This is a genomic window from Nocardioides humi, assembly GCF_006494775.1.
Taxonomy (GTDB): domain Bacteria; phylum Actinomycetota; class Actinomycetes; order Propionibacteriales; family Nocardioidaceae; genus Nocardioides; species Nocardioides humi.
Genome location: NZ_CP041146.1, coordinates 4,159,431 through 4,273,880, shown reverse-complemented (window position 1 = coordinate 4,273,880; position 114,450 = coordinate 4,159,431). Strand labels below are relative to the sequence as shown.

Here is a 114,450-nt window from a genome sequence, read left to right as displayed (position 1 = left end):
CCGCCGAGGCCCGCGCCCGGGTGATGGCCGAGGCGGCGGCGGTCAGCGCCGCCGAGCACGCCGAGTTCGCCCGCCGCATGCTGGAGGAGCGCGAGGCCGCCGAGCGGACCTCCGCGGAGATCGCCCAGGCCCGCGCCCTCGCCGAGGAGGCCGCCCGCCAGCAGGCCGCCCTCGCCCAGGACGCCCACCGCGCGGCCGAGGCCGCCGAGGAGCGGGCCCGCCAGCTCGCCGAGCAGGCCGCCGCGAGCGCCGAGGAGCACGGCGCCCTGGCCCGCCAGGCCGTCGAGGAGCGCGCCGTCGCCGAGCAGGCCGCCGCCGACCACGCCCGCCTCGCCCAGGAGGCCCAGGAGTCCCGCCGGGCCGCCGAGCAGGCCGCTCTCGAGCAGGCCGAGCTGGCCCGGCTCGCCCTCGAGACCGCCGAGGCGGCCGAGAGGCGCGCCGAGGAGGCCGCCACCCGGGCCGAGCAGCAGGTCGCCATGCGGGTCGCCGCCGACGAGTCCGCCACCCACCAGGCCCGCCGCGCCGAGGAGGCCCACGAGGCCCGCCGCCTCGCCGAGGAGGCCGCCCGCCAGCAGCTCGAGCTCGCCACCGAGGCCCAGGCCGCCGCCACGTCGGCCCACGCCTCCGCCACCGCCCTCGCCGAGGAGAAGAAGGCCGCCACCGAGGCGCTCGCCCGGGCCGCCGAGTTCGCCACCGAGGCCACCCGCGCCCGTACCGAGGCCGAGGAGCGCGCCGCCGCCGCCCTCTCCGAGCTCGAGCAGGCCGCCGCCACCCACGCCGCCGCCGTCGAGGCGCTCCGCTCCGACCTCGTGCAGGCCGAGGAGCGCGCCCTCGAGCACGCCCGGGCCCGCGCCGAGGCCGAGGCCCGCGCCGCCGAGCTCGCCCGCGAACGCGAGCGCGCCCTCGCCGACGCCGCCGAGCTCGCCCAGCAGGTCGCCCAGATCCGCGCCCGGCTGGAGCCGTCGGACGACGTCGCCCCCGCGCCGGTCGAGCCGGTGGTCGAGGAGCCGGTGGTCGAGGAGCCGGTGGTCGAAGAGCCGGTGGTCGAAGAGCCGGTGGTCGAAGAGCCGGTGGTCGAAGAGCCGGTGGTCGAAGAGCCGGTGGTCGAAGAGCCGGTGGTCGAGGAACCCGCCGCCGAGGAACCGCTGGAGGTCGTGGCCTTCGTCGAGGCGCCGACTGAGCCCGAGCCTGTTGAGCCGGAACCGGAGCTTCTCGAGCCGGAGCCCGAGCTGCTGGTCGAGCCTGTGTTGCCGGTCGAGCCCGAGCCGGACCTCGCCGTCGAGCCCGAGCCGGAGCCTGAGCCGGAGCCCGAGCCGGAGCCCGAGCCGGAGCCCGAGCCGGAGCCCGAGCCGGAGCCCGAGCCGGAGCCCGAGCCGGAGCCCGAGCCGGAGCCCGAGCCGGCCATGCCGTCGGCCAGCGACCTCGCCGCCCAGATGGCCCAGATCCGCGCCCGGCTCGCCGGGGAGAGCGGGCCCGACCCGGTCGAGCCGGAGCCGGAGCCCGAGGACGAGCCGGCACCGCCGGCCATCACCGGCGCCCTCGGCCGGCACGCGGAGCGCACGCCCTCCCTGCTGGAGCAGTGGCGGGCCACGGCGAGTACCTCCGACGAGACCGACCGGATCGACGAGACCGAGGAGTTCCTCGACGACGTCGAGGCCCTCGACGTCGCCGCCGAGGACGCCGACGAGCCCGTCGCCGAGGACGAGCACATCCCCCAGGACGAGCCGGTGGCCGAGGAGCTGGCCGAGCCGGAGCCCGAGCCGGAGCCGGAGCCCGTGACCCTCGTGCAGCCGGTCGTCGACGAGCCCGAGACACCCGCCGAGCCCATCGAGCCCGCCGCGACCGCCGCCGTCCCCACCGTCAAGCGGGTCCCGTTCCACGCCAAGCGCGGCAGCGACAGCCTCGCCCCGCTGGCGATCCTGGGCGCGCTGGGCCTGGCGGCGATGGTCGGCCGGATGGCGATCAAGGGCACCCTGTGGGACGACATCGCGTTCAGCGCGACGCTCACGGCGGTGGCGGCGGTCCTACTCGGCTACGCGCTCAAGGCCAGCAACTCCTCGCGCAGCGTCAGCATCGACGAGACCGGCGTCCTCAAGGTCACCGTGGGCGACACCAACAGCACGTTCGACCTGACCAGCCCGAACACCAAGATCGAGCAGACGGGTACGCCGGGCCAGCGCTCCTGGCGCGTCCTCATCCTCCGGCGCAGCATGTCGCCGGTGGTGATCGACGCCCGCATGGTCGACGCCCCCACCTTCCTGGAAGCGCTGCGGCAGTGGCGAGCGGACCTCTAGGCGTCGACCCGGTGGTCGCGCTCCGCCTGGAGCGCGACGACCTGGCCCGTCGGCTGGCGGAGAGCCGCGACGAGGTGGCGCGGCTGACCGCCGAGCTGGAGAGCGCCCGGGCCGCGGTCGCGGCCCTCGAGGCGGAGAGCGCCGACTCGCTGTCGCTGTTCGAGGGCGAGGTGCAGCCCGGCGACCGGCTGACCGGCGACGGCAGCGACCCGCGGGTGCTCTCCCTGGTCCTGGGCGCGACCGCGGTCGTGGCGGGCATGGTGACCCTGCTGACGCTGATCAACGGCAAGCTCGGCTCGCCGTTCGGCATCGCGATGGTGCTCGTCACCATCGGCCTCGCCTGGGGCGCGGTCCGCACCCGCGTCGTCCCGGTCGAGGTGAGCGTCGTCCGCGGCATCGTGTACGTCGAGCAGGGCGAGAGCACGCACCGGTTCGACCTGCGCAAGCCGGGGACCCCCGTCGAGATGGTCGGCCGCCCCGGCGAGGCCGGGTGGGCGGTCCGGTTCGGCCGCAAGGGCCTGGACCCGTTCGTGATCGACGGCTCGATGGTCGACGCCGAGGAGTTCGTCCGCCAGCTGCGCGAGTACCGCCCCCACCTCTAGCGGAACCCGCGTCGCATCACAGCACCCCCTGGGCGCGAGAGGTCAGGACGAGCCGGGTCGGCGGGATTCCGAGGTCAGGACGAGCCGGGTCGCGCTAACCCAGCCCGGCCCGCAGCCCCGCCGCGATCTCCCGTACGGCGGCGCGACTGCTGCGGCCGACGCCGACGATGTTCAAGAAGCCGTGGATCTGGTCGACGTAGCGGCGCAGCTCGACCTCGGCGCCCGCCTCGACCATCCGGCGGGCGTACGCCTCGCCCTCGTCGCGGAGCGGGTCGAAGCCCGCCGTGGCGACGTACGCCGGCGCGAGTCCCTCGGGCAGGGCGACGTCCAGCAGGTTCATCCGCTCGTCGACACGGTCCTCGGGACGGGGCAGGTAGATGTCGTTGAAGGACGCGATGGACTCGGCGGTGAGGTAGAGGCCCTCGCCGAACAGCCGCAGGCTGTCGGTGGCGCGGTCGGCGTCGGTGCAGGGGTACACGAGCAGCTGGAAGGCCAGCGGGAGGCCGGCCCGGGCGGCGGCGATGGCGGTCCAGGCGGCGAGGTTGCCACCGGCCGAGTCGCCGCCCACCCCGATCCGGTCGGGATCCGCACCGAGCGAGTCGGCGTGCTCGTACGCCCAGCGCAGCGCGGCCTCGGCGTCGTCGAAGGCGGCCGGGAAGGCGGCCTCGGGGCCGACCCGGTACTCCACGGACAGCACGCGTACGCCGGACTCCTCGGCGAGCACCCGGCAGGGCGCGTCGTGGGAGACGAGGTCGCCGTACAGGAACCCGCCGCCGTGGAAGAAGATCAGCAGCCCGGATCCCGACGGGCGGCTCGGCACGTACAGCCGCGCGGGCAGCCCGGCCACATCGAGGTCCCGGACGCTGCCGATCGGCTGCCGGCCGCCGACCAGGACGGCGTTCTCCCGCATCGCCGCGCGGCCCCGCCGCACGCCCTCCCCCGCGAGATCGCCGGTGCGGGCCAGCCGCTGCAGCAGGAGCATCAGCTGCAGGTCGGGCGCGAGCGTCTGCCCGTCGAGCACCAGCGCGCGCCGCGTCAGCGCCTGCTGGGCCTTCGTGGGCAGTCCCATCAACGTGGACAGGGCACGGCTCTCGACGGCGGTTCGCACGCTCACGCGCCCCAACCTACTCCCGAGTAGGACACCGGTACGACGCCGGGCCGGTGCCGGCTCGACGTCACCTCCCGTTCACCCGGAGGTGCGACACTCGCGAGCATGTCGACCGAGCAGCAGCCGACTCCCCACGCCCCGGCCGAGCCGGAGACCGGCACCCTCGTCGCCGTGCCCGCCGACGACGACGGGCCGGCCGAGGAGCCTGGCTACGTCCCCGATCCCGCGCTGGTCGAGGCGATCGAGGCGGTGGACAACCGGTTCGTCGACCGCGAGCTGTCCTGGCTGCGGTTCAACGAGCGGGTCCTGGAGCTGGCCGAGGACACCGAGCTGCCGCTGCTCGAGCGGGCCCGGTTCCTGGCGATCTTCACCAGCAACCTCGACGAGTTCTTCATGGTCCGGGTGGCGGGCCTCAAGCGCCGCATCGCCACCGGCCTCGCCGTCCGGGCGGCCAGCGGCCTGATGCCGCTGGAGGTGCTGGAGGCGATCTGGCGCCGCTCGGCCGAGCTGAGCCAGCGCCAGGCGCGGCTCTTCCACGACGAGGTGATCCCGGCGCTGGGCGCCGAGGGGATCGAGCTGGTCCGCTGGGCCGACCTGGACCGCGACGAGCAGAAGGAGTGCAAGCGGCTGTTCAAGGACCGGATCTTCCCGGTGCTGACCCCGCTGGCCGTCGACCCGGCCCACCCGTTCCCCTACATCTCGGGCCTCTCGCTCAACCTCGCCGTGGTGCTGCGCAACCCGAAGACCGGCAAGGAGCTGTTCGCCCGGGTGAAGGTCCCGTCGAACTTCGACCGGTTCGTCGCCCTCGGCAACGCCCGGTTCGTGCCGCTGGAGGATGTGATCGGCGCCCACCTGCGCCGCCTGTTCCCGGGCATGGAGGTGCTCGAGGCGCACACCTTCCGGGTCACCCGCAACGAGGACCTCGAGGTCGAGGAGGACGATGCCGAGAACCTCCTCGCCGCACTCGAGAAGGAGCTGCTGCGGCGCAAGTTCGGGCCGCCCGTGCGGCTGGAGGTCGAGGAGTCGATCGCGCCGGCGGTGCTCGAGCTGCTCGTCTCCGAGCTCGACATCAGCGAGAACGAGGTGTTCCGGCTGCCCGGCCCGCTCGACCTGCGCGGTCTGCACTCGATCGCCGACCTGCCCCGCGAGGACCTGAAGTACCCGTCCTTCGTGCCGAGCACCCACACCCGCCTGGCCGACTTCGAGTCCGCCGCGCCCGTCGACGTGTTCAAGGCGCTGCGCCGGCGTGACGTGCTCCTGCACCATCCCTACGACTCGTTCGCGACCTCCGTGCAGCGCTTCATCGAGCAGGCGGCCGCCGACCCGCACGTGCTGGCGATCAAGCAGACCCTCTACCGCACCTCCGGCGACTCCCCCATCATCGACGCCCTCATCGACGCGGCCGAGGCCGGCAAGCAGGTGCTGGTCCTGGTGGAGATCAAGGCCCGCTTCGACGAGCAGGCCAACATCCGCTGGGCGCGCAAGCTGGAGCAGGCCGGCTGCCACGTCGTCTACGGCCTGGTGGGGCTGAAGACCCACTGCAAGCTGGCGATGGTCGTGCGCGACGAGCCGGAGGGGATCCGGCGCTACACCCACATCGGCACCGGCAACTACAACCCGAAGACCTCGCGGATGTACGAGGACCTCGGCCTGCTCACCACCGACGAGACCATCGGCGAGGACGTCGCCCACCTGTTCAACAACCTCTCCGGCTGGTCCCGCAAGGCCACCTACGAGCAGCTCCTCGTGGCGCCGGACTCGGTGCGCAGCGGCCTGATCGAGCAGATCTTCCAGGAGATCGAGCACGCGAAGAGCGGCCGCCCGGCCGGCATCCGGTTCAAGGCCAACTCCGTCGTCGACGAGGAGACCATCGACGCCCTCTACCTCGCCTCCTGCGAGGGCGTGCCCGTCGAGCTGCTCATCCGCGGCATCTGCGCGCTGCGCCCCGGCGTCCCCGGCCTGAGCGAGAACGTCCGGGTCCGCTCCGTCCTCGGCCGCTTCCTCGAGCACAGCCGCGTCTTCTCCTTCGAGGGTGGCGGCGAGCCGGTGACCTGGATCGGCTCCGCCGACCTGATGCACCGCAACCTCGACCGGCGGGTGGAGGTCCTGGTGCGCCTGCCCGACGCCAGCCGGGACGAGGTACGACGCCTGCTGGACCTCGCGTTCGCCCCCACCACCCAGGCGTGGGAGCTGGGCGCGGACGGCGAGTGGAAGCGCAACACCGGCGTCGACCACCTCCAGGAGACGCTCATCGAGCAGCAGCGCCGGCGTCGTACCAGCGACTGACACGCCGCTGACCTGCGACAACGTCCGCCGGGGCGGCAACGAGCCCCGCGGGTTGCGTCCGGCGGGATGTCACCCCCTAGCATGATCGCGTTCGTCTCCGCCTCAACGGGAGTCCATGTGGGTCTGCGTCTGCGTCCGGTCGATACCTCCTTCTACGACCTCTTCACCCAGTCGGCCCAGCACCTCGTGGGTGGCGCCGAGCTCCTCGCCGAGATGCTGTCCGAGTCCTCGGACAAGGCAGGCGTCGCGGAGCGCATGCGCGCCGCCGACGAGACGACCCACGAGATCGTCAAGAAGGTCAACAGCACCTTCGTGACCCCGTTCGACCGCGAGGACATCTACGCCCTCGGCTCGGGCCTCGACGACGTCATGGACATGATGGACGAGGCCGTCGACCTGATCCTGCTGTACGAGGTGCAGGTCGCGCTCCCGGCCGAGCTCTCCGAGCAGGTCGACGTGCTCCAGCGGTGCGCCGAGCTCACCGCCGCCGCGATGCCGCGGCTGCAGTCGATGCAGTCGCTGGACGACTACTGGATCGAGATCAACCGGCTGGAGAACGCCGGCGACCGCAACCACCGCCGTACCCTCGCGAAGCTCTTCTCCGGCGAGTACCCCACCATCGAGGTGCTCAAGCTGAAGGACATCGTCGAGTCCCTCGAGGGCGCCATCGACGCCTTCGAGCGGGTCGCCAACACGGTGGAGCAGATCGCCGTCAAGGAAGGCTGACCGGTCCTCCCATGACCCTCACCCTGGCGATCGTCATCGCCGTGGTCGTCATCGCCCTGGCGTTCGACTACACCAACGGCTTCCACGACGCGGCGAACGCGATCGCGACCTCGGTCTCGACCCGTGCCCTCACGCCGCGGATCGCGCTCACCCTGGCGGCGCTGATGAACTTCATCGGCGCCCTGCTCGGGCAGGAGGTCGCGAAGACCGTCGCCGACGTGATCACGATCGAGGACAGGAGCGGCACCCTTCTGGTCGGGGTCAACCACGGCCTGGTCATCGTGATGGCGGGCCTGCTCGGCGCGATCATCTGGAACCTGATCACCTGGTACTTCGGGCTGCCGTCGTCCTCCTCCCACGCCCTCATCGGCGGCCTGGTGGGCGCCGCGATCGCCGGCGGCGTGAGCGTGAAGTGGGACACCATCGTGCAGAAGGTGCTCATCCCGATGGTGGTCTCCCCGCTGTTCGGCTTCTGCGCCGCCTTCGTGGTGATGACCGCGATCCTGTGGATCTTCCGCCGCGGCAACCCGCACCGGATCAACCGGGGCTTCCGCGGCATGCAGACGATCTCCGCCGCCGCCCTGGCGCTCGGCCACGGCCTGCAGGACGCCCAGAAGACGATGGGCGTCATCCTGCTGACGCTGGTCATCGCCTACCCGGGCGACTACAGCATCGACCACCTCCCCATCTGGGTCGTGCTGGCCGCCGCGGGCGCCATCTCCGCCGGCACGTACGCCGGCGGCTGGCGGATCATGCGCACCCTGGGCCGCAAGATCATCCACCTCGACCCGGCACGCGGTTTCGCCGCGGAGTCGGTCGGCGCGGGCGTGCTCTACACCACCGCGTTCGTCTTCCACGCCCCCATCTCGACCACCCACACCATCACCTCGGCCGTGATGGGCGCCGGCGCGACCAAGCGCCTCTCGGCGGTGCGCTGGGGCATGGCGCGCACCATCCTGGCCGCCTGGGTCTCGACCTTCCCGGCCGCCGCGCTCGCCGCATGGGGCTGCTACGAGGTGCTCCGCCTCATTCTGCTTTGATTCGGCCGAGCCGGCCATTGCGAGCAACAGCTCGCGCCTATCCAACGGTGAGTGAGTAACCGCGCCCGCGGATCCGGCGGACGTCGGCGACGACGCCCAGCCGCGCGCGGAGCCGGGTGACGTGCATGGCGATGGTGTTGCCGCCGGGCCGCCTGCCGTCGCTGCCCCAGAGGGCGTCGCGCAGCTCGTCGTCGGTGACGACGCCGGGCGCGGCGAGCATCAGCGCCCGCAGCAGCTCGAACTCCTTCAGCGGCAGGTCGGCGATCCGCTCGCCGTTGACCCGGACGCTGTACGCCGTCGCGTCGAGAGTGATCGGGCCGACCTCGAGTCGCGCGTGCTCGGCGAGCGAGCGCGGGGCGTGGGTGAGCAGCTCCCACAGGTGCTGGGGCGCGTACGGCCGGACCACGACCGCCGACGCTCCCGCGAGCATGAGCGGCCCGACCCCCGCCGCGCCCGGGTCCTCGACGCCGCAGGCCCCCGCGATGACGTACGGCGAGCCGTGCTGACGGATCACGCCGACGAACTCCTCCGCGGGGATCCCCGGGGCCTCCGGTGCCACGACGACCGCGTGCGGGTCGGTGCGCCCGAACTCGACGAGGCCGTCGAGCGTGGACCCGACCCAGGTCACGTGCACGCCGCGGCCGGCCATCGCCTCCGCGAGCGCGCCCCCGTCGTCCTTGGGGTCGACCACGAGGAGGTGTGCTCCCGCGGACTCGACCCAGCGATGGAGGTAGGCGCGCACGGACTGGCGACGGGCGTCCCGGCGCCCGTCCCGTGTGCTCATGTGCTGTCCGGGGGCGGCTCAGCCGAAGCGGCCGGAGATGTAGGCCTCGGTCGCCGAGTCGTCCGGGTTCGCGAACATCTTCTTGGTCGGGTTGAACTCGACCAGGTGCCCGGGCTCGCCGGTGGCCTTGAGGTTGAAGAAGCCCGTGTCGTCCGAGACGCGCGCCGCCTGCTGCATGTTGTGGGTGACGATCACGATCGTGAACTCGTTCTTGAGCTCGTGGATCAGGTCCTCGATCGCCGAGGTCGAGATCGGGTCGAGCGCCGAGCACGGCTCGTCCATCAGCAGGATCTGCGGCTCGACCGCGATCGCGCGGGCGATGCACAGGCGCTGCTGCTGGCCGCCGGACAGGCCCATGCCGGGCTTGTTGAGCCGGTCCTTGACCTCGTTCCACAGGTTGGCGCCGCGCAGCGACTTCTCGACGATCTCGTCCGCCGCCGACCGCTTCATGCCGCCCGCGTTGAGCTTGAGCCCCGCGAGGACGTTGTCGTAGATCGACATCGTCGGGAACGGGTTGGGCCGCTGGAAGACCATGCCGACCTGACGGCGTACGGCGACCGGGTCGACGCCGGGCTCGTACAGGTCCTGCCCGTCGACGACGATCTTGCCCTGGACCCGCGCCCCCGGGATCACCTCGTGCATCCGGTTCAGCGAGCGCAGGAAGGTCGACTTCCCGCAGCCGGAGGGACCGATGAAGGCGGTGACGGCGCCGGCGCGGATCGTCATGTTGACGCCCTCGACGGCGAGGAAGTCCCCGTAGTAGATGTTGACGTCGGAGACGTCGATGCTCTTGGCCATGTGTCTCAACCCTTCTTGGGCGCGAAGATCTTGCCGATGATGCGTGCTGCCAGGTTGAGCACCATCACGATGACGATGAGGATGAAGGCGGCGCCCCAGGCGATCGCCTCGGCGGGGGCGTCGCCCCGCAGGTTCTGTCCGTAGATGAGGACCGGGAGCGTGGTCATCGCGCCGTCGAACAGGTTCATGTTGGTGCGGTCCGTGGCGCCGGCGATGAGCAGCAGCGGGGCGGTCTCGCCGATGACCCGCGAGGTCGCGAGGGTGACACCGGTGAGGATGCCGCCCAGCGCCGTGGGGAGCACGATCCGCACGATCGTCTTCCACTTCGGCGTGCCGAGGGCGTACGCCGCCTCGCGCAGGTCGTCCGGCACGAGCATCAGCATCTCCTCGGTCGCCCGCACCACGATGGGGATCATCAGCAGCGACAGCGCGACCGATCCCCCGAACCCGGACACATAGGCCGGGCCGAAGATCAGCGTGAACAGCGCGAAGGCGAACAGGCCCGCGACGATCGAGGGGATGCCCGTCATGACGTCGACCAGGAAGGTGATCGCCTTGGCCAGCTTGTTCTTCTTGCCGTACTCGACGAGGTAGATCGCCGCCATGACGCCGACCGGGACCGAGATGACCGCGGCGCCGAGCGTGATCAGCAGGGTGCCGATGATCGCGTGGTAGATGCCGACCGGCTGGTCGATCTGGGTCTTGAAGAAGGAGTAGCTGAGGAAGGTGCCGTCGATCCGGCCGGCGCCCTTGCTGATGACCCGCCAGATCAGCGAGACCAGCGGTACGACGGCGATGCCGAACGCCGTCCAGATCAGCCCGGTCATCAGCCGGTCGGTGGCGCTGCGGCGGCCCTCGATCACCAGGGACCAGACCGGCAGGGCGACCAGGAAGGCGATGACGCCGAGGATGACGGCGCTGACGATGCCCGAGCCGAGCACGATCAGCAGCGCGCCGAGCGCGACGGCGACGACGCCGACGATGGCGGGCGCCTGCCGGGGCAGCCGGGGCTGGACGAGCGGGACGTGGACCCGGGTCTGGACCTCTTCGAGGGTGTTCACCGGGGTCCCCTTGCGGTGTCGGGCCGGAGGAGCGCAGCGGGGGAGGGCAGACAGTGCAAGGGGTGGTTCACTTCGCCATCCGCCTCTCGCTGCGGCCCACGATCCAGCGGGCCATGAAGTTGACCAGGAAGGTCATCAGGAAGAGCACCAGGCCGGTCGCGACGAGGACGTTGAGCAGGTCGGCGCTGCGCTCCTTGTACTTGAGCGCGATATTGGCCGCGATCGACGTCGGGCTCGAGGTGGCGATGATGTTCCAGGACAGGTCGAAGCCGACCGAGAGCACCATCGTGACGGCCATCGTCTCGCCGAGCGCGCGGCCCAGGCCGAGCATCACGGCCGAGACCATGCCGGAGCGGGCGTAGGGGAAGACCGTCATCCGCACCATCTCCCAGCGCGTGGCGCCGAGCGCCAGCGCGGCCTCCTCGTGCAGCCGCGGCGTACGCGAGAAGACCTCGCGGGTGATGGCGGTGATGATCGGGAGGATCATGATCGCGAGCACGATGCCGGCGGTGAGCACCGAGCGGCCGGCCGGGTTCGGCTCGCCGAACAGGGCACCGATGATCGGGATCGGCCCGAGGTTCTCGTGCAGCCACACGTGCATCGGCACGAGCTTCTTGGCCAGGAAGAACGCGCCCCACAGGCCGTAGACGACCGACGGTACGGCGGCCAGCAGGTCGATCACGTAGGCCACCGGCGCCGCGATCCACCGCGGGGCGTAGTGGCTGATCACCAGCGCGATGCCGAAGGCCAGCGGGACCGCGATGATCAGCGCGATGATCGAGGCGGTGAACGTGCCGACGAGCAGCGGGACGACGTACCCGAGGAAGCTCTCGGCGTGCGGGCCGTAGACCTCGGCCGGCTTGGTGAAGCCGGACGCGCCCTTGATCGCGAGGAAGATGAAGACGCCGGCCAGGGCGGCCAGGATGGTCAGGCCGGCCGCGAGGGCGCCGCCGGCGAAGATGCGGTCGCCGACACCGGCGCGCGCCTTCGCCCAGTTCGCGGAGGCGTCCTCGACCTCGGCGGTGGGTGCTGTCACTGCTGTCACCTCATGCTCGGGTGGTGCTCGGGTGGTGCTCGGGTGGTGCGGGGGCGGCGCGAGGGGTGAGGACAGGGGATCGCCCGTCCTCACCCCTCACGCGGAGCTCACTGGGCGGAGATGCCCGCCACGATCTCCTGGGCCTTGCTGGCCGTCTCCGGCGCGAGCTTGGCGGAACCGGCGAAGTCGGCCGACTCGGCCTGGCCCTCGTCGGAGACGATGAAGCTCAGGTAGCCCTTGACGTTGTCCGCCTCGGCCTGGTCCTCGTAGGTCTCGCAGGCGATGAGGTAGGACAGCAGGATCACCGGGTAGGCGCCGGCCTCGGTGGTCTTGCGGTCCACGTCGACGGCGATGTCGGTCTCGTCGCGACCCTCGACCACCGGCGAGACCGCGACGGTCTTGGCGGCGCCCTCGGGCGACGGGGCGACGTACTCCTCGCCGACCTTGACGGAGACCACGTTCAGGTCGCCGGTCTGGCTGGCGTCGGCGTAGCCGATGGCGCCGTCGGTGTCACCGATCTGCTTGACGACACCCGAGGTGCCCTCGGCGGAGAGACCGCCGGAGACCGGGAAGGCGTCGGCCGCGGGGTAGCTCCACGCGTCCGGGGCGACCTTGCCGAGGTAGTCGGTGAAGTTCTTCGTCGTGCCCGAGTCGTCGGCGCGGTGGACCGGCGCGATCTTCAGGTCGGGCAGCGAGGCGTCGGGGTTCTGGTCGGCGATCGCCTTGTCGTTCCAGTTGGTGATCTTGCCGTCGAAGATCCCCGCGATGGTCACCGCGTCGAGGTTGATGCTGTCGACATCCGGGACGTTGAACGCGACCGCGATCGAGGAGATGTACGCCGGGACCTCGACGACGTTGCCGCCGCACCGCTCCTTGGCGGCGTCGAGCTCCTCGTCGGAGATGTAGGAGTCGGAGCCGGCGAACGACAGGGCGCCGCTGGTGAACTGGCTCCGGCCGTCGGTCGAGCCGAGCAGCGCGTAGTCGATGGTGAGGCCGCTGTTCTGACCCTGGAACGCGGTCTTCCACGCCTCCTGGGCCTTCTCCTGCGACGTCGCGCCGCCGCCCTTCAGGTTGCCGCTGAGGCCACCGGAGTCACCGTTGTCGCTGCCACCGTCCTCGTTGGACGCGCCACAGGCGCTCATCAGCAGGGCCAGGGCAGCGATGCCGGGCACCGCGGCACGGCGGATGGACTTGAGGTTCAAGGAACTCGCCTCTCGAAGTGAGGAGCGCTCGTGCTGCCCCTCGTTACGTACTGGACGTCTGCGAAGTTAGGCAGCGTCGGTAACGCAACTCCCCGGCCGATCTGAACGAACGGTGAACAGTGGCGGTCGGGGCGGAGACACCCCGTGGCCCCCGTCACGGACCCGTCACGGATCCCGGTCGCGGGGCCGCGTCGCTCAGCGCGGGCGGTGCCGCTCGACGGCCACGACGCGGCTCTTGCGCACGTGCAGCACCAGCAGCTCGGCCGGCGCGAGACCGGACTCCGGGTCGAGCTCGATCCCGGCGGCGTCGTACGCCAGGGGGAGGACGGGGCGGTGGGTGCACAGCACCGCACCGGTCTCGGTGGCGAAGAGGTCCTCGACGATCTTCGCCACCGCCTTCGGTGTGGCGTTCTCCTCGCTCAGGCGCGGGCGGAGGTCCAGCGGGAAGCCCGCCGTCTCGGCGTAGGGGCGCACGCTCTGCACGCAGCGGGTACTGGTCGACGTGACGATCCGGGTGACGCCGTACGCCGCGAGGAGGGGGACGAGCCGGTCCGCCTCGAGCTCGCCGGCCTTGAGCAGGGTCCGGCCGGCGTCCGGTCCCCGCCACGCGTCGCGCGAGCGGGCCCGGGCGTGGCGCAGGATGACGACCGCGTGCGTCTTGCGCCGCACTCCCCGCGCCGCGGCGAGGGTCTCCCGGTCGTGCTCGTAGGTCAGCCGCGCCGGCGCCTCGTCGATCGGCACCCAGGCGACGGCGTCGATCTCGTCGTTGGGCCGGTACGCCGACACGTCGTCGTCGCCGACGACCCGGCCGGTCCAGTAGTGGACGGTCTTCATCCGGCGGGCGACCGGGTACCGCTGCGACGGGAGCGGCGGGCCGAGCCGCACGTGCACACCCGTCTCCTCCGCGACCTCGCGCACCGCGGCCGCGGTGGGGTGCTCGCCGCGGTCGAGCTTGCCCTTGGGGAACGACCAGTCGTCGTACTTGGGACGGTGCACGAGGAGCACCTCGCGTCGGGGACGGAACACGACCACGCCGGCAGCGAGGATGTCGGGCACGCCCTTAGGGTACGGGCATGCGTCGCCGCTGGATCGTCCTCTCCCTGATCGCGGCGCTCGTGGCGGCGACGGCGGTCGTCGTGGTGTGGCGGCTGCGGGCCGAGGACCGCTCCCGGTTCGCCGAGGCGCTCCGGCTGGCGCCGGCGTCGGCGGCCCGGTTCAGCTGGACCGACTGGGCGGGAGTGCGCGAGGAGCTGGGCGCCGAGCTGTCGTCGTCCTCGTCGGGGGAGGACGTGACGGCCTTCCTCGCCGACGCCTTCGACCGCGACCTGTCCTCGACCACGGCCCTCGACGCCTCGGCGCCGACGGCGCAGGAGAAGCTCGGCTTCTCCCCCGCCACCCTCGACTGGGAGCTGTTCGCCCAGGGCACCGACGGCGCGCTGGTGCTGATGGGGCTGCCCGACGGCTTCGACGTCGACGGCCTGCGGGACCGGCTGCGCTCGCTCGGCTTCGAGGAGCCCGACGAGGACGACGGCGTGTGGCGCGGCGGGGTCGACCTGCTGGAGGGCCTCGACGGGCCGGTGACCCCGGAGCTCGCCGCCCTCGCCATCGACGAGGACGACGGGGTGCTGGTCGGCAGCGACGACCCCGACTTCCTCGGCCGGCGCGCCGAGCTCGCCCGCGGCTCCGCCGAGGACGGCGTCAGCGAGGTCGTCGACGCCGTCGGCCCCGCCCTGAGCGCCTCGGTCGCCACCGGCGACCAGGCCTGCTCGTCCCTCGCGATGACCGACGCCGACCCCGCCGACCGGACCCGCGCCACCGAGCTCGTCGAGCGCGCCGGCGGTGTGCACCCGATGACCGGGTTCGCGATCGCCGCGCAGCCCGGTGGCGGCGTACGGGTGGCCATGGCGTTCGAGACCGAGGAGCAGGCCCGCGCGGACGCCGACAGCCGCTCCCAGCTGGCGGCCGGCCCGGCCCCCGGCCAGGGCGGCAGCTTCCCCGAGCGGTTCGAGCTCGGCCGGGTGGTCGCGTCGGGGCGGGTGCTGACGATGGCGCTGACCCCCGTCGAGGGGGCGTTCGTCGTCTCCGACCTCAGCCACGGGCCGGTGCTGTTCGCGACCTGTTAGCGGCCCGTGAGCGGGCACTGACACGATCCGGGCGTGCCCGCCGCCCGCCTCCTGCCCGCTCTGGCCCTGCTCTCCCTCCTGGCCTCCTGCGGAGGGCACGAGCCCGAGACCGTCCCGGACGGCGAGCGGATCGCCGACGCCGCCGCTCTGCTCGACTCCCGGTGGGAGCTGACCTCCGAGGACTATCTCGAGGGCGAGAACCCGGTCATCCAGATCTGCACCGGCGGCGCCGTCCACGCCGCCCCGACCGGCCGGTCGAGCGGATCCTGCTGCGCCAGGACGGGTACGTCGACACCACCACCTCCTGCCCGGGCTCGGCCCGCCTCCCCGAGCTCGACCGCGGCGAGGACGGCCCCGACACCTGGGAGCTCGACGACGAGGGCTGGCTGCGGGTCTCCTACAACGACGGCGCCCTGCGCTGCGCCGCGGACGGCGTACGGGAGGACGGCTTCCAGCTGATCTGCGAGAACGAGAGGCAGGGCCTGGTCATGGAGCGCCGCTACGGCACGCCCGGGATCGATCTCCCGCCCGGCGTGACCCCGCCCGCCGGCATCCGGCCCTGAGCAGGTGTCGCCGACCGGTCAGCCGGCGTGCGGCACGATGCCGAGGATGCGGTCGATCTCCTCGACGGAGAGACGGTCGTCGGAGGCGCTGGCGGCGATGATCAGGTTCGTGGTCAGCTCGACCTCCACGAGGAGGTCGCTGTCCTCGAGGGTCACGTCGAACTGATCGGCCATCCGTCCCCTCCCTCGACGTCAGCACGTACTTCCACGGCCCCATCTTCCCTCTCCGGTACCCCTGTAAACCCAAAAGTTCCGGAAAAATTCGTGAGACCCCGCCGGGCGGCGGGGCCTCACGGAAGACGAGGTCTCCTCGGAGCTGATGTCAGAGGGGACGGACGTTCTCCGCCTGCGGGCCCTTGGGACCCTGGGTGACGTCGAACTCGACCTTCTGGTTGTCCTCCAGGGACTTGTAGCCCTGGGACTGGATCGCCGAGTAGTGGACGAAGACGTCGTCGCCGCCACCCTCCTGCTCGATGAAGCCGAAGCCCTTCTCGGCGCTGAACCACTTGACGGTGCCCTGAGCCATGTTGCTCGTTACTCCTCGTATCGGGGCGAGAGCCGCCACCTCGACGGCCCGCAGCGGCTGCGATGACGCGTCGCTCCGACCGTGATGAGCACACCACAAACCAGATACGCCGTAGGCCACAGACTCCGCAGGCGTTCACCTTCGAGAACTGCAGCCGCTGCGAAGTCGACCCTACCAACCAGCGGCGACAGCGGAACCTCCCAACCGCAACGAACTTCGGTTCGGGCATGAAGGTTCTGCAACACACCGATGACAGTCCGGAAAACCGGTGCCCGTGGGCGCCTGTCGGCCACGGGGAGCGCCCTCGATAGGCTCGGGCCGGGCCGTTAGCTCAGTTGGTAGAGCACCGGACTTTTAATCCGAGTGTCGCGGGTTCGAGCCCCGCACGGCCTACTCCTCCCGCTGCGCGGCCGCGCACTCCGCGCACAGGCCGACCAGCTCGACCATGTGGCTGACGTCGGAGAAGCCGTGCTCCTCCGCGATGGCGTGCGCCCACCGCTCGACCGCGGACCCGGTGATCTCGACCGTCCGGCCGCAGGAGCGGCACACCAGGTGGTGGTGGTGCGAGTCGCTGCACCGGCGGTACGTCGCCTCGCCGGCGGGGTTGTGGCGTACGTCGACGTCGCCGGTCTCGGCCATCGCCTGGAGCGTGCGGTAGACGGTGGCGAGCCCGACCTTGTCGCCGGCGCGACGCAGGCTGTCGTGGATCTCCTGGGCGCTCTGGAAGTCGGCGGCCCGGCCGAGCGCGTCGGTGATCGCCCGGCGCTGCCGGGTCGGCCGCAGCGCGGTGGGACGCTCGTCGGTGTCGGGCACCGGACCTCCTGGGACGCAGTGGGAATCGCTCTCAATCTACCGTGTGCGCCACGAGGACCATGCCGACCTGGCCCGTTCGGACCACCGGCCCGGGACCGGCGGACCGGCGACGCCCAGGACGGCGCGGGAGTACCCTGAGCGGCGGGAGAGGAAGAGGGAGGACTCGCTCGTGGGGAGCAGTGACGAGTTCGGTCCGGACACGGAGAGCATCCGTGCCTGGCTGGGCAAGCGCGCCACCTACGCGCGGGACGCCCGGGTCGTCGGAGGCCGCACCTCCGGGGCGCGCGCCGCCGGAGAGCGCGCTGCCGGAGAGCGCGCTGCCGGAGAGCGCGCTGCCGGAGAGCGCGCCGACTCGACGTCGGCGGGCCGCTCGGTGCTCGAGGCCCTCGGGGTCGACGCGCCGCCGGAGCCGCCGTCGCGGATCGCCCAGGCCGGCGGCCTCGACAGCACCGACCTCGGCCGCTCCGTGGTCGAGGCGCTCCGCGCCGACCTGCCGCAGAAGACCGGGCCGGCGGCGCCCGCCCCGACCGCCGCTGCACCCCCCGCCGCCCCGGCCCCGTCGCGCCGGCGCCCCCACCCGACCCGGTCCGGCCCGCGCCGCCGCCACGGGTCCGGGCCGCGCCCGAGGTCCGGCACGGCCGGTGGACCGAGCCCGAGGACAACCTCACCGCCCTCAACGCCAGCACGGACGCGCAGTTCCCGGTGCGCGGCGGGCTGCGGCGCACCCTGTCCGTCGTCCTGCTCGCGGTGCTGGCCGGGACCGGCCTGGCGTCGTACGTCGCCGCGAAGGAGCCGACCACGGCGACCGTCGGCGTGGCCGCGACCCTGGGCCTCCTGCTGCTCGTCGTGTGGGCGGTGCGGGCCGGCTGCACCACCACCGAGCTCGCGGTCCGGCGCGGCCAGCTCACCATCAAGCGCCACGGGACGACCGAGGTGGTCGACGTGGCGAGCCCGTACACGCCGATCGCGATCGTGGGCGAGCCCGGCGACCGCCGGTGGACGGTGCTGATCGAGCGGGACGGGCTGCCGCTGGTGGTGATCACCCGCTCGATGGTCGACCCGCACTGGTTCACGACCGTGCTCTACCGGCTCCGCCCGGGCCTGCGACCCGACCCCGCGGACGACGCGGTCGCCGGTCCCGTCAGCTGACCGCGCCCGCCGCGGGGATCCAGAAGCGCAGCCTGCCGTTGCGCTCGTCCTCGAACCGCCCGCCGCCGGCCTCGATCGTGCGGCGGGAGGCGTCGTTGCCGACGTCGCAGGTGACCAGCACCCGCTCGATCCCGAGCCCGGCCGCCGCGCGGACGCCGAGGGCCAGCGCCCGCGAGGCGTGGCCGCGGCGGCGCGCCGCGGGGCGCACGGAGTACCCGATGTGACCGCCCTCCTCGAACAGCCACGCGTTGAGCGTGTGTCGCAGGTGGAGGAAGCCGACCAGGTCGTCGTCGGGCGCGCCGTCGCCTCCCGCGATCCAGAAGTACGTCGACGCGACCCGCGTCCCGTCGAGGTCGGCGCTCGCCGTCGCCTCGGTCATGGTCACGAAGGCGGCGCAGCCGGCCGCGGTCGGGACCGGGTCGCCCTCGAGGTGCCAGTACCCCGAGCCGTGCATCTCGGTGGTCCCGCCGAAGTCCTCGACCATCGCCGCCCACTGCAGCCAGCGGGCGGAGTCGGGGGGCACGAGCACGGTCATGGCTCCATCCCACCACTCCCGGTCAACGGCTTTTCCCACCGGCAGAACGAGAACGTGTTCTACTCTGGCGCCCATGAACTGGCACCTCCCCGCCGCCGACGACACCCCCGCCGCCGTGGTCGAGCAGGAGGCGGCCGTGTGGCGGCCCCTCGCCGAGGCCGCCCGCGAGCTGATCGACCTGTGCGTGATGTCGGACGTCGACGAGGACGAGGTCCGCGCCGCCCGGGCCGACGTCGAGGCTGCGGTGGCGCGCCTGCGGAAGGTCCGTCGTACCCAGACCCTCGGCCAGCAGCACCTCACCGGCGGCCGGCGCCGCCCCTGGGGCAACCCGGTCATCGGGCTACGCAACCCGATCGCGCCGCCGCTCCAGGTCAGCACCGACCCCAGCGGCCGGGCGGCGACGGAGTTCCACTGCGGGCCGGCGTACGAGGGGCCGCCCGGCCTGGTCCACGGCGGCGTCGTGTCCCTCCTCCTCGACCAGCTCCTCGGGCACGCCGTCGGCGCGGCCGGCCGGCCCGGCATGACCGGCACGCTGACGATCGTCTACCGGCAGGGCACGCCGCTGGGCGACCTGCGCGCCGAGGCGTGGATCGACCGCGAGGACGGCATCAAGACCTGGGCCAAGGCCCGGATGATCGGCCCGGACGGCGTCACCGCCGAGGCGGAGGGTGTGTTCATCCTCCCGCGCGCCATCCGGGAACGGAGTCCCAGCAGTCCCACGGGTCACATCGGGTAGGCGGTTCATGCGCTTGTCAGGTGTTGCAACACCTGACAAGCGCATGGATCCCCGGATGTCCGGGGATCCATGCAGCCCCGCGCCGCGACCCGGCGTCAGCCGGGAACCTTCACCCCACGCTTGTTCTCGTCGCTCAGGCGAGCCTCCTCGGCGGCCTGCGCCTCGAGCTCGGCGCGACGCTGCGCCTCGTCGTACTCACCGGGCTGGGAGACCAGGTCGGTCGCGCCGCGGGCGAGGCGCTGGAGGGCGACCCGAGCGAAGATCTGCTGCTCCGTCGAGGTCCGCTCGGAGCGGCCCTTGCCGATGAACGAGACGAACCAGTGCATGACGGCGGTGACCCGGTTCTTGAAGCCGGTGATGTAGAAGAGGTGGACGACCAGCCACATCAGCCAGGCGAGGATGCCGGTCAGCCGGAGCTTGCCGACCATCGCGACCGCGCGGAAGCGGCTGATGATGGCCATCGAGCCCTTGTCGAAGTACTTGAACGGCGGCTGGGCGGGCTTGCCCTCCAACCGGCCCTCGATCTCCTTGGCGGCGTACTTCGCGCCCTGGATCGCGACCTGCGCGACGCCGGGGAGGTTGTCGAGGGAGATCATGTCGCCGACCACGAACACCTCGGGGTAGCCGGGGAGGGTGAGGTCGGGGTTGACCGAGATCCGGCCGGCGCGGTCGAGCGGGGCGCCGGTCTGCTCGGAGAGCTGCTTGCCGAGCGGGTTGGCCTGGACGCCGGCGGCCCACACCTTGGTGACCGCGTCGACCCGCTGCTCGCTGCCGTCCTTGTATTTGACGGTCAGGCCGCGCTCGTCGACGTCGGAGACCAGCGCGCCGAGCATGACCTCGACGCCGAGCTTCTCGAGCTTGGCCTGGGTCCAGGTGCCGAGCTTGGCGCCGAACGGCGGCAGCACCTGCGGCGCCGCGTCGACCAGGATCACCCGGGCGTGGCGGGAGCTGATCGCGCGGAAGTCGCGGGTGAGCGTGCGGTGGGCGAGCTCGGCGATCTGGCCGGCCATCTCCACCCCGGTCGGGCCGGCGCCGACGACGACGAAGGTGAGCAGGTGGTCGACGTTCTCGCCGCGGGAGGCGCCGAGCTCGGCCATCTCGAAGGCGCCGAAGATCCGCCCGCGCAGCTCGAGGGCGTCGTCGATGCTCTTCATGCCGGGCGCGAACTCGGCGAAGTGGTCGTTGCCGAAGTACGACTGGCCCGCGCCGGCGGCCACGATCAGGGAGTCGTACGGCGTCACGAGCTCGCGGCCGAGGACGTGGGAGGTGACCTGGCGGTTCTCGAGGTCGATCCGGGTGACCTCGCCGAGCAGGACCTGGGCGTTCTTCTGGTTGGCCAGGACCTCGCGGGTCGGCGGGGCGATCTCGCCCTCGGAGAGGATGCCGGTCGCCACCTGGTAGAGCAGCGGCTGGAAGAGGTGGTGCGTGGTCTTCGCGATCATGGTGACGTCGAGGTCGGCCTTGCGCAGCGCCTTGGTGCCGAAGAGGCCACCGAAGCCGGAGCCGATGACGACGACCTGATGACGGTCGGAGCGGGGGACGATGATGCGGTCGGGCAGGTCGGGCTGGGTGTCGCCTGCTGCCATGGCTTCCTCCTGGGCACCTCGGTTGACGACGCGGTGACGTCCTCTGCGCTCATTGTCCCGCGTTCGCTGCACGACCCCCAACCTGAGGTCAAGGTCGGGTCCGTCACATGCCGGGCGCGGCGTCGCCAAAGATCATTCGCGGTGTTGGTTTAGTGGGACTCGGGCCGGGGTATCGCACCCGGGATCGGCACCCCCACCGACCGGACAGTGGAAGGCTCATCCGTGCAGCACCGGCAGACACTGGACCTGGCCCCCGGGCCACGGATCGTGCACGACGCACGACGCTGGGTGGTCCAGACCTGCGGACAGCTGGGACGTGAGGATCTGGCCGACTGCGCCGAGCTCGCCGTCTCCGAGCTGGTCACCAACGCGGTCCTGCACGGCGCCGCCCCGGTCCGGCTCCAGGTGCGGGGCACGACCCAGCACCCCCGGTTCGAGGTCCACGACGCCTCCGTCATCCCGCCCCAGCCGTCGACCCAGGCGAGCGGGTTCGACATCGACGCCTTCGACCTCGACGCCTTCGACGCCCTCGACGAGGAGCAGCTCGCCGCGCTGACCACCGTCGGCCGCGGCCTCGACATCGTCGCCCGCGCATCGGTGGCGTGGGGCGCCGAGATCGACGAGGACGGCAAGGCGGTGTGGTTCGAGCCCGCCCCCGAGCTGTCCGAGACCGGCGGGGCGCCGTACCAGCAGACCCACAGCATGCCGTCCCTCCAGGCCGACCACACCCGGGTCGGCGAGGTCGGCGTCCAGATCAACGGCGTGCCGATCGGCCACTTCGGGCGGTTCCAGCGCCACTACCGCGACCTGCGCCGCGAGATCCGGCTGCTCGCGCTCGCCCACGAGGACGACTACCCGCTCGCCAAGGTCCTCTCCGAGCACTTCGACGCGCTGGAGCGGCCGCTGCGCTCCAACATGGGCCGCGAGCAGGTCGACAAGGCGTACGCCGACGGGCGGGACACCATCGACCTGCGGCTGCGGATGCCGCGGGAGACGGCGCGGCAGATCGGCGGCCTGATCGACCTGCTCGACGCGGCCGACGAGTTCTCCCGGGCGCAGCGGCTGCTGACGGCGCCGCGCACGCCCGAGCAGCGGGCGTTCCAGATCTGGTTCCTCGGCGAGTTCCGCCGCCAGTCGGTCGGCGCGCCCCCGGTCGCCTGGCAGGGCGGCGGCACCGGGTCCGGGACCCGCCCCAGCCTTCAGGCGTAGCCGAGGTCGTGCAGCCGCGCGTCGTCGATCCCGAAGTGATGGGCGACCTCGTGGACCACGGTGATCCGGACCTCCTCGGCGAGGTCCTCCTCGTCGTCGCACATGTCGAGCAGCGGGCCGCGGAAGAGGAAGATCCGGTCGGGCAGCTGCGGCATCAGGGACCCGTCGCGCTGGGTGAGCGCCACGCCGTCGTACAGGCCGAGGAGGTCGTCGGGCTCCCCCGCCGGCGGCTCGTCCTCGACCAGGACCACCACGTTGTGCACGAGGCGGGCGAGCTCCTCGGGGATCCCGTCGAGGGCGCGGTCGACGAGGGCGTCGAAGTCCTCGGGGCTCATCTCGACGGGCATGCGAGTCATTCTGCCGGGTTGACCCACATGCCTCGCGGCCGAAGGCCGCCACCAACACACCAGGCGACCTGGTCTGCGCTTTCCGCAGACACAGGTCGCCTGAGCCTGGCGACCCCGACGGGACTCGAACCCGCGGCCTCCGCCGTGACAGGGCGGCGCGCTAACCAACTGCGCTACGGGGCCTGGTTGTCGCTGACGCACTCGCGTGCGCAGCGGATGGAACTCTAACCCATGCTGCTCCAGGGCACCCAATCGGGAGCCGCGTCGGCTCGGAGCCGGAGACCAGCGCACCCCCAACCGGATTCGAACCGGCGTACCCGCCGTGAAAGGGCGGTGTCCTGGGCCGCTAGACGATGGGGGCCCGCCGTGGGGACGGGTCCTCCACGGCGCGGGCCAGCATAGTCCCCGGGGTGGTCGGGCCGCTCATCGTCAGGCGGTGGCCGGTCGCGGGCGCACCATGCGGAGCTCCCGGCCCTCGGGCTCGACCCGGACGGCACCGTCCGGCTCGAACCCCTGCCGGCGGTAGAACGCGACGGCGACATCCCGGTCGCGTGCGGGGCCGACCGAGACGAAGCGTCCGCAGGTGGCCGCCGCTTTCGTACGACGGCCCACCCTCCGGTAAGGTGTGCGACTGCTTGGGCAGGTAGCTCAGTTGGTACGAGCGTCCGCCTGAAAAGTGGAAGGTCGGCGGTTCGACCCCGCCCCTGCCCACAAGCAGCGAGACCCCCGCCGTACGCCGGCGGGGTCTCGTCGTTCCGGGTGCGGCGCGCTGGGAGGATGGCGGGGTGCACTCCCTCTCCGACCCGGTCACGCCGCGGCGCGGACCCGCCTGGGCCAACCGCTTCGCCCTGGCTCCGCTGACGAACGTGCAGAGCAACGACGACGGCACCCTGAGCGACGACGAGCACGACTGGCTGGTCGCGCGCGGGCGCGGCGGCTTCGGACTGACCATGACGTGCGCGGCGTACGTCACGCCGGAGGGCCGGGCCTGGCGCGGCCAGCTCGGCATCGCCGGCGACGAGCACCTGCCGGGGCTGCGGCGGCTGGCGGAGAGCCTGCGGACGACCGGGACCCGGTCCGCCGTCCAGCTGCACCACGCGGGACGGCGCGCCGACGCCGCGCTCAACGGCGTGGCCAACGTCGGACCGTGGGCGGACCCGGCCAAGGACACGGTGGCGCTGACCACCGACGGGGTGCGGCGGGTCGTCGCGGACTTCGTCGCCGCCGCGGTGCGGGCCGAGGAGGCCGGCTTCGACGGGGTGGAGGTGCACGGCGCGCACGGGTACCTCCTGGCCCAGTTCCTCGACGCGCGCTCGAACCACCGCGAGGACGGGTACGGCGGCGCGCTGGAGGACCGGATGCGGGTCCTCCTGGAGGTCCTCGACGGGATCCGGTCCGCGACCGGCCCGGACTTCCAGCTCGGGCTGCGGCTGACGCCCGAGGGCTACGGCATCGCGCTGCCGGAGGGCCGCGAGACCGCCCGCGCCGTGCTGGCGACCGGCCTGCTCGACTACCTCGACATGTCCCTGTGGGACGTGCGGATGGGACCCCGCGCCGAGGAGCACGACGGCCTGCTGATCGAGCGCTTCACCGACCTCCCCCGCCACGGCGCCCTGCTCGGCGTCGCGGGCGGCGTGCTGTCCGCCGCGGACGCGCAGTGGTGCCTCGACCGGGGAGCCGACGTGGTGACCGTCGGCATCGGCGCGATCCTGCACCACGACTTCGCGGCCCGGGCCGTCGCGGACGCGGACTTCACCGCGCGCCCGCGCCCGGTCCCGCGCGACGTGCTCGCCGCCGAGCACGTCGGCCCGGCGTTCCTCGACTACCTCGCGGCGGGCTGGGACGACCTGGTCGCCTGACGGGACCCGGTGGACCCCGGACCGAGACTCAGGCCGGCCACCAGGCCGGGCGCCGGAAGCGCGCCTCGGTGTAGGGCTCGGGGTGCACGATCCGCTGCCGGTTGTCCTGGATCTGGAACACCAGGTGCGCCATGCCGATCGACGGGTCGGGCGTCGCCATCGGGTAGGACAGCGCGGACTGGCCGGCGTTGGCGAAGCTGTAGGCGCCGTTGACGCCGCGGTGGACGCCCTGGCGCAGCGACTCGATCACCGAGGCGAAGTCGCGGGGTGAGTCCGCGCGGGCCCAGGCGGAGGCGAGGATCCGCACCCGGTCGTAGGCGATGCCCGCATGGGAGCGGCCGGGGCTGACCGCCCACGCGTCGCGATAGCGCTGGGAGAAGCGGCGGGCGACGTCGTCGGAGTAGGTGCCCGTCGTCGTGGCCCAGAGCAGACCCTCCGCAGCGGGCCCCAGGTCGATCCGGAACCGCGGGATGGAGGGCGCGTAGAGGGCGTAGAGGACGGTGGGCGCCGGGTCGGCCTGGAAGGCCCGGACGAACTGCGCGGCCTCGTCCTCGAAGTAGGTGCCGATCAGGACCGCGGCGGGGGCGAACTGCGCGACCCGGCGGCCGTGCTCGCGCCAGGCCTCGTCCCCGACGACGTCGTCGGCGAGGTAGTCGATGCGCCAGCCGTCGCGCTCGGCCCGCGCGACGGCGTCCTCCAGGCCCAGGTCGCCGAGCTTCCACCGCCCGCGGACGACGGCGAGCGAGCGGGAGTGGGGCGAGAGCTGCCCGGACTCGCGCAGGAAGCTCATCGCGTTGACGAAGCCGGGTCCGTAGTTGGTGTCGCTCGGACAGATCTGGAAGACGTTGCCGTAGCGGCCCGGGTTGTCCTCGACCACCCGCACCATCGAGTCCAGGGTGGCGGCGTGGAGGTACGGCGCCTGGTGCTCCGCGGCGATCTCGTGGGCCACCCGCTGGTCGTCGAGGTAGCCCGACACCATCGCGTCGACGTCGAGGCCGGCCAGCTCGTCGAAGGCCCGCGCGACGGAGACCGAGCTCCGGATGTCCAGGTCGACGTTGACGAGCTTCACCGGGCGGCCGCTGATCCCGCCGCGCGCGTTGATCTCGTCGATGGCGAGCTGGCTGGCGCGCACCATCTCGAGGCCGTCGTCGGCGATCTGGCCCGTCGTCGGGAAGGCGCTGCCGAGCAGGATCGGCCGGCGTACCGAGCGACGGCCGCTGCGCGGCGGCGGAGGCGGACGACGCCCGAGCAGCGGTGGCGCCGGCTCCGGGTCGGGCGTGCTGAGACGGCCGATGAGGAGCCGCTCGAAGCCCTCCGGGCCGCCCGGGACGGGCAGCACCAGCAGGCTCTCCTCGACCGCGACCGCCGCGGCACCGGCCCGGGTCGCGACCTCGAGCTTGGCCAGCACCCGCTCGACGTGCGTGGAGACGGTGCGGACGCTGGTCCACAGCCGGGTGGCGATCTGGGCGTTGCTGAGGCCGCCGACCAGCAGGGTGAGGACGTCGAGCTCGCGCTGCGTGATGCCGTGCGGGAGCTCCGCCTCGTCGACCCAGGAGAGCGAGGTGCGGGACTCGTGACCCGGCGAGCGGACGGTGGCGAAGACCACCCGGTTGTCGTCGTCGCGCCAGTAGAACGACAGCTCGTGGTGGCCTGCGAGCCGGCCGGCCCGCCGGGCGATGTCGAGCAGGCCCTCGAGGCGCCCGGCGACCTCCGCACCGACCCCGCGGACCGTGGAGAGCTCGCCGCCGGGGGTCAGGACGATCTCGTGCGCGGTCGCGACGGTGGTCTCGTCGTTGGGCACGGCCCCCTCCTTTCCCCCTCCGAGCAGAGCCCGAGCCCCTCCCCCGAGGATAGACGGCGCCGCCCGGGCCCGGCCGCGCTCGCCGATCGCCGGTCGATCGCCGCTCAGGAGCGCCGGCTGCGCGACCAGGAGTCGAGCGCGACGGCGAGCAGCACGATGGTCCCCTTGGCGATCAGCTGCCAGTTCTGCGACAGGTTGAGGCTGTAGAAGAGGTTGGTCAGCGTCGCGAAGATGAGCAGGCCGACCGCACTGCGCCACACCGCGCCCTCGCCGCCGCGCAGCGACGTACCGCCCACGATCACGATGGCGATCGCGTCGAGGGCGATGTTGGCGCCCACGTCGGCCTGGCCGACGCCGAGCCGCGAGGCGTCGATGGTGCCCGCGAACGCCGCCAGGACGCCGGTGAGGACGTAGACGCTGGCCGTCAGGTCCTTGACCCGCAGGCCGGAGAGCCAGCCCGCCTCGTGGTTGCCGCCGACGGCGTAGATGTTGCGGCCGTAGCGGGTCATCGCGAGCGCGATCCCGCCGATCACGAACGTGACGACGAGGATCAGGATCGGCGTCGGGATCCCGGCGACGCTCGAGCGGGCGAGGATCTTGAAGCTCGGGTCGGACACGATGAACGGCGCCGAGTTCGAGTAGAGGTAAGCGACCCCGGAGATCACCGACGCACTGCCGAGCGTGGCGACGAACGGGTTGATCCCCACCCGGGCGACGAGCACGCCGTTGGCGACCCCGCAGACGAGACCGGCGAGGACCGCCGCGCCGATGCCCACGACCGGCGACCCCGTGGAGAGCGCGACGCCCGCGGAGACGGTCGCCCCCAGCGCGTACGTCGCGCCGACCGACAGGTCGAAGCCGCCCGAGATGATCACGAACGTCATGCCGAGCGCCACGATGCCGACCGCGGTGTTCTGCAGCAGCAGGTCCCGCAGGTTGGCCGGGGCGAGGAAGCCCGGGTAGAGGATGCTCGCGAGCGCGACCAGGCCGACGAGCACCACGATCATCGCGAAACGGGAGGCCAGCGGCGCGAGCGAGGCGCCCTCGGCCGGCGGCATGGCGGCCACCGGCCCGGCGGGCGAGAGTTCAGTGGACGGGTTCATGGGTCTCTCCTGTGCTGAAGCCGTGACGCACGACGGCGTCGACGTTGAATTCGGGGTCGTCGCTGGGGATCTCGCGCACGACGGAGCCGTGGGCGAAGACCAGGAGCCGGTTGGCGATCGCGAGCACCTCCTCCAGCTCCGAGGAGGTGACGACCACCGCGGCACCCTCGGCAGCCAGGCGCACCAGCGAGGTGAGCACCTCGGCCTTCGCGCCGATGTCGATGCCCCGGGTCGGCTCGTCGACGAGGAAGACGTCGGGCCGGTGTCCGGCCCACTTCGCCAGCAGCACCTTCTGCTGGTTGCCGCCGGACAGGTTGCGCACCGGCTCGCCGAGCCGCGAGCGCTTGAAGGCGAAGAAGTCGGCGGTCTCGGCCGCCTCGGCCCGCTCGGCGCCACGGTCCAGGAAGACCCGTCGGCCGTCGTCGCGACCGAGCCGGTAGTTGCTGACGCCGTCCATGCCGAGCACCAGCGCCTGCTTGCGGGACTCCGGCACCATCACCACGCCCCGGCCGACCGCCTGGCGCACCGAGCGTGGCCACGGCACCGGCTCGCCGGCCAGGCGCAGCTCGCCGGACGAGGCCGGCTCGGCACCGGCGAGCGAGCGGAGGAAGGTCGTCCGACCGGAGCCGACCAGCCCCCAGAGTCCGACGATCTCGCCGGCCCGGACCGTGACGTCGATGTCGTGCAGCACCCCCGGCAGCTCGACGCCGCGCGCCGCCAGGACCTCCGCGCCGAACGGGTGGGTGCCGCGGTCGGCGAGCTTGTCCACCGTGCGCCCGACCATGTGCTCGATGAGCGTCGGCCTGCTCCACTCGCCGCGCGGGGCGCTGCGCACGACGTGACCGTCGCGCAGCACGGTGATGGTGTCGCTCAGGTCCAGCACCTCGTCGAGGTTGTGGCTGACGAAGACGATCGTCGTCCCGCGTGCCGTCAGCCGGCGCAGGATCCGGTAGAGCGTCTCCCGCTCGTGCTCGGCCAGCGCGGCCGTCGGCTCGTCGAGCACCAGCACCCGGCCGTTGCTCTCGATGCCGCGCATGATCTCGAGCATCTGCTGCTGCGAGACCGACAGGTCCCGGGCCAGCGCCGTCGGCGGTACGTCGATCTCCAGGTCCGCGCAGAGCTCGAGGTAGCGCCGCCGCATCGCGCGGCCGTCCAGGAGACCGCGCCGGGTCCGGACCTGGCCGAGGAAGACGTTCGCCTCCGCGGTCAGGCCCGGCACCATGGTCAGCTCCTGGTAGACCGCCACGAGGCCGCGCTCCCGGCTCTCGCGCGGGTTGCCTCCGTGCATCCGGTGGCCGAACACCTCGACGACTCCCGCGTCGGCGGACAGCCGGCCGCTGACCATGCCGAGGAGGGTGGACTTGCCAGCGCCGTTCTCGCCGACGAGGGCGTGGACCTCCCCGGCACGGACGGTGAGGTCGGCGCCGGCGACGGCGACCGCGCCGCCGAAGACCTTGCGCGCGCCGCGGCAGGAGATGGCGGGCGTGTGGATGTCGCTCATGACGGTCTCCAGGACCCTGCTCAGTACTCGGCCGTGAACTGCGCGACGTTCTCCTTGGTGGCGAACGGCGTGCCGGGGAGGGTGTCGGACTCGGCGAGGTTGATGAACACCGGGACGTCCTCGCCCTCGACGTACCGGGCGACGGCCTCGATCGCCTCCCGGGTCTCGACGCGGGGCAGCATCATCACCGAGCTGGTCAGCGCACCGGACGCGACGTTCTGCAGCGCCCACTCGTCGCCGCCGAAGTCGTAGATCTCGACGTCCTTGTTGCCGACCGCCTCGACGACCCCGCGGGTCATGCCGGAGAAGTTCGACATGATCACGTCGACGTCCGGGTTCGCCTGGACGATCGTCTGGGCCGCGTCGAACGCCTTGGGCGTGGTGTAGTCGGTGGTCTGCTTGGCGACGACCTCGAAGCCCTCGGCCTCCTCGAACGCCTTGGCCGCCTCGAAGAAGCAGAGCGTGTTGGCGTTGAGGTCCGGCCCGGACACGAGCGCGATCTTGGCGCCGTCGGGGTGGGAGTCGATCACGTCCTGGACCCAGTCCTCGTAGACGTCGAGGGTCTGCCCGCCGACGTACGTGATCGTGCCGGGCTGGTGCGTCTCCTCGCCGAGCTCGGTGGCGCGCCCGCAGATCGGCAGGTTGAACACCGACACCAGGACGTTCTTCTCCGGAGCCTGCTGGGTGAGGATGTCGCAGACCAGGTTGCCGTCGTTGGGCTCGACGACGAAGGCGTTGTACTTGCCGCTCGTCAGGGCCTGCTGCATCTGGTCGAACTGCACCTGCGCGTCGAACGCGCCGTCGAAGACGTCGAGGTCGGCGCCGATCTCGCCGGCGGTCTTCTTCGCCTCGTCGATCGCGGCCTGCAGGTAGGAGTTGCTGGTGCCGGCCGAGAAGTAGGCGATCTTCAGGTCGGCGGGATCGCTGACCGGGGCGTCGATGATCTCGGTCGACGCGGACGCCGTGTCCGTGACGCCCGAGGAGCAGCCGGCCATGGCCAGGCAGACGGCGACGCCGGCGACGGCGGCGGAGAGGAGGGGACGGTGCTTCATGGTGGGTTCCTTCGAACGTGGGGGTCGGGACGGGCGCGACGCTGCGCCCCGGTGAGCCCGAGACAGGTGCCGGCGGATCAGTCCTCGGTCCAGGTGTCGTAGATGTCGCTCAGCGAGGCGAACCAGACGCCCTCGTGGGACGCCATGTGGTCGAGCAGCCGCTCGAGGCCCAGCAGGTGGTGGGCGCGGGCCGCGGTCTGCGGGTGCAGGGTGATCGCCAGGACCGGGTCGGTCTCCCGCTGGTAGGCGAAGTCGAAGTGGTCCTGGAAGCGCTGGAACATGACCTCGCTGGAGCCGAGGCCCGGGTTCACGCCGGGGATGTACTCGCCGACCGGGAAGTCGTCGAGGTACCACGAGACGGGGAACTCCAGCAGCGGGCTCGGCGGGCCGAACACCGAGCCCTCCTCCCAGCGCACGTCCACCGGACGCGGGTGGTAGGGCTGGAAGTCGTGGCCCATGAGCGAGGAGTCCCACTCGAAGCCGGTCTTCTCCAGCAGCTCCAGGGTGTGCTCGGTGAAGTCCCAGGCGGGCGAGCGGTAGCCGCGCGGGGCCTTGCCGACATGCTTGAGGTGGCCCTCGATGGTCTGCTCCATGAGGCGGATCTCGGTGTCCCGGTCCAGGCTCGGGACGGACTCGTGGTAGCAGCCGTGGGCGGCGACCTCCTGGCCCGCCTCGACGATCCTGGCGAACGCGTCGGGGAAGGTCTCCATCGTGTGCACCGGCGTGCACCAGGTGCCCTGGATGTCGTAGCGCTCGAAGAGGTCGAGCAGCCGCGGTACGCCGACGGTCGCGCAGTACTCCCCGCGCGAGAGGTAGCTGGGGCTGGTCTTGTCGAAGGTGCCCATCCACACGGCGTGGGCGTCGAAGTCGGCGCCGATGTTGACGGCGATCTTCTTGCCCTCCGGGAGGTTGAGAGGCATGGCGTTGCTCCTTGGGGGTTCGGGCGGTTCGGGTCAGAGGGTGAGGTGGGCGTACTTCTCGTAGAGATCGCGACGCCGGCCGCGGTCCTTGTGGGTCGTGGCCGCGCCGGTGCGCCGGTTCTCGGCCAGCAGGTCGAGGTCGAGCTCGTAGCCGATCGCGTCCTGCTCGTTGGTGCGCGCCTCGGCGAGGACCCCGTTCGCGGGGAAGGCGAGGTCGCACGGCGACAGCACCGAGGCCCGCGCCCAGCCCGGCGCGAGCGGGGCGTCCAGGTGGGAGACGGTCGGGCAGTGCACGACGTACACCTGGTTCTCGATCGCCCGGGCCGCGGCGCAGTGCCGCACCCGCCAGAAGCCCGCCTCGGTGAACGTGTACGACGGCACCAGCAGCACCTCGGCGCCCATCGCGGTCAGCGTCGTGCAGACCTCGGGGATCTCCGCCTCGTAGCAGATCGCGATCCCCACGGTGACGCCGTCGATCTCGTGCACGGCGAGCTCGTCGCCCTCGCCGGTGTCCCAGTCGGCCTCGGCCGGGAAGATGTGGGTCTTGGCGTGCCGGTGGACCTCGCCACCGGGGCCGAAGAGGAAGGCGACGTTCTCGTGCCCGCCGGGCGTGGCCACCAGGTGGGTGCCGGCCAGGATCCACTGGCCGCGGCGCGCGGCCTCCTCGGTGAAGAGCGCGACGTAGGCGTCGGTGTGCTCGGCGATCCGGGTGAGCTGGGCGATCTCGTGCTCGCGCCAGCCGGGGTCGGTGGTGAACAGCGACTCGGTGACCAGCTCGGGCAGGACGACCACCCGCGCGTGCGGCGTCCGGTCCAGCAGCGCCCGGACCTGGTCGGCCCAGGCGTCGAAGGAGTCGACCTCGCGCAGCTCGAACTGCGCGGCGGCCACGGTCAGGGTGCGGCTCATCGGATGTCCTCTCGTCGGGTCGGTCACTGGGCGAGCAGGCCGCCGTCGATGACCAGCTCGCTGCCGGTCACGTAGCGGGACTCGTCGCTGGCGAGGTAGACGCAGCCCCACGCGATGTCGCGGGGCTCGGCGCCGTAGCCGAGCGGTGTCAGCGCGATCACCTCGGCGTTCTTCTCCGCGGGCTGCGCGTCGGTGAGCGGGGTGGTCACCCAGCCGGGGATCACCGTGTTCACGCGGACGCCGCGGCGCGCGTAGGTCACCGCGCCGTTGCGGGTCAGGCCGCGCACGCCGCCCTTGGCCGCCTGGTACGCCGCGACGCCCTCCGAGCCGACCACGCCCCAGGCCGAGGAGAGGTTGATGATCGACCCCGAGCCCTGGGCGAGCATCGGCCCGAGCGCGGCGCGCATCCCGAGGAAGACCCCGGTCTGGTCGACGCCGACCACGCGCGCCCAGTCCGCGGCGGTGACGGCGTCGATCGCGGCGTAGTCGATGACGCCCGCGTTGTTGACCAGCACGTCGAGCCGGCCGTGCCGGGCGACGACCTCGTCGACCACCCGAGCCCAGGCGTGCTCGTCGGTCACGTCCAGCTCGGCGTACTCCAGGTCGGGGCCGTCGACCTCCTGCTCGGGCTTCTCCAGGTCCGCGACGACGACCGTCGCGCCCTCCTCGGCGAACAGCCGGGCGGTGGCCAGGCCGATGCCGACGGCGCCGCCGGTCACCACGGCCACCTTGTCCTTGAGTCGGTCCATGTCGCTCTCTCTCGATCCGTTCTGTGTCGGGGCGGGTCAGCGGGCCAGGTAGCCGCCGTCGACCGGCAGGTCGACCCCGGTGATGAACCGCGCGCGGTCGGACACGAGGAACCAGACGGCGTCGGCCACGTCCTCCGGCTCGCCGCCGGCGCCCATCGGCGTGGCGTCGAGGAAGGCCTCGTTGAGGTCGTCGGTCTGGCCGAGGGTCAGCGGGGTGCGGATCCAGCCCGGGAGCACGGCGTTCGCGCGGATGCCCTCGCGGGCGTAGGTCACCGCGGCGTTCTTCGTCATCGTCAGCACGGCGTGCTTCGAGGAGTGGTACGCCGCGACGCCCGGGACCGAGGTGGCGCCGCAGATCGACGAGATGTTCACGATCGCGCCCGAGCGCTGCTGTCGCATCGGGCCGAGCGCGGCCTGCATGCCCAGCAGCACGCCGGTCTGGTTGATCGCCACGATCCGCTCCCACTCGGCCAGCGGCAGCTCGTGGAGCTGGTCGTAGCCGGAGACGCCCGCGTTGTTGACGAGGATGTCGAGCCGGCCGTGCTCCGCGACGGTCTCGCCGACGACCTCGGCCCAGCGCTGCGCGGACGTGACGTCGTGCGACCGGGTCACGATGTGGTCGCCGAGGTCCGACTGGTCGCGCACGTCGGTCGCCACGACCTGCGCCCCGGCCTCGGCCAGCCGTGTCGCGACGGCGTACCCGATGCCCTGGGCGGCGCCGGTCACGAGCGCCACGCGCCCCGTCAGGTTGTCCATGCGTCCTGCTTCCTCGTCGTGCGGTCCGGGTCACACACCCGGCGGTGACGAGGACCGTAGGAAGCCCGGGCGGGGCGGCGCGTCGGTCGTTTGACGTATCTGCGGGGCGCCCGAGCGTGGGCGAAACCAGACCTTCACGAACGGAGCGGTCCGCCGTAACGGTGTCCTCGGGAGGCTGTCCGCGGGATACGTCGATCGACCGACGCGCCCGACCGGCGGGCCGGCCTACGCTGGCCGGTCCGTGGACCCACGACGAAGGGAGCCGGCGTGAGGTACGCGCACCAGGCCCGAGGCCGGTCGTACACCTTCTCCTCGCTGGTGGAGGTGCTCGGCAAGGCGTCGCCCGCGCGCTCGGGCGACGTCCTCGCGGGATGTGCCGCGGAGTCCGCCGCGGAGCGGGCGGCGGCCCAGTGGGCGCTGGCCGACGTACCGCTGACGGCCTTCCTCGAGGAGCCGGTCGTGCCGTACGAGACCGACGAGGTGACCCGGCTGATCCTCGACGGCCACGACCGGCTCGCGTTCGCGCCGCTGCAGCACCTGACCGTCGGGGGCCTGCGGGAGTGGCTGCTCGCCACCGCCGCCGGCCCCGGGGCCTCGTCCGCGCTCGCCGCCGTCGCGGCGGGCCTGACGCCGGAGATGGTGGCGGCGGCCAGCAAGCTGATGCGCAACCAGGAGCTCATCGCCGTCGGCGCGGCGACGGAGGTGGTGACCGGCTTCCGCTCGACCGTGGGCCTCTCGGGGCGGCTGGCCACCCGGCTGCAGCCCAACCACCCCACCGACGATCCCGCCGGCGTCGCCGCGGCGGTGCTCGACGGCCTCCTCTTGGGCTGCGGGGACGCGGTGATCGGGATCAACCCCGCCTCCGACAACCCCGAGACGGTCGCCCGCCTGCTCCGGCTGCTCGACGACGTGCGGCAGCGCTACGAGATCCCCACCCAGTCCTGCGTGCTGACGCACGTCACGACCACCATCGACCTGGTCGCCGCGGGTGAGCCGGTGGACCTGGTGTTCCAGTCGATCGCCGGCACCGAGGCCGCGAACGCCGGCTTCGGCGTCGATCTCGCCGTCCTCGCCGAGGGCCGGGAGGCCGCCCTCTCGCTCGCCCGCGGCGAGGTCGGCGGACAGGTGATGTACTTCGAGACCGGTCAGGGCTCGGCGCTCTCCGCCGGCGCGCACCACGGCACGGGCGGCCGTCCCGTCGACCAGCAGACGCTCGAGGCCCGGGCGTACGCCGTCGCGCGGGCCTTCGACCCCTTCCTGGTCAACACGGTGGTCGGCTTCATCGGCCCGGAGTACCTCTACGACGGCAAGCAGATCGTCCGCGCCGGCCTGGAGGACCACTTCTGTGGCAAGCTGCTCGGGGTCCCGATGGGGGTCGACGTCTGCTACACCAACCACGCCGAGGCCGACTCGGACGACACCGACACGCTGCTGACACTGCTGGTGGCGGCCGGATGCAGCTTCGTGATCACCGTGCCCGGGGCCGACGACGTGATGCTCGGCTACCAGTCGACGAGCTACCACGACGCCCTCTACGCGCGCCGCATCGGCGGCAAGCGGCCGGCGCCGGAGTTCGAGGCCTGGCTGGAGCGGGTCGGCCTGCTCGCGGAGGACGGCGGCATCCGCCCGGTCGATCCCGCCCGCAGCCTCCTGCGGGAGCTCGTATGAGCCGGCCCGCAGGGAGCGACTTCTGGACGGCGCTGCGCGCCCACACCCCGGCCCGGATCGGGCAGTCCCGGCACGGCGAGGCGCCCGGCACCCGTGAGCGGCTGGAGTTCGCGAGCGCCCACGCGGCCGCGCGCGACGCCGTGCATACGCCCCTCGACGTCCCGGCGCTCGTCGCCGACCTCGCCGCCGTCCCGGGCCTCACGGAGCCGGTGCTCGTCGCCTCCGCGGCGCCCGACCGGGCGACGTACCTCACCCGGCCGGACCTGGGGCGCCGGCTCCGCGACCCGCTGCCGCCGGCCGAGCCGGGCGCGGACATCGTGGTCGTCCTCGCCGACGGCCTGAGCGCCACCGCCGTGCAGCGGCACGCCGCGGGCGTGCTGCGGGAGCTGTTGCCGCTGCTGCCGGGCACCCGCTGGGCGCCCCCGGTGGTCGCCTCCCAGGCCCGGGTGGCGCTCGCCGACCACGTCGGCGCGGCGTGGGGGGCACGGCTCACGCTGGTGCTGATCGGCGAGCGGCCCGGGCTGACCACGGCGGACAGCCTCGGCGCCTACCTGACCTGGGCGCCCCGGCCGGGCACACCGGACTCGGCCCGCAACTGCGTCTCCAACATCCACCCGCCGCACGGGCTCGACCACGCGACCGCCGCCCGCACCATCGCCTCCCTCGTACGCGGCGCACGCCAGCTGCAGGCGACCGGCGTCACCCTGAAGGAGGGCCGGCTCGAGCTCGCCTGACCGATGCTCAGCGGCTCGCCTGCGGCAGCACGACCGCCGATCCGCCGCCCGGCCAGCACGAGAAGCCGGCGGGGACGGGCTGCTTGTCCTCGACCATCAGCTGCAGCGTGTCGAGGCAGCGCGACACGAGCACGTTGGGGTCCTGGCTGACCGACTCGGCGAGCGCCTTGTTGGCGGCGGCCTGCGCCTCGGCGGTGGCCTTGCGCTGGAGGGCGACCTGGGTGTTGGCGACCTCGGCCTGGAAGTCGTTGATCTTCTTCTGGGTGGTCTGGCTGAGCTCCAGGTAGGAGAGGGTGATCGTCTCGACCCGGATCAGGCTGCCGCCGGCGGTCACTCGCGCGCTCATCGACTCCCCGATCTCGGCGGCCATGGCGTCGTAGTCCGGCGCGAAGTCCGCGTCGGCGGCGTTCTCGGCGGTCGGGTCGATGACCCGGATCTCCTCGGTGGGGTCGTAGCCGCCCAGGACCTGGTTGACGGCTGCCTTGAAGACCGTGGAGACCAGCGCCTTGCGGACGTTGGCGTTGACGTCGTCGGAGCGGTACGACGAGTAGATCTCGTCGGCCTTCTCCCCGACGATCCGCCACCGGATGGTCGTGGTGACGCAGGCCGTCGTGCCGTCGCCGATGCGGACCCGGATGCACCCGTCGCCGGAGTACTCCTGGGTCTGGATGGTGCCGTCGAGCTCGGTGACCTTCTCCCACGGCGCCTTCAGGTGCAGGCCGGGCCCGAACGCGGCCCGCGGCTTGCCGAAGGTGGTGACCACGCCGACGTTCTTGGCCTCGACGATGGTGGTGGCGGAGGACACCAGCACCACGACGCCCAGCAGGGCGGGCACCACGGCCATCCAGCGCCGCAGGCGCAGGCGCGGTGCGGTGACGGCGAGGGCGAGCGCCCCGAGGAGGAGCAGGACGGTCAGGACCAGGGCGGACATGGGCCAGATTCTGGCAGCCGCGTCCCGCGCGCCGACCGTGGGAGGTGGCCGGGCAGGAACGCGACCATGCCGCGTAGGGTGCGCGCGTGCTGCCGCGCTTCGAGATCGTCGCCCGCCACCGGCCCGTGGCGCTGGTGGCGGCGCCCGACACGTTCCCGCTGCGCGCGCCGTTCGGGGCGGTCGAGGCCGGGCTGACCGGTGCCGCGGCGGAGCTGAGGCTGGCCGGCCCGGACGGGACCCGGCTGGCGGTCCGGCTCGAGGACGGCCGGGCGTCGCTGCGTGTGGGCGAGCAGGCGGTGCGCAGCCGGCGGTACGGACGGGTGGCGACGCCGCCGCTGCGGCTCGGTCTCACGCTGACCGGGAGCCATCTCGCGGTGCTGACCCTCGAGGGGGACGCCTGGGTCGTGCGGGGGCGGATCGACCTGCGCGAGGCCGGCGGCCCCGACACCCGGGACCCGGAGTGGCTGGCCGGGCTGACGTGGGAGGCCTCGGGCGGGGTCGACGACGTGCGCGCCGGGGCGTTCGGCCAGCTGGGACTGCGCGACATCCGGCTGGTGTCGCACGCCGACGGGTCGCCGTACCGGACGGCGGAGGGGGACGTGCTGCTCACCGCCACCAGCGCCGGGCCGGGGTTCTTCGACACCGCGCACACGTCGGTGTGGTCGCTCTCCCCCGCCGGCGAGCTCGCCTGGCGCAGCGACCTGTTCTTCGAGCGGCCCGACCGGCCGGGCGTGTACGGCGACCACGCCACGCACCTGGTCCGCGACGGCGAGCGCTGGCTGGTCGCCACGAGCACCTGGTCGGACTTCCCCGCACGGAAGGCGGACCGGGTCCCCGGCGCGCTCGGGATCACGCTCGCCGAGTCGGCCGCCGACCTGACCCGTGGTCAGCACGTGCTGCCCACCCGGCGGCTCGACCTGCCCGCCGACGGCCCGAGCGTCGGCATGTGGGACCCGCACCTGGTGCGGGTCGGTGGGACGGACGGAACCGGCGGCTGGCTGGTCGGCTACGTCAGCGCCCGCAGGTTCTTCGACTTCCACCCGGTGCTCGCCGCCGGCCCGACCCTCGACCACCTCGCGCTGCGGGGCGCGGCGACCGACCGGCGCGCGACCGAGGGCACCACCCTGCTCCGCGTCGGCGAGGACTGGAAGGTGCTCGCCAGCGACGGCAGGGACAACCGCCGGACGGTCCGTGGCCGGTTCCCGGTGTTCGACACCGCCCTACGCGAGGTCGGCACCCTGGCCGCGCCGTACCCCACCAACATCCCGTGGCCGACCGTCGTCCCGCCCGACCCGGGCGTGCCGGGCGACGCGTGGCGGCTGGTGACCTTCGACGGGCATCGGTACGGCGGCAGGCTGGCCGGCTACGGCACCCACGGGGATGTCGTGGTGATGCGTGAGGTGCCGCGTCAGTCGCGGTCGGCGTAGTCCGACCACTTGTCGAGGTCGGCGTCGTCGGGCGCCGCCTCTTCCCGGTCGACCGGCTCACCGTGGAGCTCACGCGCGAGAGCGCTGAGATCCGTGTCGTGAGTGCGGTACTTCAGGTCGCGCGCGACCTTGGTCTGCTTGGCTTTCGCTCGGCCGCGGCCCATAGGGTCCAGCCCCCTCGCACACTTGGCCGGGTGCCCTCCGGGCCCCGGACTGCTGAATCAGAGTCTCGTGGGTCCAACGGTACATGGCCGGTGGCTGTTCCCGCACGCCGGGGACGACGCCACGCCGGAGCGTGAGGCCGACGTCACCAGCCGGGGTGCTGGCCGACCAGCTCGACGGTGCCCTTCTGCGCGGGGTCGACGGCGACCTCGCCGGCCACCCAGGAGTCGATGCCGAGCTCGGCCAGGCGGGCCAGGGCGGCGGCGGCGGCGGAGGGCGCGACGAGGGCGACCATGCCGACGCCGCAGTTGAGGGTGGCCTCGAGGTCGGGCTGGGCGACGTCGCCGAGGCGGCGGACCAGGTCGAAGACGGGGGCGGGGGTCCAGGTGGCGCGGTCGAGGGTGGCCTTGAGCTCGGGCGGCATCACCCGGGCGAGGTTGTTGGCGAGGCCGCCGCCGGTGACGTGGGCCATCGCGTGGGTCTCGGTCTCGCGCGCGATCGCGAGGCAGGGCTTGGTGTAGAGCCGGGTGGGCTCGAGCAGCTCCTCGCCGAGGGTGCGGCCGAGCTCCTCGACGTGGCGGTCGACGGTCCAGCCGGCCTGGGTGAAGAACACGTGCCGGGCCAGGGAGTAGCCGTTGGAGTGCAGGCCGCTGGCGGCCATCGCGAGCACCACGTCGCCGGGACGCACCCGACCGGGACCGAGCAGGTCGTCGGCCTCGACCACGCCGGTGGTGGCGCCGGCGACGTCGTACTCGTCCGGGTCGAGCAGGCCGGGGTGCTCGGCGGTCTCGCCGCCGACCAGCGCGCAGCCGGCCTCGACGCAGGCCTCGGCGATGCCCTTGACGATCGCGGCGATCCGCTCGGGGACGACCTTGCCGGTGGCGATGTAGTCGGTCATGAACAGCGGCTCGGCCCCGCACACGACGAGGTCGTCGACGACCATGCCGACCAGGTCGAAGCCGATCGTGTCGTGCTTGTCCATCAGCTGCGCGACCGCGACCTTGGTGCCGACGCCGTCGGTCGAGGTGGCGAGCAGCGGCTTCCGGTACGACGTCAGCGCGCTCGCGTCGAAGAGGCCGGCGAAGCCGCCGAGGCCGCCGAGCATCTCGGGGCGACGCGCCTTCTCGACCCACTCCTTCATCAGGTCGACGGCGCGGTCCGCGGCCTCGATGTCGACGCCGGCGCGGGCGTAGGCGTTGTCAGCCACGGTCACTCCATCATGGATTGTTGAGGACGGGGAGGGCCTCGCCGTGCGGACGCAGCGTGGCCTCGAGCAGGTGCTTGCCGAGCAGGCTCTCGTCGGGCAGCTCGATCGGGTACTCGCCGGTGAAGCAGGCCGTGCACAGCGTGCTCTGCGGCTGGCCGGTCGCCTCGACCATGCCGTCGAGCGAGATGTAGCCGAGGCTGTCGGCACCGACACTGGCGGCGATCTCGGCGGGGTCGAGGCCGTTCGCGATCAGCTCGGCGCGGGTCGCGAAGTCGATGCCGTAGAAGCAGGGCCACTTCACCGGCGGGCTGGAGATCCGCACGTGGACCTCTGTCGCGCCGGCCTCGCGGAGCATCCGCACCTGGGCGCGCTGGGTGTTGCCGCGCACGATCGAGTCGTCGACCACGACGACCCGCTTGCCGCGGATCATGTGCTCGAGGGCGTTGAGCTTGAGCCGGATGCCGAGCTGGCGCAGGGTCTGCGACGGCTGGATGAAGGTGCGGCCGACGTAGGCGTTCTTGACGAAGCCCTGCCCGAACGGGATGCCGCTCTCCAGCGCGTAGCCGGAGGCGGCCGGCGTACCGGACTCGGGGACCGGGATGACCAGATCGGCCTCGACCGGGAACTCGCGGGCCAGCTGGCGACCCATCTCGACCCGGGCCTCGTGGACGCTGCGGCCCGCGATGGTGGCGTCGGGGCGGGCGAGGTAGACGTACTCGAACACGCAGCCCTTGCGCCGCGTCTCGGCGAACCTGTGGGAGCGCAGCCCGTCCTCGTCGATGACGAGCAGCTCGCCCGGCTCGACCTCGCGGATCACGCTGGCGCCGACGGTCGCGAGCGCGGCGTCCTCGCTGGCGACGACCCAGCCACGGTCGAGTCGGCCCAGCACGAGCGGGCGGATGCCCTCGGGGTCGCGGGCGGCGTACAGGGTGTTCTCGTTCATGAAGACGAACGAGAAGGCGCCGTGGACCTGCGGCAGCAGCTCCAGCGCGCGCGCCTCGAGCGAGGAGTCCGGGTGGTGCGCGAGCAGCGCGGTCACCAGGCTGGTGTCGTTGGTGGACGACTCCAGGTCGCGGGCGTGGATGTCGAGCTCGCCCTCGTCGCTGGGAAGGTCCTTGACCATCGCCGCGAGCTGGGCGGTGTTGATCAGGTTGCCGTTGTGGCCGAGTGCGATCGAGCCGTCCTCGGTGGGACGGAAGGTCGGCTGGGCGTTCTGCCAGGTGCTGGCGCCGGTCGTGGAGTAGCGGCAGTGGCCGACCGCGAGATGGCCCGCGAACGACTCCAGTGTGTTCTCGTCGAAGACCTGGGAGACCAGGCCCATGTCCTTGTAGACGAGGATCTGGCGCCCGTTGCTGACCGAGATGCCGGCGGACTCCTGGCCGCGGTGCTGCAGCGAGTAGAGACCGAAGTAGGTCAGCTTGGCGACGTCCTCACCCGGGGCCCATACGCCGAAGACTCCGCACACGTTGCGCAAGCCTACCGGCCGCGCGCGGGTTTAGAGATTCCGCCAGTAGATGCCGCCTGCTGCGCGCCGCGATACACGCACGCTGGCGGCGTTGCGGCCGCTCGAAAGGCGATCCAGCCTGCCTTCGCGTCCGCGCCTTGCCATCGCACGCGCCTCGCGACGCTCGCGACGCCGCCACCTACTGGCGGAATCTCTTACTCAGTTGGCGGCGACCTTGCGCGAGGTGCGCGCCACCACGGCGGCCGCGACCTGGGCGGCCTGGGCCCGGATCTCGGGGATGGCGGTCGACTCCCACAGCGTCCCCTTGCGCGGCGGGCCGACGACGTAGAGCCCGTCGACGACCCGTCCGTCGGCGCCGACCACCTCGCCGTCGGCGCTGGAGTCGAGCCCGAGGGCGAGCGGGTCGGCGGCGGCGGTGCCGCGGGCGACGAGGGCCCGGAGGAGGGGCTCGGCGCTCTGGCGTACGTCGGCGAGCGGGCCGGTGCAGTTGACGACCGCGTCCACCTCGACCGGCGACTGGCCGGCGGCGGTGGTGAGGCGACAGCGCTCGCCGAGGTCCTCCACGGCGTGCAGGACGCCGGCGTGGACGGCCAGGCGGTCGTCGTACCGGTAGGACTGGAGGCGAAGCGCGACCTCGGGCGCCATCCGGTGCCGGCGGATCTCCCAGTCGCGGGCGTGGACGTCGAGGAAGCGGCGCCGCTCGTCGAGCGGCAGCCGGCGCCAGAGCTCCTGGGTGAGCGGGCGGAGGCCGTCGACGACCGCGCGCCAGCCGACCCCGCGCTCGGCGGCGGCCCGGCACTCCTCGGCGACGGCGTCGGCGACGGCGTCGGCGGTCAGGGCGTCGTCGGGGACCTTGGTGACCCAGGCGGTGTGGGCCTGGCCGACGTGGGGCTTCGGCAGCAGGCCGTTGCGGCTGACCATGGTGACGTGCCGTTCCGGGCCGTCCTCGAGCAGCGTGATCACGGTGTCGATCGCGGTGAGGCCGGTGCCGACCACGACGACGCGGGCGTCCGCGGGCAGCGCCCGCAGCCGGGCCAGCTCCCAGGGGTTGGCGACATGCCAGGGCGCCTCCGGCAGCGCGGCCCCGTCGAGGGTCGTCAGGGGGCGCGGCGGCTGGTTGCCGTGGCAGAGGACGACCGCGTCCGCGGTGGCGGTGGAGCGCTCGGTGACGACGTCGAAGCCGGCCCCGTTCGGCACCACGTCGAGCACCCGGCCGGCGCGGATCCGGAGCCGGTCGTCGGCGACGTCGGCGAGCCGGTCCTGGAGGTAGATCGCGTAGTCGGCGCGCGGGAGGAAGCCCTGCGGGTCGCTGCTGCGCCCGGTCCGCAGCGCCCAGTCGAGCAGGTCGGAGGGGGCGTCCGGGAACGCGCTCATGTGACGCGCCCGGACGTTGAGCAGGTGCCGCTGGTCGTTGGTGCCGTACGCCACCCCGCGGCCGACGATCCCGCTCGCCTCGTGGACCACGACCTCCAGGCCCGGGTCGTCGGAGCGGACCAGCAGGTTGATCGCCGTGAGGACCCCGCTCGCGCCCCCGCCGATCACCGCCACCCGCGTGCGCTCGCTGACGGGTGCCGTGTCCTGGATCGACGTCATGCGAGTTAGTCTAGCGGATCACTCGACTTTCACCCAGTCATCGGGCCAGATTGCGCAGGAGCAGGGCCTCGGCGAGGAGGACCCGCTCGAACTCGGCGAGGTGGAGGCCCTCGTTGGGGCCGTGGGCGCGGGTGTCGGGGTCCTCGACGCCGGTGACCAGCACCGAGGCGGCGGGGAAGGTCTCGAGGAACTCCGCGATGAACGGGATCGAGCCGCCGACGCCCATGTCGACCGGGGCGGTGCCGTCCCAGGCCTCGGTGAAGGCGGCCCGCGCGGCGTCGTACGCCGGGCCGGTGACGTCGAGCTCGATCGGCTCGCCGGTGTCCACGACCTCGATCGCGAGCCGGGCGCCCCAGGGGACGTGCTTCTCCAGGTGCGCCCGCAGCGCGGCGACGGCGTTCTCGGAGGTCTCGCCGGGGGCGGTGCGCAGCGCCAGGCGCGCGCGGGCCGACGGGATGAGCGTGTTGGAGGAGCCGTCGACCTTCGGCGCGTCGAGGCCGATGACGGAGAGCGCGGGCTGGGTCCACAGCCGCTCGACGGCGGGGCCGTAGCCGATCCACGCGACGCCGTCGGCGACCCCCGACTCGGCGCGCAGCCGCTCCTCGGGATACTCCACGTCGGCCGCGGGCCCGCTGTGCAGTCCGGCGACGGCCACCCGGCCGGCGTCGTCGTGGAGCGTCGCGATGAGGCGGGACAGGGTGATCAGGGCGTCCGGGACCAGGCCGCCCCACATGCCCTGGTGGACGGCGTGCGTGAGCGTGCGGACCTCGACGTTGACCCGCACCAGGCCGCGCAGGCTGGTGGTGAGCGCGGGGACGCCGATGTCCCAGTTGCCGGAGTCGGCGATCACGATGACGTCGGAGCGCAGCTCGTCGACGTACTTCTCCAGCAGCTGCGGGAGGGTCGCGCTGGCGACCTCCTCCTCGCCCTCGATGAACAGGCGCACGGTGACCGGCAGCTCGTCCCCCAGCAGGCGGAGCGCCGCCACGTGGGTCATGATCCCGGCCTTGTCGTCGGCGGCGCCGCGGCCGTAGAGCCGGCCGTCGCGCTCCGTGGGCTCGTAGGGCGGCGAGTCCCACTCGGCGTGGTCGTTCTCGGGCTGCACGTCGTGGTGGGCGTAGAGGAGCACCGTCGGCGCGCCCTCAGGACCCTTCTTCTCCCCGATCACGGCGGGCGGGGCGCCGTCGTACGCGCGCACGATCTGCACGTCGACGCCCTCGGCGGCGAACAGGTCGGCGGTCGCCCGGGCGCTCACCTCGACCTGGTCGAGGCGGTCGGGGTCGGCACTGACGGACTGGATGCGGACGAGGGCCTCGAGGTCCGATCGGACACCCGGGAGGATCTCGGCGAGGCGCGTACGCAGGTCGATGGTGGGGACGGGTCCGGTCATGCCACCAACCTATGGTGCAGGATCGAGGCATGGCACCTTCTCGGGCCCTCGGGGCCATCACGCTCGCGACCGCGCTCACCCTGGCCCTCGCCGCCTGCGGCGACGGCGACGACGCGGACGCCCGGGACGACGGGAACGGCGGCCCGGTCGCCGAGCCGACCTCCCCCGCCGGTACGCCGGCGGAGCCGGTGCAGTTCCGCCGCGTGCTCGAGTCCACGGCGAGCCCCGCGGCCACGCCGGCGCCGACGCCGCTGCCGGCCGACTGCGGCGGCCTGCCCGCGGAGCAGCCGGAGCCGACGGCCGAGGCGATCGCCTGCGACGGCGAGGGCATGGTCTACCGGCTCGGGCCGGCCGAGATCGTCGGCGGCGTGGACGACGCCGAGGTCGGCGCCGGCCCCTCCGGGGGCTGGACCGTGATGCTGGAGCTCGACGACGAGGCGACCGCGGCGTTCGCGGACCTCACCGCGGAGCTGGTCGGCACCGGCCAGCAGCTCGCGGTCCTGTCGGGCGGGACCGTGATCAGCGCCCCGATCATCCAGACCGCGATCACCGAGGGGAAGGTGCAGATCGCCGGCGACTTCGACCAGGACGCGGCCCAGGAGCTCGCCGACGCCCTCGAGGGCGACTGACCTCGCCCCTACCCCAGCGGCAGGTACGGCGCCAGGTCGGTCCGCTCCCCACTGGCCCGCACCTGTCCCCCGTCGACCGCGTCGGCCCACGCGAGCCGGCCGGTGGCCACCGCGATCCAGGTGGCGGCGTCGGTCTCGACGACGGCCGGCGGCGTGCCGCGGGTGTGCCGGACGCCCTCGATCACCTGCACCGCGGCGTACGGCGGCACCCGGACCTCGACCGACCGGCCGGGGGCACGCTCCTCCAGCAGCGCGAGGAAGTGCTTGGTCAGCAGGCGCAGGTCGGCGCGCTCGGCGGCGTCGGCCTCGACCCGGGCCAGGGCGGCCGCCACGGCCACGGGATCGGCTGGGCGCAGACGGGAGGGCACGGGGTGGCAGGCTACTCCCCATGCGTCCCCGCTCCCGCCCGCGTCGCATCGCGCCCGCGCTCGGATCCACCCTGATCCTGCTCCTCCTCGCCCCCGCCCTCGCGTCGTGCGGCGACGGCGGCAGCGGGGTCGAGGTCGGCGACGTCGTGCCCGCGCGCCAGGACGCCCAGTTCTCCGGCAAGGGCGTCGAGTCGGTGGTGGCGCTGCCGATCGGGCGGCTCGAGGTCACCGTCGGCGAGTCGGTCACCGAGATCGAGGCCAGGGACACCCGCCAGCTGGAGCAGCTCGAGGCTCCCGAGGGCAGCGCGTTCGTGCCGATCACCTGGCAGTACGACGCCGCGACCTTCGGCGCCCTCTCCGCCTACCTCGACACCCAGGCCAAGCCGGTCGTGGACCTCGTCGCCGACGGCGCGTCGTACCGCCTGCCGGCGCCGGAGCAGACCGGGGAGGGCGCGGAGTCGTTCTACGTCCTGGTCCGGGGCAAGGGCCGCAGCCCGCAGCTCACCGTCGCCTTCGACGGCGTCAGCCAGCAGGTCGACCTGGCCAGCGGCGACGTCGAGGCCGGCGCGGCCGCGAGCCTGTACGACATCGCGAAGCCCCGCACGAAGCGGTACCCCTGCGCGCCGGAGGTCGACTTCGGCCGGCCGACGGTGCGGCCGCCGGAGTTCTCCTGCAGCGTCACCCGGCCGATGCGCCTGCCGTACGCCGGCGACGCCTGGGCCGAGGAGGGCCGCAGCTGGCTGGTGGTGACCGTGCGGACCACGCTGGGCCGCTGGAACGAGCTCGCCGAGGACCTCAAGTCGGGCGCCATCTACTACGCCGACAAGGTCGAGAGCACCTACCGCCTCGGCAAGACCGAGGCGGCCCGGGTCATCCGCGACAACGCCAACACCGTGTGCCCCGACCCGGCCAACAGCGGCGGCTGCACGAGCGAGTTCCACGTCGTCTTCGACGTCGCGGAGAAGGCGTCCAGGACGCTCACCATCGACCAGGACTACGAGCTGCTGCTCGCCTCGACGTACGGCGGCGCCGAGGCCAAGGCCACGCTCGACCTCGGCGTCACGGCCGAGGCCCGGCTGCGGAAGTAGCTCAGGCCAGGGCGTTCGGCAGGGTGGCGGTCCACGCCTCGCGCAGCTCGGCGAGGGGGACCTCGAACTGGCCCTCGACGGCGAGGACGTCACCGCCGGTGGTACCGAGCTCGAAGGCGGGGACGGCGTGCCGCGCCGCGACCACCATCAGCTCCTCCAGCCTGTCGACGGGGACGGTGACGATCGCGCGCGCCGCGGACTCGGCGAACAGGTCGAGGAACGGGTCGCCCTGCAGCAGCTCGACCCGGGCGCCGACGCCGCCGACCAGCGCCGCCTCCGCGAGCGCCTGGGCGAGCCCGCCGTCGGAGAGGTCGTGGGCGCTGGTGGCGAGGCCGACCAGGTCGTGCAGCAGCGCGGCGAGGTTGTGCTCGGCGGCGAGGTTCACCGCGGGCGGGCGACCGCCGAGGTGGCCGTGGACGACATGTGCCCACTCCGAGCCGGAGAGCTCCTCGTGGGTGCTGCCGAGCTGCACGATCCGCTCGCCGGCGGCCTGGAACGAGGACGGCGTACGGCGGCGCACGTCCTCGACGACGCCGAGCACCGCGACCACGGGGGTCGGCAGGATGGCGGTCTCGCCGGTCTGGTTGTAGAGGCTGACGTTGCCGCCGGTGACCGGGATGCCGAGCTCGTCGCAGGCGTCCTTGAGACCGCGGCAGGCCTCGGCGAACTGCCACATCACCGCCGGGTCCTCGGGCGAGCCGAAGTTGAGGCAGTCGCTGACGGCGAGCGGAACGGCGCCGCCGGTGGCGACATTGCGGTAGGCCTCGGCGAGCGCGAGCTGCGCGCCGGCGTACGGGTCCAGCTTGGCGAACCGGCCGTTGCAGTCGGTCGCGACGGAGACGCCGAGGTGGGTCTCCTCGTCGACGCGGATCATGCCGGAGTCGGCCGGCTGCGCGAGGACGGTGTTGCCCTGGACGTAGCGGTCGTACTGGTCGGTGATCCACGACTTGTCGCACAGGTTGGGGCTCGCGACCAGCCGCAGCAGGGTCGCGCGCAGCTCGTCGCCGGTCGCCGGTCGCGGCAGCCTCTCGGCGGCGTCGGCCTGGAGCGCGTCCTGCCAGTCGGGGCGGGCGAACGGGCGCTGGTACGTCGGCCCGTCGTGCGCCACCGACCGCGGGGGCACGTCGACCACGGTCTGGCCGTGCCAGGTGATCTCGAGCCGGCCGGTGTCGGTGACCTCGCCGATGTCGACGGCCTCGACGTCCCACTTGGCGCAGATCGCCAGGAAGGCCGCGACGGCGGCGGGCTCGACGACCGCCATCATCCGCTCCTGGCTCTCGCTCATCAGGATCTCCTCCGGCGACAGCGTCGAGTCGCGCAGCGGGACGCGGTCGAGCTCGCAGCGCATGCCGCCGTCGCCGGCCGACGCCAGCTCGGAGGTCGCGCAGGAGAGGCCGGCGCCGCCGAGGTCCTGGATGCCGGCGACGACGCCCGCCGCGAACAGCTCGAGGGTGCACTCGATGAGCAGCTTCTCCATGAACGGGTCGCCGACCTGGACGCTCGGACGCTTGGCGGGTCCGTCGGCGTCGAAGGTCTCGCTCGCCAGCACCGACACTCCCCCGATGCCGTCGCCGCCGGTGCGGGCGCCGTACAGGATGACGCGGTTGCCGGTGCCGGACGCCTTGGCCAGGTGGAGGTCCTCGTGGCGCAGCACGCCGACGCAGAGCGCGTTGACGAGCGGGTTGCCGAGGTAGGTCTCGTCGAAGACCGCCTCGCCGCCGATGTTCGGCAGGCCCAGGCAGTTGCCGTAGCCGCCGACGCCCGCGACGATCCCGGGCAGCACGCGGTGGGTGTCCTCGGCGTCGAGCGGGCCGAAGCGCAGCGGGTCCATCACCGCGATCGGGCGGGCGCCCATCGCGATGATGTCGCGGACGATGCCGCCGACGCCGGTCGCGGCGCCCTGGTAGGGCTCGACGTACGACGGGTGGTTGTGGCTCTCGACCTTGAAGCTGACCGCGTAGCCCTGGCCGATGTCGATGACACCGGCGTTCTCGCCGATGCCGGCCAGCATCGGGCCGATCGGGGTCTCCTGGGCCAGCTCGCCGAACTGCTTGAGGTGCACCTTGGAGGACTTGTAGGAGCAGTGCTCGCTCCACATGACGGAGTACATCGCCAGCTCGCTGGACGTCGGCCGGCGGCCCAGGATCTCGCGGATCCGGTCGTACTCGTCGGCCTTCAGGCCGAGCTCGGACCAGGGCTGCTCGCGGTCCGGGTCACCGGCTGCCACGGCCACGGTGTCGAGCGTCGGACGGGCAGGTGCGGAAGCGGTGTCGGCCACGGCCCCAAGGGTATCGGCCGGAGGACGGATCGCCCTGATCGGCTCAGTCCTGTGGGACGGCCGCGACGTCCTCGCCCGGCGGCAGGTCGAGGTCCTCGAGCACGTCGCGCACGGCCTGCTCGCCGTTCGCATAGATCGTGATGGAGTACGGCGCCGCGCGGTCGTCGTACCAGACGGCGAGCTTGCTCCTCCACTGCTTGCCGTCCGCCTTGGTCAGCTCGACCCACGCGGCGTGGAGGTCGTCGCGGACCTCCAGCGGGTCGACGATCTCGCTCCGGTAGTTGGCGTCCATCACGTCCCAGTCCCGCCACTGCGTGTAGTGCACGGAGGAGGAGTCGTCGTGGCACCAGCGGGCCCGCACGCGGGTCGGCTTCGGCTCGGGCACCTCCGTGCAGCCGGCGGCGCGCGGGAAGGCGGCGACGAGCGCGTCGGGCGCGGGATCGGCCCGGGCGGCGACCTCGTCGCCCGGCGGCAGGTCGAGGTCCTCCAGCGCCTCGCGCACCGCCTGCTCGCCGTCCGCGCAGACGGTGACCGAGTACGGCGCCGCGCGGTCGACGTACCAGACGGCGAGCTTGCGCTGACAGTACCTGCGGTCGGCCTCGGTGAGCTCCACCCAGGCCGCGTGCAGGTCGGAGCGGTACGAGTAGTCCCGCTCGGTCCGGTCCCGGTAGTTGGCGTCCATGGCGTCCCAGCCGCGCCACTGCGCGTAGTACACCGACGACGTGGCGTCGAGGCACCAGCGGGCCTGCACCCGGGCCGACTTGGGATCGGGCACCACCGCACAGTCGGCCGCACGGGGGAAGACGGCGAGCAGCGCGTCGGCCTCCGGCTCGGCGACACCCGCCGACGGGTCGCTCGCGCGTGCCGGCGGAGCAGGGCCGGAGCGGTCGAGGGCCCAGGCGATCGCGCCCACCACGAGGACGAGCGCCGCGACGAGGCCGATCAGCAGCGGGACCCGGCGCCGCCCACGGACCGGGGTGGGCGCGACGGCCCGGGGCCGGGTGGGCGGGCCGGAGTCGATCAGGGTGGGCTCGGGGTCGTCGAGCGGGATCGCGTCGAGCGCCGCGACCAGCGCCGTCGTCGTACCGAACCGCTCGGCGGGGTCCTTCGCCATCGCCGCCGCGAGGACCTCGTTGACCGCCGCGGCGCCGGCGCTCGACGCCGGCAGCTGCGGGACCGGGCCCTGGAGATGACCGAGCAGGACCTGCCCGGTGGCCCCTTCGTACGGCGCCCGCGCGGTGAGCGCCGCCCAGAGCACGCAGCCGAGCGCGTAGATGTCCGAGGCGACCGTGGCGTCGGCGCCGTGGTGCCGCTCGGGCGCCATGTAGCCGGGCGTCCCGACGGCGCCGGTGGTGGCGAGCTGCTCGAGGTCGGCGACGGCCGCGATGCCGAAGTCGCACAGCACCGGGCGGATCCGGCCGTCGGCGAGCTCTCCGACCAGCACGTTGGAGGGCTTGATGTCGCGATGCAGGATGCCGACGTCGTGGGCCGCGCCGAGACCCAGCGCGAGGTCGCGGACCAGCGCCACGGCATCGGGCAGGGGCAGGGGACCCTCCTCGCGCAGCAGCCGGTTGAGGTCACCGCCGCGGACCAGCTCGGTCGCGATGAAGAGCGCGCCGTCCTCCTCGCCGGCGTCGAAGACCCGCACGACGTACGGCGAGTCCAGGCGGGCCAGGGCCCGGGCCTCACGCAGGAACCGGGTCCGGTAGGTCGCGTCCCCGGCGAGATGGGGCGCCAGCACCTTGAGCGCCACGGGCCGGTCGAGGTCGCGGTGCACGGCCGCGAGGACGACGCCCATGCCGCCCCGGCCGAGCTGGCCGGTGACGTCGTATCGACCGAAGGAGTCACCCGGTTGCAGCGGCACCCCGCCACCCTATGAGTCGCGGTCGCGAATTACAGGTCTGTAGTTCATGCCGATCCCTGTTACCGGTGTGAAAGTTGTGGTTATCGTGACTCGGCCGCACTCGTCATGACCCCTCTTCCCCTGGAGTCTGCAATGCCCTCCCGGTCCGTTCCCACGCCCGTCCGCCACCGGGTCCGCCCCCGGTTCCGCCTCCCCGTCGCGGGCACGGCGGCCGGTGCCCTCACCGTCCTGCTGGCCCTCGTGCTGCTGATCCCCGAGGGACCGGCTCCGGCCGAGCCGCCCGTGACGGACGCGCCGGTGGACCTGGCCGCGACGACGACGAACCCGGTCACCCCGGGCGACTTCACCGGCTACGGGTTCGACCAGTGCCAGACGCAGAGCCAGAAGAACATGGACGCCTGGCTCGAGCACTCCCCCTTCCGGGCGGTCGGCGTCTACATCTCCGGCAACTCGCGCTTCTGCCGCGACCAGCCCAACCTGACGCCGACCTGGGTCAGCACCCAGCTGGCCAAGGGCTGGCGGATCCTGCCGATCACCCTCGGCCCGCAGTCCACCTGCGTGGGCCGGTTCCCGCGCTACGGCAAGAACATCGACCCGACGATCAGCAACGACGGCGCGAACGGCTACCAGGCCGCGTTCAAGCAAGGTAAGAAGGAGGCCAAGAGCGCCGTCGCCGCCGCCAGCGCGCTCGGCATCGTGCCCCGCAGCACGCTCTGGTACGACCTCGAGGGCTGGTCGAACTACAAGGACGCCACCTGCCGGGAGTCGGCGCTCTCCTTCCTGTCCGGCTGGACCAAGAAGACACGCAAGCTCAACTACGTCCCGGGCGTCTACTCCAGCGCCGGGTCCGGGATCAAGATCCTCGACGACGCCAGGATCCAGGGCCGGGGCGACGTGATCCTGCCCGACCGGATCTGGATCGCCCGGTGGGACGGTGTCGCCAACACCTCGACCAGCTACATCGCCGAGGACGGCTGGCGCCCGGGCAACCGGATGAAGCAGTACCAGGGCGGCCACAACGAGACCTGGGGCGGCGTGACGATCAACATCGACAGCAACTGGCTCGAGCTCAGCGACGACGGGACGGCCGTCCCGCAGGCGGCCTGCGCGACCCCGGCGAAGTACAAGAAGATCACGCCGAGGAAGTCCAAGCCGAAGCAGATCCGGGCCCTGAAGTGCCGGCTCCAGGTCAAGGGCCTCTACCCCGGCAAGATGTCGAAGAAGTACAACAAGTTGCTGAGGAAGGGCATCCACGCGTGGCAGGCCCAGGCCGGGCAGAAGGTCAAGGACAAGTGGACCAAGAAGAACTGGGCCTCGCTGCTGTCCTCCGTGGGCTGAGCCTGCCCCCAGGCTGAGCCGAGCGCGGTCAGCCGCCGAAGCCGACCTGCGGGTCGAGGCCGGTGCGCATCCGCCAGCCGAGGAGCGCGATCCCGAGGCCGGTGCGGTGGTCGGGCTCGTCGAGGGAGACGCCGAGCAGCCGCTCGATCCGGGTCAGCCGGTCGTAGAGCGACTGCCGGCGGATCCCGAGCAGGGCGGCGGTGCGGGCCTTCGACAGCGAGCACGCGAGATAGGCGTCGAGGGTGCGCAGCAGTTCGCTGCGGTGCTCCCGGTCGTGGTCGATGAGCGGGCCGACCTGCTCCTGCACGAACCCGCGCATCGCCTCCGGGTCGACCGAGGCCGTGACCAGCCGGTGGGCGGCGACGTCCCGCTCCATCACGACGCCGTCGCGGTGGCCGTAGCGGCGGGCCGTGCGCAGCACCTGCCGGGCCCGGCCGACCGCCGCGGCGAGGTCGCCGGGATCGGCGACCGGCGTGGCCGCGGCGACCAGGATCCGCCCGGGCAGCCGGGCCGCGATCCGCTCCCGCGCCCCGGTGAGCTCGTCGCGGACCTGCGCCGGCACGGGGCGCCGGCCGCCGCGATGCACGACGACGACGTGCCCGCCGGTGACGCCGACCAGCACCGCCGGGTCGCCGCGCCCGTCGTCCAGCAGCGCCGCCTCGGTGGCGGCGACCGCATCGGTCAGCGGTACGGCGGCGTCGACCTCCACGGCCGCCACGACCAGGTGACGCCCCTCCGGGGGCGGCCAGCCCAGCGCGGCCAGCCGGTGCAGCACGTCGGTCCGGGCGACCACGACGCCGGCGACCAGGTCGGACACCAGGGACTGCGCCGGCCCCGGGCGGTGCCCCGCGCCGCTCCCCCGCCCGAGCTCCAGCGCCACCGCGTGGGCGGCGACCTCGGCCAGGCGCAGCCGGTCCGCGCCCTCCGCGCCGAGCAGGCGCAGCGTGCCGAGCGGGCCCGCAGGACCGCGCACGGGCGTGGCGATCCCGTCCTCGTCGGCCACCGACGCGATCCGGCTCCGCTCGACCGTCTGGCCGTCGGCGTCGCGCAGCTCGACCGCGCACCCCGCCAGCCGGGACACCTCGTCGAGCAGCGCGCGCAGCCCGTGGCCCTCGATCACCACCTGGGTCAGCGCCCGCCAGCCGGCGTCCCCGGCGTCACCGCCGGCCGCGACCCTGCGGCGTACCAGCAGCTCGTGGAAGTCCTCGACCATCCGCTCGAACGGCACCATCGCCGGGAAGGCCAGCAGCGCGAGGCCGCGGCGCCGGGCCGCGGCCAGGATCGGCTCCGGCACGGCGAAGAACGTCCTGCCCAGCTCCAGCGCGAGGGCCGCGACGCCCGCGTCGGCCAGCTGGTCGACGTACGACGCGAGGTGGTCGGCGGTGCGCCCGTGCAGGCCGAGGCCGGTGGTCAGCAGCACCTCGCCGCCCGCGAGCAGGGCGCCCATCTCGAAGACCTCCGAGGAGTGCACCCAGCGGACCTGCACCCGCTCCGGATCGCCGTGGAGCACCTCGGTGCTGGCAGCCCGGAACGACGGCAGGGCCAGCACCTCGGCGAGAGTTGCCCCCATCAGGTCATTCCGTCCGGACGATCGCGCCTCATGCCGGACAGTATGTCCCTTGCCGGCCCTCGGCGCCTCTGGTGATGTGAGCCCCGACACACTCAGGCGACAGCGGAGGCAACCATGATCACCGACGACGACCGCAGCTTCCTCGGCCTCGCGATCGAGCAGGCCCGGATCGGCTGGGAGGAGGGCGGCATCCCCATCGGCGCCGCGCTGGTGCACGAGGGCGAGGTGCTCGCCGTCGGCCGCAACCGGCGGGTCCAGCTCGGCTCCGCCATCCGGCACGGCGAGACCGACTGCATCGAGAACGCCGGCCGGCTGCCCGCGAAGGTGTACCGCGCGAGCACGCTGTACACCACGCTCTCCCCCTGCTTCATGTGCGCCGGGACCTCCGTGCTCTACGACATCCCCCGGATCGTGGTCGGCGAGAACACCAGCTTCGAGGCGTCCGAGTCGTGGCTGCGCTCGCGCGGGGTGGTCGTCGACCTCGTGGACGACCCGGTCTGCCGCGAGCTGATGGACACGATGATGCGCGAGAAGCCCGACCTGTGGGCCGAGGACATCGGGGAGGAGTCATGACGCTGTCCGAGCGCCCCGTGCAGCCCGGCGCCGGGAGTGCTCCCGTGGTCGACCCCGACTACCCGGTGACCCCGGTCCCGGCGTACGCCCGCAAGTCCTTCGTCTCGCTGGCGATCGTGCTGCTGGGCTTCACCGTCTTCACGCCGACCATGCTGGCCGGCGCCCAGCTCGGCTCGGCGTTCGCGCTGGGCGACCTGCTCCGGGTGATCCTGCTCGGCTCGCTGATCCTCGGCACGTACGTCGCCCTGCTCGGCTGGATCGGCGCCCACACCGGCCTGACCACCGTGGTGATGGCGCGCTACGTCCTCGGCAACCGCGGCAGCAAGCTCGGCTCCCTCCTGCTCGGCGGCACCCAGATCGGCTGGTACGGCGTCGTCATCGGCACCATCGGCGACCTCACCGCACAGGCGTTCTCGTGGGAGTCCGACCTCGCGAAGGCCGCCGTCATGATCGTGACCAGCGTCCTCATGTGCCTGACCGCCTGCTACGGCTACCGCGGCATGTACTGGGTGTCCGCGATCTCCACCCCCCTCATCCTGATCCTCGCGTTCTGGGTGCTCTTCCGCTCCCTCGACGAGGTCGGCGGCTGGTCCGGGCTGGCCGACGTCGAGCCCAACGGCTCGATGACGATGGCGGTCGCGATCACCACCGTGGTCGGCACCTTCGTCTCCGCCGGCACCCAGGCGCCCAACTGGACGCGCTTCGCCCGCACCGGCAACCAGGCGCTGCTCGCCTGCGTGATCGGCTTCCTGATCGGCAACGGGCTGATGATCTTCTTCGGCGCCACCGGCGCGATGACCTTCGGCCAGGGCGACTTCGTCCTCGTGCTCTACGACCTCGGCCTGGTCACCTGGGGCCTGGTGCTGCTCTTCGGCAACCTGTGGAAGTCGAACGCCGACACGGCGTACGCCTTCGGGGTCGCCGGCGCCGAGCTCTTCGAGAAGCCCACGAAGACGCCCTTCGTGATCGGCGGATCGGTGATCGGCACCGTGCTCGCCCTGGCCGGCGTGCAGAACCACCTGGTCGACTACCTGGTCCTGCTCGGCGTCTTCATCCCGCCGCTGGGCGGCGTCGTGATCGGCGACTACCTCGCCCGCTGGCGCCGCGGCGGGATGCCCGAGGGCGAGCGGCTGCCCGCCCTGAACCTGCCCAACCTCACGGTCTACGCGGTCGCCAGCGGCGCCGCCTGGATCGCCAAGGAGACCGAGTTCGGCGTACCGCCGGTCATCGGGGTCCTGCTGGCCGCCTTCGGCTCGTACGCCGTCGGGCGGGCCGGGCTCAACCGCCGGCTCAGCTGAGGCGCGGCGCCCCATGCGTTCTTGTCGCGAAAGTGTCGAAATCGCGACGAATTCGCATGGGGCGCGGAACAACACCCGCCATGCTGAGGGCGATCAGGCGAAGGCGGTCTCGACGAGCGAGGTGAAGAAGCCGAGCCCGTCGAGGCCGCTGCCGGTCAGCTCCTCGACGGCGTGCTCGGGGTGCGGCATCAGGCCGACGACATTGCCGCGCTCGTTGGCGATGCCGGCGATGTCGTGCAGCGAGCCGTTGGGATTGACCTCGAGGTAGCGGGCCACGACCTGGCCCTCCCCCTCGATCCGGGCCAGCGTCTCGGCGTCGGCGACGAAGCCGCCCTCGCCGTTCTTGAGGACGATCCGGATCTCCTGGCCCTCGTCGTACGCCGAGGTCCAGGGGGTCCGGGCGTTCTCGATGCGCAGCAGCTGGTCGCGGCAGACGAACCTGCGATGGTCGTTGCGGATCAGCGCGCCGGGCAGCAGGTGGGACTCGCAGAGGATCTGGAAGCCGTTGCAGATGCCGAGCACGGGCAGGCCGGCGTTCGCGGCCTCGACGACCTTCTCCATGACCGGGGCGAACCGGGAGATGGCGCCGCAGCGCAGGTAGTCGCCGTACGAGAAGCCGCCCGGCAGGATCACCGCGTCGACGCCCCGGAGGTCGGCGTCGCCGTGCCAGAGGGCGACCGCCTCGTTGCCGCCGATGCGGACGGCGCGCTGCGCGTCGACGTCGTCGAGCGAGCCGGGGAAGGTGACGACGCCGACCCTCACTGCTCGACGCTCACGCTGTAGTTCTCGATCACCGGGTTCGAGAGCAGCGTCTCCGCCATCTTCTCCACCTCGGCGAGCACGGCGTCGGTGACCTCGCCCTCGAACTCGATCTCGAACCTCTTGCCCTGGCGGACGTCGGTCACGCCGGAGAAGCCCAGCCGGGGCAGCGCGCCCTGGACGGCCTTCCCCTGGGGGTCGAGGATCTCGGGCTTCGGCATGACAGCTACGACGACTCGGGCCACGGCCCGGAGTCTAGTGGTCTCGACCCCGTCTCGGTCAGGGCGCCCTCCGATGCCACAGAGCCGAAACCGGGAGGACACGAGCGGGACCTACGGTGTCGCCCGATGGATCCACGTCGTCACCGGCTGCCGGCCCTCGAGCAGGCCCTGGCCGATCCCCCCAGCGTGCCCGACGTACGGGAGCGCTCGGACCTCGCGGGGCTCGCCCGCCGGACCGTGCGCCCGATCGACCTGATCGGTCACTCGGTGGCGGTCGTGGCGCCGTCGGCGAGCGCGCTGGTCAGTCCGTACCTGATGCTGCGGGTGGTCGGTCCCGGGGCCTGGCTCAGCGCGCTGATCGGCTTCGGGCTGGCCTTCCTGCTGGCGTCGGTGTTCTCGCAGTTCGCCACCCGGATGGCGGCGCCGGGCTCGATGTACACCTGGGTCACCCGCGCCCTCGGACCGGGCTGCGGGCTGCTCATCGCCGCCTCGATGCTGCTGGGCTACGCCACGCTGGTCGCCTTCGGCGTCTCCCAGAGCGTCCGCCACGGCGCCGAGGCCGGGACGAGCGCGGGCTGGGGTACGCCGAGCGTGCCCGCCCAGCTCGCGCTGGCCGTCGCGATCGTGCTGGTCTGCGTGGCGATCGCCGTGCGCGGGTCGGGATGTCCACCCGGGTCGCGCTCGCCGCGGAGGTGACGCTGGTGCTGAGCCTCGGGGTCCTGGTGATCCTCACCATCGCGCGCGAGGGGCTGGCCCTCGACGGCATCCTCTCCCTGGAGGGCGCCAGCCCGACCCGGATCCTGCTCGGCGCCTCCTTCATCATGTCGATCACGGTCGGCTTCGAGTCCTCGGCGGCGCTGGCCGCCGAGGTGGAGCGGCCGTTCCTCAGCGTCCCCCGCTCGCTGTTCGGCACCGTCGCGATCTCGGCCGTCCTCTATGCGCTCGCGTACGTCGCGATGCACGCCGTGCTCGCCGACGACGGCCCGATGCCCGGCCCGGCGCAGCGGTGGTTCCCGCCGAACGTCGACGTCCACGTCGCCGACGCGGTGCTGAGCGGTCTCCTGTGCCTCGGGTTCCTGACCCTGGCGCTGTGCGCCCTGAACGCCCTCGCCCGGGTGCTCTTCTCCCTCGCCCGCGAGGGCCTGCTGCCCGGCTGGCTGGGCCGGACGCACCCGCGCTGGCTGTCGCCGTACGGCGCGCTGGTGGCGGTGGCGCCGCTCGCGGTGCTGCCGGCCGTCGTGGCGACGGTGAGCGGGACCGGGATCGGCTCGATCACCGTCCGGCTCCTCGGAGCGGCGGTGCTGGTCCTCGCCATCGCCTACGCACTGGTCGCGCTGGCCGTGCCCGTCTTCCTCGTGCGGCTGCAGGAGGAGACCTGGCGCCCCGTCGTCGTCGCGCTGGCCGCCGCCGGCCTCGCCGGCACGGTGTCGGCGCTCGACGTCGTCGAGGACCTCCGACACGGCCAGTGGCTCGCCTGCGCGCTCGCCTGCCTGACCCTGGTCGTCGGGGCGGGCTGGTACGCGTGGCTGCGGCTGCGGCGTCCCGCGGTGCTGCGCCGGATGGGCATCCACGACGAGACGATCGCATCGGACCTGCTGCACCGATGAGAAGCCCTATGTCAAGCCGCTTTGTTCTGTTGGGTGATGACGCGTTGGAGTGCGCGGTGGGTTTCGGGGTTGTAGGCGAGGTTGTCTTGCCAGCAGTGCCAGATGATGTGGAGCCAGGCTCGGGCGAGGATGCGTACGGCGTGGGCGTGGTCGTGGCCTCGTGCCCTGGCGCGGTTGTAGTAGTCGGCGGCCCAGGGGTTGGCGTGTCTGCTGTCGGCGGCGAAGTCGACCACGGCGTCGCGGAGTTGTTTGTCGCAGGACCAGCGGAACCCGACGGCTCGGTGTTTGCCGGACTGGCGGGTCGAGGGTGCGGCGCCGGCCAGGCAGGTCAGCGATTCGGGGTGGGGAATCTGGCTCGGCAGTCGCCGATCTCGGCCAGGAGGCGTGCGGCGCGGACGCGTCCGGCTTTGGGGAGGCTGGTGAAGATGTGCGCGTCGGTGTGTGCGTCGAGCTGCCGGTCGATCTGGGTCGAGAGGATCTTGATCTGCTCGACCAGAGTCAGCAGCAGCGTCACGTAGCTCGCGGTGATCGCAGCCTGGGTGGTGGCGTGGATGCCGGTGGCGCCCCTGGGCGCGTCCAGGAGCCGGGCGTGCAGCACGGCAGGGTCGGTGCGTCCGGAGTAGCCCTGTTTGGTCAGCCAGCCGCCGAGGCGTTGGGGGGTGAGCCAGTCGGCGCGGTCTTGGGTGTCGAACCGGGTCAGGAACGTCAAGGAGATCTCGGAGTCGATGTCGCGGAAGAGGCCGATGGCGCCTGGGAAGACGTTGCGCAGGTGGGCACGGAGCTGGTTGGCGACCGCGACGCGGTGTTTGACGAGGTCTTTGCGGGCACGGCAGGCGCGTCGCAGCGCGACCGTGTCGTCGCGGTCGGGGATCAGTGGGCGCAGTCGGGTCCGGTCGGTGCGCAGGGTGTCGGCCAGGACGTAGGCGTCGAAACGGTCGTCCTTGTTGCCGGCCGATCCGTAGCGGCCGCGCAGGTTCTTGACCTGGTTCGGGGAGATCACCACCACGCTCAGCCCGGCGGCCAGCAGTGTGTCGATGACGGGTCCGTCGGGTCGTTCGATCGCGACCTCGTCGACGCCGTGACGGCGCAGGAAGCCGACCAGTTCACGCAGGCCGCTTGCGGTGTGCTCGACCGTCGTGGTGGCGACCTTGCGGCCGCGTCCGTTGACGATGCAGGCGGCGTGGTCGTCACGGGCCCAGTCGATGCCCGCGGTCACGTCGTTGGGCGCGGTCTCGGGCAGGGTCACAGAACGTTGGCTACTCATGGATTCGGTCGGGGTTTTGCTGGCAGACTTCACGTCAGCCTCCTCGCTGCTCCAATCAGTGGGGAGGCACCCATTTCTTCGGGTGTCGCGATATCTCACGGTGCCGGGACGTGTCTGCCGGTTCGCTCACTGATCGGCGCTCGCGACCACGCTGATGCTCAGCAGCGGTCTTGGCGCACAGCCCTATCGACGGTCCACACGTCCCGGGCAACCACCAGATCCTGCAGATCTCATCGTGGACGTCCTTGGCGTCAAGCGAGCAGGGCAGTGACCTGGCGGCACCCGGGGTGCATCACCGCCTCATCTGGAAGCGATGACGTCAGGAAGGTAGTCCAGTGAGCGACGGGACGCAGCTGACCGGAGCGGGGGGCGGACGAGCCGTCACCCCGTTCCGCGGGCGCGAGCCGGGCGCTCTCGACAGCGCCTTCTCGATCCTCGAGGAGGTCGCGCGCTCGGGGGCGGGCGTCTCGGCGCGGGAGATCGCGGAGAACCTCGGGCTGCCGCGCGCCACCGCCTACCGGCTGCTCAAGCACCTGGTGCAGCAGGAGTACCTCGTGCGCAGCCCCGACCTGTCCGGGTTCGCGCTGGGGCAACGGGTCCGCGACCTCGCCATCGCCGTCGGCCCGGTCGCCGAGACCGGCGACGACGACCAGCGCTGACCGGTCAGAAGCCGCGCAGCACCAGCGCGCGCACCGCCGCCACGGGCACGAAGCCGGCGCCGGGATCGCGGACGTGCATCGCCCGGGAGTCGAAGGACCGGCGGCGGTTGTCGCCCACCAGCCACAGGTGGCCGGCCGGGATCGTGACGTCGTACGTCGCGTTGGACGTGCTCTCGGGCCGGCTCGCCAGGTAGGGCTCCTCGACCACGGCATCGTTCACGACGACGAGGCCGCCGGGCGCACAGCAGACCACGTGGTCGCCGCCCACGGCGAGGACCCGCTTGACCATCAGCCCGGAGGTCAGGTCCGCGCCGCTCTCGTCGGCGGCCGCGCGCCAGGAGGCCGGCACCTCGAAGACCACCACGTCACCGCGCCGGGGGTCGGCGGAGCCCACCCGGGTCGTCAGCAGGGTGCTGCCGACGTCGTAGGACGGAGCCATCGAGACCGAGACGACGTGCGCGACGCCGACGGTGCCGGTCCCCAGCACCGCGGCCACGAGGACCGCGACGCCGGCGAGCAGCCAGCAGGCGCGGGTACGCCGGCGGCGGGTCACCGGCGCGGACACACCGATGCCTCCTCCGCCGCGCAGAGGTCGTCGACCACGTTCTCCATGTACTGGATCTCGGTCAGCTGCTCGGTGATGATGTGCTGCGCGCTGCTGCGGGTGAAGGCGTTGGCCTGGACCGGCAGGTAGTCCTGCGACATCGTGATCGCGCCCTCGTGGTGCTCGATCATCGCCACCAGGAAGGCGATCTGGCTGTCGCTGGCGGGCAGGGTGGCGATCGCGTCGACCCGGTCCTGCGGGAGCATGCCGGGCATGGCGCCGCCGTCGTGGGAGTCGTGCCCGCCCGCCGATGCCTCCCAGGCCTCGAGCCAGGAGCCCATGATGTCGATCTCGTTGCGCTGGTCCTCGACGATATAGCGCGCGGTCGCCTCCACCCGGTCGTCGAGACCCTGGTGGCCGAGCAGGTTGGTCCCCAGCTCGATCGCCTGCTCGTGGTGCATCACCATCTCCTGGGCGAAGACCACGTCGTCGACGCCCGGAGCCTCGGCCTTCTGCATCTCGGGGAACCGCTTGACCGTTCCCCAGGGGCGCTCGACCGTCGCCGCCGTCGTCGGCGTGGTGGTGGCGGACATCCCTCCCAGCGTGACCGTGGCCGGCTCCGCGTCGCCGCAGCCGACGAGCACGAGAGCGCCGAGCACGAGCAGGGGTACGACGCCCCGGCCGATCCGGTGTGCCATCGGACTCCTTCCCGAGTCACCTGACGGGTCCCCGGCGACGGGGAGGAGGGGATGCCGCCGACGGGCGACGGCACCCCCTCCTCCTGGTGTCACCGGGTCACCTGACGACCTTGACGGCCTTCGTCTTCGTCGACGCCTCGGCGGTCGAGCTGCCGAAGTAGGTCGCGACGAGGTCGAAGCTGCCGGTCTTCTTCGGGACCTTGATCTTCACCTTGCCCTTGCCGGCCACGAGGTCGAAGGTCTTGACCTTCTTCTTCAGCCGGACCTGGACGTAGCCCGTGACCGCGGCGCCTCCGGCGGTGACCGTGACCACGATCGTCGCCTTCTTGCCGGGCTTGACCTTGCCCGGCTTCACCTTGACCGCCGTCACCGACGCCGCCAGCGCGGGCGTCTGGGGTGCCGGACCCGCGCTCGGGCCGTCCGTCGGGCCGTCCGTCGGGCCGTCGGTCGGCTCGTCCGTCGGCTCGTCCGTCGGCTCATCGGTCGGCTCGTCCGTCGGGCCGTCGGTCGGCTCCTCCGTCGCGGGCGGCGTGCCGAAGGTGACCCCGGCGGACTCCACCGTGGCCGACGGGTAGCCGGCCGCCGAGGCGGTGACCTTGACGGTGATGACCGAGTTCACGTCGGCCTCGGTCAGCGTGTAGTCCTGACCGGTCGCCACCGCCTCCCCGTTGCGGAACCAGGTGTAGGCGTAGGTGAGGCTCTGCGCCGCACTGCGCCAGGTCCCCGCGCTGCCGGTGAGCGTCTTGCCCACCGCCGGGACGACGACCGCCGCCGGGTCCGCCTGGTCACTGATCTTCGGCAGGGCGGTGTTCTCCGGGGTGCACGGCTTGGTGACCGCGTTGACCGACGAGAACGGGCCGTTGATGCACTTGCGCGCCTCCTGGATGGTCGGCTTCTGGGCGAAGAAGTCGCGGGGCACCAGCTGGAACTTCTGCCAGTGGATCGGCATCGGCGACTGGTCCTCGTCCTTGTCGGTGTGGTGGAACCCGACGTTGACCCACGCGACCGGATCGGTCAGCTCGTGCGTGTCCTCGACGACATAGTCGAGGATGCTCTTGTTCGGGCAGCCCGCGTTCAGGTTGGCCGACGCGTACTCCTCACACGAGCGGTAGTTGGTGAACGTCACCGACGGCTGGGTCACCGGGATCAGCTTGTTCGCCGTGTTGTTGTTGACGATCTCGTACGAGCGGGCGTGGCCGTCCTTGTTCTTGCTGTTGGGGTTGAGGACCCGCCACCAGGTGAGCTCGTCGTGGTCGGGGCCCTCCACCGAGCTGAACGCCGCCGACTTGGTCGTCCCGACGCCCTCGACGATCGGCGCCCGCGTCCCCGCACCGGGACTGCTGAAGTCCCACTGCTCGACGGTCTGCTTCTCGCCCTTGTCGATGCCGAAGTCGACCTTGAAGATCGCGTTGTGCCAGTGCGAGGCGGCATAGGCCTGGACCTGCTTGGTGGTCGTCACCCCGCCCGTGGTCGTCGTGATCGTCGATTCACCCGACAGTGGCCAGCCCGCCTTCGGGTTGGTGCCGAAGAAGGCACCGGACGCGCTCTCCGAGGCCCACCCTGGGGCGATGTCGCCGGTGGCGCCGAGTCCGACCTCGATCTGGCCGTGGTCGTCGAAGACCACACGCTGCTGGTACTCGTACCAGCTGATCTTCGAGATCGAGGACACCGCCATCGCCGTACCGTGGTCGACATACAGGGTGCCGCCGCCGATCTGGGTCTCCTGGGCGTGGGTCATGATGCCCGTCGGATCCTCCTGGACGCAGATGCCCGGTATGGTCCGCTCGACCAGGTTGCCGCTGTAGGTGAACGACTGCGGGACGTCGAGCGCCTCGCCGGTGCAGACCTCGGGACCCTGCTCCATGAGGTACTGCTTGCCGAACCCGTACGACGTGATGTCGTTGTACTGGACGTGGCCGGTGTCGTAGGGCACGTTCAGCTGGGCGATGTTGAGCTGGTCGAGCACCCGCTTGTAGCCGGCGTACTCGTAGTCGCCCACGGCCGGCTTGAACTCGATCTGCTCCAGCACCAGGCCCTTGATCGGGTGGATGCGTCCGCACATCCGCCAGCTGGCGCCGTTCTCGAGCTCCTTGGTGATCAGGCTCGCGTCGCAGGCGAGCGGCGTGTCCTCCGCGGCCTGCGCGGCGACGGGGACAACGGTCAACAGCCCGACGGCGACCAGTGCCGGCGCGAGCGCCGCAGTGATCCGCAGGAGTGACTTCTTGCGCATCGAGACTCCCTTCTCGGTCATTGCGTCGGGACGATCGTCTTGGTGGACAGGTTCACCACGAAGTCCCAGGTGTTGAGGTACACACCGGAGGCCGTGGAGACCATGAGCTGGGCGCAGCGGTCCTTGCCGCACTCCTTGCCGGCGGTCGTGGTCTTGTCGTAGACCCAGGCCCCGGCGACGTACTCGACCTGGTCGGTCGCGATGAGCGGGACGCCCATGTTGACCTCGAACTCCTCCTTGAAGAGCAGGCCGAGGTCGGACCCGACCGCCAGCTCCATCGCGACGTCGGCCTCGGTGGCCGAGGTCGGCGGCTGCGCCTCGGCCGACGTGGTCGTCTTCACGACCTTGCCGGTCCCGAGGTCGACGAGCTGGTCGTAGGCCGCGTTGCTCGTGTAGTCGTAGAGCGAGACGACGACCTTCCGGCCGGTCAGGTTCTCACCGACGTCGGGGAGGTCGGCGTACAGGAACTCCGGGCCCTCCTCCCCCAGCACGTCGGTGGCTCCGGCCGGGATGCTCGCGTCGGCGGACGCGAGGTGGATGGCGTAGCCGGTCTCCGCCGCGCTGAGCGGCGCCCGGTCGGCGCCGAGCTTGGGCTTCTTGGTGGGCAGCTCACCGTCGCCGACGACGGTGAAGTCGGTGTTGACTCCGGGGTCGGTGCCGCTGACGTCCTCCTGGGCCACGACGTAGGCCGCCGTGGCACCGGACAGGCCGAGCACGACCGCGGCGACCGCGACCGCTCTGCGTGACGTCCAGGGCACGCGCAATGACGCGTTCACATGATCTCCTTGCTTGCTGAGGATGGGGCGGCGTTGGCGAGCCGACGCCAGGGCCGACCCCGAGGCCGGCCCGCGACTCACTCGCGGGCGTCGAGTGGGTCGCGGATCAGGGAGGGCGGGCCGGTCACCGCACGGGCACGCGCTTCTTCACGAGCCGCGCGTCGGTCGTCGAGGCGTCGCCGGTGTAGCGGACGGTGACCTTGGCGCGGCCGCTGCGCAGGCCCCGGAGGGTGAGCGTCCTCGTGCCGCCGGCCAGGGCGTAGGTCCGGGTCACGGTCTTGCCGCCGACCTTGACCTTGACCACGACGGCGCCGCTGCGGGCACCCGCCGACGTCACGCTGACCTTCAGCTTGAGCTTGTGCCTCTTCGGGGACTTCGCGACGACGGCGATGCTGCTGGCCGCCTTGGCGACGACGCTGGCGGGCGAGGCGCTCGAGGTGGTGCCGGCGGCGTTGGTCGCGGTCACGGCGACGCCGATCGCCGTACCGGCGTCGAGGGCGGTCAGCTGCAGCCGGTCCCCGGTGGCCCCGGGGATGGGCACGCCGGCGCGGGTCCACTGGTAGCCGAACGCGGTCGGGTCACCGGTCCAGGCGCCGCGTCCGGCGACGAGCGTGTCGCCGACGCGCGCGGTGCCGGTGATGCTCGGGAGCGCCGTGTTGACGGGCTTGGTGACGGTCGGCGGCGTGCTGTCCGTGATCGGGCCGAAGGCGGCCGACGAGGCGGTGGCCGCGGTCCATCCGGTCTTCGTCGCGGACGCCTGCACCCGCAAGGTGGCACCGACGTCGGCGGCCGTGGTCGTGTACGACGTGCCGGAGCCGACCACGGTCGCACCGCGCAGCCACTGGAGGGTCACGGTGGCGTCCGACGGCGTCCACACGCCCGGCGTGGCGGTCAGCGTGGACCCGACCGTCGTCGAGCCGGAGACCGCCGGCGGCGTGGTGTTGCCGATCGCGGAGACGGGAGGCTGGCCGCCGGTCACGGTCGCCGTCTCGGCGCTGAGCGCCGACTCGGTGGCGCCCTGGTGCACCGCGATCACCTCGACCGCGATCCGGGAGCCGCTGTCGGCGTCGCGCAGGGTGTACGTCGGCTGGGTCGCGCCGTCGATGACCGCCCCGCCCCGGCGCCACTGGTAGCGGAACTCCACCGAGGTCGTCGGGAACCAGGTGCCCTGGGTCGCGGTGAGCGTGGAGCCGACCGCGGCCGTCCCGGACACGGTCGGCCGGACCAGGTTCTCGCTGACCTGGGTGAGATAGGCGTCGGCGACCCGGGTCGCACCGTCCGCGAGCGCGACGGGCGTCGCGGACAGCTGGTCCGGCTGGTTGTCGTACCACTCGCTGACCGCCTCGTTCTGGTTCTCGAACCAGAGCAGGTACGACCCCGCCTCCAGGCCGGAGAACTGGTAGGCGCCGGCCTGGCTGTCGGTGACCGTGGCGGCGACGAAGGCGCCCGCGCTCGTGTAGAGGGAGACGTCGATGCCGGGAGCGATGACGTACCCGGTCTCGAGCACGGTCCCGCGGATCACCCCGCTCCCGGCGTCGGCGTGGGCGGGTGTGGTCGTGGTGGCGAGCGTTGCGGTGGCGAGGGCGGCAGCGAGCGCTGTCGGGGGACCAGGCGGGTCATGGTGCGTTTCAGCGGCATTCGGGTTCTTTCTCGTCGTTCGGGCGGCCCTCAATCTCGCCGCGACGCGTTTCGCGGCGCGCCCTCCTCGCCGCCGCTGGTGTTACGAGAGCCGCCCTCGGCGTAAAGCTCCGCCGACCTTGATTGAGACACTGAATGGGACGCCGCGAGAGGGATGCGGCGGTCCTGGGACGGCCGTGTAAACATCCCGTTGCCCCACGGATCGGGGCCCTTCTCCTGTGCCAGCATCTGCGCCGTGCTCGCCCCCGGTTCGCCCGTCGCCCGCTCGGGCCGCGCCCTGCTCGTGGGCTCGTGGGTGGTCGTGGGCGCCGTCGCCGCCCACGCGGCGCAGGGCGGCGGGAGCCTTCCCGTCGTCGCGCTGGCGCCGGTCGTCGCGCTGACGTCCGCCGTCGTCGGCTGGCTCGGGAAGCGGCGGCTGGGCTTCGCCACGACGCTGGCGGTCCTGGGCCTGGCGCAGGTGGCCGTCCACCTGCTGACCTGCTACGTCCACGGCCACGCGATGACGCCGTCGCCGTCGATGGCGCTCGCGCACCTGGTCGGTCTCGCCGTCGTCGCCGCCGGCATCGCCAGGGCGGAGGCGCTGTGGTGGTCGTGGTGGACCCGGGCGACGCTGGTCGTGCGGGTCCACGCCTGGCGTGCTCCCCTGCCCACGGCCGGCCCCGCGGCCCGTCCTCCCCTGGGGGCCGGGCTCCGCCCGCTGCTCGCCCACGTCCTCGTCCGCCGGGGACCGCCTGCTCCTGAGTGACCTCCCGCCACTCGTTCCGGCGCCCGTCCGGGCGCTCGTCCTCAGGAGAACCGCATGTCCGTCCGTACGTCCGCACGCCCTGCTGCCCGTCCCGCTGCCCGTCTGGCCGCCGTCGCCCTCGGCGCGGTCGCCGTCCTGGCCACCGCCGCTCCCCCCGCCGGGGCGCACGTGACCGTCACCCCGTCCACGACCGCCGCCGGCGCGTACGCCGTCCTCACCTTCTCCGTCGGCCACGGCTGCGACGGGTCGCCGACGACAGCGGTCACGGTGCAGCTGCCCCCGGAGATCGTCACGGTCACGCCGACGGTCAACCCCGGCTGGCAGGTGGAGAAGAGGATGGAGGAGCTCGCCGAGCCGGTCGCCGACGGCCACGGCGGCGAGTACACCGAGCGCGTCGCCCAGGTGGTCTACACGGCCAGGAGCCCGCTCCCCGACGGTCTCCGGGACACCTTCGAGCTCTCGCTGAAGCTGACCGCGGACGAGGGCGCCACCCTGGTCTTCCCCGTCGTGCAGAGCTGCGAGGAGGGGGAGAGCGCCTGGGTGCAGACCGCCGCGGAGGGCGAGGAGGAGCCGGAGCATCCCGCGCCGTACGTCACCGTCGGGGCCGCCGCGAGCGACGCGCACGGACACCGGACGGCCGAGGCCGAGATCGAGGGCGAGGGCGACGGCGGGACCGGCGTCGTCGCCTGGCTGGGCCTGGTCCTCGGCGCTCTCGGCCTCGCCGCCGGCGGCACCGCGCTGGCCCGGTCGCGTCGTTGACGGGCTCCGCGCGCGCACTGCTGGCCGGCGTCGTCCTGGTGCTGGTCCTCTGGCCGCAGGCCGCCGCGGCCCACGCCCGGACGGTCGGGACCACCCCGGCCGACGGACAGGTCCTCGCGGAGGCACCGGCGTCGCTGACCGTCACCTTCGACGAGCCGGTCTCGCTCGCCCCGGAGGGCAACCGGCTGCTGACGGCCGCCGGCGAGGAGGTGCCTGCCGACTTCTCGGTGCGCGACCACGTCCTCACCATCGAGCCGCGGCAGCCCCTCGGGCGGGGGACCCAGGTCGTGACCTGGCGCGTCGTGTCGACGGACTCGCACCCGGTGGCGGGCAGCTTCACGTTCTCGGTCGGCGCACCGTCGGCGACGGTGCTCGACCTCCCGGTCGGGACCGAGGAGCGCGAGGTGCGCCTCGCCCAGGCGATCGCGAACGGGATGCAGTACGCCGGCACGCTGGGGCTCGCCGGGCTGGCGGGCGTCGTCGTCCTGGTCGCGCCGGCCGGCGTACGCCGTCACGCGGGACTCGTCCTCGCCTGGCGGCGCGCGGCGCTGGTGTTCGCGGGCCTGGCGGCCGGCGGCGCGGTGCTCCTGGCGCCGCTGACGGCGCTGTGGGAGTCCGGCCGGTCGCTGGGCGCGGTCCTGTCCGGCGACACCTGGACCGCGGCGGTGCGCAGCGCGAGCGGTGCGGGTGCCCTGCTGGTCGCCGTGGGCGCCGCCGCGGCCGTCCTGGGCATCCGGCGGGGCCGGGACGCGCTGGCGGTGGGCGGCGCGGCCGCCGCGCTGGCGGCGCTGGCGGTCGTGGGGCACACCCGCAGCTACGGCCCGTCGTGGGTGGTGCTGCCCGCGGAGCTGGTCCACCTGGCCGCGGCCGCCTTCTGGTGGGGCGGCCTGGTCGCCCTGGTCCTGGCGCTGGCCGCGCGTCCCGGGCTGCGGGTCGGCGTACGCGCGGAGCTCCTCGCGCGCTTCTCGGGGGCAGCGGTCGTCGTGGTCGCCGCGCTCGTCGTGGCGGGCGGGGTCCTCTACTGGCGGATCGGCCACTCGCTCAGCGGCCTGTGGGACACGTCGTACGGGCGGGCGGTGCTGCTCAAGTCGGCCCTCCTCCTGCCGGTGCTCGCGCTGGCCGCGTGGAACCGCCTCCGGCTCGTGGACCGGGCTGCGGGCCGGGACGCCGCTCGCGCGGCGACCATGCTCCGACGGACCATCGGGGCCGAGGCCCTCGTCGTGGCGGCCGTCGTCGCCGTCACCGCCGTCCTCGTCAACCTCACGCCGCCCGCCCGCGCTCCCCGTGCCGCCGCGGCCGCGCCGGCCGAGCAGCGGCTCGAGCTCGCCCTGGGCGACGCGCACCGCGCCACCGTGGTCGTGGCGCCCGTGCGGCGCGGCGTGAACGGCGTCCGGGTCACGGTCACCGACGCCGAGGGCGCCGTGGTCGGGCTCGACGACGTCCCGGCGCTGTCCTTCCGGCTCCCGGAGGCCGATGTCGGACCGCTGCGCCGGCCGGTCTCGCCCACGGCGTCCGGGGTGTGGGAGGCCACCGTCGACCTGGCGCTGCCGGGGACGTGGGAGGTCTCGCTCGCCGTACCGCTGAGCCGCTTCGCCCAGCCCGTCGTCACCGGAAGGATCGAGGTCCCATGAGGCTGGCAGCACTCCTGGTCCTGCTCCAGCTCGCGGCTCCGGCGGCGGCCGTGGAGATCGCGTCCGTCGTGCCGCGCGGGGACGGCAGCGCCGACCTGGTGCTCTCCCTGTCGGGCGGGTGCGGGGACGCCGGGACGACCGCGCTGTCCGCGACGATGCCCACGGGAGCGGCGGTCGTCGCGGTCGGCGACCCGCGGCGCTGGAGCCACCGCGTGGTCGACGGCCGGGTCGAGTGGGAGGGACCGGGGATCGCCGCGGCGGAGCCGGCGCGGTTCACCGTCACCGTCCGCCTCGACGCGGAGCCGGGCGACACGGTGCTGGTGCCGGCGGAGCAGACCTGCGCCGACGGCACCAGGGTCGACTGGGCCGACGAGGCGGAGGGCGACGAGCACCCGGCGCCGCGCTTCACCGCCACCGCCGCCACCGTCGACCCGAGCGCGCGCCCGCTGCCCGCCACGGCGCAGCCCGGCGGCGCGGGGCCGCTCGCCCTCGCGCTGGCCGTCGTCCTGCTCCCGGGGCTCGCGGTCCTGGCCGTCGTCCGCCGCTCCCGCCGGGCGCGGGGCACACTGGACCCATGAGCAACCCCACCCCCGGCGCGTTCTCCCGTTCCCTGCTGGCGCTCGAGTTCCCCCAGTCCCTGGCGGTCTACGACGACTACGCCACCGCGCAGCGCACCGTCGACTTCCTCTCCGACGAGGGCTTCCCCGTGCAGAACTGCATGATCGTCGGCACCGACCTCAAGCAGGTCGAGCGGATCACTGGCCGACTGAGCAGCGGCCGGGTCGCGGCCGGTGGCGCGATGAGCGGGCTGTGGTTCGGCCTGTTCGTCGGCATCCTGTTCAGCTTCTTCGGCACCGGCGACACCCTCGCGATCATCGTGTCCACCGCGCTGATGGGCGTCGCCTTCGGCGTCGTCTTCGCGCTGGCCGGGTACGCCGTCACCCGCGGCCAGCGGGACTTCTCCTCGGTCAGCTCGGTCGTCGCCACGCGCTACGAGGTGCTCGTCGAGCACAAGGTGGCCGCGCAGGCCCGGGAGCTCCTCGCGAAGCTCCCCGGCGCACTGCCGAACCCGTTCGCGTGAGGGAGCCGGTCCTCCACCGCGCGTCGTTCGCGGACCTCGACACGACGACGCTGTACGCCCTCCTCCGGCTGCGCGTCGACGTGTTCGTGGTGGAGCAGGCCTGCCCCTACCCCGAGCTCGACGGCCGCGACACCGAGCCCGGCACCCGGCATCTGTGGCTCGCGCACGACGGCGCACCGGTCGGGTACCTGCGCCTCCTGCGCGACCCCGCGGCCGTCGTACGGATCGGGCGGGTGGTGGTCGCACCGCAGGTGCGCGGCACCGGTGCGGCCGGGCGGCTGATGGACGCGGCGCTCGACGAGATCGGCGACCGGCCCAGCGTGCTCGACGCCCAGGCCCACCTGGTGCGGTTCTACGAGCGCTACGGCTACACGCCGACCGGTCCCGAGTACCTCGACGACGGCATCCCGCACGTCCCGATGGCCCGCCCCGGCTGACGTCGTACGACGAACCGCCGTTTCAGCCGGGCGCGACCGCGGTATGCCCGCTTCGTGTCCCGGGCTCTCCGTCGTACCGCAGCGGCCGTCGCCGTCGTCCTGCTGGCCCTGAGCGCATGCGACGGCGGCGACCCCGAGCCCGGGCCGGGCGCCAAGGGCGGCGGGAGCGCGGCGGCCGAGCCGGCCGAGCTCAGCCCCGACTGGTCGCACGAGACCAGCCGGAGCGGGCTGGTCGCCCGGGTCACGCCGATGACGGACGGGTACCTCCTGCTGGACGACGGGCTCACCGCCCTCGGCACCGACGGCTCGGTGCGCTGGCGCCAGCAGCCCACCGACCTGTGCGCGACGAGCGCGCCCAACGAGGCCGGCGACGTCGCGTTCAGCCACGGGAGGAAGTGCCGCTCGGTCTCCGTCGTCGACGGCGCCACCGGCGAGCTGCGCTGGACGGTCCGGGTCCCGCTGGTCTCGAAGCAGTACGACAGCGGCGCCATGCAGGTCGCTCTCGGCGCGAAGGCCGTCACGCTGGTGCAGTTCTGCGGGCAGGTGACCCGCCTCGCGGTCGACGACGGGCGGAAGCTCGGCGTGATCGCGCCGCACGACCGCAAGTGCGCGAACGAGGCGGACTCCGACGGCCGCACGCTCGCGGTCTGGCACGACCCGGTCGACGCGAGCACGCCCGACGACCACGGCACCGGCTGGATCCCGCAGACCCCCGGCGAGGGCGCCTTCGAGCTCTACGACGTCGACTCGGGCGAGCTGCTGTGGCGTCGCAAGACGAACCGCCGCGGCGGCGACCTGGCCGAAGGCGCGGTGATCAGCTCCGACCCCCTCGTCCTCGCGCTCACCGAGAAGGGGCACACCACGCTGCGGCTCCACAGCCGCACCGATCCCACTCCCGGTGCGTACGTCGGCTGGCAGCTCGACGCCGTCGCCGGCTCCTCCTTCACCGCGCTCGGCGTCGTCGACGGCGTGCTGGTGGGCAGCGTTGCGGGCGGGCGGCCCACGCCGCTGACGGGGCCGCGCCTGTACGCCTTCGACCTCACCACCGGCGAGCAGCTGTGGATCCGGGACGTCAACCCGCCGGTCGTCAGCACGCTCAGCACCAGCGTGGCCGGGGTCGACGCCGACGGCGTGGTGGTCGCGACGTCGGCCAGCGACGGCGACGGCGGCCGGACCTGGCTCGCACGCTGGGACCTGCGCACCGGCGAGGACAGCGGCGTGATCGGCGTGCTGCCCCGGCAGTGGTCCGCGGTCGGGCTCGACGGCGAGGCCGTCCTGCTCGGCACCGGCGACTCCGTCGCCCGGGTCCCGCTGCGCCCGGCCGATGCCGAGGTCGCCGCGCCGCGCGCCGACCTGGCCTGGCGGGACGGCGACGTCCCCGCCGTTCCGGCCGACTGCCTCGCGGTCGGCGACCCCACCCTGCACCTGCTCGGCCTGGACGCGAGCCGCGACCTGCCGACGCCGCTGAGCTGTCACTGGGCGGAGAGCGCGGAGCCGTCGTACTCGAGCCGGGACCTGTGGGTGAACGTCACCATCGCCGCGCCGACCGGGGACGGCGACACCGGCACGACGGCGGAGGAGAACGCCGAGCGGACGATCCGGCAGCTGGTGGACGACCCGCCCGGCGGTGGCGGCATCCGCACCAAGCTGGAGCTCGGCAAGGCGGAGCAGGTCGCGGGGCTGGGCGACGAGGCGTACGCCGTCTCCGGCGCGCGGCTGAGCGGCTCGACCGGCTACGACACCGCCGGCTACCTGGCCGTCCGGGTGCGGAACGTCGTGGTGGTCGCGCGCTACGCCGGCGGGTTCGACATCCCCTACCGGCACGCGGCGCCCGCTCCCCTGGCCCAGGTCGAGGAGGGGCTGCTCCGGGCCGCGCGCGAGACGCTGGCGTCGTACGGCCTCGATCTCGGCCCGGACCCCACCCTCCCGGCCGACGGCGACCACACCGAGGTGCCGGACGTGTGCACGCTGCTCGACGACGACGCTCGCGGCGCAGGGCTGACCGAGAAGACCGCCGTCACGCGCAAGGGCTACGGGCCGCGGGTGTCCTCGTGCGCGTGGTCGCAGACCGGCGACCGGGCCGACGACCTGACCGTCCACGCGTACGCCGTCGAGGGCTCCCGCCTCTCCGGCGGAGACGCCGTCGCGACCGCCGAGGCGATCCACGCCGCCAGCGTCCACCGCGGCACGCGGCGGGTGAAGGACCTGGCCGACCGGGCCGACCTGTTCCGCGACGACGCCACCGAGGCGGAGGACGGCTACGACCACAGCCGGCGCGAGCTGTGGGTGCGCGACGGCAACCTGCTCATCGACATCGAGTACGCCCGCTGGGGCGCCGGCCTCGGCGACGGCACCGAGGCCGAGGTGGTGCGGCTGGCCCGGAAGGTGCTCCGGGCCAGCCGGGGCTGACGGGTCCGGCGGGCCCGGCCGCCGAGCGAGCTCGCGCTCGGCCCACCTCGACCGCGCGGTCGGCAGCGTGGCGCACGGCCGCGAAGCGGCACGGAGCCCGGCCATGGGCCCGAAGGGTCCGTGCGCCGGGCTCCGTATGCGACACGCTCGACCAAGGAGTCAGCTCAGCTCGCGCTTGAGGATCTTGCCGGTCGCGGTCATCGGGAGGCTCTCGACGATCTCGACGATGCGCGGGTACTTGTACGCCGCCATCTGCTCCTTGCCCCACGCCACGATCTCCTCGGGCGTGGCGGTGGCGCCCGGCTTGAGGATGACGAACGCCTTGATCTCCTCGCCGTGGCTCTCGTGCGGGACGCCGATGACGGCGGCGAGCGAGACGGCCGGGTGGGTGAGGAGGACCTCCTCGATCTCGCGCGGGTACACGTTGAAGCCGCCGCGGATGATCATGTCCTTGGACCGGTCGACGATGTAGTACCAGCCGTCGGCGTCCTTCCGGCCGAGGTCGCCGGAGCGGAACCAGCCGTCCTCGCTGATCGCCTCGGCCGTGGCGTCGGGGCGCTTGTAGTAGCCCTTCATGATGTTGTGGCCCTTGATGGCGATCTCCCCGATGCCGTCCGGGTCCTGGACCTCGTCCCACGTCTCGGGCTGGATCAGCTTCATCTCGACGCCCGGGATCGGCGTACCGATCGAGCCGACCCGCACCGGCGAGCCGAGACGGGAGAAGCTGGCGACGGGCGAGGTCTCCGAGAGGCCGTAGCCCTCGAGGATGGTGACGCCGAAGCGCTCCTCGAACTGGTGGTGCACCTCGACCGGGAGCGCCGCGCCGCCGGCGACGGCGACGCGCAGGTTGGCGGCGAGCTCCTTGACGTCGACGGTGTCGTCGAGCGCGTTGAGCAGGCCCCAGTACATGGTGGGGACGCCGGCGAAGAAGCTGACCTTGTCCTTCAGCATCAGCCCGATCGCGGGCGCCGCCTCGAACCGCGGCAGCATCACGACGGTGCCGCCGAAGGCGAAGGCGCCGTTCTGGATCACGGTCTGGCCGAAGGAGTGGAACAGCGGCAGCACGCACAGGAAGGTGTCGGGGCGCTCGGCGTCGGCGCCGAACAGGTCCTTGCCGATGAGCGCGTTGTCGCGCATGTTGCGGTGCCGCAGCTCGGCGCCCTTGGGCTGACCGGTGGTGCCGGAGGTGTAGAGGATGACCGCGGTGTCGTCGTCGGCCACGTCGACCGTGTCGAACGTCGGCGCCTGGCCGGCGAGCGCCTGGCCGAAGGTCTCGGTGCCCTCGATCGGCGACGGCGCCGCCGGGTCGGCGGTGACCACGAAGAAGTGCTCGCAGCCGTCGGCGGCCCGGAAGCCGTCGTACGCCTCCTGGCCGATCGGCAGGTCCGGCGTGCCCTGGAAGGCGAAGTAGGCCTTCGCGTCGGAGTCGCCGAGGTGGTAGGCGACCTCGCGGCCCTTGAGCAGCACGTTGAGCGGGACGACGGTCGCGCCGGCCTTGAGGATGCCGTAGTAGATGATCGTGAAGTACGGCAGGTTGGGGCAGCTCAGCGCCACCTTGTCCCGGGCCGGATCCCGCGCGAGACCAGGAGGTTGGCCACCTGGTTGGCCGCGCCGTTCACCTGCGGGTACGACAGCCGGGTGTCACCGAAGACGATGGCGGTGCGGTCGGGGTAGGACTGGGCGCTGTTCTCGAGGAACTCGGCGAGGTTCGTCATGGCGCACAACCTACTGGGCGGTCGTGACCGGGGTCACTGGTCGCGGGACCAATCGCGCCGGAGTGGCCTTGTGCCCGGGACCAACCCGCGGGCGCGGCACTCAGAACCTCTCGCCGGTGAGCCGCTCGTAGGCCTCGAGATAGCGCGACCGGGTCCGCGCGACGACCTCGGCCGGGAGCGGCGGCGGGGCCTCGCCGGAGGCCTTGTCCCAGCCGCTGGCCGGGGAGAGCGCCCAGTTGCGCACGATCTGCTTGTCGTACGACGGCTGGGCGCGGCCGGGCCGCCAGTCGTCGGCGGGCCAGTACCGCGAGGAGTCGGGGGTGAGCACCTCGTCGGCCAGCACGATCGCGTCGCCGGCGCCGCCGGCCGCCGTACCGAACTCGAGCTTGGTGTCGGCCAGGATGATCCCCTGCTCGCGGGCGATCTCCTCGGCGCGGCCGTAGACCTGCAGGGTGAGGTCGCGCAGCGTGGCGGCGGTGTCCGCGCCGACGGTGGCGACGACGGCGTCGAAGGACACGTTCTCGTCGTGGTCGCCGAGGTCGGCCTTGGTGGCGGGGGTGAAGATCGGCTCCGGCAGGCGGCTGCCGTCCTCGAGGCCGGCGGGCAGCGCGATGCCGCACACCTCGCCGGTGGCGCGGTAGTCGAGCAGTCCGGAGCCGGTGAGGTAGCCGCGGGCGACGCACTCCACGGGGAACATGTCGAGCCGCTCGCAGATCACGGCCCGGCCGCGCACAGCCTCGGGGACGTCGGTCGAGACCACGTGGTTGGGCACGAGGGACGCCAGCTGCTCGAACCACCACAGCGACATCCGGGTGAGGATCTCGCCCTTGTCGGGGATCGTCGTCTCGAGCACGAAGTCGAAGATCGAGAGCCGGTCGCTGGCGACCATGAGGAGCTTGCCGGCGTACGGGCCCTCGGTGAGCTCGTAGAGGTCGCGCACCTTCCCGGAGTGCAGGTGGCGGGCGCCGGGGAGCTGCGGGGCGGGCGGGATGTTCGCGAGCGTCACGCCGCGACCCTATCCGCCCTCCGGCGCCGGGCCGGAGGGCGGATCGGCGAGTGCCGCTCAGGGGGCGGGAGTCTCGGGAGTCTCGGCCGCGACCGGGCCCCGCCCGGCACAGCCGAGGCCGTCCCGGTAGCCCGCCAGCTCGTTCTTCGGCCCGTCCGTGCCGGAGCCGGCGACCACCAGATCGGCGTAGTCCCAGATCGCCTCGGACCAGCCGCCGTCATCGGCGATCTCCCGGAGCACCGCCCAGTCCCGCGCGGTGCCGAGCGCCTCCTGCGCGGCGGTGGTCCCTACGGCGTCGCCCGACTCGCGGGCGGCGAGGTAGGAGTCGATCCAGGCGCAGGTGACCGCGGCGGTCACGTTGGCGATCAGGTGGTAGCGCTGGGGCTCGTCACTGGCCACTGTCGCGGGGTCGAATCCGTCGGGCAACGGCAGCTGCGCCAGCATCTGCGCGATCGCGTCCGGGCGCTCGTCGTCGGTGACGAACGCGTCGGGCAGGTGGGCCATCAGCCCGGCCCGGTCCACCAGCCGGAGCCGATCCAGCAACGCCAGATAGCCGGCCTCGTCCATTCCCCCGCCCCGCACCTCGATCATGAAGGCGCCCGACGGCGGGCGGATGACGGTGTGGTCGAGGTCGGAGTAGGCCCACAGCAACGAAGGCTCGCCGAGCAGCACGACGTCGCGGGACGGTCCGATGTCGGCGCGGTCCTCGACGTAGCCGTCGTACTGGTCGGCCGGCCTCCAGTGGATCTCCAGACTCTCCTCACCGCGGACGTAGGCGATCTCGCCGCCGTCCTCGCGGTCGTCGTTGACATTGTCGATCGTCCAGCCGGGCTCGTCGAGGACCGCGCGGTCGCCGGTGCCGACGCCGCCGGGGCTCTGACCGGCAGGACTCTGGGCGACGGGGGTGGACCCCGGCCCCTGATGGCCGATCCACACGGCACCACCGACGACCGCGAGCACGGCGGCGGCCGCGGCGACCGGGATCCAACGGCGGCGCGCGGGCGCCGGTCCGCCGGGGGAGGTGGGCGCGAGGGCGGGCTGGGACATGATCTCCTCCAGGAGCTCGGCGCGCCCGTGGCGGAGGTCGAGACCGGCGACGCCGGCGTCGGTGATCTTGCGGTTCATCGGGTTCCTCCGTCCCGGGTCGACGCGGTGGGTTCACTGGTGGAATGTCCGCCCTCGTCCGGATCGTTGCCGAGCAGGTCGCGGAGCCGGGACCGGGCCCGCGACAGTCGCGGCCGGACGACGGTGGCCGGGATGCCGAGCACCTCGGCGATCTCGCGCGGCTCGAGGCCCTCCCAGAGGTGCAGCTGGAGAACCTCCTCGTCGCGGGCGCTGAGCCGCTTCATCGCGGCGGTGACGTCGGCGCGGTGGACCACGTCGTCGGCGAGGTCCGCGACCGCGTGGGCGAGCTGGAGCCGCAGCCGCTCGCCGAGCGCAGTGCGCCGGGCCTCGCCTCGGCGCTGGTTGGCGAGGGTGCGCCGCGCGACGCCGTACAGCCAAGGGCCGGCGGCCTCGCCGGACGGCACGTGGGAGAGGCGACGCCAGGCGACGAGGAAGGTGTCGGCGGTGACGTCGGCGGCGTCCTCCGGGCGGGCGGTGCGGCGCAGCGCGAAGCCGAGGACGGGGTCGAAGTGCGCGGCGTACAGTCGCCGGAAATCGTCCTCGCGAGCGGCGATGTCCCTCATGCCCCTCCCATGTCCGGATGGAGGACGATCGTTGCAGGCTCGCTGCCAGCGCACGAGACACTCGCGCTCGACGTATTTATGTATCTAGACTGACCTACATGACTTTGCGGGAGCCGCGCCCCTACTTCCTCCTGATCGGGGCGCCCAAGGCCGGCACCAGCGCGCTCCACCTCGCCCTGGCCGCCCACCCCGACGTCTTCGTCACGACGCCCAAGGAGCCGAAGTTCTGGCTCTGCGAGGGCGCTCCCCCGCCGCACTGGCGCGGCCCCGGCGACCGGCACTCCCAGCAGGAGTGGATCTGGCGGGCCGAGGAGTACGACGACCTGTTCCGCCCCGCGCCGCCGGACGCGGTCCGCGGCGAGAGCACCCCGTTCTACCTCTGGCACCGCGGCGCGCAGCGCCGGATCGCCGACGCGCTGCCCGAGGTGCGGCTGATCGCCGTCGTCCGCGACCCGATCGACCGCGCGTACAGCAACTGGATGCACCTGTGGTCCGACGGCCTCGAGCCGGAGGCCGACTTCGAGACGGCGTTCCGGCTCGAGCCGGAGCGGATCGCCGCCGGGCACGCACCGTTCTGGCGCTACCGCGACCTCGGCCTGTACGGCGAGCAGCTGCGCGACCTGGTCAAGCTCGTCGACCCGGCGCGGGTCCTGGTGGTGCGCTATCGCGACATCGTCGACCGCCCCGCGGAGACCGTCGACCGCGCCTGCCGGTTCCTCGGCATCCGCGAGGGCCAGGTGACGTCGATCCCGCGCGACAACTCCCGGCCGTACGTCGCGCCCGGCTGGCGTCCCCGCGTCCTCGGCCCGGCGGTGCGTGCCGGGGCGTGGGCCGTTCGCCCGCCCGGAGCTGTGGCGGCGGGCCAGCGCACCCCTCGTGGCCCGGCTGCAGACCGGCGACGCGCACCGGCCCTCGCTCACGCCCGCGCAGCGCGAGCGCCTGCTGCCGGCCTTCGCCGACGACATCCGGCTGCTGGCCGAGATCACCGGCGAGGACTTCTCCGACTGGACCTCGACCCGGGACCGCGGGTCGTTCGCCCAGCGGACCCGGAGCGGAACAGGCTGAGGGGCCGTCCGTCCGGGCCCCGACATCGCCGCGGGGAGCAGCCGTGCGGCGCCTGCGGCGCCCGGACGGACGGCCGACCAGCGGCCTCAGCGCACCACGGTGACCAGGTCGTGCGCGCCGTCGGGGCGCGCTGCCTCGACGTAGAAGCGGGTCCGGCCGTCGGGCAGGGGGACGGCGGAGGCGTAGCGCCAGGCGCCGTCGCTGTGCGGGGAGGTGATCGGCGGGCCGGCGGCGGCGACCAGGCGGGCGCCGTCCCAGGTGGCGGTGCCGGTGGTCTCGAACCAGTTGGAGGCGGCGTCGGGGCGGCCGTCGTACAGGACGGTCAGTGGGCTGCCGGCGACCGGCGGGAGCACGGTCGTGACCCGGGCGCCGCGGGCGTCCCACTCCCCCGGGCGGCCGGCGAGGACCTCGCCGTGGTCGGTCCAGGCGAGGCCGTCGGCGCTGCGGAGCAGGCGCGTGGTCATCCGGTCCTCGTGGCCGGGCTCGGTGAGGGGGTGGCAGCACAGCCACATCTCCCAGCCGTCCGGGCCGTGGGTGACGACGGGGTCCTTGACCGCGACCGCGTCGTCGCCGGGGAGGACCACCCGGCGCCGGCCGCCGGGCAGGTCCTCGGGGGTGGCGGCGGTCAGGCTGTCGACCCACCAGTGCTTCGAGCCGGGGGTCGCGCAGGAGAGGTAGAGCCGCCAGCCGACGCCGGGAACGGGCACCAGGACCGGTCGCTCGAAGGACTCGCAGCCGAAGGCCTCGCGGTGCACCTCGGCGACGGACGTGAACCGCTCGCCGTCGTCGGAGCGCGCGACGACGACGGAGACTCCACGCCCCTCGTCGAGCGGGCGACGCACGCGATAGGTCAGCCAGAAGGTGCCGTCGACCAGGACGGCGCTCGCCGCACCGGCCCAGTTGCCGGCACCGGCGGCGGGGGCGGGTACGACGACCCGCGGGTCGTCGTACGTCGGGACGGCGAGGGCTGCCAGGGTCATGGCGAGCATGATACTGCACCAAGTCACACGACTTTGAGGTCACGGGTCCGGCCGGCCGACAGGGGGCGGCCGTCGGCACGCGGGGCCCGGGTGGCAGAGTGTCGCCATGACGGAGTCCGCGCAGCCGCTCATCGACAGCACGTCCTTCGCCCCGGCCAGGTGGTCTGGGAGGACGAGGTCTGGATCCTCGCCCGCCACGACGCCGGCGGCCGCCTCGGCCTGACCCTGCACCACCGCGAGCCCGAGGCCCTCGGCCAGCTCTCCGACGAGCACGCCTCGCAGCTCGGCCGGATCGGCAACCGGCTGATCCGGATCATCGAGCACCTGCCCGAGTCCGGGAAGGTCGGCCTCGCCCGCACCTCCGACGACCACGTCCAACTGGCCTTCGAGGCCGAGGGCGTCCCGGAGAGCCGGCTCCACGACATCGCGGTGAAGCTCGCGAACTGGGGCGGGGAGGCCCGCATCTGACCCGGAGGCCCTAGTAGCGCGTCGCAGCTAAAACGCGGGCTGGGAGCCGTCCAGGCACGCACCTCGCCGCGTTGGCGAAGTGCGTGCCCTGGGTGCGTGAGGTGGTGAGCCATTTCTGCGACGGACCACTAGAGTCAGGGCCGGGAGGGGGACGGCCGAGAGAGGACGACTCATGACGGGACCCGTCCTGCTCGCACGCCCGCGGCTGCACGCCCGGCTCGACCGGGGCGAGTCCCAGCTGGTCGTGCTGTCGGCTCCCAGCGGGTCCGGCAAGACCAGCCTGGTCCGCTGCTGGGTCGCCCCGCGCCCCGCCGGCTCGGTCGTCTGGGTCACCCTCGAGACCGACCACGTCCCCCGGACGACGTTCTGGCAGGCCGTGCTGACGAACGCCGGCCGGCTCGGGGTCCTGCCCGCCGACGAGGCCGCCGCGCTGGTGGACGACGTCGAGCGCACCGCCGACCTGCCCGCACTCGTGGCCGGAGCGCTGACCGGAACGCTGACCGGAACGCTGACCGGCGCATCGACCGGGCACGACCCGCTCGTGCTGGTGGTCGACGCCCACGAGCGCCTGCGCGACGACGCCGGCGCGGTCGACGCCGACCTGCTCCGACTGGTCCGGCTGTGCCCCGGGCTCCGGGTCGTCGTGACGACCCGGACCACCACCGGCGTGGCCAGCCCGGGCCGGACCCTGCGCGGCGAGGTGGAGCTGCTGACCGCCGCCGACCTCGCCTTCACCGAGGACGAGACGCACGAGCTGCTGGCGGCCTTCGGCGAGCCGGGAGCGGCCGGGCACGCCGCCGAGCTGCAGGCGGTCACGGGCGGCTTCGCGCTCGCGATCCGGGCCGGCATGCTCTCGCTGGCGCGCACCGGCGCGGAGCCGGGCAGCCCCGACTGGCAGTCGCTCGTCGCCGAGGACCTGCGCGTCCAGCTCGCCGCCGGCGCAGCCTACGAGCTCGTGCTGGCGACCTGCCTGCCGCCGTACTTCGACACCGACCTCGCCATCGAGCTGACCGGCACCACCGACGTCAAGCAGACGCTCGCCGAGCTGGAGTGGAACGGCTTCGGCCGCTGGATCCCGTTCGCGCCGGGCCGTCAGGTCTTCCAGTACGTCGAGTCGCTGCGGACCGCGATGCTCGCCGACGCCGCGCGTCTCCCGGCCGCGACGCAGGCACGGGCGGCCCGGCTGGCGGCGACCTGGCTGTACCGCAACGGCAACTTCGAGACGGCCTTCGACGTCGCCGTGGGCGCCCGGCAGTACGACGTCGCCGGCCGGGTCTACGCGGCCCTCGTGGCGAGCAACCCCGAGACGATCACCACGGCGCGCTTCGACCGCCAGCTGGCGAGCGTGCCGAGCCGCGCGCTCAGCCAGTACCCCGCCCTCGCCCTCGGGCGCGGCCTGGCCTGTCACCGCGATCCCGCCACCCTCGGCGCGGCGGCGGAGTACTTCAGGATCCCGGCGTCCTGGGTCGGCCCGCCGGCGCCGGGCTCGACGCCGGGCGAGGTGCTGATGCTGCACACGGCCAAGGTCGCGAGCCTGCGGGCACTGGGCCGCTTCGGCGAGTCCGGCCGCGCCGCCCAGCAGGCGCTGGTCCACGTCGACACCATCCCCGACGGGGAGCAGCACCACGTCGCCGACCTCGGCGCGACGTCCCTGCGCCATCTCGCCTACTCGCTGTTCCAGGACGCCCAGGTCGAGGCCGCCCGCACCGCCGCGATGCGCGCGATCACGCTGAGCTCGCGGCCGGAGTCGCTCAACCACACGGCCGTGTACGCCGTCGGGCTCAACGCGATCGACGGCCGGTGCGGCGAGGCGCGGGCTGCGCAGGCCCACGTCGACCCGGCCGCCTGGCGCCCGGGGCAGACGCACAGCTACGTCAACGCCCTCGGCCGGATCGGCCAGGCCGCGCTGCTGCTCGACGACTTCGAGCTCACCGCCGCCGTGGCGGAGTACGACGACTGCGCCTTCGTCGCCACCTCCGAGTTCTGGCCCTTCCTCACCTGGACCCTGATGCACGCCCGGCTCGGGCTCGGCCAGGCGGCCACCGAGGCGCACCGGGTCGAGGCCGCGCTGGCCCGCACGCCCGGCCCGCCCGGCACGGCCGACAGCCTCGGCTCGGCCGCGGTCCGCGCCGCCCTCGCCGTGCTCTGGCTGGCCGCGGGCAACCACACCAAGGCGGGGCCGCTGCTGCGGCTGCGCACCAGGTACGCCGGCCAGGTGGCGCCCGCCGTGCTGCTCGCCCGCCTGCTGGCCGGCGAGCCCGACGGGGCGCTCACCTCGCTGCCCCGCCTGGAGTCCCGCGCCGGGCACACCACCCGCTCGCGGGCCGCGGTGCTCACCCTGGGCGCGGCGGCGGCGCTCCGCACGGACCGCCCCGGGACGGCCGCGGCCCTGCTGGACCGCGCCCTCGCGCTCGTCGGGCGGGAGGGCGCCCGTGTGCACCTGATGTACCTCCCGGCGGCCGACCTGGCCCGCCTGCGCGCGCTGGCCGCGGAGCAGGGCGACGCCGCGCTGCGCGACCACCTCGCCGCGCCGGTCCCGGACTGCATCACCGGCGAGATCCTGGCCGCGCCGCTGACGCCGCAGGAACGGGTCGTCATCGCCGCCTTCGCCCGCCATCCCACGCGGGCCGCGGTGGCCGCCGCGCTCCACCTCTCGGAGAACACGGTGAAGACCCACCTGCAGCGGATCTACCGCAAGCTCGGGGTCAACTCCCGCGACGCGGTCATCGACAAGGCGATCGCTCTGGACCTGCTGGCACCTCGCTGACGACGGCGCGGGCGCGCGCGGTGAGCGCCAGCACGAGGGCGGCCAGGAGGCCGGAGACGGCGCAGATCGACCACACGGCGTAGTAGCCCGCCAGGCTGCCGCCGCTCACCTCGAGCGTCCCGGTGCCGGCCAGGCAGATCGCGAAGACCGACGACGCGATGCCGCCGCCGATGGTCTTGGCGGCGTTGGTGAGACCGGTCGCCGAGCCGACCCGGCCGGGCGGTGCGGCCGCGGCGGCCGCGGCGGGGATCGCCGCCACCAGGCCGCCGGTCCCGAGACCGACCACCGCCATCACGCCCCACGCCGCGCCGGGGCTGGCGTGCAGGGGCAGCCAGGCGGCGTACCCGACGGCGTAGACGACGCAGCCGACGGTCATCGCCCGCCGGGCGCCGAGCAGTCGGCTGACCGGGCCGAGGGACAGGGCGCCGACGGCCAGGCACGCGACGTAGAGGGCGATCCGCGCCGAGCCCTCGGCGGCGGTGAGCCCGAAGCCGTAGCCGTGCACGGCCGGGTCGCTGCGGAAGTACGTCGACAGCGGCACCTGCGCGCCGAGCAGCGACATGCCGACCAGGAAGGCCGTGGCCTGGACGCTCCACTGGGCCGGGTGCGCGAGCAGCCGGACGTCGACCAGCGGGTCGGGGTGACGGGTCTCGTAGCGCCACCAGGGCACCAGCAGCGCGGCGCCCAGCAGCACCAGCAGCCAGGCGGGGACGGAGCTCGCGCCGTCCACCCGGATGAGGACGAGGCCGCCGAGGACCGCCAGCACCGCGAGGGTCATCAGGCCCAGCCCGCCCCAGTCGAAGCGGCCGCCGCGCACGCCCGGGACCTCCTCGAGGAACGCGAGCACCGGCAGGCACACAGTGACCACCACGGCGGGCAGGACGAGCATCGTGGTGACCGAGACGCGGTCGGCCAGCTGGCCGGCGAGGACCGCGGCCGCGATGACCGACAGCTCCAGGGTCGCCACCAGGATCGCCGCCACCCGACGGGTCACCCGGCCCTGGTCGGGACGGCCGGCCGTCCGCCGATGGATCACGGCGACCTCGATCGGCAGCCACACGACGTACGTGCCCTGCAGGGTCCAGGCGAGGAGCATCAGCGGGAAGCTCGGCGCGAACGCGATCCCCCACGTCGCCGCCGCGGTCACGGCCGTCGCCACGACCAGCACCCGCCGGTGCCCCACCAGGTCACCGAGCCGGGCCAGCGGCGGGACGACGAGCGCCGAGAAGATCAGCTGGGCGGCCTCGAGCCAGTTGAGGTCGGCGTACCGGACGTCGAGGTCGTGGGCGATGTCGACCATGATCGGGCCGTAGTAGCCCTGGATGACGCCACTGGCCACCTCGACCGCGGCCAGCAGCGCGATCACGGTCAGGAGCGGGTGACCCGGCGGGCGACATCCGGGACGGAGCATTGTCACCCGGGCAATGGTGGGGGTTCGCTGGTCCCGCCGGTGCGGCGTCCGCACCTCGGAACGAAAGATGCTCCCTCTTGCGTGCTCCCGGGTTCTCGGCCGCCTGCGCCGTGGCTGCTGCCGTCCTCGCCCTCAGCGGGTGCTCGGCCCCGCAGCGGCCTGACGCGGGCAAGGAGCAGGTGGCACCGCCCGGCCGTACGTCGGGCGTGGCGATCGACACGTCCGGAGGCGTGGTCCTCGGCAAGACGCCCGGGCAGCCGCCCGAGGAGTTCGCCGGCGTCCAGCACCGGCTCCCGAAGGGAGCAGCCCTGCGCAACGTCCCAGCGCTCTACGAGCAGGTCGCGCTGACCGGATGCGCGGCCAAGGCCGACGGCTGGCGGGCCGAGGGCACGGCCGACAACGCGGACCCGGAGGCGCTGACCTTCGCGGTGGTGGTGTTCTTCACCGACCCGCAGGCCCGGATCGTCGACTCGGCCACGACGACGGTCGCCGTCGCTCCCGGCGGGAGCGGCACCTGGACCGCCGAACGGGAATTCGAGGCTCCGGCGGGGACGCGCTGCGTCGTCCGCGCCGTCCATCAGGCGAAGTGAGGACCCCATGAAGCTCCCCCGGATCGTGCTCTCCGCAGCGCTCGCCGTCAGCGGCGCGCTGGTGATCACCGGCGCCACTGCGACGCTCTCACCCATCGCGCAGGCGGCGACGGTGGGCTGCGACACCCTGGAGGCGTCCGGCTATCGTCAGTCGACCATCGCCACCGGCCTGGACACGCCCCGCGGCATCGATGTCGACGCCGACGGCGTGGTCTACGTCGGCAACGGCGGGCAGATCGACAAGCTGACGCCGTCGGGCGACACCTACACCCAGAGCTCCGCGGGCGGGTCCTTCTCTCCGTACGGCGTCGCGGTGGGGCCCGACGGCTCGATCTATGTGACGGACGGGCCGAACGGCAAGGTGGAGCGGCTGATCCCGTCGGGTGGCAGCTACACCCAGGAGAACGTGGCCTGGGGCTTCGGCGGCGGCTTGGCGGGGCTGGAGGTCGACCCCTCGGGCACGGTCTACGCCGGTGACCTGCCCAACCAGCGGATCGTCAAGCTGACACCGGGCGGCAGCGGCTACACCCCCTCCGGGATCGACTCGCTCCCGCTGCCGACCCAGGTACGCGGCATCTCCGTGGTCGGCAGCACGCTGTTCTTCACGATGGGCGACACGGTGCGCAGCCTGAACATCCCGGGCAACACCCAGGGCACTCCGCTCCCGACGAGCGGGCTGTCCGGCCCGGGCGGGCTCGACCTCGACCCGACCCACGCCACGGCGCCCATCGTCGTGGCCGACACCGGCAACGACCGGCTGGTGCGGGTGGGAGGCGCGATCGAGGACCAGAGGACCCTGCCGACCGAGGGCCTCGACCAACCCCAGGACGTCGCTGTCGACGCCGAGGGCAACATCTACGTCGCCGACACCGGCAACAACCGGGTGGTGATGCTGACGTCGCTCTCGGTCACGGCGCAGGCCGACACCTCGAGCACGACACTCGGCAACGCCGTCACCACCGACGTCCGCGACAACGACACGGCCACCGGCGCCGACCTCGCGGCCCCGACCGTCGCGAAGAACCCGAGGCACGGCACCGCGACGGTCAACGCCGACGGCACCATCACCTACACCCCCGACGCCGGCTTCTCCGGCACCGACAGCTACTCCTACGCCGTCCGCGACGACGCCGACCCGGCCAACGTCTGCGCGACCGCGAAGGTCACCGTCACCGTCACCCAGGGCAACGCCTGCGACCCGCTCGGCACCAGCGGCGCCGACACCGCGCTGCCGATCGAGACCGGCACCGACTACCCACAGAACTTCGACGTGGACGCCGACGGCAGCATCCTCGTGACCGACTCCGAGGAGGGGCAGATCGTCAGGCTGACCCCGTCGGCGTCGGGCTACGACCGCTCGGTCGTCGCCGCCGGTGTGGGCAACGTGACCTCCATCGCGGTCGACGACTCCAACGCCAACGGCGACCTGTGGGTCGTGCGCTATCCGAACGAGGTGCTCAGGCTCACTCCCTCGGGGGCCACCTACACGATCGCCGACACCTACACCGACCCGCTCCTCGTCAACGTCGGCGGCATCGACGTGGCTCCCGACGGTGACGTCTTCGTCAGCACCCACGCCACCTCGTCCAGCGCCGGCAGCGTGGTCCGGATGGCCAAGGCGTCCGGCTATGCACCCACGCTCGTGGCAACCGGCTTCCAGTTCGTGCACCAGGTGAGCGTCGACGACGCCGGCGCGGTCTACCTGGCCAGCTACGCCCGGGTCGTGAAGCTCGTCGACAACGGCTCCGACTGGACCCAGACGAACGCCGTCACCGGCCTCGGCAGCGGCCAGGGCGTCGCCGTCGACAGCACCGGCACGATCTGGGTCAGCACCTCCGAGGACCCCGGCGTGTGGACAGCCGCCCCGTCCGGCGCCGGCTACGCCGCCAAGCAGCTCTACGCGCCCTGGGGCGAGGAGTACGCCAGGACCATCGTGATCACCGACGACGACGCGCTCCTCGTCGCCGACGGCTTCGAGAGCCTCTGGACATTCGGCCCCACGACGCTGCAGACCACCGCCGACACCGCCACCACGACGTCGCCGCGGCCGGTGACCACCGATGTCCGCGCCAACGACCTCGCCAACGTCCGGCTGGGTGTCCCGACCGTGATCAGCGCGCCCGCGCACGGTACGACGACCGTCAACGCCGACGGCACCATCACCTACACCCCCAACGCCGGCTGGCACGGCACCGACACCTACAGCTACCAGGTCCGTGACGGCGAGTCCCCGGCTCGCGTGTGCGGGATCGCCACGGTCACCGTCACCGTGACCGCCGACGCCGGCTGCGGCGTGCTGCCCACCTCGGCGTACGTCTCCCGGACCGAGCACACCGTCGCCGGCCTGGACCGGCCGACCGGCGTGGCCGTGGACGCGGACGGCATCGCCTTCCTCGCGAACGAACGGGTCTCCGGCAGCGTCGGGCAGATCGTCCGCTGGGACCCCGACGACGGACCGACGACGATCGACGGCACCACCGGCATCGACCCGCAGGGCATCGCGGTGGATGCCGACGGCAACGTCTACTACTCCGACGAGGGCGACCACGAGGTCGTCAAGCTGACCCGGACCGGCTCGACCTACACCCGCGCGGTGCTCGCGAGCGGCCTGCAGCGCCCCTCCGGCATCGCCGTGGACGCCGACGGCAACGTCTACTTCGCCGAGAACTCCAGCGGGCACGTGCACAGGCTGACGCCGGCCGGTGCGGGCTACACGACCTCGCTGGTCGGCTCGGGCTACGAGCGCCTGCGCGGACTCGCCGTCGACGCGGACGGCGACGTCTTCGTGGCCGACTGGGGCGACGAGGACAAGATCGTGAGGCTCAGCCCGTCCGGCTCCTCGTACACGGCGTCGATCGTCGCACTCGGCCTCGACAACCCCTACGGCGTCGCCGTCCGGCCCGACGGCAGCCTGATCGTCGGCGACTCCGAGGCCGACCGGGTGCTGCGCCTGGTGCCGAACGGCACCGGCTACGACCAGGAGACCATCGCGGTCTGGGGCACCAACTCGCCGACCTGGTTGGCCAGCACCGCCTCCGGCGACCTTCTCGTCACCGACGTCGACGCCCGCCAGCTCGTCACCCTGCGCAGGGTGAGCATCACCGCTGTCGACGACACGGCGTCCACTCCTGTGTCGACGCCCGTGTCCAGCGCCGTACGGGCCAATGACGCCAAGGTCCCGGCCAGCCCGGCCATGTCGCTCCCGATCCTGACCGGCAGCCCGATCGGCGGCGGCGCGTCCGTCGCCGCCGACGGCCGGATCGTCTACGTTCCCGATCACGGGTTCTCCGGCCGCGACATCGTCCGCTATCGCGTCACCGACGACGCGGACCCGGCGAACGTCTGCGCCGCGGCCGGGCTCGAGGTCACCGTCCAGAACGTCTTCACGCCCGGCAGTGTGACCACCCCGCAGAACACACCGGTCACGACCCCGCTCGCCGGCCTTGCCAGCACCAGCGGCGCCCCGCTCGACCCGAACCACATCTGGTCGGTCGGCAGCCCGCAGCACGGCAGCATCGCGATCTACGACGTCCCGTGGGACCGGCCGATCCGAGTCGTCTACACCCCCGAGCCCGGCTACAGCGGACCGGACAGCTACGCACTCAACCTGTGCGACGCGTCCGAGCCCCAGCAGTGCGCCGACGTCACCGTCCCGGTCATGGTCGGCGCCAACACCGTGACCGCCGGCGACGACAGCGGCGCGACCACCGTCGCGACCCCGGTGACCGTCGACGTCGCGGCGAACGACAGCTCCGGGACCGGCCAGGCACTGGGCGACCCGACCGTCGTCATCGCCCCGCGCACGGCACGACGGACGTCGGCACCGACGGCATCACCTACACCCCCGACGCCGGGTTCTCCGGTGAGGACGCCTTCGACTACGAGCTCTGCGACACCAGTACCCCGACCCCGGCGTGCGGCATCGCGACGGTCACCGTGACCGTGCAGAACCAGTTCACGACGGGCGCGGTCGTGCAGACGCCGCAGGACACGCCCGTCACCACGGCGCTGCACGATCTCGCCACCGCGACCGGCGCCGCGCTGGACCCGACCGGGGTGACCTCGGCGACCGATCCCGCTCACGGCGCGATCTCGGTCGACCCGGCGTCCGGCGCAGTCACCTACACCCCGGCCGGTGGCTTCCACGGCACCGACAGCTACACGGTGCGAGTCTGCGACGTCTCTGCGCCCGTGCAGTGCGCCGACGCCGCCGTGCAGATCGCCGTCACTCCGCGGACCGGCCCCGCGACGTCGCCGACGATCTCGGTGACCGCACCGGACCTGGCCACGCTCGCGGTCACCAGGACCGGCCGCACCAAGCCGCTCCCCCTGTCCGGCACGGTCACGATCACCGGCCTCGACGCCCGTCGTACGACGACCGGGACCGCCACGCTCTACGGCCCGGCCCGGAAGCCCTCCGCCGGCATGTGCACCCCGGCCACCGCCGTCGGCACCGTCCCCTTCACCCCCGCCAACGGCAGCACCGCCGTCCCGGCGGTCACCGTCACCCGGCCCGGCTACTACACCTGGGTGGTCTCGACGGGAGCCGACGCGGGCAATCTCGCCGCGACGACCGCCTGTGGCCGGCCGGCCTCGACCACCCTGGTCCACCGGCCCGGCCTCGGCCGGGTCGAGGTCAGCACCGGATACCGCGGCGTACGCGCCGAGGGCTCCGTGGCCGGCCGCAGGATCCGCCCGGTCCGGCTCACCGTCCCCGCGGTCGGCCTCGAGGCGAAGGTCCGGACCGTCGGCCTGCGCAGGGGCGCCATGACGATCCCGGCCGACATCACCCGCGGCGGCTGGCTCGCCGGCTCCGCCGCACCCGGCGAGGCGGTCGGCGCCACCGTCATCGCCGGCCACGTCTCCGACCGTCGGGACCGGCCCGGCGCGTTCGGCAGGCTCCGCAAGGCCCGCCCCGGCCAGGTCGTCACCGTCCGTACCGGGGACGGGAGCCGCCAGCGCTACCGGATCACCACGATCACCGTCCAGCCCCGGACGAAGGGTCTCGCGGGCGCCGCAGTCTCGACCACGGGCGAGCACCGGCTGACCCTGGTGACCTGCACAGGCAGGGTGACCTACCGCAACGGCCGCTTCCACTACACCAAGAACCTGGTCGTGACCGCCGTGCCGATCGACTGACCCGCCACCGGGACCGGCGCGCCCGCGCGTCGTACGCGATGATGGGACGGCGAGGCGGTCGACTCGGGTCGAGGAGGAGCCATGGCCGGTGGGGGTCCTGTGCTCCTGCCGCGTGCCCGGCTGCACGACATCCTCGACCGGACCGAGCCGCGGCTGACCGTGCTCGCCGCACCGAGCGGCTTCGGCAAGACCAGCCTGGCCCGGGCGTGGGTGGAGACCCTCGACGGCACCGACGTCGTCTGGGTGACCCTGGAGAACGACCTCGAGTCGCGGTCGGCCTTCTGGCACACGGTGCTGGCCGGCGCCGGACGGCTCGGCATGATGGGCGGACCGGCGCCGGCGCCGGTCCTGCTGACCGAGGTCGAGTCCAGTCCCGACCCGGCCGCGGTGATCGCCCGCGGCCTGGCGGGCAGCACCCGCCCGCTGCTCGTCGTCGACGCCTACGAGAAGGTCCGGGCCGCGGCGGCGCAGGTCGACGCCGACCTGCTGCAGCTGGTCCGGCTCGTCCCGCAGCTGCGCGTCGTCGTCACCACCCGGACCTCGGGCGGCCTGGCCGCCCCGCCCGGAGCCTGCGCGGCGAGGTGCGGCTGCTGACCGAGGACGACCTCGCCTTCACCCTGGAGGAGACCCGCGACCTGGTGGCCGCCTTCGGCGCGCCCGGTACGACGGACGCGGCCCCCGGCCTGCACGCGGCGACCCACGGCTACCCGCTCGCACTGCGGGCCGCGATGCTCGCCCGCTCCCAGGAGGACCAGGCGCGCGCGGGCCCGGGCCGGCACGACCCCGCCTGGCAGGCGCTGGTGGCCGAGGACCTGCGCATCCAGCTCGAGCGCGGCGCGTCGTACTCCTTCGTGCTCGCGACCAGCGTGCCGCCGTACCTCGACGCCGATCTGGCGGTGGAGCTGTCCGACCAGGTCTCCGGGCCGGCCGAGGTGAAGGAGATGCTCGACGAGCTGGAGTGGAACGGCTTCGGGCGCTGGATCCCGTTCGCGCCGGGCCATCAGGTCTTCCAGTACGTCGAGTCGCTGCGCGACGCGATGCTCGCCGAGGCCCGACTGCGCCCGCCCGCCGAGCAGCGGCGGGCCGCGGAGCTCAGCGCGGCGTGGCTGCACCGCCACGGCAGCTACGAGGCCGCGCTCGAGATGGCCGTCGGGGCGGGCCTGTTCGGCATCGCGGCCCGGGTGTACGCCGCCGTCGTGGTCACCACCCAGGACGCCCACTCCACGAGCCTCGTGGATCGCCACCTCGCCTCCGTCCCGAGCCAGGCGCTCACCCAGTTCCCCGCGCTCGCCTTCGGGCGCGGGCTCGCCTGCTTCCGCGACCCCTCCCTGCGCGGCGCCGCCGCCGGCTACTTCGAGATCTCCGCGCGCTGGAACCGGCCCCGGTTCCCGAACCCGACCGCCGGCGAGTACCTCCTCGGGCACGTCGCGAAGGTCGTCAGCCTGCGCCTCCTCGGCCGGGTCGGCGAGTCCGGCCGGGCCGCGGCGGAGGCGCTCGCGTTCCACGACCGGATGCCCGACGCCGACCGCGAGCGGCTGAGCTTCCTGGGGCCGATGGCGCTGCGCCATCTCGGGTACTCCCAGTTCCTGGCCGGCGACCTGGCGGGGGCGCGCGCCACCATCTCCCGGGCGGTCGCGATGGCGACCGACCCGGTGGTGCGCAACCACACGGCCGTGTACGCCGTCGGGCTGGGCGCCGTCGAGGGCCGGACCGTGGAGGCGCGATCGGCGCAGGCCCTCCTCGCGCCGGACGCATGGCGTCCCGGGGAGGACCGCTCCTACGCCAACGCGCTGGGCCGGATCGGGGACGCCGTCCTGCGGCTCGACGACTTCGACTTCGCCGGTGCCGCGGCCGCCTTCGACGACACCACCTTCCGCGACACCACGGAGTTCTGGCCGCTGCTGACCTGGACGCTGCTGCACGCGCACGTCGGCCTCGGATCGGCCGCGGCCGAGGCCCGCCGGGTCGAGGAGCAGCTCCGCCGCCGTCCGGCACCGCCGGTGATGGGCGACAGCGTGGCCGCGGCGGCGGTCCGCGGCGCGCTCGCCGCGGCCTGGCTCGCCACCGGCGACCGCGCCCGCGCGACGACGCTGCTGCGCTCGCGGACGAGGTACGCCGCCCAGCTCGCTCCCGCGACCGCGCTCGCCAGCCTGCTCGCCGGTGACGCCGCCGGCGCCCTGGCCGCGCTGCCCGACCTGGAGGCGCGTCCCGGGCACACGCCCCGGTCCCTGGCCACGCTGCTCGTCCTCGGCGCCGCCGCCGCGGCGCGCACCGGCCAGGAGGAGGCCGCGGCGGCACTGCTGGAGCGGGTCCTCGCCCAGGCCGGGGCCGACGGCGCCCGGCTGCACCTCCTGTACCTCCCGCCCGAGGACCTCGCCGCGCTGCGTCGTACCGCCGCCGAGCGGGGCACCGCCGCGGTCCGCGCGCACCTCGCCGCTCCCGTCCCCGCCTGCTTCGTCGCCGCCCGCACCGCCGTCGCGCTGACCCGCCAGGAGCGGGCGGTGCTCGCGGCCCTCGTGCACCACACCAGCCGCAGCGAGCTGGCCGCCGCGATGCACCTGTCGGAGAACACGGTCAAGACCCACCTCCAGCGGATCTACCGCAAGCTCGGCGTGCGGTCGCGCAAGGCGGTGCTCGAGCGGGCGATCGAGCTGGACCTGCTGTGAGCCGTCGCGAGCCGTGGTGGGGATTGGGTGACTTTCGGGGCGACATCGGGCCCTGAGACGTTGCCGGGGATGGAGGCCCGGGGGTTCGGTGGAGTCGCCCGCAGCGTGCTCGGCCTGCGGCGTCCCCGATCGGAGTCTCCCCATGCGCCCACGTCGTCGTCCGGCCCTCGCCGTCGCCCTCGGCGCGGCCGCCCTGCTGCTGCTCACCGGCATGGCGCCGGCCGTCGCCGACGACCCGCCCGAGGACCCGCCCGCCGCCGTGCCCACGGACGTGCCGTCGGAGGCGGAGCCCGAGCCGACCCCGGAACCGGAGGCGGAGCCCACGCCGGAGCCCGAGCCCACGCCCGAGCCCACGCCCGAGCCCACGCCCGAGCCCACACCCGAGCCCACACCCGAGCCCACACCCGAGCCCGCACCACAGCCCGCCGAGCTCCCGGAGGACCGGGCCGCGGAGGCCGCCCCCGCGGCGGTCGAGCCCGCCGGCATCGCGATCACCCCGACCGCCGCGGAGGTCACCGTGGGCGATCCCGCGACCTTCACGGTGTGGACCGTCGACGACACCGACACGCACCTGGCCGACGTGACCGGCGAGGCGGCCTTCGAGTTCGTGGGCGGCAGGGGGTCGTGCGCCGCGGGAGCCTGCACGACCACCGTCGCCGGCTACCACGTCGTCAAGGTGACGTGGGGCGGGTTCACGGCCGTCGCCGGCGTGAGCTCCCGCCCCGGCGCGCCCGCGGGAGTCTCACTGAACCCGGCGAGCGCGACGGCGGGCGTGGGCCAGCAGCAGCTGTTCACCGCGCTCCTGGTCGACGCGTACGGCAACCAGCTCACCGTGGCCGGCGACGCCGACTTCACCAGCGACGCCGGGCTCGACTGCACCGGCAGCGAACCCGGCCGCGCCCAGTGCTCGGCGACCGCGACGGGCACCTACACCGTCACCGCGGCCCTGCCCGGCGACCCCTCCCGGACGGCCGCGGCGACCCCGACCGTCGTCGAGGAGAACCTCGCCCTGACCGGCATCGACATCAGCGTGCAGCAGTCCACCGTCACCGCCGGCGAGCCGATCGTCGTCACCCTCACCGGGTACACCGCCGGTGGTCGCACCCTCGACGTCACGGACCGGGCCGCCGTGTGGATCCGGCCGGGCGACAGCGGCGACGCGGGTCCGGCGACCCCGACGCCCTGCCCCGGCGGCAGCTGCGCCACGGCCCGGGCCGGCGACCACCTCATCACCGCACGGGTCGACCAGCTCGCCACCGGCACCGCGGTCCGGGTCGTCCCCGGCGCCCCGACCGGGTTCGCGATCTCGCCGGACGGCGCGGCCGTCACCGTCGGCGAGACCCGGACCTTCCAGGCCGAGGACGTCGACGCGTTCGGCAACCGGACGCCGGCCGACTCCGCGACGTACACGATCGAGGATCCCGGCACCTGCACGGCGAACGCCTGCACCTCGGCCACACCCGGGACCTACACCGTCACCGCGACCTCCGGCGGGCGCCGGGCCACGGCACGGCTGGACGTGCACGCCGACGCCCGGCCCACCGACGGCATTGCCCGGATCGAGCTCCAGGCGACCGCGCCGAGCGTGACCGCCGGGGAGCCCGGGACCTTCGTGGTCTACGCCTACGACGCCGACGACCGCCCGCTCGGCACGGCCACCGACGCGGCGACGCTCGAGATCGAGGGGGCGGGCAGCTGGAGCTCGCCGTACGGCCCCCGCACCCTGAGCTGCACCGGCGACACGTGCACGTCCACCGTCGCGGGCGAGCACACCGTCACCGCGCACCTCGACGGGCTCACCGCGACCAGCACGCTGGTGGTGGCGCCCGGTGACCTGGCGGTCAGCGGGCTCGCCCCGGCAACGCCGTCATCCAGGCCGGCACGACGCAGGCCTTCACGCCGGGGGTCATGGACCGGTACGGCAATCTCGCGGAGCCCTCACAGGTGCCCGTCGACCTCGAGCTGGAAGCCAGCGCCGGGGCCAGCTGCACGGGCCAGGTCTGCGGGTCGACGACGGTCGGCATGTACGTCGTCACGATCAGGTCCGTCAACGGGGAGGATGTCGGCTCCGGGCTGCCGCTGGTCGGCTTCCTGACCGTGGTCCCCGGCCCGAGCGACCACATCGCGCTCGACCCGCCCGTCTCGACGATCGCCGCGGGCGAGAGCGCCGACCTCACCGCCCGGGCCTACGACGCGTACGACAACCTCATCGGCGACGTCACCGACGAGACCACGTTCACGGCGCCGGCGGGGGCCACCTGCGCGGCCAACCGGTGCACGAGCACCGTCGCGGCGTCGTACCCGATCACGGGCAGCCGGTCCGGGATGTCCGCCACCGCGCAGCTGAGCGTGGTGCCGGGGCCGGTCGACCGCGTCGTCCTCGCCCCGGGGACCGCCACGATCACCGCCGGGCAGACCCAGGCGTTCACGGCCGCGGGGCTCGACGAGTACGGCAACGAGGTCGGCGACCTCACCGGCGCCGCGACCTTCTCCATCTCCGAGCCCGGCTCCTGCACGGCGAACGCCTGCGGCTCGGCCGAGGCCGGCGAGCTGACCGTCACCGGGTCGTACGTCGTGCCCGGGCCGAGCCTGCGGGAGCGGCTCGTCTCCGGCCGGTTCGGCGCCCTGCTCGCCGCCGCACCGGGCGACACGGTGACCGGCACGGCCGTGCTCACCGTCTCCACCGCCGGCTCCCCGGGCACGGGGACCCCGGGGACCACCGATCCCGGGGCGGGCACTCCCGGGTCCGGCGGCTCGGGCGGCTCGGGCGGGTCCGGCGGCTCCGGCGGCTCCGGCGGCTCCGGTGCCGGCGGGCAGGGCGCGGGGCCGGGGAGCCCGGCGCCCTGCCCGCCACCGGGTCCGCCGTGGACTGGTGGCACGGCCTGGCGGGCGTCCTGCTGCTCGCCGGCGGCGCCGCCCTGCTCCGCGGAGCCCGCCGGTCCCGGCGGACCGTCTCCGCCCCTGAGCGGTGGCCCGGGCGGCCCAACCCCCAGGTCCGCCCGGGCCACCTCCGCACGACTCGACCGTGGACGCGCCACCACCGATCCTCGTTGTTGGTTAGGCTTGCCTAATACGACATGAGGAGGTCCGGTGAGCCGCGGATACCAGGGCGCGATGATGCGCGCATTCGGCGCCGGCGAGTGGGTCCTGACGGTCCTCTCGACCGAGGACGTCACCGAGCACTACCGGCGGATCGTGGTCCACGCTCCCGGCATGTTCGACGGGACGCCGTACGGCCCGGCGTCGTACATCCGGCTCTGGGCGCCGGATCCGGAGGACCCCGCGAAGGAGTACCAGCGCGGCTACACGATCGCCTCCTGCGACGAGGCGAGCGAGCAGATGACGCTGGAGTTCGTGATGCACGAGCCAGCCGGGCCGGCCTGCCGGTGGGCCGCCGACGCGCAGCCCGGCGACGGGATCGCCGCGACCCGCTGGGGCGCGCCGCGCTTCGTCCCGCCGTCCCCCGCCCGGCCGGCTACCTGCTCGTCGGCGACATCGCCGCGCTGCCGGGCATCAACGGCATCCTGTCCGTGCTGCCCGACGACGTGCCGATCGCGCTCTACCTCGAGTACGTCCACGACGACGACCGGTCGCTGCCGGTGGTCGAGCGCGACGGCCTGGACCTGACCTGGGTACGCCGCACCGGCGACCCGGAGGCGCTGCTGCGGGCGATCCGGCCCCGCGACTGGTCGGACTGGTTCGCCTGGGTCACCGCGGAGGCGGGCGCGACCAAGGCCGTCCGCGCCCGGCTCAAGGAGTGGGGCTTCCCGCGCTCGCACCTGAAGTCGCAGGCCTACTGGACGCAGGGCAAGGAGATGGGCACCACCCGTGACGACGCGCCCGTCACCGAGGCGGTCGCGGAGACGGCCACGGAGACGGTCGGCGGAACGGCCGCAGCGGTGGAGGCCGCCGCGCCGGCACGGTGGAAGGCCGCCTCCGGCTCCCGGCTCCTGGCCCCGCTGCGCCGCCCGCTGACCATCGCCGGCATCGTCCAGGCGCTGGTCAGCATCGCGGAGCTGGTGCCCTTCCTCCTGCTCGCCGAGCTCGGCTCCGACCTGCTCGACGGCAGCCGTGACACCGACCGGTTCTGGGCGCTCGGCTGGTGGGCGCTCATCCTGCTGGGGGCCGCCGCGACCACGAGCGCCGTCCTCCTGTTCGCGCTCCACCTGATGGACGCCCGGTTCGGGCACGCCGTACGACGAGCGCTGGTCGACCGGGTGGCGCGGGTCCCGCTCGGCTGGTTCACCGACCGCAACTCGGCGACCGTGCGCGGCGAGGTGCAGGACGACGTCGCCGGCATCCACCACCTCACCACGCACGCCGTCATCGACGTGGTCGCGGCGGTCGTCACGCCGCTGGCCGTGCTGGTCTACCTCTTCGTCACCCACGCCGGGATGGCGGCGTTCCTGCTCGTCCCGGTCATCGCGGTCTACATCATCTCGATGCGGGTCTACAACGCGTCGTCGTACGGGCTGGAGCCCTACGAGCGCTTCAAGGCCGAGGTCGGGGCGGCAGCCGGCTCCCACGTCGAGGGCCTCGGCACCGCCCGCATCTACGACCGCGGTCCCGACGCCCGGCTGGGCCGCACCCTCGCCGAGCGCGCGGTCTTCCTCGACTCCTGGCAGCGCCCGCTGACCGGGCTGAAGACGACGACCGACCTGGTCACCCGGCCCACGAGCATGCTCGCGTTCCTGCTGCTGGTCGGCGTCCCGATGCGGGTCGCCGGCTGGATCTCCCCGGGCGACCTGCTGGTCTTCCTGCTCATCGGCACGACCTTCACCGCCCGCCTGCTCGCCATCGCCTGGGGCCTGACCCCGCTCCGCGAGGGCGCCGCCGCGGCCAAGCGGATCGCCGACACCCTCGCCGAGCCGCTGCTCGACGAGGCGGTCCGGCCGGCGTCCCTGCCCGATGCCGTCGCGGGGACCGGGCGCACGGTGCGCTTCGAGGGCGTCTCCTTCTCCTACGACGCCGGGAACGCCGGGCATGACGTGCTGCAGGACGTCGACCTGGAGCTCGCCCCCGGCACCGTCACCGCCCTGGTCGGGCCGAGCGGCGCCGGCAAGTCCACGCTCGCGGCGCTGCTCGCGCGCTTCCACGACGTCGACTCCGGCCGGATCACGATCGACGGCGTCGACGTGCGGGAGATCGCGACCGCCGAGCTGTACCGCTGCGTCGCCTTCGTCTTCCAGGGCCAGTCGGTGGTGCGCGGCAGCGTGCACGACAACATCGCGCTGGCCCGGCCCGACGCCACCCGCGAGGAGGTCGAGCAGGCCGCGCGGGCGGCCCAGGTCCACGACCGGATCGCCCGGCTCGAGCACGGCTACGACACCGTCGTCGGCGATGGCGGCGGGCTCTCGGGCGGCGAGGCGCAACGGGTCGCGATCGCGCGGGCGATCCTCGCCGACCCGGCCGTGCTCGTCCTCGACGAGGCCACCGCGCACGCCGACCCCGAGTCCGAGCACGCCGTCCAGGCCGCCCTCAGCACCCTGGTCCGCGGCCGCACGGTGCTGGTGGTCTCCCACCGGCTGCACACCCTCACCGGGGCCGACCGGATCGTCGTCCTCGACCGGGGACGGGTCGTGCAGCACGGAGGGCACGACGACCTGCTCGCCTCCGACGGCCTCTACCGGTCGCTGTGGCTGGCGGACGCGACCGCCGACAGCGCCGACAGCGAGATCGAGACCCCGGAGGTGGCGGCGCGATGAGGACCTTCCTCGACCTGGTCGGCGACCGGACCGCCGTCCGCCGGTTCGTGGGCAGCGCCGTCGTGGCGATCCTGCTGCGCGCCGGCGTGCTCCTGCTGCTGTTCCCCCTGCTGTCCGCGCTGTTCTCCGGCTTCCCCGCCGACGCGTGGCCCTGGCTGGGCGCGCTCATCGCGGCCGTGGTCGCGAACTGGTGGGCCGAGCAGCGCCTGTTCGCCGCCGGGTACGGCATCGGCTTCGACCTGCTGACCGGCGTGGAGCGGCGGATCCGCGAGCGCCTGGAGCAGCTGCCGCCGGGCTGGTTCGACGCCCGGCGCCGCGCCGAGGTGCAGCGGACGCTCACCACCGCGGGCCAGGAGCTCTGCACGTCCTTCGCGTACGTCGTCACCCCGACCGTCAGCGCGATCGGCGCCTCCTTCGCGGTCGGCGTGGGCCTGCTCCTCGTCGACCCGCTGCTCGGTGCCGTGGCGCTGGCCGGCTCGCTGGTCGTCGCGATCGCGCTGCTGGTGGGCGGCCGGCTGCTCCGCGCCTCGGACGCCTCCTTCGCGGCCGCCTCGAACGAGGCCGGCTCCCGGATCGTGGAGTTCAGCCGCTCGCAGCGACTGCTGCGCGCGTCCGGGCGGGCCGGGTCGGCCGAGTCGGAGCTGGGCACCGCCCTGCAGCGGCAGCGGCGCGCGGCCGTACGCCTGCTCGGGTGGACGGTCCCCGGCAACCTGCTCTTCACCGTCGCCTACCAGCTGATGCTGCTGGCGGTCGCCGCCACCACGGTCCACCTGTTCCTCGACGGCGCGCTCGACGCGGCCGAGGTGGTGGCACTGCTGGTCGTGCTGGTGCGCTTCCTCGAGCCGTTCGTGACGCTCTCCGAGCTGGCCCCCGCCGTCGAGCTGCTCCAGGCCGCGCTGCGCCGGATCCGCACCTTCTTCGACGCCGAGGTGCTGGCCGAGCCGTCGTCCAGCGCCGCCCGCGACCTGTCCGCCCCTGCGGTGGAGCTGCGCGGCGTCCGCTTCGCCTACCCGGGCGGGCCGGACGTGCTCGCCGGCATCGACCTCGTCGTCCCCCGCGGATCGACCACCGCCGTCGTCGGGCCCTCCGGATCGGGCAAGTCGACGCTGCTGGACCTGGTCACGCGGGTCGCGGACGTCGACGAGGGCACGGTGCTCGTCGACGGCGTCGACGTACGCCAGCTGCGCCTCGACGACCTGCTCGGAGGCGTCGCGATGGTCCACCAGGACGTCTACCTGTTCGACGGCACGCTCCGCGAGAACGTCGCCGCCGGCCGCCCCGGCGCGACCGAGGACGAGCTGCGGGCGGCCTGCGCCGCGGCCCAGCTCGACGGCGTGGTCGAGCGGCTCCCCGACGGCTGGGACAGCCGGGTCGGCGAGGACGGCGCCCGGCTCTCCGGCGGCGAGCGGCAGCGGGTCAGCATCGCCCGCGCCATCCTCCGCCGCGCGCCCCTGCTCCTCCTCGACGAGGCGACCAGCGCCCTCGACGTCCTCACCGAGCAGGGCCTGGTCTCCACCCTCGAGCGCCGCGCCGACGACTCCACGGTCCTCGTCGTCGCCCACCGGCTCTCCACCATCGCCCGCGCGGACCAGATCGCCTTCCTCGAGGACGGCCGGATCGTCGAGTGCGGCACCCTCGACGAGCTGCTCGCCGCCGGTGGCCGGTTCGCCGACTACTGGCGACTGCGTGAGCAGGCGGCCGGGTGGAGCCTGGTCTGATCCGGAGCCGCCGGCGCAGCTGTTAGCGATCTGTTGGCGCTCGGCGGATCTAATGGCCCTGTGGGAGCTCTGTGGGGACGGTCGCCGCGCGCGATCGTGGCACTCGCCGTCGGCGCACTGGTGGTAGGGCTGCTCGCCCTGCTGCCGGTGCCTGCCGCCACGGCGGAGGACGGCGGGTCGCGGATCGTCGGCAAGGTGTACTGGCAGGACCGGACCGACGAGGCCGCGGTGATCGCCACGTTGAGCGTGTCGCCCGCCACGTGGAAGGCGGGGGACCCGGTCCGGCTCAGCCTGCACTACACGCTGCCCACGACCAGCCACACCGGCTGCACCGCACCCGACCAGGCGTTCAACGACACCTATTTCGGCGGCCAGGTCATCCGGCTCGGCTGGCACGGCGCGCCCACGACGTTCAGCTCGCCCGGCCAGCCCGCCGAGCCCGAGTTCGAGAGGTACGAGTGGCACGAGAACCCGTACCCGAGCTACTCGCTCTACAGCTGGTCGACCAAGAACGGCGGTCTGTACAACGACGGCCACTTCGGTCCCGGCACGTTCAGCATCACCGCCACCGCGCCCTCGGACACCGCCCGGCCGGTGGCGTACGTCGCGGCCAGCGAGATCAACCCGAGCCGGCCCTGCTCGACGGGCTACAGCACCGCGACCTGGAGCCGGACCGTCTCTCTCACGAGCGGCTTGGCAGTCACCATCGCGCAGTCACCGGAGAGGCTGACCCTCGGCAAGGACAACGACGACGACGGTGACGTGGACGACGACGACGCGATCCTCGACCTGCGAGTCACGGTCGCGAACATCTCGGACACGGTGATCGAGGACGTCGAGGCGGTCGGTCCGGTGGAGATCACCCAGAGGCCCGATCTCGAGGACGCGCTGGAGCCGATCGACGACGATCCGGTCGCGACGGCGTTCGGCACCTTGCAGCCCGGGCAGCGGGCGACGCTCGTCCGCCGCTACCGGGTGACGGGGCAGGTGGACGCCGAGGCGAAGGTCACCGTGCAAGGGCGCCGGAACGGGTCGACGGTGACCGAGCAGGGACGGGGACGGTGAAGGCCGGACAGGTCGTCGCGCCGGTCATCTTCCTGCCCGGGGTGCTCGGGTCGGAGATCTGGTGCGCTCCCGCGGCCCCCTTGGACCGGATCTGGCCGCCTTTCCCGGGGCCGCTCGAGAGCCCGGCCACCTTCGCGTTGCCGGTGCAGGAGCGGCTGATGCTGCTGGGCCCGGACGGTAACGCCAACGCCTCGTCGGAGTGCCCGCAAGCAGGCCCGCGCGATGCCGAGTACGACGCGGAGCACCACCTGGTTCCGGGCACGTCGGGCGTGGTCGAGAGTGTCGGGCCGGTGGACGCCTACGGGTCCGGCATGGGCGAGCTCACCCGGCTCGTCGGCCCGGAGAGCTTCTACGCCTTCGGCTGGGACTGGCGCAAGGACACCTCGGCGTCGCTGGATCGCCTCGACTCCCTGATCGACCAGGCGATCGAGGACGCGCGCGAGAACCAGGACTACCCCGACGGCGAGGACCCGAAGGTCCAGCTCGTCGCGCACTCCTACGGCGGCCTCCTCGCTCTCGACTACGCCAGCGACTCCTCGCGTCGCGCCAAGCTCGAACGGGTCACGACCGTCGGCACGCCGTACCTCGGTGCGCCGAAGACCGCCTTCTCCCTGCTCACCGGCACCGAGAGCGCGGTCGCCAACGGCTGGTCCCGATTCACCTCCATGCAGACGATCTTCGGCGGCACCAACGACGTACGCAGCTTCGCCACCACCGCGCGCGGCCTCTACAACCTGTGGCCCGCCGCGAGCTACGGGCGGTTCCTCGACGTCGCCGGAGTCGGCTCGCCGATGGACGACGCCCAGATCCGCGACCTGATCACCGCGGCCGGGGGCGTCCCTGCCTTGTGGGAGGCCGCGCAGGCCAAGCACGCAGCACTGTGGGACAGGCTCGACATCGGCGACCTGCCCTGGCACATGGTCGTCAGCGGCGGCGTGCCGACGATCAGCCGGGTCAGGTTCGATCCGAGTGGCGCCGGCACCGGTACCCCGTTGACGATCGGGATCGAGCTGTCCGCCGGGGACGGCACCGTGCCGCTCCCCTCGCAGACGATGCTCGGGGCGACCGGAAGCGGCGTGAGCACCGGCACGATCGGCGGGGTCCACCCGAAGCTGACCGTCGGGGAGCTCTGCGCGGTCGAGCACGGATCCCAGATGGCCGCGCCGGGACTGTACGCGCAGATCGAGGACTGGCTGCTCGACGGAACGAGCCCCGAGTCCGGCACGGCCTGCCGCGCCGACAAGGCGATCGTGATCGACGCGATCGGCAGCACCCTCAACCTCACCGAGGAGGAGGACGACGAGGACCCGGTCGTGCCGGACCCGTTCGCCTCCACCGGGTCGCCGCGTTCGGCCCGCGCCACCGTCCCCGTGCCCGGGTCCTCCGCGGCGCCGTCCGTGCGCGCGGCGTCCGGCTCATCGGTCCTCACCGTCAAGGAGGCCGAGGAGGCCGGCCTGGTCACCGTTCTCCGGTCCACCGGCCGGGCGCTGGTCCTGCTCGACCCCGGCAGCGAGCTGAGGCTGCGACTCGATCCGGCTCCGGGGCAGACCCTGCGGGTCTCCACCTCGGTGGTGGACGGGTCCGTGACAACGCCTCTCGCCGCCCCCGTTGCGAACGCCGGGCCGCTCTACGTCGTGGCCGACGGAGCGGGAGGCGCCACGCCCACGGTCACGATCGGGTCGGCCGACCCGAAGCCACCGGCAGGTCCGACACCACCGCCGTTCGACGTCTGCGCCTCGCCGGTCGCGGCCGCGGCGGGAGCGATGCCGACGAAGGTCTCGGCCAAGCCCGCGAACAAGACGATCCGGAAGAAGAGCCGGGGCAAGGTCGTCGTCGCGGCGACGTACAAGAAGGCCGGCGGCCGGAAGAGGGCAGGGAAGGCGACCGGCATCGTCGTGCTCTGCGAGGGCACGGCCCAGCTCGCGCAGGCAACGTTGAAGAAGGGCAGGAGGACCGTCAAGCTGCCCGTGCTGGGGCCGGGCAGGCACAAGGTGACGGTTCGCTACCTCGGCAGCGCGAAGGCGCGGCCCCAGGACAAGACCGTCGTGATCAAGGTGAAGAGATAGGCAGCTCACGAGTGGGGGACGGCGGCGCGGCCGGTCACGAGACCGCCGGGGGCCAGGTCTGGCATGATCGCAGCAGGAACCATGACCTAGGAGGACCCCATGCCCCGGGACTGGCTCAATCTCTCCTGGCAGCTGCTGGTCGCGCGCGGCGTGATCGGCGTCATCTTCGGCATCCTGGCGATGGTCTGGCCGATCAGCACGGCCATCGCCCTCGCCCTCCTGTGGGGGTTCTGGGCGCTGTTCGACGCGATCACGTCCTTCTACCACGCCTTCGAGGCGGGTGCCCCGACCCAGGTGCGCGTGCTGATGACGATCCTGGGCCTGATCGCGCTGGCCGCGGCCTTCTTCGCGATCTTCAGCCCCGCGGTCACCGCGGTCACGCTGACCTGGATCCTCGGCATCTGGCTGATCATCCGCGGCCTGTCCGAGGCCCTCGGCGCCGTCTCGGCGTCGGCCGCCGGTGCGCGCGGGCTGCTCCTCGCCAGCGGCGCCCTCGACATCCTGCTCGGCGTGCTGTTCGCCGCCAACCCCGGCCGCGGGGCGGTGACCATCGCCTTCGTGCTCGGGCTGGTGGCCTTCGCCTGGGGGGTCGTGTTCCTCGCGACCGGCTTCGTCGTACGACGCCAGGTCGGCCGACTGCCCGCGGAGCCGGCCGCGCCCTGACCCGTCCGAGCAGGGTGTCCGCCTCGCTAGTAGTGTGTCGCGGCGACGCGACTAGAGCGCTGCTGCCTGATGACGCTCCCCGCGGAGCGGTGTCCACCTTCTGTGCCGAACACGGGTCGTCGAGGGAAACGTTCTACATGCTCAGGCGGCGTGCAGCCGCCGACGGTCCGGCAGCGGCCCTGGAACCGCGATCGAGACGTCCGCGGACCAGCCCCAACAAGGTCGGCGACCATATGCGCGAGCAGGCCCTGGGCGTGCGAGCAGCGCTGGTCGCCTCCCACGTCGCCTCGCACGTCGCGGACGGCGAGACCTCCGCGGCCGCGATCGTGGTCTTCGACAAGGCCGTGGCCGCCCACGGCGTGCCACAACGGCTGCTGTCCGACAACCAGATCAAGGGGGACCGCGCTCAACCCCTCCCGACCCATCGCGCCGCGGGTTCGTGGGCCAACTCGTCGAGCACGTGTCGTCCTTGGGTGTCGAGGCGATCACCGGCAAGCCCTACAAGGCCCTACAATCCCACGACTCAGGGCAAGAACGAGCGCTTCCACCAGACCCTGTCCCGCTCTCTCGACAAGCAACCCCTCGCCGCCACGCTCGCCGGACTCCAGGCACAAGTCGATGCGTTCGACCGCACCTACAACACCGAGCGAGGATGTTGTGTCGCAGGACATCGGTGACAGTTCTGCATCAGGACATCGGTGACACTTTGAGGGTTCGTGGTGGTGACACTTCTGCCTCGAATCTCGGGCGGTGGCTGCGAATGAACTCATCGATCCTCGTGTCCGTCTCGCGATCGCTCAGTGGCCCGATGACGCCCCGCGCGGGGCGGTGTCGACGTTCTGTGCTGAGCACGGCATCTCGCGCAAGTCGTTCTACGAGCTCCGCAAACACGCCCAGGTCGACGGGCCGGCGGCGGTGCTTGAACCACGTTCGAGGCGACCGCGGTCGAGCCCGTCGCGGTTGAGCGAGGAGGCCAAGGCCTCGGCCCTGCAGGTCCGCGCGGCGCTGGAGTCCTCCGGTCTGGACTGCGGGCCGATCAGCGTGCACGACAAGATGAAGGCGATGGGGTTCGAGGCCGTGCCGTCGACGGCGTCGCTGTCGAGGATCTTCCGCGAGGCCGGCGTGGCTCGTCTGGAGTCGAGGAAGAAGCCCCGCTCGGCCCGCCACAATATGGCGGCGGTTCGTCTATCCCGCCCCGAACGCCTGCTGGCAGCTCGACGCCACCGAGCCGATATGGGTACGTCCTCACGGGCGGCCGCAAGTGTGTGATCTTCCAGCTCATCGATGACCACTCCCGCTACGCGGTCGCCTCTCACGTCGCGGAAGGCGAGACCGCTGACGCCGCGATCGTGGTCTTCGACAAGGCAGTCACCGCGCACGGTGTGCCGCAGCGGCTGCTGTCCGACAACGGGCTCGCGCTCGACCCCTCCCGGCGTGGCTATCTGGGCCAGCTCGTGGAGCATGTCTCCTCGCTGGGTGTCGAGACGATCACCGGCAAGCCGTACAAGCCCACCACCCAGGGTAAGAACGAGCGCTTCCACCAAACGCTGTTTCGGTATCTCGACAAGCAGCCCCTTGCCGCCAGCCTGGCCGAGTTGCAGGCCCAGGTCGACGCGTTCGACCACCTCTACAACACCCAACGCCCCCACCAAGGCCTCCCCGGTCGGTTCACACCACAGACCGCCTGGCAGACCACCGAGAAAGCCGAGGCGCCGCGACCCAAGCCCGAGGAGCCGTTCTTCGTCCAGACCGCCGCGAAGCGCCTTCGACCCGCGCCCGTGCCGCAGGACCTGCCCGCTGGCACCAGCGTCAGGAGGTTGAGCACCGCCGGCACCTTCATGCTGGCCGGGGTCAACTACAAGGTCGACGGACGCTACGGCTTCCAGGACGTTCTGGTCATCGTCGAGGGCGACAACATCACCGTCGCCGACCTCGACGGCGAGATCCTCATCGAACACCAACGACCCGCACCCGGCATCACCTACGTCGGCAACGGAAGACCTCGTGGAGGTCGAGGAGCCGCACCCCACGACTGAAGTGTCACCGATGTCCTGACACAGCAAGTGTCACCGATGCCCTGATGCAGAACTGTCACCGATGTCCTGAGACAGCAAGTGTCACCGATGTCCTGAGACATCACACAACACCGAGCGAGGATGTCATGTATCAGGACATCCCTGACAGTTCTGTATCAGTAGATTCCTGACGTTTGGGCGGCGTTGGGTCCTGACACTTCTGGCTCTGTTGAGCAGTGTCGAATGAACCTGTTGATCCCCGTGTCCGACTCGCTATCGCACTGTGGCCTGATGACGCTCCCCGCGGAGCGGTGTCCACCTTCTGTGCCGAACACGGGGTGTCGAGGGAAACGTTCTACATGCTCAGGCGGCGTGCGGCCGCCGACGGACCAGCGGCGGCTCTGGAGCCGCGATCGAGGCGTCCGCGGACCAGTCCCAACAAGGTCGGCGACGATGCGCGTGAGCAGGCCCTGGGCGTGCGGGCAGCGCTGGAGTCTTCCGGCTTGGATCACGGGCCGATCAGCGTCCACGACAAGATGATCACGATGGGCCTCGAGCCCGTCCCGTCGGTCGCGACGCTGGCGCGGATCTTCCGCGAGGAAGGTGTGGCGCGCAAGGAGCCTCGCAAGAAGCCGCGTTCGGCCTGGCGCAGGTTTGTGTATCCGGCCCCGAACGCGTGCTGGCAGATGGACGCCACCGAATACGTGCTCACCGGCGGCAGGAAGTGCGTGATCTTCCAGCTCATCGACGACCACTCGCGCTACGCCGTCGCCTCTCACGTCGCGTGGGGCGAGACATCCGCGGCCGCGATCGTGGTCTTCGACAAGGCCGTGGCCGCGCACGGAGTCCCACAACGGCTGCTGTCTGACAACGGGACAGCGCTCAACCCCTCCCGACGCGGATTCGTGGGCCAGCTTGTCGAGCACGTGTCGTCCTTGGGCGTCGAAGCGATCACCGGCAAGCCCTACAAGCCCACCACTCAGGGCAAGAACGAGCGCTTCCACCAGACCCTGTTCCGCTACCTCGACAAGCAGCCCCTGGCCGCCACGCTCGCCGAACTCCAGGCACAAGTCGACGCATTCGACCTGATCTACAACACCGAGCGCCCCCACCAGGGACTGCCAGGCCGCATCACGCCCCAGACCGCTTGGGAGGCCACCGAGAAAGCCGAAGCGCCACGCCCCAAGCCCGAGGAGCCCTTCCTCGTCCAGGCCGCCACCAAGCGACTTCAGCCCGTACCAGCGCCGCAGGACCTGCCGGCCGGCACCAGTCTCAGGAGGTTGAGCACCGCGGGCACCTTCATGCTGGCCGGAGTCAACTACAAGGTCGACGGACGCTACGGCTTCCCGCAAGTCCTGGTCATCGTCGAGGGCGACACCATCACCGTCGCCGACCTCGAAGGCGAGATCCTCATCGAGCACCAACGCGCCCCCGCCGGCGTCCGATACGTCGGCAACGGCCGACCACCCGGAGGACGCGGACCCGAAGAAGTGTCAGGGAAGTCCTGAGACACCTTCTGTCAGGGATGTCTTGATACAGAACTGTCAGGGATGTCCCGAGACATCACAACACCGAGCGAGGACTTGCATCACACTCGAACATATGTTTGAATAGCGACAGGTCGGCGCAATACTCCTCGGTGGCTGATGGCTCCGGCTCGGTCCGTCGCAACGTGCGGTGGGCCGCCTCCCCTCACAGGTGTCTGCCCCGAGACGTGAGGACCCGTTGCTGGTTCGTGGGTCCGCTGCGCTCGGAGGTGGTCATGGTGTCTGTTGCGATGGTGATCGCGACACATCCCGTGCTGGCTTGCGCCGATGCGGTCGAGGCTGCGGTCAAGGACGTGGCCGACCTGCAGCCCGTCTTCATGTCGACCGCGGAGAAGCAGCAGGCACTACGCCGCCTGGCAGTTGTGGAAGCCCGGCTGGCCGAGCTGCGGCTGCGGGTGCTCGCGGCCTCGGGCGAGGTCGGCGAGCAGTCGGGTGCACGGGACGCCGCCGCGTGGGTGGCACACGAGACCCGGACCGACGCCCGAACCGCGCGTGCCGACTGGCATCTGGCGAAGGCGTTGGAGCAGCGTCAAACCGTGGCGGTGGGAATGCGCGAGGGCCGGGTGTCCCCCACCCAGGCGCGGGTCATCACCGCCAGCCTCGAGGCGCTGCCCGCCCACCTCGGCCCAACATTGGCGTGCGAGGCTGAGCAGACGCTGGTGGGGTACGCCGCCCACCACCCGCCGCGGGAGCTGCGGCACCTCGGACGGCGGATCCTCGAGGTCGTCGCACCCGAGGTCGCCGAGGCCGAGGAGAGCAGGCGACTGGAGGACGAGGAACGCCGTGCCCGGGAGAAGTCGTCGCTGCGGTTCCGCGATCTCGGCGACGGCCGGGCCCGGATCGCCGGGATCCTGCCCACCTCGGTCACGGAACGGCTGAAGACCTACCTGCAGGCCTACACCTCGCCACGCCATCACAGCCACAGCTGCCCGGGCGAACCGGCAGGCACCCCTTCGGGCGGGCCGTTCGAGCGGATGCCACAGCATCGTGCCTATGCCCGCGCCTTCGCCGCGTTGCTGGAGAATCTCGACCCCGACGGGCTACCCGAGCACGGCGGAGACGCCACCACGGTCATGGTCACCATCAGCCTGGAGCAGCTCCGCGCCGAGCTCGCCACCGCCGGGATCCTCACACCCGGGGGAGACGAGTCCGTCTCCGCCGCCCAAGCCCGCCGAGTGGCCTGTCAGGCATCGATCATCCCCGTCGTACTCGGCGGAGACGCAGAGATCCTCGACGTCGGGCGGGCCCAGCGGCTGTTCACCCGCGCCCAACGCCGGGCGCTGCGGCTGCGCGACCGACGGTGCCGGGCCGAGGGCTGCACCGTCCCCGCCACGTGGACCGAGGCCCACCACCTCCGGCCCTGGTCGGAGGGAGGCCCAACCGATCTCGCCAACGCCATCAACCTCTGCGCCCACCATCACCATCGCATCCACGACCGCTCCTACGAGCATCGACTCCTGTCGAGCGGCGACGTCCGCTTCCACCGACGGACATAGGCCGGCGGCCTCGACAGACCTCCGGAGCTGCCCGCTACCCGTCGAGGGTGGCGCGCAGCCGGCGCAGTCGCAGGTGCGCCCAGGCGGCGTACGCCAGCGCGAGCATGCAGACGGCCAGCCCGCCGCCGACGAGGGCACCGGTCGGGACGTAGACGCCGTTCTCGTCCCGCGCCGGTCCGGTCGCCACGCCGGCCGCGGCCGGCGTCGTGGCCGCGGGCGCCCCGGGAGCGGCCACGGCGGTCGCGGTGGCGAAGGGGTCCGCGACCGGCTCGGTCGGCACGTCGGGTGCCGGGGCGGCGCCGGCGGGCGCGGGGGCCGCGGTCGCCTGCGACGTCGCCCCGCCACCGGCCTCACCACCGGCCTTGTCGCCGGCCTTGCCACCGGTCTTGCCGCCCGTCTTGGCCGCGCTCGCGGCCCGGGCGACCGGGATGTCGGCGACCACGCCCTCGGAGGCCTGCGGCAGGTAGCAGGAGAGGTCGTACTTGTAGGTGCCGAAGCTACCGGAGGCCTGTGCCCGGCCGTTGAAGGCGACGGTCGCCGGCGCGGGATAGGTGGAGTTCTTGACGACGTTGTTCTGCGGCAGCCCGATCCGGACGCTGCCGCTGGTGCCGGCGGGGACGACGAAGGTGGGGAAGGTGACCGGAGCCCGGACGACGAGCGGGTTGCTGCGCTGGGTCTTCGGCGACTGCCACCGGTCGGCCTCGAGCACCGTCGTCCGGCCGCCGATGGTGAGCGCGACGGAGAAGCTGTCCGAGTAGCCCTCGAAGGTGTCGAAGTAGCCCTTGCTGATCGAGCTGAGGTACTCCGAAAACTGCAGCGCCAGGGTGCCGCGCAGCGAGACGCTCTCGCCCGCGCTGACCTCGGTGGGGACGTCGAGCTGCAGGGAGAGGGTCGTCGGGTCGGCGTACTCCTCGGCGTTGGCGGCCTGGCCCTCGTACTTCATCTGGCAGGCGTACGCCGCCTGCGCCGTGGCGGTGCGGGTCGCGGCGGCGCGTTCACCGGGCGTCGCCGCGGCGGTGGTCGCGAGCAGGGTGAGGACCGCGGCGGTGGCGGCAGCGATGGGGCGGAGCATGGGTGACCTTTCGTTCAGGCGGCCGCGACGGTGGCGGCGGCCGTCCGGGCGCGGCGCAGCCGGCCGCGGAGGACGAGTGCGTAGCCCACGGCCAGCGCCGGCAGGGGCAGCCCGGCGAGGGCGAGCGCCCAGGCGGGGACGAAGATCCGGCCGTCGCGGGTGCGGGGCGGGATCGCGGCCTCCGGCCGGGCCTCCTGGCCGGGGACGGCCGCGGCCGGGACGGCGTCGGCCGGCTGCGGGGCGGCGGCCGGGTCGACGGCCGGCGCGACCGCGAGTGGGGCGGCCGCGGGCGGGGGCGCGGCGGCCGCCGCGGAGGGGCGGGCGTGGCGTCGGCGCCGGGCTGCGCAGCCCCGGGGCGGGGACGGCGGCCGCGCGCCGCACGGGGATCCGGGCCAGGACCGGGAGCGCGACGTCGCCGGTGGTCCAGCACGACAGGTTGCGGGTGGTCACCAGGCCGTCGTGGGCCAGCACGCCGCTGAAGGCGACGTCGGCCGGGGAGGCGGTCACCGTGTTGGGCGTCGCGGCCCCGACCGGGAGGGAGACCACGAGGTCGCCGGTCGCGCCGGTGGGCACGACGAAGCCGGGCAGCGTGAAGTCGGCCTCGACGGTGAGCGGGGCGCCGACCTTCACCCGGTCGCCGTCGATCCGGGTCGGCGCCAGCAGCCGGGTGCTGGCGCCGGCGGAGGCGGTGAGGCCGAAGGAGGTCGCGGTGAGCTCGACGGTGCGCGCGAGCGTCAGCTGCGACTGGAGCGCGGCGCTGTCGGGGAACCGGAGGACGAGGTGGCCCGCGAGGCTCACCTCCTCGCCGGGAGCCACCGCCGCCGGTACGGCGTCCAGGTGGACCTCGAGCTCGCCGGCCTGCGCGCCCCAGCCGGCGCTGAGCCGGCAGTCGTAGCTCATCGCCGCGGTGGGGCCGGTGTCGTCGGCCCGGGCGGGGCCGCGCCGGAGGTCAGGGCGGCGCCCGCCACGGTCAGGGCGGCGAGCACGGTCCGGGCACGCATCCTCCACCTCCTCATCGACGTCCTCATCGCCGGGCCAGCACACGGGCCGGCGGGACGAAGGACACCTGCTCCAGCGCGGCCGTCGCCGCGGCGCGCACGACCAGCACGGTGAGCACCGCGATCGCGACCACCGGCAGGAGGGGGACCCGCACGACCGGCGTCAGGTCGATCCCGTCGGCGATCGCCCGGGTGAGCAGGACACCGACGGCGCTGCCGAGCAGGATGCCGCCGACGGCGGCGACCAGCCCGACCAGCGCGACGCGGGTCACCAGCATCCGGGCGAGGGCACGCCGCTCGAGGCCGAGGGCGCGGAGGACGGCGTACTCCCGGGTGCGCTCGCTGATCGTCACCGCGGCGGTCGCGACCGCGCCGACGATCGCCACGAGGACGCCGACGGCGAGCACCGCGATCCCGGCCGAGCGGGCGGTGCGGATCGCCCGGTCGGCGCGGACGTCCGCGATCACCGGGCCCGCCACCGGGAGCTCGCCCCCGAGCACGGCGACGCCGGTGACCTCGTCGACGACCCGGGCGCGGTCGACGCCCGCGTCCAGGCGCAGCCAGGCCTCGCGTACCTCGCAGGCGTGCGCGGCCGCGCGCAGCGTGTCGGGCGCGACCGCGGACGGGACCGGCAGGTCGGGCACGTAGACCACGGCGAGATCCCGTACCCGGCCGTCGGGTCCGGCCAGGCTGAGCGTGGAGTCGCGCGGGAAGGGCGGGAAGGCGGTCTCCGGGAGGTAGACCGCGTCGCCGCGGATCTCCGGGATCGCGTCGCCCGCGGGCAGCACCGAGCGCAGGTCGCCGGCGTCGAGGGCCACCGTGCCGACGGAGAGCTCCACGCGCTCGCCGCCGCTGCGGCCGACCACCCGCACGCCGGCGCCGTAGGGCACCGGGACGACCGTCGCGACCCCGTCGACGTCGGCCAGGCCGGCGAGCGTCTCGTCGCCGACGACCGCGGCGCCGGCCGGCGCGCCGATGGTCAGGTCGGGCGCGACGGTCGCGTCGAGCCGCGCCGAGGTGGAGGCGGCCACGCCCGCGGCAGTGACCCAGGTGAGGGCGAGGACCGCCACGGCGAGCAGGACGGCGACCGCCTCCGTGGCGGCGGCCACCGGGCGGCGGACGATGTCGGCCAGCGCCAGCCGCACGGCCGGGGTCGTCGTACGGCGTCGGGCGAGGCGCGCCACCGCGGACAGCACCGGCGCGACGAGCAGGAGCGTCCCGGCGACGGTCAACAGCACGGCCGGCGCCAGCAGGCGCGGCGTCCCGCGGTCGACCGCGAGCCCGGCCAGTGCCGGCCCGGCGACGACGGCGACCGCGCCGGCCACGACCGGCCAGCGCCGGGGGCGGGCGGCGTCGGCGCCCGTCGCGCCGCCGAGCGCCGTCCAGGGCGCGACCCGGGCCGCGAGCACGGCCGGGACGAGCGCCGCGACCGCCGCCAGCAGGACCATGACCAGCAACGGTCCGAGCAGGGCGAGCGGGCGCAGGGTGAACGCGTCGGCGCGCAGCGGGTAGAGGCCGGGCACCAGGTCCAGCACCGGCAGCAGCAGCCGGGCGACCAGTGCGCCGAGCACGACGCCGAGCACCGCGCCGAGCGCGCTCGGCAGCAGCACCTCCGCGAGGGTCAGGCCGACGACCTGCCGCCGGGTGGCGCCGAGGCAGCGGGCCAGGGCCAGGGAGCGGCGCCGCGACCGGGTCGCCGCCCCGGACGTCGTGGCGAGCGCGACGACGCCGATGCCGAGGGTGACCCCGGCCAGCGCGGCGGCCACCAGTCCGAGCGCACCGGCCCGGACGCCGTGGACGTCCTCGGCCGCGCGCTCGAGATCGCGGGTCAGCTGCGGCCAGCCGACCGGCGCGCGCTCGTTGATCGCCGCGACGATCGCGTCGAGGTCGGCGCCCGGCTCGGCGTCGACGAGCAGCACGTTGGGGCCGCTGCCGCCCGCGAGCGACTGCGCGACCGGCGCCGTGACGACGCCGTACGCCGATCCCTCGCGGCCCAGCGATCCGCGGACGTCGACCACGCCGACCACCCGGAACAGGGCCCGCCCGACCCGCGGGCTGCCGACGGCGACCTGGTCGCCGAGGCCGATGCCGAGGTCGCGCAGGGTGTGCGCGGTCAGCGCGATCTCGGTGCCGTCGGCCGGCGGCCGGCCGGCGCTCCACCCCTGCCAGACGAACCGCCCGGCGTCGGGCAGCGACTCGAGCGCGATCCCGCGGGCGGTGCCCCGGGTCTGCGCGACCGCGGTGGCGCGCACCGAGGTCGCCACCTCCGCGACGCCGTCGAGGCGCTCGATCCGGCGTACGGCGGCCGACGGGATCCCGTCGCCCCGCGCGGGCTCCGTGCCCGCCGGGTCGAGGTCGGAGCGGACCACGATGTCGGCGCCGCGGTACTCGACGGCGAGGCCCTGCTCCACCGACGCGCGCAGGGTGTCGCCGAGGACCAGCGCCGCGGTCAGCAGGGCGGCGCCGAGGGCGACGATGACGACGACGGCGCGGGCGCGGCCGGGACGGGCGCGGCGTTCGGCGGCCGCCAGCCGGAGCAGGGGGCGGGCACGCCGGGGCACGGGCACGCGCACGGCTCAGACCCGCTCCGGGTCGACGGCGTACAGGCGCCCCGCCACCATCCGGTGCAGGCGGTCGGCGCGCGCGGCCACGGCCGGGTCGTGGCTCACCACGACGACCGCGTGCCCGCGCTCGTGGGCCAGGGCGACGAGCAGGTCGGCCAGCTGCGCGGCGGCGTCCGGGTCGAGCGCGCCCGTGGGCTCGTCGGCGAAGAGCACGTCGGGGTCGACGAGCAGCGCCCGCGCGACCGCCACCCGCTGCTGCTGGCCGCCCGAGAGCTGGTGGGGCAGCCGGTCGAGGAGGTCGCCGATCCCGAGCTCCTCGACCAGGCGGGTCAGCACGTCCGGTGCCGCCGTACGACCGTCGAGCTCGAGGGGCAGCACGATGTTGTCCCGCACGGACAGGCTGTCGATCAGGTTGAACGACTGGAACACGAAGCCCATCCGGCGCCGGCGCAGCTCGGCGAGCCGCCGGTCGCCGAGGCCGGTGATCTCGACGTCGCCGAGATGCACCGTGCCGGCGTCGGGCCGGTCGAGACCGGCGACGATCTGCAGCAGGGTCGACTTACCGGACCCCGACGGGCCGGTGATCACGCTGATCTCGCCGGGCAGCACGGCGAGGTCGACGTCGTCCAGGGCGACGACCCGCTCCCCACCCGCGGCGGGGTGGGTCTTGCGGAGGCCGGAGGCGCGCACGACGGGCAGCACGAGCCCTCCTCGAAGGTTTGGTTAGGCTAACTTCATCTCCAACGAGGAGGGCGGGTTCGCGTTACCGGCCGTGAGGGACGTCTCCTCCCACGGCGCTCCGGGAGACGCCGACCGCTATCGTGCGCGACACCGAGAGCAGTGGAGGAGTCACCCATGTCCGTCGTCAAGATCAACGCCATCCAGGTCCCCGAGAATGCCGGCCCGGAGCTGGAGCAGCGGTTCGCCGCCCGCGCCGGCGCGGTCGAGGGCTCCCCCGGGTTCCTCGGCTTCCAGCTGCTGCGGCCCACCGCCGGCGAGGACCGCTACTTCGTCGTGACCCACTGGGCCGACGAAGAGTCCTTCGCCGCGTGGCGCGACGGCCCCGCCCGCGCCGCGCACGCCGAGAAGCCGGGCGAGGCGCCGCGCAAGCCGGTCGCCACCGGCGCGGACCTGCTGGAGTTCGAGGTCGTGCTGGACGTCAGGCCGGCCTGACCTGTCCGGGCTCCCCGTCGTACCGGCGGGCGAGTAGATCCGGAAGGTTACCGACGGTCGCGGACAGCGGCGGCCGCCCGGCGCAGATCGGCGGCGACGGTCGACCGGCCGGCGACGGTGATCGCCCGCCCCAGCCCGAGGCCGCGGACGGCGAAGTCCGCCACCACCCGGCACCCCGCCGGATCGGTGGAGTCGGGCTCGAAGACCAGCTCCAGCCGGGCCCGGAACGGGCCCCATCGGCCCTCCTCGACCCAGCGGCGCGGCCGGTCGGCGAGCGTCGTACGCATCCGGGGCCGGACACCCGGCACCACCGTGACGTCGGTCCAGGCCGCGCCTTCATCGCGGACGTCGGCGACGGCGCGGAGGCTGGACTGCCAGGCCGGCCGGTTGCGCGGGTCGGCGAGGTAGTCGAACGCCCGGTCCGTGGGGACCGGGAAGTCGACGACGATCCGCATGGAGTCGACCGCCCGGTCCCTACCTCCGCTTGGCCTTGAAGCTCACGCTGGCGAAGCAGCGACCTGGTCCGGAGTAGGTGAAGCTCCCCTTGGTGGCCTTCCCGCCCACGATGCGCATCCGCAGCGTGGTGCCGTAGTTCGCGCCGGTGTGGTGGGCGTCGACGACGCCGTCGCGCGGGATCTTGGTGCTGGGGAAGTCATAGGCG

At 73.2% G+C, this 114,450-nt stretch carries 101 protein-coding genes, 4 tRNA genes and 4 pseudogenes (2 of these 109 running past the window's edge); 52 read left to right on the top strand and 57 right to left on the bottom strand.

Translation table 11 applies throughout. The features are described from left to right. Both FIV44_RS30745 and FIV44_RS20730 read left to right on the top strand, forming a co-directional pair. A protein-coding gene (locus FIV44_RS30745) for a hypothetical protein (RefSeq protein WP_181410731.1) crosses the window boundary here: on the top strand, window positions 1-2,294 show its 3' portion. Its footprint begins 1,360 nt before the window's first position; only the last 2,294 of its 3,654 coding nucleotides appear in the window; its start codon lies beyond the left edge, outside the window; its stop codon occupies window positions 2,292-2,294. 11 nt (window positions 2,295-2,305) lie between these two features. Beyond that, window positions 2,306-2,896, top strand: a complete 591-nt coding sequence (locus tag FIV44_RS20730) for a hypothetical protein (RefSeq protein WP_141006099.1) — start codon at window positions 2,306-2,308, stop codon at window positions 2,894-2,896. Window positions 2,897-2,990: 94 nt separating this feature from the next. Here the strand turns inward: FIV44_RS20730 and FIV44_RS20725 are convergent, their stop codons facing one another. Beyond that, window positions 2,991-4,010, bottom strand: a complete 1,020-nt coding sequence (locus tag FIV44_RS20725; protein ID WP_246086522.1) for an alpha/beta hydrolase — start codon at window positions 4,008-4,010, stop codon at window positions 2,991-2,993. A gap of 99 nt (window positions 4,011-4,109) precedes the next feature. Between FIV44_RS20725 and FIV44_RS20720 the strand changes: the two genes are divergently transcribed. The 3 genes from FIV44_RS20720 to FIV44_RS20710 all read left to right on the top strand — a co-directional run bounded on the left by FIV44_RS20720 (window position 4,110) and on the right by FIV44_RS20710 (window position 8,056). Next, window positions 4,110-6,290 carry an RNA degradosome polyphosphate kinase gene (locus FIV44_RS20720; RefSeq protein ID WP_141006098.1) on the top strand — a complete coding sequence of 727 codons (2,181 nt, stop codon included), beginning with the start codon at window positions 4,110-4,112 and terminating at the stop codon, window positions 6,288-6,290. Between the two features lie 117 nt (window positions 6,291-6,407). Next, entirely contained in the window at window positions 6,408-7,016 is a 609-nt protein-coding gene (locus tag FIV44_RS20715; protein WP_141006097.1) for a DUF47 domain-containing protein, read from the top strand. A gap of 11 nt (window positions 7,017-7,027) precedes the next feature. Beyond that, window positions 7,028-8,056, top strand: coding sequence for an inorganic phosphate transporter (locus FIV44_RS20710; RefSeq protein WP_141006096.1), 1,029 nt, complete (start codon window positions 7,028-7,030; stop codon window positions 8,054-8,056). 37 nt (window positions 8,057-8,093) lie between these two features. Here the strand turns inward: FIV44_RS20710 and FIV44_RS20705 are convergent, their stop codons facing one another. The 6 genes from FIV44_RS20705 to FIV44_RS20680 form a co-directional block, all read right to left on the bottom strand. Beyond that, window positions 8,094-8,840: a response regulator transcription factor gene (locus tag FIV44_RS20705; protein ID WP_141006095.1), complete on the bottom strand. Its 747-nt coding sequence runs from the start codon at window positions 8,838-8,840 to the stop codon at window positions 8,094-8,096. An 18-nt stretch (window positions 8,841-8,858) separates the two neighbouring features. Then, window positions 8,859-9,638 carry a phosphate ABC transporter ATP-binding protein PstB gene (gene pstB / locus FIV44_RS20700; protein WP_141006094.1) on the bottom strand — a complete coding sequence of 260 codons (780 nt, stop codon included), beginning with the start codon at window positions 9,636-9,638 and terminating at the stop codon, window positions 8,859-8,861. Between the two features lie 5 nt (window positions 9,639-9,643). Then, window positions 9,644-10,699, bottom strand: coding sequence for a phosphate ABC transporter permease PstA (gene pstA / locus FIV44_RS20695; RefSeq protein WP_181410730.1), 1,056 nt, complete (start codon window positions 10,697-10,699; stop codon window positions 9,644-9,646). A gap of 67 nt (window positions 10,700-10,766) precedes the next feature. Then, window positions 10,767-11,735, bottom strand: a complete 969-nt coding sequence (gene pstC, locus FIV44_RS20690) for a phosphate ABC transporter permease subunit PstC (protein ID WP_141006093.1) — start codon at window positions 11,733-11,735, stop codon at window positions 10,767-10,769. Window positions 11,736-11,842: 107 nt separating this feature from the next. After that, window positions 11,843-12,937, bottom strand: coding sequence for a phosphate ABC transporter substrate-binding protein PstS (locus FIV44_RS20685; RefSeq protein WP_219996107.1), 1,095 nt, complete (start codon window positions 12,935-12,937; stop codon window positions 11,843-11,845). A 195-nt stretch (window positions 12,938-13,132) separates the two neighbouring features. Further along, window positions 13,133-13,993, bottom strand: a complete 861-nt coding sequence (locus FIV44_RS20680) for an NUDIX hydrolase (RefSeq protein WP_141006092.1) — start codon at window positions 13,991-13,993, stop codon at window positions 13,133-13,135. A 17-nt stretch (window positions 13,994-14,010) separates the two neighbouring features. Between FIV44_RS20680 and FIV44_RS20675 the strand changes: the two genes are divergently transcribed. Both FIV44_RS20675 and FIV44_RS20670 read left to right on the top strand, forming a co-directional pair. Further along, complete coding sequence (locus tag FIV44_RS20675; protein ID WP_141006091.1) at window positions 14,011-15,060, top strand: hypothetical protein; 1,050 nt, start codon at window positions 14,011-14,013, stop codon at window positions 15,058-15,060. A gap of 161 nt (window positions 15,061-15,221) precedes the next feature. Continuing rightward, complete coding sequence (locus FIV44_RS20670) at window positions 15,222-15,623, top strand: hypothetical protein (RefSeq protein ID WP_181410729.1); 402 nt, start codon at window positions 15,222-15,224, stop codon at window positions 15,621-15,623. An 18-nt stretch (window positions 15,624-15,641) separates the two neighbouring features. Here the strand turns inward: FIV44_RS20670 and FIV44_RS30740 are convergent, their stop codons facing one another. Next, window positions 15,642-15,797: a hypothetical protein gene (locus FIV44_RS30740; RefSeq protein WP_181410728.1), complete on the bottom strand. Its 156-nt coding sequence runs from the start codon at window positions 15,795-15,797 to the stop codon at window positions 15,642-15,644. Between the two features lie 148 nt (window positions 15,798-15,945). Further along, window positions 15,946-16,149, bottom strand: coding sequence for a cold-shock protein (locus FIV44_RS20665; RefSeq protein WP_141006089.1), 204 nt, complete (start codon window positions 16,147-16,149; stop codon window positions 15,946-15,948). Window positions 16,150-16,469: 320 nt separating this feature from the next. Here FIV44_RS20665 and FIV44_RS20660 point away from each other — a divergent pair. Next, window positions 16,470-16,542, top strand: a tRNA-Lys gene (locus FIV44_RS20660). Here FIV44_RS20660 and FIV44_RS20655 read toward each other — a convergent pair. Beyond that, a complete protein-coding gene (locus FIV44_RS20655; protein WP_141006088.1) occupies window positions 16,540-16,962 on the bottom strand; it encodes a Fur family transcriptional regulator in 423 nt (140 codons plus the stop codon). The two genes, FIV44_RS20660 and FIV44_RS20655, sit on opposite strands and share 3 nt — an antisense overlap. Before the next feature lie 702 nt (window positions 16,963-17,664). Between FIV44_RS20655 and FIV44_RS20650 the strand changes: the two genes are divergently transcribed. Continuing rightward, complete coding sequence (locus tag FIV44_RS20650) at window positions 17,665-18,111, top strand: hypothetical protein (RefSeq protein WP_141006087.1); 447 nt, start codon at window positions 17,665-17,667, stop codon at window positions 18,109-18,111. On the opposite strand, the gene FIV44_RS20645 is transcribed toward FIV44_RS20650, so the two are convergent. Further along, window positions 18,104-18,646, bottom strand: coding sequence for a GNAT family N-acetyltransferase (locus tag FIV44_RS20645; RefSeq protein WP_141006086.1), 543 nt, complete (start codon window positions 18,644-18,646; stop codon window positions 18,104-18,106). The genes FIV44_RS20650 and FIV44_RS20645 overlap by 8 nt on opposite strands. A 73-nt stretch (window positions 18,647-18,719) precedes the next feature. Between FIV44_RS20645 and FIV44_RS20640 the strand changes: the two genes are divergently transcribed. Further along, entirely contained in the window at window positions 18,720-19,382 is a 663-nt protein-coding gene (locus tag FIV44_RS20640; protein WP_141006085.1) for a PaaI family thioesterase, read from the top strand. A gap of 95 nt (window positions 19,383-19,477) precedes the next feature. Here FIV44_RS20640 and FIV44_RS20635 read toward each other — a convergent pair whose 3' ends face one another. Then, on the bottom strand, window positions 19,478-20,968 hold the full coding sequence (locus FIV44_RS20635) for an NAD(P)/FAD-dependent oxidoreductase (protein WP_141006084.1): 1,491 nt from the start codon (window positions 20,966-20,968) through the stop codon (window positions 19,478-19,480). 222 nt (window positions 20,969-21,190) lie between these two features. On the opposite strand from FIV44_RS20635, the gene FIV44_RS30735 reads away from it, so the two are divergent. Beyond that, window positions 21,191-22,177 (top strand): ATP-binding protein, encoded by a 987-nt coding sequence (locus FIV44_RS30735; protein ID WP_181410727.1) that lies wholly within the window; start codon window positions 21,191-21,193, stop codon window positions 22,175-22,177. Here FIV44_RS30735 and FIV44_RS20625 read toward each other — a convergent pair. The 4 genes from FIV44_RS20625 to FIV44_RS20610 all read right to left on the bottom strand — a co-directional run bounded on the left by FIV44_RS20625 (window position 22,168) and on the right by FIV44_RS20610 (window position 23,136). Next, window positions 22,168-22,524 carry a metallopeptidase family protein gene (locus FIV44_RS20625; RefSeq protein ID WP_181410726.1) on the bottom strand — a complete coding sequence of 119 codons (357 nt, stop codon included), beginning with the start codon at window positions 22,522-22,524 and terminating at the stop codon, window positions 22,168-22,170. The genes FIV44_RS30735 and FIV44_RS20625 overlap by 10 nt on opposite strands. 106 nt (window positions 22,525-22,630) lie before the next feature. After that, window positions 22,631-22,707, bottom strand: a tRNA-Asp gene (locus FIV44_RS20620). Window positions 22,708-22,812: 105 nt separating this feature from the next. Continuing rightward, a tRNA-Glu gene (locus FIV44_RS20615) sits at window positions 22,813-22,885 on the bottom strand. Between the two features lie 68 nt (window positions 22,886-22,953). Next, window positions 22,954-23,136, bottom strand: coding sequence for an N-acetyltransferase (locus tag FIV44_RS20610; RefSeq protein ID WP_141006081.1), 183 nt, complete (start codon window positions 23,134-23,136; stop codon window positions 22,954-22,956). Between the two features lie 25 nt (window positions 23,137-23,161). Between FIV44_RS20610 and FIV44_RS20605 the strand changes: the two genes are divergently transcribed. Beyond that, window positions 23,162-23,235: transfer RNA gene (locus tag FIV44_RS20605), tRNA-Phe, on the top strand. Between the two features lie 74 nt (window positions 23,236-23,309). Then, window positions 23,310-24,383, top strand: coding sequence for an NADH:flavin oxidoreductase (locus FIV44_RS20600; RefSeq protein WP_141006080.1), 1,074 nt, complete (start codon window positions 23,310-23,312; stop codon window positions 24,381-24,383). Between the two features lie 28 nt (window positions 24,384-24,411). Here FIV44_RS20600 and FIV44_RS30730 read toward each other — a convergent pair whose 3' ends face one another. From FIV44_RS30730 to FIV44_RS20560, 8 genes are all read right to left on the bottom strand, one after another. Continuing rightward, entirely contained in the window at window positions 24,412-26,184 is a 1,773-nt protein-coding gene (locus tag FIV44_RS30730; protein ID WP_246086521.1) for an ABC transporter substrate-binding protein, read from the bottom strand. Window positions 26,185-26,288: 104 nt separating this feature from the next. Then, the gene (locus FIV44_RS32495; protein ID WP_141006079.1) at window positions 26,289-27,287 is read right to left on the bottom strand and encodes an ABC transporter permease; all 999 of its coding nucleotides are present in this window, start codon (window positions 27,285-27,287) and stop codon (window positions 26,289-26,291) included. Then, entirely contained in the window at window positions 27,271-28,788 is a 1,518-nt protein-coding gene (locus FIV44_RS20585; protein WP_141006078.1) for a sugar ABC transporter ATP-binding protein, read from the bottom strand. The genes FIV44_RS32495 and FIV44_RS20585 overlap by 17 nt, the downstream gene beginning before the upstream one ends. A gap of 20 nt (window positions 28,789-28,808) precedes the next feature. Beyond that, window positions 28,809-29,840 carry a sugar ABC transporter substrate-binding protein gene (locus FIV44_RS20580; protein ID WP_141006077.1) on the bottom strand — a complete coding sequence of 344 codons (1,032 nt, stop codon included), beginning with the start codon at window positions 29,838-29,840 and terminating at the stop codon, window positions 28,809-28,811. 77 nt (window positions 29,841-29,917) lie between these two features. Further along, window positions 29,918-30,760, bottom strand: coding sequence for a polysaccharide deacetylase family protein (locus FIV44_RS20575; RefSeq protein WP_141006076.1), 843 nt, complete (start codon window positions 30,758-30,760; stop codon window positions 29,918-29,920). Between the two features lie 33 nt (window positions 30,761-30,793). Continuing rightward, window positions 30,794-31,666 carry a carbon-nitrogen hydrolase family protein gene (locus FIV44_RS20570; RefSeq protein WP_141006075.1) on the bottom strand — a complete coding sequence of 291 codons (873 nt, stop codon included), beginning with the start codon at window positions 31,664-31,666 and terminating at the stop codon, window positions 30,794-30,796. 23 nt (window positions 31,667-31,689) lie between these two features. Next, window positions 31,690-32,415, bottom strand: a complete 726-nt coding sequence (locus FIV44_RS20565; protein WP_141006074.1) for an SDR family NAD(P)-dependent oxidoreductase — start codon at window positions 32,413-32,415, stop codon at window positions 31,690-31,692. Window positions 32,416-32,451: 36 nt separating this feature from the next. Continuing rightward, the gene (locus FIV44_RS20560) at window positions 32,452-33,171 is read right to left on the bottom strand and encodes an SDR family NAD(P)-dependent oxidoreductase (RefSeq protein WP_141006073.1); all 720 of its coding nucleotides are present in this window, start codon (window positions 33,169-33,171) and stop codon (window positions 32,452-32,454) included. A 267-nt stretch (window positions 33,172-33,438) separates the two neighbouring features. Between FIV44_RS20560 and FIV44_RS20555 the strand changes: the two genes are divergently transcribed. Together FIV44_RS20555 and eutC are read left to right on the top strand one after the other, a co-directional pair. After that, a complete protein-coding gene (locus tag FIV44_RS20555; RefSeq protein ID WP_141006072.1) occupies window positions 33,439-34,839 on the top strand; it encodes an ethanolamine ammonia-lyase subunit EutB in 1,401 nt (466 codons plus the stop codon). Further along, window positions 34,836-35,573, top strand: coding sequence for an ethanolamine ammonia-lyase subunit EutC (gene eutC / locus FIV44_RS20550; protein ID WP_141006071.1), 738 nt, complete (start codon window positions 34,836-34,838; stop codon window positions 35,571-35,573). Before FIV44_RS20555 ends, eutC begins: the two co-directional genes overlap by 4 nt. 7 nt (window positions 35,574-35,580) lie before the next feature. Here the strand turns inward: eutC and FIV44_RS20545 are convergent, their stop codons facing one another. After that, complete coding sequence (locus tag FIV44_RS20545) at window positions 35,581-36,504, bottom strand: SPFH domain-containing protein (RefSeq protein ID WP_141006070.1); 924 nt, start codon at window positions 36,502-36,504, stop codon at window positions 35,581-35,583. Between the two features lie 86 nt (window positions 36,505-36,590). Between FIV44_RS20545 and FIV44_RS20540 the strand changes: the two genes are divergently transcribed. Next, on the top strand, window positions 36,591-37,931 hold the full coding sequence (locus FIV44_RS20540; protein WP_141006069.1) for a hypothetical protein: 1,341 nt from the start codon (window positions 36,591-36,593) through the stop codon (window positions 37,929-37,931). Here FIV44_RS20540 and FIV44_RS20535 read toward each other — a convergent pair. The 5 genes from FIV44_RS20535 to FIV44_RS20515 form a co-directional block, all read right to left on the bottom strand. Continuing rightward, window positions 37,913-38,095 (bottom strand): DUF3073 domain-containing protein, encoded by a 183-nt coding sequence (locus tag FIV44_RS20535; protein WP_141006068.1) that lies wholly within the window; start codon window positions 38,093-38,095, stop codon window positions 37,913-37,915. The two genes, FIV44_RS20540 and FIV44_RS20535, sit on opposite strands and share 19 nt — an antisense overlap. Window positions 38,096-38,238: 143 nt before the next feature. Next, window positions 38,239-39,300 (bottom strand): phosphoribosylformylglycinamidine cyclo-ligase, encoded by a 1,062-nt coding sequence (gene purM, locus FIV44_RS20530; protein WP_141006067.1) that lies wholly within the window; start codon window positions 39,298-39,300, stop codon window positions 38,239-38,241. A gap of 10 nt (window positions 39,301-39,310) precedes the next feature. Then, window positions 39,311-40,774: an amidophosphoribosyltransferase gene (gene purF / locus FIV44_RS20525; protein WP_141006066.1), complete on the bottom strand. Its 1,464-nt coding sequence runs from the start codon at window positions 40,772-40,774 to the stop codon at window positions 39,311-39,313. 189 nt (window positions 40,775-40,963) lie between these two features. Then, window positions 40,964-42,358, bottom strand: coding sequence for an FAD/NAD(P)-binding protein (locus tag FIV44_RS20520; RefSeq protein ID WP_246086520.1), 1,395 nt, complete (start codon window positions 42,356-42,358; stop codon window positions 40,964-40,966). Window positions 42,359-42,395: 37 nt separating this feature from the next. Further along, a complete protein-coding gene (locus FIV44_RS20515; protein WP_141006065.1) occupies window positions 42,396-43,748 on the bottom strand; it encodes a dipeptidase in 1,353 nt (450 codons plus the stop codon). A 29-nt stretch (window positions 43,749-43,777) separates the two neighbouring features. Between FIV44_RS20515 and FIV44_RS20510 the strand changes: the two genes are divergently transcribed. Continuing rightward, window positions 43,778-44,377 carry a SecDF P1 head subdomain-containing protein gene (locus FIV44_RS20510; protein ID WP_141006064.1) on the top strand — a complete coding sequence of 200 codons (600 nt, stop codon included), beginning with the start codon at window positions 43,778-43,780 and terminating at the stop codon, window positions 44,375-44,377. An 8-nt stretch (window positions 44,378-44,385) separates the two neighbouring features. On the opposite strand, the gene FIV44_RS20505 is transcribed toward FIV44_RS20510, so the two are convergent. Beyond that, window positions 44,386-44,745, bottom strand: coding sequence for a sterol carrier family protein (locus FIV44_RS20505; protein ID WP_141006063.1), 360 nt, complete (start codon window positions 44,743-44,745; stop codon window positions 44,386-44,388). A 20-nt stretch (window positions 44,746-44,765) separates the two neighbouring features. Here FIV44_RS20505 and FIV44_RS20500 point away from each other — a divergent pair, with 20 nt between their 5' ends. Beyond that, window positions 44,766-45,833 (top strand): hypothetical protein, encoded by a 1,068-nt coding sequence (locus FIV44_RS20500; protein WP_141006062.1) that lies wholly within the window; start codon window positions 44,766-44,768, stop codon window positions 45,831-45,833. Window position 45,834: 1 nt separating this feature from the next. Here FIV44_RS20500 and purL read toward each other — a convergent pair whose 3' ends face one another. Next, window positions 45,835-48,111 carry a phosphoribosylformylglycinamidine synthase subunit PurL gene (gene purL / locus FIV44_RS20495; protein WP_246086519.1) on the bottom strand — a complete coding sequence of 759 codons (2,277 nt, stop codon included), beginning with the start codon at window positions 48,109-48,111 and terminating at the stop codon, window positions 45,835-45,837. A 43-nt stretch (window positions 48,112-48,154) separates the two neighbouring features. Continuing rightward, the gene (locus FIV44_RS20490; protein ID WP_141006061.1) at window positions 48,155-49,975 is read right to left on the bottom strand and encodes a serine/threonine-protein kinase; all 1,821 of its coding nucleotides are present in this window, start codon (window positions 49,973-49,975) and stop codon (window positions 48,155-48,157) included. A 132-nt stretch (window positions 49,976-50,107) separates the two neighbouring features. On the opposite strand from FIV44_RS20490, the gene FIV44_RS20485 reads away from it, so the two are divergent. Continuing rightward, window positions 50,108-51,313, top strand: a complete 1,206-nt coding sequence (locus FIV44_RS20485; RefSeq protein ID WP_181410723.1) for a glycoside hydrolase domain-containing protein — start codon at window positions 50,108-50,110, stop codon at window positions 51,311-51,313. Between the two features lie 28 nt (window positions 51,314-51,341). Here the strand turns inward: FIV44_RS20485 and FIV44_RS20480 are convergent, their stop codons facing one another. Then, complete coding sequence (locus FIV44_RS20480; RefSeq protein WP_141006059.1) at window positions 51,342-52,883, bottom strand: PucR family transcriptional regulator; 1,542 nt, start codon at window positions 52,881-52,883, stop codon at window positions 51,342-51,344. Between the two features lie 114 nt (window positions 52,884-52,997). Between FIV44_RS20480 and FIV44_RS20475 the strand changes: the two genes are divergently transcribed. Next, the gene (locus FIV44_RS20475; RefSeq protein WP_141006058.1) at window positions 52,998-53,456 is read left to right on the top strand and encodes a nucleoside deaminase; all 459 of its coding nucleotides are present in this window, start codon (window positions 52,998-53,000) and stop codon (window positions 53,454-53,456) included. Continuing rightward, on the top strand, window positions 53,453-54,754 hold the full coding sequence (gene codB, locus FIV44_RS20470) for a cytosine permease (RefSeq protein ID WP_141006057.1): 1,302 nt from the start codon (window positions 53,453-53,455) through the stop codon (window positions 54,752-54,754). Before FIV44_RS20475 ends, codB begins: the two co-directional genes overlap by 4 nt. Before the next feature lie 93 nt (window positions 54,755-54,847). On the opposite strand, the gene purQ is transcribed toward codB, so the two are convergent. Then, window positions 54,848-55,516, bottom strand: a complete 669-nt coding sequence (gene purQ, locus FIV44_RS20465; protein WP_141006056.1) for a phosphoribosylformylglycinamidine synthase subunit PurQ — start codon at window positions 55,514-55,516, stop codon at window positions 54,848-54,850. Further along, window positions 55,513-55,758 carry a phosphoribosylformylglycinamidine synthase subunit PurS gene (gene purS, locus FIV44_RS20460; RefSeq protein WP_141006055.1) on the bottom strand — a complete coding sequence of 82 codons (246 nt, stop codon included), beginning with the start codon at window positions 55,756-55,758 and terminating at the stop codon, window positions 55,513-55,515. The genes purQ and purS overlap by 4 nt, the downstream gene beginning before the upstream one ends. A gap of 102 nt (window positions 55,759-55,860) precedes the next feature. Here purS and FIV44_RS20455 point away from each other — a divergent pair, with 102 nt between their 5' ends. Further along, window positions 55,861-56,430 carry an APC family permease gene (locus FIV44_RS20455; protein ID WP_141006054.1) on the top strand — a complete coding sequence of 190 codons (570 nt, stop codon included), beginning with the start codon at window positions 55,861-55,863 and terminating at the stop codon, window positions 56,428-56,430. Beyond that, the gene (locus tag FIV44_RS20450; RefSeq protein WP_141006053.1) at window positions 56,397-57,341 is read left to right on the top strand and encodes an APC family permease; all 945 of its coding nucleotides are present in this window, start codon (window positions 56,397-56,399) and stop codon (window positions 57,339-57,341) included. The genes FIV44_RS20455 and FIV44_RS20450 overlap by 34 nt, the downstream gene beginning before the upstream one ends. 11 nt (window positions 57,342-57,352) lie before the next feature. Here the strand turns inward: FIV44_RS20450 and FIV44_RS31525 are convergent, their stop codons facing one another. From FIV44_RS31525 to FIV44_RS20445, 3 genes and pseudogenes are all read right to left on the bottom strand, one after another. Next, window positions 57,353-57,574, bottom strand: coding sequence for a hypothetical protein (locus FIV44_RS31525; protein WP_219996084.1), 222 nt, complete (start codon window positions 57,572-57,574; stop codon window positions 57,353-57,355). A gap of 3 nt (window positions 57,575-57,577) precedes the next feature. Beyond that, window positions 57,578-57,664, bottom strand: a pseudogene (locus FIV44_RS32490) (hypothetical protein); the annotation flags it as partial. A 5-nt stretch (window positions 57,665-57,669) separates the two neighbouring features. Next, a complete protein-coding gene (locus tag FIV44_RS20445) occupies window positions 57,670-58,587 on the bottom strand; it encodes an IS110 family transposase (protein WP_219996085.1) in 918 nt (305 codons plus the stop codon). A gap of 353 nt (window positions 58,588-58,940) precedes the next feature. On the opposite strand from FIV44_RS20445, the gene FIV44_RS20440 reads away from it, so the two are divergent. Then, window positions 58,941-59,264, top strand: a complete 324-nt coding sequence (locus FIV44_RS20440) for a helix-turn-helix domain-containing protein (RefSeq protein WP_219996106.1) — start codon at window positions 58,941-58,943, stop codon at window positions 59,262-59,264. Window positions 59,265-59,268: 4 nt separating this feature from the next. On the opposite strand, the gene lepB is transcribed toward FIV44_RS20440, so the two are convergent. The 5 genes from lepB to FIV44_RS20415 all read right to left on the bottom strand — a co-directional run bounded on the left by lepB (window position 59,269) and on the right by FIV44_RS20415 (window position 65,034). Then, window positions 59,269-59,829: a signal peptidase I gene (gene lepB / locus FIV44_RS20435; protein WP_181410722.1), complete on the bottom strand. Its 561-nt coding sequence runs from the start codon at window positions 59,827-59,829 to the stop codon at window positions 59,269-59,271. Next, a complete protein-coding gene (locus FIV44_RS20430) occupies window positions 59,814-60,506 on the bottom strand; it encodes a DUF305 domain-containing protein (RefSeq protein ID WP_141006051.1) in 693 nt (230 codons plus the stop codon). The genes lepB and FIV44_RS20430 overlap by 16 nt, the downstream gene beginning before the upstream one ends. Window positions 60,507-60,603: 97 nt before the next feature. Continuing rightward, window positions 60,604-62,757: a copper amine oxidase gene (locus FIV44_RS33320; RefSeq protein ID WP_141006050.1), complete on the bottom strand. Its 2,154-nt coding sequence runs from the start codon at window positions 62,755-62,757 to the stop codon at window positions 60,604-60,606. Next, the gene (locus FIV44_RS20420; RefSeq protein ID WP_141006049.1) at window positions 62,754-63,512 is read right to left on the bottom strand and encodes a hypothetical protein; all 759 of its coding nucleotides are present in this window, start codon (window positions 63,510-63,512) and stop codon (window positions 62,754-62,756) included. Before FIV44_RS20420 ends, FIV44_RS33320 begins: the two co-directional genes overlap by 4 nt. Window positions 63,513-63,636: 124 nt before the next feature. Next, complete coding sequence (locus FIV44_RS20415; RefSeq protein ID WP_181410721.1) at window positions 63,637-65,034, bottom strand: SdrD B-like domain-containing protein; 1,398 nt, start codon at window positions 65,032-65,034, stop codon at window positions 63,637-63,639. 351 nt (window positions 65,035-65,385) lie between these two features. On the opposite strand from FIV44_RS20415, the gene FIV44_RS20410 reads away from it, so the two are divergent. Genes FIV44_RS20410 through FIV44_RS20385 form a run of 7 tightly spaced genes read left to right on the top strand, consistent with a single transcriptional unit; the run spans window position 65,386 to window position 72,212 of the window. Next, window positions 65,386-65,895, top strand: a complete 510-nt coding sequence (locus FIV44_RS20410) for a hypothetical protein (RefSeq protein WP_141006047.1) — start codon at window positions 65,386-65,388, stop codon at window positions 65,893-65,895. Window positions 65,896-65,949: 54 nt separating this feature from the next. Continuing rightward, complete coding sequence (locus FIV44_RS30720) at window positions 65,950-66,654, top strand: YcnI family copper-binding membrane protein (RefSeq protein WP_181410720.1); 705 nt, start codon at window positions 65,950-65,952, stop codon at window positions 66,652-66,654. Beyond that, window positions 66,651-68,285: a copper resistance CopC/CopD family protein gene (locus FIV44_RS20405; RefSeq protein ID WP_181410719.1), complete on the top strand. Its 1,635-nt coding sequence runs from the start codon at window positions 66,651-66,653 to the stop codon at window positions 68,283-68,285. The genes FIV44_RS30720 and FIV44_RS20405 overlap by 4 nt, the downstream gene beginning before the upstream one ends. Beyond that, the gene (locus FIV44_RS20400; RefSeq protein ID WP_141006045.1) at window positions 68,282-68,863 is read left to right on the top strand and encodes a DUF1775 domain-containing protein; all 582 of its coding nucleotides are present in this window, start codon (window positions 68,282-68,284) and stop codon (window positions 68,861-68,863) included. Before FIV44_RS20405 ends, FIV44_RS20400 begins: the two co-directional genes overlap by 4 nt. Continuing rightward, complete coding sequence (locus FIV44_RS20395) at window positions 68,860-69,366, top strand: YflT domain-containing protein (RefSeq protein ID WP_141006044.1); 507 nt, start codon at window positions 68,860-68,862, stop codon at window positions 69,364-69,366. Before FIV44_RS20400 ends, FIV44_RS20395 begins: the two co-directional genes overlap by 4 nt. Then, window positions 69,363-69,803 carry a GNAT family N-acetyltransferase gene (locus FIV44_RS20390; protein WP_141006043.1) on the top strand — a complete coding sequence of 147 codons (441 nt, stop codon included), beginning with the start codon at window positions 69,363-69,365 and terminating at the stop codon, window positions 69,801-69,803. Before FIV44_RS20395 ends, FIV44_RS20390 begins: the two co-directional genes overlap by 4 nt. Before the next feature lie 54 nt (window positions 69,804-69,857). After that, on the top strand, window positions 69,858-72,212 hold the full coding sequence (locus FIV44_RS20385) for an outer membrane protein assembly factor BamB family protein (RefSeq protein WP_141006042.1): 2,355 nt from the start codon (window positions 69,858-69,860) through the stop codon (window positions 72,210-72,212). Window positions 72,213-72,371: 159 nt separating this feature from the next. Here the strand turns inward: FIV44_RS20385 and FIV44_RS33655 are convergent, their stop codons facing one another. The 5 genes and pseudogenes from FIV44_RS33655 to FIV44_RS20365 form a co-directional block, all read right to left on the bottom strand. Beyond that, window positions 72,372-72,659, bottom strand: a complete 288-nt coding sequence (locus tag FIV44_RS33655; RefSeq protein ID WP_342778914.1) for an AMP-binding enzyme — start codon at window positions 72,657-72,659, stop codon at window positions 72,372-72,374. 174 nt (window positions 72,660-72,833) lie between these two features. Then, a pseudogene (locus tag FIV44_RS20380) lies at window positions 72,834-73,927 on the bottom strand (AMP-binding protein); the annotation flags it as partial. Between the two features lie 100 nt (window positions 73,928-74,027). Further along, window positions 74,028-74,933, bottom strand: coding sequence for a phosphoribosylaminoimidazolesuccinocarboxamide synthase (locus FIV44_RS20375; protein WP_141006041.1), 906 nt, complete (start codon window positions 74,931-74,933; stop codon window positions 74,028-74,030). 57 nt (window positions 74,934-74,990) lie between these two features. Then, complete coding sequence (locus FIV44_RS20370) at window positions 74,991-76,058, bottom strand: hypothetical protein (protein WP_141006040.1); 1,068 nt, start codon at window positions 76,056-76,058, stop codon at window positions 74,991-74,993. Further along, entirely contained in the window at window positions 76,055-76,621 is a 567-nt protein-coding gene (locus tag FIV44_RS20365) for an RNA polymerase sigma factor (RefSeq protein ID WP_141006039.1), read from the bottom strand. The genes FIV44_RS20370 and FIV44_RS20365 overlap by 4 nt, the downstream gene beginning before the upstream one ends. A 17-nt stretch (window positions 76,622-76,638) precedes the next feature. Here FIV44_RS20365 and FIV44_RS32475 point away from each other — a divergent pair. Both FIV44_RS32475 and FIV44_RS32470 read left to right on the top strand, forming a co-directional pair. After that, window positions 76,639-77,310 (top strand): annotated as a pseudogene (locus FIV44_RS32475) (sulfotransferase family protein); the annotation flags it as partial. A 187-nt stretch (window positions 77,311-77,497) separates the two neighbouring features. Beyond that, window positions 77,498-77,686, top strand: a complete 189-nt coding sequence (locus tag FIV44_RS32470) for a hypothetical protein (protein ID WP_246086518.1) — start codon at window positions 77,498-77,500, stop codon at window positions 77,684-77,686. Window positions 77,687-77,772: 86 nt separating this feature from the next. Here FIV44_RS32470 and FIV44_RS20355 read toward each other — a convergent pair whose 3' ends face one another. After that, window positions 77,773-78,666, bottom strand: coding sequence for a hypothetical protein (locus FIV44_RS20355; RefSeq protein ID WP_141006038.1), 894 nt, complete (start codon window positions 78,664-78,666; stop codon window positions 77,773-77,775). 39 nt (window positions 78,667-78,705) lie between these two features. After that, window positions 78,706-79,044: a hypothetical protein gene (locus FIV44_RS32465; RefSeq protein WP_246086517.1), complete on the bottom strand. Its 339-nt coding sequence runs from the start codon at window positions 79,042-79,044 to the stop codon at window positions 78,706-78,708. Window positions 79,045-79,306: 262 nt separating this feature from the next. On the opposite strand from FIV44_RS32465, the gene FIV44_RS33315 reads away from it, so the two are divergent. After that, complete coding sequence (locus tag FIV44_RS33315) at window positions 79,307-81,901, top strand: LuxR C-terminal-related transcriptional regulator (protein WP_141006036.1); 2,595 nt, start codon at window positions 79,307-79,309, stop codon at window positions 81,899-81,901. Here FIV44_RS33315 and FIV44_RS20340 read toward each other — a convergent pair. Beyond that, complete coding sequence (locus FIV44_RS20340) at window positions 81,858-83,267, bottom strand: MFS transporter (protein ID WP_246086516.1); 1,410 nt, start codon at window positions 83,265-83,267, stop codon at window positions 81,858-81,860. The two genes, FIV44_RS33315 and FIV44_RS20340, sit on opposite strands and share 44 nt — an antisense overlap. 155 nt (window positions 83,268-83,422) lie before the next feature. Here FIV44_RS20340 and FIV44_RS20335 point away from each other — a divergent pair, with 155 nt between their 5' ends. The 17 genes and pseudogenes from FIV44_RS20335 to FIV44_RS20260 all read left to right on the top strand — a co-directional run bounded on the left by FIV44_RS20335 (window position 83,423) and on the right by FIV44_RS20260 (window position 107,982). Next, entirely contained in the window at window positions 83,423-83,902 is a 480-nt protein-coding gene (locus FIV44_RS20335) for a hypothetical protein (RefSeq protein ID WP_181410718.1), read from the top strand. 7 nt (window positions 83,903-83,909) lie between these two features. Next, window positions 83,910-87,842, top strand: a complete 3,933-nt coding sequence (locus FIV44_RS32450; RefSeq protein ID WP_141006034.1) for an Ig-like domain-containing protein — start codon at window positions 83,910-83,912, stop codon at window positions 87,840-87,842. Further along, window positions 87,734-89,041, top strand: a complete 1,308-nt coding sequence (locus tag FIV44_RS20325) for a sortase domain-containing protein (RefSeq protein WP_425465180.1) — start codon at window positions 87,734-87,736, stop codon at window positions 89,039-89,041. The genes FIV44_RS32450 and FIV44_RS20325 overlap by 109 nt, the downstream gene beginning before the upstream one ends. 81 nt (window positions 89,042-89,122) lie before the next feature. Then, entirely contained in the window at window positions 89,123-89,635 is a 513-nt protein-coding gene (locus tag FIV44_RS20320; protein WP_141006032.1) for an AAA family ATPase, read from the top strand. Beyond that, window positions 89,623-91,707, top strand: a complete 2,085-nt coding sequence (locus tag FIV44_RS20315; RefSeq protein WP_141006031.1) for a LuxR C-terminal-related transcriptional regulator — start codon at window positions 89,623-89,625, stop codon at window positions 91,705-91,707. Before FIV44_RS20320 ends, FIV44_RS20315 begins: the two co-directional genes overlap by 13 nt. Window positions 91,708-91,849: 142 nt before the next feature. Next, entirely contained in the window at window positions 91,850-93,802 is a 1,953-nt protein-coding gene (locus tag FIV44_RS30695) for a hypothetical protein (RefSeq protein WP_181410716.1), read from the top strand. Beyond that, window positions 93,730-94,788 carry a hypothetical protein gene (locus FIV44_RS20305; RefSeq protein WP_181410715.1) on the top strand — a complete coding sequence of 353 codons (1,059 nt, stop codon included), beginning with the start codon at window positions 93,730-93,732 and terminating at the stop codon, window positions 94,786-94,788. The genes FIV44_RS30695 and FIV44_RS20305 overlap by 73 nt, the downstream gene beginning before the upstream one ends. Before the next feature lie 9 nt (window positions 94,789-94,797). Further along, window positions 94,798-95,334, top strand: a complete 537-nt coding sequence (locus FIV44_RS32445; protein ID WP_181410714.1) for a siderophore-interacting protein — start codon at window positions 94,798-94,800, stop codon at window positions 95,332-95,334. Next, window positions 95,238-97,412: an ATP-binding cassette domain-containing protein gene (locus FIV44_RS20300; protein WP_181410713.1), complete on the top strand. Its 2,175-nt coding sequence runs from the start codon at window positions 95,238-95,240 to the stop codon at window positions 97,410-97,412. Before FIV44_RS32445 ends, FIV44_RS20300 begins: the two co-directional genes overlap by 97 nt. Continuing rightward, on the top strand, window positions 97,409-99,130 hold the full coding sequence (locus FIV44_RS20295; RefSeq protein WP_141006028.1) for an ABC transporter ATP-binding protein: 1,722 nt from the start codon (window positions 97,409-97,411) through the stop codon (window positions 99,128-99,130). Before FIV44_RS20300 ends, FIV44_RS20295 begins: the two co-directional genes overlap by 4 nt. Before the next feature lie 96 nt (window positions 99,131-99,226). Next, a complete protein-coding gene (locus FIV44_RS20290) occupies window positions 99,227-100,195 on the top strand; it encodes a hypothetical protein (RefSeq protein WP_141006027.1) in 969 nt (322 codons plus the stop codon). Further along, entirely contained in the window at window positions 100,192-102,261 is a 2,070-nt protein-coding gene (locus FIV44_RS20285) for a lipase family alpha/beta hydrolase (RefSeq protein ID WP_141006026.1), read from the top strand. Before FIV44_RS20290 ends, FIV44_RS20285 begins: the two co-directional genes overlap by 4 nt. Window positions 102,262-102,360: 99 nt before the next feature. Next, window positions 102,361-102,924 (top strand): HdeD family acid-resistance protein, encoded by a 564-nt coding sequence (locus tag FIV44_RS20280; RefSeq protein WP_141006025.1) that lies wholly within the window; start codon window positions 102,361-102,363, stop codon window positions 102,922-102,924. A 233-nt stretch (window positions 102,925-103,157) separates the two neighbouring features. Beyond that, a complete protein-coding gene (locus tag FIV44_RS20275; protein WP_219996104.1) occupies window positions 103,158-103,601 on the top strand; it encodes an integrase core domain-containing protein in 444 nt (147 codons plus the stop codon). Between the two features lie 73 nt (window positions 103,602-103,674). Continuing rightward, window positions 103,675-104,960: pseudogene (locus FIV44_RS20270) on the top strand (integrase core domain-containing protein). 215 nt (window positions 104,961-105,175) lie between these two features. Next, a complete protein-coding gene (locus FIV44_RS20265) occupies window positions 105,176-106,447 on the top strand; it encodes an integrase core domain-containing protein (RefSeq protein ID WP_141006024.1) in 1,272 nt (423 codons plus the stop codon). A 254-nt stretch (window positions 106,448-106,701) separates the two neighbouring features. Next, complete coding sequence (locus FIV44_RS20260; protein ID WP_246086515.1) at window positions 106,702-107,982, top strand: HNH endonuclease signature motif containing protein; 1,281 nt, start codon at window positions 106,702-106,704, stop codon at window positions 107,980-107,982. Window positions 107,983-108,016: 34 nt separating this feature from the next. Here the strand turns inward: FIV44_RS20260 and FIV44_RS30685 are convergent, their stop codons facing one another. The 3 genes from FIV44_RS30685 to FIV44_RS20240 all read right to left on the bottom strand — a co-directional run bounded on the left by FIV44_RS30685 (window position 108,017) and on the right by FIV44_RS20240 (window position 113,318). Then, entirely contained in the window at window positions 108,017-109,954 is a 1,938-nt protein-coding gene (locus tag FIV44_RS30685; RefSeq protein WP_181410712.1) for a hypothetical protein, read from the bottom strand. A 124-nt stretch (window positions 109,955-110,078) separates the two neighbouring features. After that, a complete protein-coding gene (locus tag FIV44_RS20245) occupies window positions 110,079-112,625 on the bottom strand; it encodes an FtsX-like permease family protein (RefSeq protein ID WP_141006023.1) in 2,547 nt (848 codons plus the stop codon). Between the two features lie 3 nt (window positions 112,626-112,628). Then, the gene (locus FIV44_RS20240) at window positions 112,629-113,318 is read right to left on the bottom strand and encodes an ABC transporter ATP-binding protein (RefSeq protein ID WP_141006022.1); all 690 of its coding nucleotides are present in this window, start codon (window positions 113,316-113,318) and stop codon (window positions 112,629-112,631) included. Window positions 113,319-113,471: 153 nt separating this feature from the next. On the opposite strand from FIV44_RS20240, the gene FIV44_RS20235 reads away from it, so the two are divergent. Further along, on the top strand, window positions 113,472-113,789 hold the full coding sequence (locus tag FIV44_RS20235; protein ID WP_141006021.1) for an antibiotic biosynthesis monooxygenase family protein: 318 nt from the start codon (window positions 113,472-113,474) through the stop codon (window positions 113,787-113,789). Window positions 113,790-113,836: 47 nt separating this feature from the next. Here FIV44_RS20235 and FIV44_RS20230 read toward each other — a convergent pair whose 3' ends face one another. Both FIV44_RS20230 and FIV44_RS20225 read right to left on the bottom strand, forming a co-directional pair. Continuing rightward, window positions 113,837-114,244: an SRPBCC family protein gene (locus FIV44_RS20230; protein ID WP_141006020.1), complete on the bottom strand. Its 408-nt coding sequence runs from the start codon at window positions 114,242-114,244 to the stop codon at window positions 113,837-113,839. Between the two features lie 19 nt (window positions 114,245-114,263). Continuing rightward, on the bottom strand, window positions 114,264-114,450 hold the 3' portion of the coding sequence (locus tag FIV44_RS20225; protein WP_141006019.1) for a hypothetical protein. It continues 995 nt past the right edge of the window; 187 of the gene's 1,182 nt are visible here — the last part of the coding sequence; the start codon falls outside the window, past its right edge — the gene reads right to left on this strand; its stop codon occupies window positions 114,264-114,266.

Excerpts from the sequence above, each read along its gene's own strand:
- FIV44_RS20720 (WP_141006098.1), top strand. The coding sequence starts at position 4,110 with ATGTCGACCGAGCAGCAGCCGACTCCCCACGCCCCGGCCGAGCCGGAG.
- FIV44_RS20710 (WP_141006096.1), top strand. The coding sequence starts at position 7,028 with ATGACCCTCACCCTGGCGATCGTCATCGCCGTGGTCGTCATCGCCCTG.
- FIV44_RS20705 (WP_141006095.1), bottom strand. The coding sequence starts at position 8,840 with ATGAGCACACGGGACGGGCGCCGGGACGCCCGTCGCCAGTCCGTGCGC.
- pstB (WP_141006094.1), bottom strand. The coding sequence starts at position 9,638 with ATGGCCAAGAGCATCGACGTCTCCGACGTCAACATCTACTACGGGGAC.
- FIV44_RS20675 (WP_141006091.1), top strand. The coding sequence starts at position 14,011 with ATGCGTCGCCGCTGGATCGTCCTCTCCCTGATCGCGGCGCTCGTGGCG.
- FIV44_RS30740 (WP_181410728.1), bottom strand. The coding sequence starts at position 15,797 with ATGGCCGATCAGTTCGACGTGACCCTCGAGGACAGCGACCTCCTCGTG.
- FIV44_RS20665 (WP_141006089.1), bottom strand. The coding sequence starts at position 16,149 with ATGGCTCAGGGCACCGTCAAGTGGTTCAGCGCCGAGAAGGGCTTCGGC.
- FIV44_RS20645 (WP_141006086.1), bottom strand. The coding sequence starts at position 18,646 with ATGACCGTGCTCGTGCCCCCCGACTCCGCCCGCTGGCTGCAGTGGGCG.
- FIV44_RS20640 (WP_141006085.1), top strand. The coding sequence starts at position 18,720 with ATGAACTGGCACCTCCCCGCCGCCGACGACACCCCCGCCGCCGTGGTC.
- FIV44_RS20635 (WP_141006084.1), bottom strand. The coding sequence starts at position 20,968 with ATGGCAGCAGGCGACACCCAGCCCGACCTGCCCGACCGCATCATCGTC.
- FIV44_RS20625 (WP_181410726.1), bottom strand. The coding sequence starts at position 22,524 with ATGCCCGTCGAGATGAGCCCCGAGGACTTCGACGCCCTCGTCGACCGC.
- FIV44_RS32495 (WP_141006079.1), bottom strand. The coding sequence starts at position 27,287 with ATGAACCCGTCCACTGAACTCTCGCCCGCCGGGCCGGTGGCCGCCATG.
- FIV44_RS20585 (WP_141006078.1), bottom strand. The coding sequence starts at position 28,788 with ATGAGCGACATCCACACGCCCGCCATCTCCTGCCGCGGCGCGCGCAAG.
- FIV44_RS20580 (WP_141006077.1), bottom strand. The coding sequence starts at position 29,840 with ATGAAGCACCGTCCCCTCCTCTCCGCCGCCGTCGCCGGCGTCGCCGTC.
- FIV44_RS20575 (WP_141006076.1), bottom strand. The coding sequence starts at position 30,760 with ATGCCTCTCAACCTCCCGGAGGGCAAGAAGATCGCCGTCAACATCGGC.
- FIV44_RS20570 (WP_141006075.1), bottom strand. The coding sequence starts at position 31,666 with ATGAGCCGCACCCTGACCGTGGCCGCCGCGCAGTTCGAGCTGCGCGAG.
- FIV44_RS20565 (WP_141006074.1), bottom strand. The coding sequence starts at position 32,415 with ATGGACCGACTCAAGGACAAGGTGGCCGTGGTGACCGGCGGCGCCGTC.
- FIV44_RS20560 (WP_141006073.1), bottom strand. The coding sequence starts at position 33,171 with ATGGACAACCTGACGGGGCGCGTGGCGCTCGTGACCGGCGCCGCCCAG.
- eutC (WP_141006071.1), top strand. The coding sequence starts at position 34,836 with ATGAGCCGGCCCGCAGGGAGCGACTTCTGGACGGCGCTGCGCGCCCAC.
- FIV44_RS20545 (WP_141006070.1), bottom strand. The coding sequence starts at position 36,504 with ATGTCCGCCCTGGTCCTGACCGTCCTGCTCCTCCTCGGGGCGCTCGCC.
- FIV44_RS20535 (WP_141006068.1), bottom strand. The coding sequence starts at position 38,095 with ATGGGCCGCGGCCGAGCGAAAGCCAAGCAGACCAAGGTCGCGCGCGAC.
- FIV44_RS20520 (WP_246086520.1), bottom strand. The coding sequence starts at position 42,358 with ATGACGTCGATCCAGGACACGGCACCCGTCAGCGAGCGCACGCGGGTG.
- FIV44_RS20515 (WP_141006065.1), bottom strand. The coding sequence starts at position 43,748 with ATGACCGGACCCGTCCCCACCATCGACCTGCGTACGCGCCTCGCCGAG.
- FIV44_RS20510 (WP_141006064.1), top strand. The coding sequence starts at position 43,778 with ATGGCACCTTCTCGGGCCCTCGGGGCCATCACGCTCGCGACCGCGCTC.
- FIV44_RS20500 (WP_141006062.1), top strand. The coding sequence starts at position 44,766 with ATGCGTCCCCGCTCCCGCCCGCGTCGCATCGCGCCCGCGCTCGGATCC.
- FIV44_RS20485 (WP_181410723.1), top strand. The coding sequence starts at position 50,108 with ATGCCCTCCCGGTCCGTTCCCACGCCCGTCCGCCACCGGGTCCGCCCC.
- FIV44_RS20480 (WP_141006059.1), bottom strand. The coding sequence starts at position 52,883 with ATGGGGGCAACTCTCGCCGAGGTGCTGGCCCTGCCGTCGTTCCGGGCT.
- FIV44_RS20475 (WP_141006058.1), top strand. The coding sequence starts at position 52,998 with ATGATCACCGACGACGACCGCAGCTTCCTCGGCCTCGCGATCGAGCAG.
- codB (WP_141006057.1), top strand. The coding sequence starts at position 53,453 with ATGACGCTGTCCGAGCGCCCCGTGCAGCCCGGCGCCGGGAGTGCTCCC.
- FIV44_RS20455 (WP_141006054.1), top strand. The coding sequence starts at position 55,861 with ATGGATCCACGTCGTCACCGGCTGCCGGCCCTCGAGCAGGCCCTGGCC.
- FIV44_RS20450 (WP_141006053.1), top strand. The coding sequence starts at position 56,397 with ATGTCCACCCGGGTCGCGCTCGCCGCGGAGGTGACGCTGGTGCTGAGC.
- FIV44_RS20430 (WP_141006051.1), bottom strand. The coding sequence starts at position 60,506 with ATGGCACACCGGATCGGCCGGGGCGTCGTACCCCTGCTCGTGCTCGGC.
- FIV44_RS33320 (WP_141006050.1), bottom strand. The coding sequence starts at position 62,757 with ATGACCGAGAAGGGAGTCTCGATGCGCAAGAAGTCACTCCTGCGGATC.
- FIV44_RS30720 (WP_181410720.1), top strand. The coding sequence starts at position 65,950 with ATGTCCGTCCGTACGTCCGCACGCCCTGCTGCCCGTCCCGCTGCCCGT.
- FIV44_RS20400 (WP_141006045.1), top strand. The coding sequence starts at position 68,282 with ATGAGGCTGGCAGCACTCCTGGTCCTGCTCCAGCTCGCGGCTCCGGCG.
- FIV44_RS20395 (WP_141006044.1), top strand. The coding sequence starts at position 68,860 with ATGAGCAACCCCACCCCCGGCGCGTTCTCCCGTTCCCTGCTGGCGCTC.
- FIV44_RS33655 (WP_342778914.1), bottom strand. The coding sequence starts at position 72,659 with ATGATCATCCGCGGCGGCTTCAACGTGTACCCGCGCGAGATCGAGGAG.
- FIV44_RS20370 (WP_141006040.1), bottom strand. The coding sequence starts at position 76,058 with ATGAACCGCAAGATCACCGACGCCGGCGTCGCCGGTCTCGACCTCCGC.
- FIV44_RS20365 (WP_141006039.1), bottom strand. The coding sequence starts at position 76,621 with ATGAGGGACATCGCCGCTCGCGAGGACGATTTCCGGCGACTGTACGCC.
- FIV44_RS20355 (WP_141006038.1), bottom strand. The coding sequence starts at position 78,666 with ATGACCCTGGCAGCCCTCGCCGTCCCGACGTACGACGACCCGCGGGTC.
- FIV44_RS33315 (WP_141006036.1), top strand. The coding sequence starts at position 79,307 with ATGACGGGACCCGTCCTGCTCGCACGCCCGCGGCTGCACGCCCGGCTC.
- FIV44_RS32450 (WP_141006034.1), top strand. The coding sequence starts at position 83,910 with ATGAAGCTCCCCCGGATCGTGCTCTCCGCAGCGCTCGCCGTCAGCGGC.
- FIV44_RS20320 (WP_141006032.1), top strand. The coding sequence starts at position 89,123 with ATGGCCGGTGGGGGTCCTGTGCTCCTGCCGCGTGCCCGGCTGCACGAC.
- FIV44_RS30695 (WP_181410716.1), top strand. The coding sequence starts at position 91,850 with ATGCGCCCACGTCGTCGTCCGGCCCTCGCCGTCGCCCTCGGCGCGGCC.
- FIV44_RS20305 (WP_181410715.1), top strand. The coding sequence starts at position 93,730 with ATGTACGTCGTCACGATCAGGTCCGTCAACGGGGAGGATGTCGGCTCC.
- FIV44_RS20295 (WP_141006028.1), top strand. The coding sequence starts at position 97,409 with ATGAGGACCTTCCTCGACCTGGTCGGCGACCGGACCGCCGTCCGCCGG.
- FIV44_RS20280 (WP_141006025.1), top strand. The coding sequence starts at position 102,361 with ATGCCCCGGGACTGGCTCAATCTCTCCTGGCAGCTGCTGGTCGCGCGC.
- FIV44_RS20275 (WP_219996104.1), top strand. The coding sequence starts at position 103,158 with ATGCGCGAGCAGGCCCTGGGCGTGCGAGCAGCGCTGGTCGCCTCCCAC.
- FIV44_RS20260 (WP_246086515.1), top strand. The coding sequence starts at position 106,702 with ATGGTGTCTGTTGCGATGGTGATCGCGACACATCCCGTGCTGGCTTGC.
- FIV44_RS30685 (WP_181410712.1), bottom strand. The coding sequence starts at position 109,954 with ATGAGCTACGACTGCCGGCTCAGCGCCGGCTGGGGCGCGCAGGCCGGC.
- FIV44_RS20235 (WP_141006021.1), top strand. The coding sequence starts at position 113,472 with ATGTCCGTCGTCAAGATCAACGCCATCCAGGTCCCCGAGAATGCCGGC.
- FIV44_RS20230 (WP_141006020.1), bottom strand. The coding sequence starts at position 114,244 with ATGCGGATCGTCGTCGACTTCCCGGTCCCCACGGACCGGGCGTTCGAC.